This is a genomic window from Streptomyces sp. PKU-EA00015, assembly GCF_013387495.1.
Lineage (GTDB): Bacteria > Actinomycetota > Actinomycetes > Streptomycetales > Streptomycetaceae > Streptomyces.
The window spans coordinates 1-110,407 of sequence record NZ_JABZEE010000005.1 but is presented as its reverse complement, the minus strand read 5'-3'; the positions used below and the strand labels follow the sequence as shown (position 1 = coordinate 110,407).

110 protein-coding genes and 6 pseudogenes (1 of these 116 cut by a window edge) are annotated in these 110,407 nt (G+C 71.9%); 66 read left to right on the top strand and 50 right to left on the bottom strand.

The window, feature by feature from the left end; all coding sequences use genetic code 11:
* Positions 1-519, bottom strand: partial view of an LCP family protein gene (locus HW130_RS05440; protein ID WP_177148257.1) — the start only. The gene continues 819 nt to the left of window position 1, outside the view; only the first 519 of its 1,338 coding nucleotides appear in the window; its start codon is at positions 517-519; the stop codon falls past the left edge of the window.
* A 614-nt stretch (positions 520-1,133) separates the two neighbouring features.
* Here HW130_RS05440 and HW130_RS35680 point away from each other — a divergent pair.
* Positions 1,134-1,304: pseudogene (locus tag HW130_RS35680) on the top strand (transposase); the annotation flags it as partial.
* Between the two features lie 24 nt (positions 1,305-1,328).
* Here HW130_RS35680 and HW130_RS05435 read toward each other — a convergent pair.
* On the bottom strand, positions 1,329-2,657 hold the full coding sequence (locus tag HW130_RS05435; protein ID WP_177148256.1) for a PLP-dependent aminotransferase family protein: 1,329 nt from the start codon (positions 2,655-2,657) through the stop codon (positions 1,329-1,331).
* 102 nt (positions 2,658-2,759) lie between these two features.
* Between HW130_RS05435 and HW130_RS05430 the strand changes: the two genes are divergently transcribed.
* The 3 genes from HW130_RS05430 to HW130_RS05420 are packed head-to-tail and all read left to right on the top strand — an operon-like array spanning position 2,760 to position 4,404.
* Positions 2,760-3,578 (top strand): alpha/beta fold hydrolase, encoded by an 819-nt coding sequence (locus tag HW130_RS05430; RefSeq protein ID WP_309140332.1) that lies wholly within the window; start codon positions 2,760-2,762, stop codon positions 3,576-3,578.
* Positions 3,579-3,627: 49 nt separating this feature from the next.
* Positions 3,628-3,876 (top strand): hypothetical protein, encoded by a 249-nt coding sequence (locus HW130_RS05425; protein ID WP_177148254.1) that lies wholly within the window; start codon positions 3,628-3,630, stop codon positions 3,874-3,876.
* Between the two features lie 45 nt (positions 3,877-3,921).
* Entirely contained in the window at positions 3,922-4,404 is a 483-nt protein-coding gene (locus HW130_RS05420; RefSeq protein ID WP_177148253.1) for an SRPBCC family protein, read from the top strand.
* Between the two features lie 49 nt (positions 4,405-4,453).
* Here the strand turns inward: HW130_RS05420 and HW130_RS05415 are convergent, their stop codons facing one another.
* On the bottom strand, positions 4,454-5,638 hold the full coding sequence (locus HW130_RS05415) for a PLP-dependent cysteine synthase family protein (RefSeq protein ID WP_256355881.1): 1,185 nt from the start codon (positions 5,636-5,638) through the stop codon (positions 4,454-4,456).
* 196 nt (positions 5,639-5,834) lie between these two features.
* On the opposite strand from HW130_RS05415, the gene HW130_RS05410 reads away from it, so the two are divergent.
* Positions 5,835-6,158, top strand: coding sequence for a hypothetical protein (locus HW130_RS05410; protein WP_177148252.1), 324 nt, complete (start codon positions 5,835-5,837; stop codon positions 6,156-6,158).
* A gap of 181 nt (positions 6,159-6,339) precedes the next feature.
* Positions 6,340-6,861, top strand: a complete 522-nt coding sequence (locus tag HW130_RS05405) for an ATP-binding protein (protein ID WP_177148251.1) — start codon at positions 6,340-6,342, stop codon at positions 6,859-6,861.
* Positions 6,862-6,962: 101 nt separating this feature from the next.
* Here HW130_RS05405 and HW130_RS05400 read toward each other — a convergent pair whose 3' ends face one another.
* The gene (locus HW130_RS05400; protein ID WP_177148250.1) at positions 6,963-7,247 is read right to left on the bottom strand and encodes an SHOCT domain-containing protein; all 285 of its coding nucleotides are present in this window, start codon (positions 7,245-7,247) and stop codon (positions 6,963-6,965) included.
* A 184-nt stretch (positions 7,248-7,431) separates the two neighbouring features.
* Here HW130_RS05400 and HW130_RS05395 point away from each other — a divergent pair, with 184 nt between their 5' ends.
* Complete coding sequence (locus HW130_RS05395) at positions 7,432-8,019, top strand: TetR/AcrR family transcriptional regulator (protein WP_177148249.1); 588 nt, start codon at positions 7,432-7,434, stop codon at positions 8,017-8,019.
* A 7-nt stretch (positions 8,020-8,026) separates the two neighbouring features.
* Complete coding sequence (locus tag HW130_RS05390) at positions 8,027-8,608, top strand: DUF4865 family protein (protein WP_177148248.1); 582 nt, start codon at positions 8,027-8,029, stop codon at positions 8,606-8,608.
* Between the two features lie 37 nt (positions 8,609-8,645).
* Here the strand turns inward: HW130_RS05390 and HW130_RS05385 are convergent, their stop codons facing one another.
* Positions 8,646-9,494: a YhjD/YihY/BrkB family envelope integrity protein gene (locus HW130_RS05385; RefSeq protein WP_177148247.1), complete on the bottom strand. Its 849-nt coding sequence runs from the start codon at positions 9,492-9,494 to the stop codon at positions 8,646-8,648.
* 82 nt (positions 9,495-9,576) lie between these two features.
* Positions 9,577-10,791, bottom strand: coding sequence for an ROK family protein (locus HW130_RS05380; protein ID WP_177148246.1), 1,215 nt, complete (start codon positions 10,789-10,791; stop codon positions 9,577-9,579).
* Between the two features lie 76 nt (positions 10,792-10,867).
* Between HW130_RS05380 and HW130_RS05375 the strand changes: the two genes are divergently transcribed.
* From HW130_RS05375 to HW130_RS05365, 3 genes are all read left to right on the top strand, one after another.
* On the top strand, positions 10,868-12,154 hold the full coding sequence (locus HW130_RS05375) for an MFS transporter (RefSeq protein WP_177148245.1): 1,287 nt from the start codon (positions 10,868-10,870) through the stop codon (positions 12,152-12,154).
* Positions 12,155-12,222: 68 nt separating this feature from the next.
* Positions 12,223-12,567 carry an SCO4225 family membrane protein gene (locus HW130_RS05370; RefSeq protein ID WP_177148244.1) on the top strand — a complete coding sequence of 115 codons (345 nt, stop codon included), beginning with the start codon at positions 12,223-12,225 and terminating at the stop codon, positions 12,565-12,567.
* Positions 12,568-12,650: 83 nt separating this feature from the next.
* The gene (locus tag HW130_RS05365) at positions 12,651-13,394 is read left to right on the top strand and encodes a maleylpyruvate isomerase family mycothiol-dependent enzyme (protein WP_177148243.1); all 744 of its coding nucleotides are present in this window, start codon (positions 12,651-12,653) and stop codon (positions 13,392-13,394) included.
* A 184-nt stretch (positions 13,395-13,578) separates the two neighbouring features.
* Here HW130_RS05365 and HW130_RS05360 read toward each other — a convergent pair whose 3' ends face one another.
* Positions 13,579-13,989, bottom strand: a complete 411-nt coding sequence (locus tag HW130_RS05360) for a MarR family winged helix-turn-helix transcriptional regulator (RefSeq protein ID WP_177148242.1) — start codon at positions 13,987-13,989, stop codon at positions 13,579-13,581.
* An 87-nt stretch (positions 13,990-14,076) separates the two neighbouring features.
* Here HW130_RS05360 and HW130_RS05355 point away from each other — a divergent pair, with 87 nt between their 5' ends.
* Entirely contained in the window at positions 14,077-15,558 is a 1,482-nt protein-coding gene (locus tag HW130_RS05355) for an MFS transporter (RefSeq protein WP_177148241.1), read from the top strand.
* 66 nt (positions 15,559-15,624) lie between these two features.
* Here HW130_RS05355 and HW130_RS05350 read toward each other — a convergent pair whose 3' ends face one another.
* The 3 genes from HW130_RS05350 to HW130_RS05340 all read right to left on the bottom strand — a co-directional run bounded on the left by HW130_RS05350 (position 15,625) and on the right by HW130_RS05340 (position 18,740).
* Entirely contained in the window at positions 15,625-16,290 is a 666-nt protein-coding gene (locus tag HW130_RS05350) for a response regulator transcription factor (protein WP_177148240.1), read from the bottom strand.
* Positions 16,287-17,516, bottom strand: a complete 1,230-nt coding sequence (locus HW130_RS05345) for a sensor histidine kinase (protein ID WP_177148239.1) — start codon at positions 17,514-17,516, stop codon at positions 16,287-16,289. Before HW130_RS05345 ends, HW130_RS05350 begins: the two co-directional genes overlap by 4 nt.
* Positions 17,517-17,840: 324 nt before the next feature.
* Complete coding sequence (locus tag HW130_RS05340) at positions 17,841-18,740, bottom strand: TetR/AcrR family transcriptional regulator (protein WP_177148238.1); 900 nt, start codon at positions 18,738-18,740, stop codon at positions 17,841-17,843.
* Positions 18,741-18,901: 161 nt separating this feature from the next.
* Here HW130_RS05340 and HW130_RS05335 point away from each other — a divergent pair, with 161 nt between their 5' ends.
* Positions 18,902-19,360: a nitroreductase family deazaflavin-dependent oxidoreductase gene (locus HW130_RS05335; protein ID WP_177148237.1), complete on the top strand. Its 459-nt coding sequence runs from the start codon at positions 18,902-18,904 to the stop codon at positions 19,358-19,360.
* A 171-nt stretch (positions 19,361-19,531) separates the two neighbouring features.
* Here the strand turns inward: HW130_RS05335 and HW130_RS05330 are convergent, their stop codons facing one another.
* Positions 19,532-20,764, bottom strand: a complete 1,233-nt coding sequence (locus HW130_RS05330; RefSeq protein WP_177148236.1) for a geranylgeranyl reductase family protein — start codon at positions 20,762-20,764, stop codon at positions 19,532-19,534.
* A gap of 146 nt (positions 20,765-20,910) precedes the next feature.
* Between HW130_RS05330 and HW130_RS05325 the strand changes: the two genes are divergently transcribed.
* Both HW130_RS05325 and HW130_RS05320 read left to right on the top strand, forming a co-directional pair.
* Positions 20,911-22,275 (top strand): dipeptidase, encoded by a 1,365-nt coding sequence (locus HW130_RS05325; RefSeq protein WP_177148235.1) that lies wholly within the window; start codon positions 20,911-20,913, stop codon positions 22,273-22,275.
* Positions 22,276-22,370: 95 nt separating this feature from the next.
* Positions 22,371-23,078: an MBL fold metallo-hydrolase gene (locus tag HW130_RS05320; RefSeq protein WP_177148234.1), complete on the top strand. Its 708-nt coding sequence runs from the start codon at positions 22,371-22,373 to the stop codon at positions 23,076-23,078.
* On the opposite strand, the gene HW130_RS05315 is transcribed toward HW130_RS05320, so the two are convergent.
* The gene (locus HW130_RS05315) at positions 23,052-24,086 is read right to left on the bottom strand and encodes an NUDIX hydrolase (RefSeq protein ID WP_177148233.1); all 1,035 of its coding nucleotides are present in this window, start codon (positions 24,084-24,086) and stop codon (positions 23,052-23,054) included. The genes HW130_RS05320 and HW130_RS05315 overlap by 27 nt on opposite strands.
* A 165-nt stretch (positions 24,087-24,251) precedes the next feature.
* On the opposite strand from HW130_RS05315, the gene HW130_RS05310 reads away from it, so the two are divergent.
* The gene (locus HW130_RS05310) at positions 24,252-24,431 is read left to right on the top strand and encodes a hypothetical protein (RefSeq protein WP_177148232.1); all 180 of its coding nucleotides are present in this window, start codon (positions 24,252-24,254) and stop codon (positions 24,429-24,431) included.
* 92 nt (positions 24,432-24,523) lie between these two features.
* Here the strand turns inward: HW130_RS05310 and HW130_RS05305 are convergent, their stop codons facing one another.
* Positions 24,524-25,498: an ROK family protein gene (locus HW130_RS05305; RefSeq protein ID WP_177148231.1), complete on the bottom strand. Its 975-nt coding sequence runs from the start codon at positions 25,496-25,498 to the stop codon at positions 24,524-24,526.
* Positions 25,499-25,725: 227 nt separating this feature from the next.
* On the opposite strand from HW130_RS05305, the gene HW130_RS05300 reads away from it, so the two are divergent.
* Positions 25,726-26,706, top strand: a complete 981-nt coding sequence (locus tag HW130_RS05300) for a LacI family DNA-binding transcriptional regulator (RefSeq protein ID WP_177148230.1) — start codon at positions 25,726-25,728, stop codon at positions 26,704-26,706.
* Between the two features lie 88 nt (positions 26,707-26,794).
* Here the strand turns inward: HW130_RS05300 and HW130_RS05295 are convergent, their stop codons facing one another.
* The 5 genes from HW130_RS05295 to HW130_RS35675 form a co-directional block, all read right to left on the bottom strand.
* Entirely contained in the window at positions 26,795-28,084 is a 1,290-nt protein-coding gene (locus tag HW130_RS05295) for a DUF6986 family protein (protein WP_177148229.1), read from the bottom strand.
* A 166-nt stretch (positions 28,085-28,250) separates the two neighbouring features.
* On the bottom strand, positions 28,251-29,213 hold the full coding sequence (locus HW130_RS05290) for an electron transfer flavoprotein subunit alpha/FixB family protein (protein ID WP_177148228.1): 963 nt from the start codon (positions 29,211-29,213) through the stop codon (positions 28,251-28,253).
* 56 nt (positions 29,214-29,269) lie between these two features.
* Positions 29,270-30,055: an electron transfer flavoprotein subunit beta/FixA family protein gene (locus HW130_RS05285; protein WP_177148227.1), complete on the bottom strand. Its 786-nt coding sequence runs from the start codon at positions 30,053-30,055 to the stop codon at positions 29,270-29,272.
* 181 nt (positions 30,056-30,236) lie between these two features.
* Complete coding sequence (locus tag HW130_RS05280; protein ID WP_177148226.1) at positions 30,237-30,839, bottom strand: flavin reductase family protein; 603 nt, start codon at positions 30,837-30,839, stop codon at positions 30,237-30,239.
* A 199-nt stretch (positions 30,840-31,038) separates the two neighbouring features.
* Complete coding sequence (locus HW130_RS35675) at positions 31,039-31,365, bottom strand: thioredoxin family protein (RefSeq protein WP_307716787.1); 327 nt, start codon at positions 31,363-31,365, stop codon at positions 31,039-31,041.
* 245 nt (positions 31,366-31,610) lie between these two features.
* Here HW130_RS35675 and HW130_RS05270 point away from each other — a divergent pair, with 245 nt between their 5' ends.
* A complete protein-coding gene (locus tag HW130_RS05270; protein ID WP_177148224.1) occupies positions 31,611-32,333 on the top strand; it encodes a 1-acyl-sn-glycerol-3-phosphate acyltransferase in 723 nt (240 codons plus the stop codon).
* Positions 32,334-32,352: 19 nt separating this feature from the next.
* On the opposite strand, the pseudogene HW130_RS05265 reads toward HW130_RS05270, so the two are convergent.
* The 5 genes and pseudogenes from HW130_RS05265 to HW130_RS05245 form a co-directional block, all read right to left on the bottom strand.
* Positions 32,353-33,046: pseudogene (locus HW130_RS05265) on the bottom strand (B3/4 domain-containing protein).
* A gap of 11 nt (positions 33,047-33,057) precedes the next feature.
* Entirely contained in the window at positions 33,058-33,660 is a 603-nt protein-coding gene (locus HW130_RS05260; protein WP_177148223.1) for a transglutaminase family protein, read from the bottom strand.
* Between the two features lie 75 nt (positions 33,661-33,735).
* On the bottom strand, positions 33,736-34,815 hold the full coding sequence (locus HW130_RS05255; RefSeq protein ID WP_177148222.1) for a low specificity L-threonine aldolase: 1,080 nt from the start codon (positions 34,813-34,815) through the stop codon (positions 33,736-33,738).
* Positions 34,794-35,549 (bottom strand): SDR family oxidoreductase, encoded by a 756-nt coding sequence (locus tag HW130_RS05250; RefSeq protein ID WP_177148384.1) that lies wholly within the window; start codon positions 35,547-35,549, stop codon positions 34,794-34,796. Before HW130_RS05250 ends, HW130_RS05255 begins: the two co-directional genes overlap by 22 nt.
* A gap of 26 nt (positions 35,550-35,575) precedes the next feature.
* Positions 35,576-36,970, bottom strand: coding sequence for a DUF6421 family protein (locus HW130_RS05245; protein ID WP_177148221.1), 1,395 nt, complete (start codon positions 36,968-36,970; stop codon positions 35,576-35,578).
* A gap of 314 nt (positions 36,971-37,284) precedes the next feature.
* Here HW130_RS05245 and HW130_RS05240 point away from each other — a divergent pair, with 314 nt between their 5' ends.
* The gene (locus HW130_RS05240; protein ID WP_177148220.1) at positions 37,285-37,968 is read left to right on the top strand and encodes a glycerophosphodiester phosphodiesterase family protein; all 684 of its coding nucleotides are present in this window, start codon (positions 37,285-37,287) and stop codon (positions 37,966-37,968) included.
* A gap of 15 nt (positions 37,969-37,983) precedes the next feature.
* Here HW130_RS05240 and HW130_RS05235 read toward each other — a convergent pair whose 3' ends face one another.
* Positions 37,984-38,538 carry a GNAT family N-acetyltransferase gene (locus tag HW130_RS05235; protein ID WP_177148219.1) on the bottom strand — a complete coding sequence of 185 codons (555 nt, stop codon included), beginning with the start codon at positions 38,536-38,538 and terminating at the stop codon, positions 37,984-37,986.
* Positions 38,539-38,764: 226 nt separating this feature from the next.
* Between HW130_RS05235 and HW130_RS05230 the strand changes: the two genes are divergently transcribed.
* The 5 genes and pseudogenes from HW130_RS05230 to HW130_RS05215 all read left to right on the top strand — a co-directional run bounded on the left by HW130_RS05230 (position 38,765) and on the right by HW130_RS05215 (position 42,130).
* A complete protein-coding gene (locus HW130_RS05230; RefSeq protein WP_177148218.1) occupies positions 38,765-39,319 on the top strand; it encodes a DUF5134 domain-containing protein in 555 nt (184 codons plus the stop codon).
* A gap of 96 nt (positions 39,320-39,415) precedes the next feature.
* Complete coding sequence (locus HW130_RS05225) at positions 39,416-40,351, top strand: M56 family metallopeptidase (protein ID WP_177148217.1); 936 nt, start codon at positions 39,416-39,418, stop codon at positions 40,349-40,351.
* 34 nt (positions 40,352-40,385) lie between these two features.
* Positions 40,386-41,084 carry a phosphatase PAP2 family protein gene (locus HW130_RS05220; RefSeq protein WP_177148216.1) on the top strand — a complete coding sequence of 233 codons (699 nt, stop codon included), beginning with the start codon at positions 40,386-40,388 and terminating at the stop codon, positions 41,082-41,084.
* A gap of 4 nt (positions 41,085-41,088) precedes the next feature.
* Positions 41,089-41,247 (top strand): annotated as a pseudogene (locus HW130_RS35670) (hydrolase); the annotation flags it as partial.
* A gap of 211 nt (positions 41,248-41,458) precedes the next feature.
* Positions 41,459-42,130: a TetR/AcrR family transcriptional regulator gene (locus HW130_RS05215; RefSeq protein WP_177148215.1), complete on the top strand. Its 672-nt coding sequence runs from the start codon at positions 41,459-41,461 to the stop codon at positions 42,128-42,130.
* On the opposite strand, the gene HW130_RS05210 is transcribed toward HW130_RS05215, so the two are convergent.
* Positions 42,097-43,617 (bottom strand): LVIVD repeat-containing protein, encoded by a 1,521-nt coding sequence (locus HW130_RS05210; protein WP_177148214.1) that lies wholly within the window; start codon positions 43,615-43,617, stop codon positions 42,097-42,099. The two genes, HW130_RS05215 and HW130_RS05210, sit on opposite strands and share 34 nt — an antisense overlap.
* Before the next feature lie 177 nt (positions 43,618-43,794).
* Between HW130_RS05210 and HW130_RS05205 the strand changes: the two genes are divergently transcribed.
* Both HW130_RS05205 and HW130_RS05200 read left to right on the top strand, forming a co-directional pair.
* Positions 43,795-44,457 carry a DUF305 domain-containing protein gene (locus HW130_RS05205; RefSeq protein WP_309140330.1) on the top strand — a complete coding sequence of 221 codons (663 nt, stop codon included), beginning with the start codon at positions 43,795-43,797 and terminating at the stop codon, positions 44,455-44,457.
* Positions 44,458-44,556: 99 nt separating this feature from the next.
* Positions 44,557-45,903 carry an FAD-dependent oxidoreductase gene (locus tag HW130_RS05200; protein WP_177148212.1) on the top strand — a complete coding sequence of 449 codons (1,347 nt, stop codon included), beginning with the start codon at positions 44,557-44,559 and terminating at the stop codon, positions 45,901-45,903.
* A 127-nt stretch (positions 45,904-46,030) separates the two neighbouring features.
* Here HW130_RS05200 and HW130_RS05195 read toward each other — a convergent pair whose 3' ends face one another.
* Entirely contained in the window at positions 46,031-46,381 is a 351-nt protein-coding gene (locus tag HW130_RS05195; RefSeq protein WP_177148211.1) for a helix-turn-helix transcriptional regulator, read from the bottom strand.
* Positions 46,382-46,585: 204 nt separating this feature from the next.
* Here HW130_RS05195 and HW130_RS05190 point away from each other — a divergent pair, with 204 nt between their 5' ends.
* Together HW130_RS05190 and HW130_RS05185 are read left to right on the top strand one after the other, a co-directional pair.
* Positions 46,586-47,665 carry an NADH:flavin oxidoreductase/NADH oxidase gene (locus HW130_RS05190; RefSeq protein WP_177148210.1) on the top strand — a complete coding sequence of 360 codons (1,080 nt, stop codon included), beginning with the start codon at positions 46,586-46,588 and terminating at the stop codon, positions 47,663-47,665.
* Between the two features lie 244 nt (positions 47,666-47,909).
* The gene (locus tag HW130_RS05185; protein ID WP_177148209.1) at positions 47,910-48,995 is read left to right on the top strand and encodes an exo-alpha-sialidase; all 1,086 of its coding nucleotides are present in this window, start codon (positions 47,910-47,912) and stop codon (positions 48,993-48,995) included.
* A gap of 101 nt (positions 48,996-49,096) precedes the next feature.
* Here HW130_RS05185 and HW130_RS05180 read toward each other — a convergent pair whose 3' ends face one another.
* Positions 49,097-49,576 carry a DUF6194 family protein gene (locus tag HW130_RS05180; protein WP_177148383.1) on the bottom strand — a complete coding sequence of 160 codons (480 nt, stop codon included), beginning with the start codon at positions 49,574-49,576 and terminating at the stop codon, positions 49,097-49,099.
* Positions 49,577-49,635: 59 nt separating this feature from the next.
* On the opposite strand from HW130_RS05180, the gene HW130_RS05175 reads away from it, so the two are divergent.
* The 4 genes from HW130_RS05175 (at position 49,636) to HW130_RS05160 (ending at position 53,618) form a co-directional block, all read left to right on the top strand.
* Positions 49,636-50,376 (top strand): MerR family transcriptional regulator, encoded by a 741-nt coding sequence (locus tag HW130_RS05175; protein ID WP_177148382.1) that lies wholly within the window; start codon positions 49,636-49,638, stop codon positions 50,374-50,376.
* A 571-nt stretch (positions 50,377-50,947) separates the two neighbouring features.
* Complete coding sequence (locus HW130_RS05170) at positions 50,948-51,625, top strand: uracil-DNA glycosylase (protein ID WP_177148208.1); 678 nt, start codon at positions 50,948-50,950, stop codon at positions 51,623-51,625.
* Complete coding sequence (locus HW130_RS05165; RefSeq protein WP_309140329.1) at positions 51,622-52,605, top strand: BadF/BadG/BcrA/BcrD ATPase family protein; 984 nt, start codon at positions 51,622-51,624, stop codon at positions 52,603-52,605. The genes HW130_RS05170 and HW130_RS05165 overlap by 4 nt, the downstream gene beginning before the upstream one ends.
* Before the next feature lie 95 nt (positions 52,606-52,700).
* Positions 52,701-53,618 carry a sirohydrochlorin chelatase gene (locus HW130_RS05160; RefSeq protein ID WP_177148207.1) on the top strand — a complete coding sequence of 306 codons (918 nt, stop codon included), beginning with the start codon at positions 52,701-52,703 and terminating at the stop codon, positions 53,616-53,618.
* A 100-nt stretch (positions 53,619-53,718) separates the two neighbouring features.
* On the opposite strand, the gene HW130_RS05155 is transcribed toward HW130_RS05160, so the two are convergent.
* Positions 53,719-54,759, bottom strand: coding sequence for a lactonase family protein (locus HW130_RS05155; RefSeq protein WP_177148206.1), 1,041 nt, complete (start codon positions 54,757-54,759; stop codon positions 53,719-53,721).
* Between the two features lie 132 nt (positions 54,760-54,891).
* The gene (locus tag HW130_RS05150) at positions 54,892-56,421 is read right to left on the bottom strand and encodes an FUSC family protein (protein ID WP_177148205.1); all 1,530 of its coding nucleotides are present in this window, start codon (positions 56,419-56,421) and stop codon (positions 54,892-54,894) included.
* A 238-nt stretch (positions 56,422-56,659) separates the two neighbouring features.
* On the opposite strand from HW130_RS05150, the gene HW130_RS05145 reads away from it, so the two are divergent.
* Both HW130_RS05145 and HW130_RS05140 read left to right on the top strand, forming a co-directional pair.
* Positions 56,660-57,142, top strand: coding sequence for an Lrp/AsnC family transcriptional regulator (locus HW130_RS05145; protein ID WP_177148204.1), 483 nt, complete (start codon positions 56,660-56,662; stop codon positions 57,140-57,142).
* Positions 57,143-57,167: 25 nt separating this feature from the next.
* Complete coding sequence (locus tag HW130_RS05140; RefSeq protein ID WP_256355879.1) at positions 57,168-57,854, top strand: HAD family phosphatase; 687 nt, start codon at positions 57,168-57,170, stop codon at positions 57,852-57,854.
* Positions 57,855-57,912: 58 nt separating this feature from the next.
* Here the strand turns inward: HW130_RS05140 and HW130_RS05135 are convergent, their stop codons facing one another.
* On the bottom strand, positions 57,913-59,136 hold the full coding sequence (locus tag HW130_RS05135) for a PucR family transcriptional regulator (protein WP_177148202.1): 1,224 nt from the start codon (positions 59,134-59,136) through the stop codon (positions 57,913-57,915).
* A complete protein-coding gene (locus HW130_RS05130; protein WP_177148201.1) occupies positions 59,133-59,285 on the bottom strand; it encodes a hypothetical protein in 153 nt (50 codons plus the stop codon). The genes HW130_RS05135 and HW130_RS05130 overlap by 4 nt, the downstream gene beginning before the upstream one ends.
* Before the next feature lie 185 nt (positions 59,286-59,470).
* Between HW130_RS05130 and HW130_RS05125 the strand changes: the two genes are divergently transcribed.
* The 13 genes from HW130_RS05125 to HW130_RS05065 all read left to right on the top strand — a co-directional run bounded on the left by HW130_RS05125 (position 59,471) and on the right by HW130_RS05065 (position 73,780).
* A complete protein-coding gene (locus HW130_RS05125) occupies positions 59,471-60,454 on the top strand; it encodes a DUF3068 domain-containing protein (protein WP_177148200.1) in 984 nt (327 codons plus the stop codon).
* Positions 60,455-60,621: 167 nt separating this feature from the next.
* On the top strand, positions 60,622-61,827 hold the full coding sequence (locus tag HW130_RS05120; protein ID WP_177148199.1) for a glycosyltransferase family 4 protein: 1,206 nt from the start codon (positions 60,622-60,624) through the stop codon (positions 61,825-61,827).
* Positions 61,824-62,543, top strand: a complete 720-nt coding sequence (locus HW130_RS05115) for a class I SAM-dependent methyltransferase (RefSeq protein ID WP_177148198.1) — start codon at positions 61,824-61,826, stop codon at positions 62,541-62,543. The genes HW130_RS05120 and HW130_RS05115 overlap by 4 nt, the downstream gene beginning before the upstream one ends.
* Positions 62,540-66,718 carry an alpha-(1->3)-arabinofuranosyltransferase family protein gene (locus HW130_RS05110; protein WP_218183144.1) on the top strand — a complete coding sequence of 1,393 codons (4,179 nt, stop codon included), beginning with the start codon at positions 62,540-62,542 and terminating at the stop codon, positions 66,716-66,718. The genes HW130_RS05115 and HW130_RS05110 overlap by 4 nt, the downstream gene beginning before the upstream one ends.
* The gene (locus HW130_RS05105; protein WP_177148196.1) at positions 66,718-68,028 is read left to right on the top strand and encodes a condensation protein; all 1,311 of its coding nucleotides are present in this window, start codon (positions 66,718-66,720) and stop codon (positions 68,026-68,028) included. Before HW130_RS05110 ends, HW130_RS05105 begins: the two co-directional genes overlap by 1 nt.
* Positions 68,025-68,744, top strand: a complete 720-nt coding sequence (locus HW130_RS05100; protein WP_177148195.1) for a class I SAM-dependent methyltransferase — start codon at positions 68,025-68,027, stop codon at positions 68,742-68,744. Before HW130_RS05105 ends, HW130_RS05100 begins: the two co-directional genes overlap by 4 nt.
* 4 nt (positions 68,745-68,748) lie before the next feature.
* The gene (locus HW130_RS05095) at positions 68,749-69,630 is read left to right on the top strand and encodes a hypothetical protein (protein WP_177148194.1); all 882 of its coding nucleotides are present in this window, start codon (positions 68,749-68,751) and stop codon (positions 69,628-69,630) included.
* 78 nt (positions 69,631-69,708) lie between these two features.
* Complete coding sequence (locus HW130_RS05090) at positions 69,709-69,918, top strand: Trm112 family protein (RefSeq protein WP_177148193.1); 210 nt, start codon at positions 69,709-69,711, stop codon at positions 69,916-69,918.
* A 266-nt stretch (positions 69,919-70,184) separates the two neighbouring features.
* On the top strand, positions 70,185-70,679 hold the full coding sequence (locus tag HW130_RS05085) for a DUF2617 family protein (protein ID WP_177148192.1): 495 nt from the start codon (positions 70,185-70,187) through the stop codon (positions 70,677-70,679).
* Positions 70,676-71,077, top strand: a complete 402-nt coding sequence (locus tag HW130_RS05080; protein ID WP_177148191.1) for a DUF4247 domain-containing protein — start codon at positions 70,676-70,678, stop codon at positions 71,075-71,077. Before HW130_RS05085 ends, HW130_RS05080 begins: the two co-directional genes overlap by 4 nt.
* 53 nt (positions 71,078-71,130) lie before the next feature.
* Positions 71,131-71,568 (top strand): DUF350 domain-containing protein, encoded by a 438-nt coding sequence (locus HW130_RS05075; RefSeq protein WP_177148190.1) that lies wholly within the window; start codon positions 71,131-71,133, stop codon positions 71,566-71,568.
* Between the two features lie 6 nt (positions 71,569-71,574).
* Positions 71,575-73,173: a polyamine aminopropyltransferase gene (locus HW130_RS05070; RefSeq protein WP_256355875.1), complete on the top strand. Its 1,599-nt coding sequence runs from the start codon at positions 71,575-71,577 to the stop codon at positions 73,171-73,173.
* Positions 73,174-73,219: 46 nt separating this feature from the next.
* Positions 73,220-73,780, top strand: coding sequence for a hypothetical protein (locus HW130_RS05065; RefSeq protein ID WP_256355873.1), 561 nt, complete (start codon positions 73,220-73,222; stop codon positions 73,778-73,780).
* Between the two features lie 56 nt (positions 73,781-73,836).
* Here HW130_RS05065 and HW130_RS05060 read toward each other — a convergent pair whose 3' ends face one another.
* Complete coding sequence (locus tag HW130_RS05060; RefSeq protein WP_177148189.1) at positions 73,837-74,058, bottom strand: hypothetical protein; 222 nt, start codon at positions 74,056-74,058, stop codon at positions 73,837-73,839.
* A gap of 264 nt (positions 74,059-74,322) precedes the next feature.
* Here HW130_RS05060 and HW130_RS05055 point away from each other — a divergent pair, with 264 nt between their 5' ends.
* On the top strand, positions 74,323-74,541 hold the full coding sequence (locus HW130_RS05055) for a hypothetical protein (protein WP_177148188.1): 219 nt from the start codon (positions 74,323-74,325) through the stop codon (positions 74,539-74,541).
* An 8-nt stretch (positions 74,542-74,549) separates the two neighbouring features.
* Here the strand turns inward: HW130_RS05055 and HW130_RS05050 are convergent, their stop codons facing one another.
* A complete protein-coding gene (locus tag HW130_RS05050) occupies positions 74,550-74,972 on the bottom strand; it encodes a YjbQ family protein (RefSeq protein WP_177148187.1) in 423 nt (140 codons plus the stop codon).
* An 89-nt stretch (positions 74,973-75,061) separates the two neighbouring features.
* On the opposite strand from HW130_RS05050, the gene HW130_RS05045 reads away from it, so the two are divergent.
* Positions 75,062-76,162: an NAD(P)-binding domain-containing protein gene (locus tag HW130_RS05045; protein ID WP_177148186.1), complete on the top strand. Its 1,101-nt coding sequence runs from the start codon at positions 75,062-75,064 to the stop codon at positions 76,160-76,162.
* Between the two features lie 58 nt (positions 76,163-76,220).
* Here the strand turns inward: HW130_RS05045 and mltG are convergent, their stop codons facing one another.
* The 3 genes from mltG to HW130_RS05030 all read right to left on the bottom strand — a co-directional run bounded on the left by mltG (position 76,221) and on the right by HW130_RS05030 (position 79,796).
* Positions 76,221-77,078 carry an endolytic transglycosylase MltG gene (gene mltG, locus HW130_RS05040; RefSeq protein ID WP_177148185.1) on the bottom strand — a complete coding sequence of 286 codons (858 nt, stop codon included), beginning with the start codon at positions 77,076-77,078 and terminating at the stop codon, positions 76,221-76,223.
* Between the two features lie 176 nt (positions 77,079-77,254).
* Entirely contained in the window at positions 77,255-77,848 is a 594-nt protein-coding gene (locus HW130_RS05035) for a hypothetical protein (RefSeq protein WP_177148184.1), read from the bottom strand.
* A 121-nt stretch (positions 77,849-77,969) separates the two neighbouring features.
* Entirely contained in the window at positions 77,970-79,796 is a 1,827-nt protein-coding gene (locus tag HW130_RS05030) for an ABC transporter ATP-binding protein (protein WP_177148183.1), read from the bottom strand.
* 111 nt (positions 79,797-79,907) lie between these two features.
* Here HW130_RS05030 and HW130_RS05025 point away from each other — a divergent pair, with 111 nt between their 5' ends.
* Positions 79,908-80,360, top strand: a complete 453-nt coding sequence (locus tag HW130_RS05025) for a MarR family winged helix-turn-helix transcriptional regulator (protein ID WP_177148182.1) — start codon at positions 79,908-79,910, stop codon at positions 80,358-80,360.
* Positions 80,361-80,511: 151 nt separating this feature from the next.
* Here HW130_RS05025 and HW130_RS05020 read toward each other — a convergent pair.
* Positions 80,512-80,799, bottom strand: a pseudogene (locus HW130_RS05020) (peptide-N4-asparagine amidase); the annotation flags it as partial.
* Positions 80,800-80,993: 194 nt separating this feature from the next.
* Here HW130_RS05020 and HW130_RS05015 point away from each other — a divergent pair.
* Together HW130_RS05015 and HW130_RS05010 are read left to right on the top strand one after the other, a co-directional pair.
* Positions 80,994-82,796, top strand: coding sequence for an ABC transporter ATP-binding protein (locus HW130_RS05015; protein WP_177148180.1), 1,803 nt, complete (start codon positions 80,994-80,996; stop codon positions 82,794-82,796).
* On the top strand, positions 82,793-84,574 hold the full coding sequence (locus HW130_RS05010) for an ABC transporter ATP-binding protein (protein WP_177148179.1): 1,782 nt from the start codon (positions 82,793-82,795) through the stop codon (positions 84,572-84,574). The genes HW130_RS05015 and HW130_RS05010 overlap by 4 nt, the downstream gene beginning before the upstream one ends.
* Before the next feature lie 47 nt (positions 84,575-84,621).
* On the opposite strand, the gene HW130_RS05005 is transcribed toward HW130_RS05010, so the two are convergent.
* Entirely contained in the window at positions 84,622-85,413 is a 792-nt protein-coding gene (locus tag HW130_RS05005) for a metal-dependent hydrolase (protein ID WP_177148178.1), read from the bottom strand.
* A 60-nt stretch (positions 85,414-85,473) separates the two neighbouring features.
* Here HW130_RS05005 and HW130_RS05000 point away from each other — a divergent pair, with 60 nt between their 5' ends.
* The 4 genes from HW130_RS05000 (at position 85,474) to HW130_RS04985 (ending at position 89,613) form a co-directional block, all read left to right on the top strand.
* Positions 85,474-88,047 carry an RNA helicase gene (locus tag HW130_RS05000; protein WP_177148177.1) on the top strand — a complete coding sequence of 858 codons (2,574 nt, stop codon included), beginning with the start codon at positions 85,474-85,476 and terminating at the stop codon, positions 88,045-88,047.
* A gap of 24 nt (positions 88,048-88,071) precedes the next feature.
* Entirely contained in the window at positions 88,072-88,935 is an 864-nt protein-coding gene (locus tag HW130_RS04995) for an acyl-CoA thioesterase II (RefSeq protein WP_177148176.1), read from the top strand.
* Between the two features lie 307 nt (positions 88,936-89,242).
* Positions 89,243-89,479: a hypothetical protein gene (locus HW130_RS04990; RefSeq protein ID WP_177148155.1), complete on the top strand. Its 237-nt coding sequence runs from the start codon at positions 89,243-89,245 to the stop codon at positions 89,477-89,479.
* Positions 89,476-89,613, top strand: a complete 138-nt coding sequence (locus HW130_RS04985) for a hypothetical protein (RefSeq protein WP_309140328.1) — start codon at positions 89,476-89,478, stop codon at positions 89,611-89,613. Before HW130_RS04990 ends, HW130_RS04985 begins: the two co-directional genes overlap by 4 nt.
* Positions 89,614-89,807: 194 nt before the next feature.
* Here the strand turns inward: HW130_RS04985 and HW130_RS04980 are convergent, their stop codons facing one another.
* The 3 genes from HW130_RS04980 to HW130_RS04970 form a co-directional block, all read right to left on the bottom strand.
* On the bottom strand, positions 89,808-92,705 hold the full coding sequence (locus tag HW130_RS04980; protein ID WP_309140327.1) for an AAA family ATPase: 2,898 nt from the start codon (positions 92,703-92,705) through the stop codon (positions 89,808-89,810).
* Positions 92,706-92,894: 189 nt separating this feature from the next.
* Entirely contained in the window at positions 92,895-94,238 is a 1,344-nt protein-coding gene (locus HW130_RS04975; RefSeq protein WP_256355870.1) for a cytochrome P450, read from the bottom strand.
* 23 nt (positions 94,239-94,261) lie between these two features.
* Positions 94,262-95,296, bottom strand: a complete 1,035-nt coding sequence (locus tag HW130_RS04970) for a lyase (RefSeq protein WP_177148174.1) — start codon at positions 95,294-95,296, stop codon at positions 94,262-94,264.
* Positions 95,297-96,272: 976 nt separating this feature from the next.
* On the opposite strand from HW130_RS04970, the pseudogene HW130_RS36950 reads away from it, so the two are divergent.
* Both HW130_RS36950 and HW130_RS35355 read left to right on the top strand, forming a co-directional pair.
* Positions 96,273-96,779 (top strand): annotated as a pseudogene (locus HW130_RS36950) (LysR family transcriptional regulator); the annotation flags it as partial.
* Between the two features lie 107 nt (positions 96,780-96,886).
* The gene (locus HW130_RS35355) at positions 96,887-97,111 is read left to right on the top strand and encodes a LysR substrate-binding domain-containing protein (protein ID WP_218183142.1); all 225 of its coding nucleotides are present in this window, start codon (positions 96,887-96,889) and stop codon (positions 97,109-97,111) included.
* 18 nt (positions 97,112-97,129) lie between these two features.
* Here the strand turns inward: HW130_RS35355 and HW130_RS04960 are convergent, their stop codons facing one another.
* Positions 97,130-97,534 (bottom strand): hypothetical protein, encoded by a 405-nt coding sequence (locus HW130_RS04960; RefSeq protein ID WP_177148173.1) that lies wholly within the window; start codon positions 97,532-97,534, stop codon positions 97,130-97,132.
* Positions 97,535-97,626: 92 nt separating this feature from the next.
* Here HW130_RS04960 and HW130_RS04955 point away from each other — a divergent pair, with 92 nt between their 5' ends.
* Complete coding sequence (locus HW130_RS04955; RefSeq protein ID WP_177148172.1) at positions 97,627-98,112, top strand: glutathione peroxidase; 486 nt, start codon at positions 97,627-97,629, stop codon at positions 98,110-98,112.
* Between the two features lie 68 nt (positions 98,113-98,180).
* On the opposite strand, the gene HW130_RS04950 is transcribed toward HW130_RS04955, so the two are convergent.
* Positions 98,181-99,446: an acyl-CoA dehydrogenase family protein gene (locus HW130_RS04950; RefSeq protein WP_177148171.1), complete on the bottom strand. Its 1,266-nt coding sequence runs from the start codon at positions 99,444-99,446 to the stop codon at positions 98,181-98,183.
* Positions 99,447-99,610: 164 nt separating this feature from the next.
* On the opposite strand from HW130_RS04950, the gene HW130_RS04945 reads away from it, so the two are divergent.
* A complete protein-coding gene (locus HW130_RS04945) occupies positions 99,611-100,246 on the top strand; it encodes a TetR family transcriptional regulator (protein WP_177148170.1) in 636 nt (211 codons plus the stop codon).
* Positions 100,247-100,679: 433 nt separating this feature from the next.
* Here HW130_RS04945 and def read toward each other — a convergent pair whose 3' ends face one another.
* Positions 100,680-101,288 carry a peptide deformylase gene (def, locus tag HW130_RS04940; RefSeq protein ID WP_177148169.1) on the bottom strand — a complete coding sequence of 203 codons (609 nt, stop codon included), beginning with the start codon at positions 101,286-101,288 and terminating at the stop codon, positions 100,680-100,682.
* Between the two features lie 127 nt (positions 101,289-101,415).
* On the opposite strand from def, the gene HW130_RS04935 reads away from it, so the two are divergent.
* From HW130_RS04935 to HW130_RS04915, 5 genes are all read left to right on the top strand, one after another.
* Positions 101,416-102,651 carry a MurT ligase domain-containing protein gene (locus tag HW130_RS04935; protein WP_177148168.1) on the top strand — a complete coding sequence of 412 codons (1,236 nt, stop codon included), beginning with the start codon at positions 101,416-101,418 and terminating at the stop codon, positions 102,649-102,651.
* 38 nt (positions 102,652-102,689) lie between these two features.
* Positions 102,690-103,418, top strand: coding sequence for a type 1 glutamine amidotransferase (locus tag HW130_RS04930; protein WP_177148167.1), 729 nt, complete (start codon positions 102,690-102,692; stop codon positions 103,416-103,418).
* 188 nt (positions 103,419-103,606) lie between these two features.
* Positions 103,607-104,632: a 6-phosphofructokinase gene (locus HW130_RS04925; RefSeq protein WP_177148166.1), complete on the top strand. Its 1,026-nt coding sequence runs from the start codon at positions 103,607-103,609 to the stop codon at positions 104,630-104,632.
* Positions 104,633-104,737: 105 nt separating this feature from the next.
* Positions 104,738-105,688: a cytochrome c oxidase assembly protein gene (locus HW130_RS04920; RefSeq protein WP_177148165.1), complete on the top strand. Its 951-nt coding sequence runs from the start codon at positions 104,738-104,740 to the stop codon at positions 105,686-105,688.
* A gap of 107 nt (positions 105,689-105,795) precedes the next feature.
* The gene (locus HW130_RS04915) at positions 105,796-105,951 is read left to right on the top strand and encodes a hypothetical protein (protein ID WP_177148164.1); all 156 of its coding nucleotides are present in this window, start codon (positions 105,796-105,798) and stop codon (positions 105,949-105,951) included.
* 22 nt (positions 105,952-105,973) lie between these two features.
* Here the strand turns inward: HW130_RS04915 and HW130_RS04910 are convergent, their stop codons facing one another.
* On the bottom strand, positions 105,974-106,393 hold the full coding sequence (locus HW130_RS04910) for an SSI family serine proteinase inhibitor (protein ID WP_177148163.1): 420 nt from the start codon (positions 106,391-106,393) through the stop codon (positions 105,974-105,976).
* 221 nt (positions 106,394-106,614) lie between these two features.
* Here HW130_RS04910 and HW130_RS04905 point away from each other — a divergent pair, with 221 nt between their 5' ends.
* Positions 106,615-106,860: a hypothetical protein gene (locus tag HW130_RS04905; RefSeq protein ID WP_177148162.1), complete on the top strand. Its 246-nt coding sequence runs from the start codon at positions 106,615-106,617 to the stop codon at positions 106,858-106,860.
* Positions 106,861-107,000: 140 nt separating this feature from the next.
* Here HW130_RS04905 and HW130_RS04900 read toward each other — a convergent pair whose 3' ends face one another.
* The 5 genes and pseudogenes from HW130_RS04900 to HW130_RS04880 all read right to left on the bottom strand — a co-directional run.
* Positions 107,001-107,351, bottom strand: coding sequence for a PRC-barrel domain containing protein (locus tag HW130_RS04900; RefSeq protein ID WP_177148161.1), 351 nt, complete (start codon positions 107,349-107,351; stop codon positions 107,001-107,003).
* Positions 107,352-107,443: 92 nt separating this feature from the next.
* Positions 107,444-108,421: a hypothetical protein gene (locus HW130_RS04895; RefSeq protein WP_177148160.1), complete on the bottom strand. Its 978-nt coding sequence runs from the start codon at positions 108,419-108,421 to the stop codon at positions 107,444-107,446.
* Between the two features lie 163 nt (positions 108,422-108,584).
* The gene (locus tag HW130_RS04890) at positions 108,585-108,947 is read right to left on the bottom strand and encodes a hypothetical protein (protein WP_177148159.1); all 363 of its coding nucleotides are present in this window, start codon (positions 108,945-108,947) and stop codon (positions 108,585-108,587) included.
* Positions 108,948-109,072: 125 nt separating this feature from the next.
* On the bottom strand, positions 109,073-109,762 hold the full coding sequence (locus HW130_RS04885) for a class F sortase (protein ID WP_177148158.1): 690 nt from the start codon (positions 109,760-109,762) through the stop codon (positions 109,073-109,075).
* Between the two features lie 162 nt (positions 109,763-109,924).
* A pseudogene (locus tag HW130_RS04880) lies at positions 109,925-110,407 on the bottom strand (hypothetical protein); the annotation flags it as partial.

Sequence of the window (110,407 nt, the reverse complement as noted above, 5' to 3'; positions counted from 1 at the left end):
GCCGGAGTTCTCGTCCTTGAGCGGCTTGGCCGTGCACACGGTCGCTCCGCCCAGGTTGTTGACGGCCTGTTCGAAGCCGGTGAAGCCGGTCTCGAGGTAGTGGTCGATGTGCAGCCCGGTGGCCTTCTCGACGGTGCGTACGGCGAGGGGACCCCGGCCGATCTTGAAGGCACCGTTGATCTTGCCCCGGTGTGCCGGAGTGGTGGCACCTTTCGGTGTGGCGTACTCGACGTAACTGTCCCGGGGGATGGAGACGATGCTTGCGCGATGACGGTCCTCGGAGAGGTGCACGAGCATCATCACGTCAGTGCAGTCGCAGCCCTGGCCGCCGACGTGGAGGCGCCGCTTCTCGGCAGCAGACAGGCCTGCACGGCTGTCTGTCCCCACGATCAGGATGTTCGTGCCGCGGCCGGTGGCACGGGATTGCGGTGCGCCCGGGGCGGAGTCGGTCTGTCCCGCGAGCCAGGGCCAGGAGACCAGGGAGGACAGCAAGGCCACCCCCACAGCGAGTCGGCGCATCACACACTCCCGAGAGTAGGGAACACGTGGGACGGTAACGGGAAGAGGCGGACGAAACGCGCTACGAGCGATCGGCACGCCGCCGAGGCTGCGGTAGTCACCCACGTTGTCCAGCGCGGGTCTCGGACTGCCCGGTGGCCCTTCTGTCAACGGCCGCAGGACGTTCGTACGACGAGCGAGGCCACGTCTTCCTCGACGCCGTCACCGAGGCTGCCCTCGTCATCTGGCTCCGGTCATGAGGAACGTCAGCGGTCCGGGAATCGAGACACTCCGATCAGGACGATCCCGGCGAGGAACACACAAGCGCCCGCTACGAGGAGCGCGAGCAACACGTCCCCTGTCGGAGTGAAGGCAAGAACACCGGTGAAGCAACAAAGGCCGCTTCCTGTGAGCACTTGGCCGATCCCATGAGGTATGGGCCGCAGGACCCGGTCTCGTTCCCAGGGGTGGATCCAACCGGTGAGGAGCTCGATCACACCACTCACCGCCACAGCCACAGCGAACGCGATGAGCGCCCCCAGCACCACATACTGCATCTGACCCCCCGGCAGGCACCGTCGCACATGAGGATGCCAGGACAGGTGCGTCAGGAATGCGGCCACGGTTCTGCCTGGGCTTCGGGCGAATCCGGGCACGGGGCTCTGTACGGCGGGCTGAACCAGGGGCGGATCGATGTCGCAAGGTTGCGTGGTGCCCTGGTCGGGGCGCCGTTGCCGAGGGCGGCGGATGGTCTGCTGGTGACGGCTGGGGATGACTCACCGTGGCTCCGACCGGACGCCGGCACGTGTGGTGGGGTAACGGGCCGTCCGTCACTCCAACCCGCTGTCCTCGGGTCCGCCCTTCGCCAATCCCACGAGGGTGTCCAGTGCCTGAGCCAGCGTGTCCGTCGCCGGCGAGGCGAGGGCGAGCCGCACCGCGTTGGGGGCATGCGCCGACCCGATGGTGAAGGCTGCGGCGGGGGTGATGGCGATGCCCCGACGGGCTGCGGCGGCGATGAAGGTTTCGGCGCGCCATGGTTCCGGCAGCTCCCACCAGCAGTGGTACGCGTGCGGGTCGGCTCGCACGGCTTGACCGGCGAGCTTGTCAGCGGCGATCTGCTGGCGTGCCTGTGCATCGAGCCGTTTTGCCTCCTCGATGGCGGCAGCTGTGCCGTCCGTCATCCATTGGACGGCTGCCTCCAGCGCATAGCCGGACGTCATCCACGTACCTGATCTGAGTGATGAGGCGAGGGCGTGCGTGAGATGCGCGGGTGTCACCAGGAAGCCCAGGGTCAGTCCTGGGGCCAGCCGCTTGGACAGACTGTCGATGACGATCGTGTGCTCAGGCGCGAGGGCCGCCAAGGGTGCCAGATCGTTGCGCAAGAAACTGTAGACAGCGTCCTCGATCGCGTAGATCTCGTGCAGCCGCAGGGCTTCTGCGATCTCTGCGCGGCGCTGTGGGGGCATGGTGACGCCCAGCGGATTGTGCAGCGCAGTCTGGAGATAGACCGCCCGCAGGGGCGGACCGGCGCCGAGTGCATCCGGCTTCACACCGTTGTCATCGACAGCCAGCGGAACCAGATCGACCCCGAGCCGGGCGGCGATGCTCTTCACCACCGGGTAGGTGAGCGGTTCGACCCCCAGGCGCTCACCTCTGGGGACAAGGGCCGCGATCGCGGCGGCAATGGCCTGTCGGCCATTGCCGGAGAAGAGGATCTGCTGTGGAGGCGGTGCCCAGCCGGCACGCGTGAGATGAGCTGCGGCCGCTTGGCGTGCCACCGAGGTTCCGGCCGCGCCGACCGGCCGCAATGCCGCGGCCATTGCGTCGGGGCGCAGTATGCGCGCGAGACCCCGCGCGAGGAGAGCGGGCTGGTCGGGGAGGACCGGAAAGTTCAACTCGAGGTCGACCCGGGCCCCGCCCGGCTCGGCCAACGCTGGTTCGAACGACGGTGCGGCCGCACGGACGAAGGTGCCGCGGCCGACTTCCCCCACAGCCAGACCTCGCCTGATCAGCTCCTGGTACACGCGCGCGGCGGTCGAGGCCGCAATGCCCCGATGGCGTGCGAAGCGGCGCTGTGGCATGAGTCGATCCCCGGGGCGAAGGCGGCCGTCGGCAATGTCCGCAGCAAGATCATCGGCGATTGCACGGTAATCGTCCAACGTCTACCTCGCTTTGTACCGAGAGCGTTGCTTTCATTGCACCGAGAGATTGCGCCACATAGCATCGAGACGTCAAGTCGCAATGGCGAAAGGACAGAACCCGTGAGTACAGCTTCCGTCGGTGGCATAACCATCGGTTTCGAGGATGAAGGCAGCGGCGAACCCCTCGTCCTCGTCCACGGTCACCCGTTCGACCGCTCGATGTGGCAGCCGCAGATCGAGCATTTCCGCCGGGCCGGATGGAGAGTGATCGCGCCGGACTTGCGCGGATACGGCGAAAGTACGGTCGTTCCGGGGACCACGACCCTGGAGACCTTCGTCCGCGACATCGCCGCCCTCCTGGATCATCTCGGAGTCGACCGGTTCGTCCTCGGCGGCCTGTCCATGGGGGGCCAGATCGTCATGGAATTCCATCGACTGTTCCCCGGCCGCATCCGTGGGCTCGTGCTCGCCGACACCTTCGCCGCGGCCGAGACCGAAGCCGGCAAGGCGGGGCGCTACATGATGGCCGAGCGTCTGCTTCGAGAAGGGATGAGCGGCTACGCCGAAGAGGTCCTGCCCAAGATGGTGGCTCCCTCCAACATCGAAGCTCTCCCCGATGTGGCGCAGCACGTCCTGCTCATGATGACCGGAACATCGCCCCAGGGCGCGGCGGCAGCACTACGCGGCCGGGCCGAACGGCCCGACTACGTGGACATGCTGCCGCGGATCGCCGTGCCAACGCTGGTCGTGGTCGGTGCCGACGACGAGTTCACGCCGGTGAGCGATGCCCGCCTCATCCACGAGCGGGTCCCCGACGCCACGCTGGAGATCATTGACGAGGCGGCCCATATGCCCAACCTGGAACGCGCAGCCGAATTCAACGCCGCCCTCCAGCACTTCCTCGACTCCCTGCCCACTGCGGCTCGTACGGAACGGTGACCGTCATGCCGACGTCCCGGACAACCGTATTCGTCGCCGGCGCCGGCACGTGAATCCTCGAGGCGCCGTCACCGCTCCCCGCCGCAGCGGTGTCGGCCGGCTCGGTTTCGACGGCCCGATGGAGGTCGTGCTGGGAGCGGCCCACGGGTGGGCGCCCCGGCTGCCCCTGTGCGAGGCGCTGGGCGGACTGCTCGCGCGCGGCGCAAGCGGGGCGCTTCGCCCGCGCGGCAGGCGCAGGCCGGGACGGGTGCTCGCGGCGAAAGCCGTAGGGGCGGACATCCTTCGCCGCCGCCGCTAGGGTGTGCGGTCCCCACACCCTTCGCCGCCACTGGAGGTCCGCACCATGGCACGCCAACTGCGCCCGGTCGAGCTGGAGTTCGTGGAGAACGCACCGATACGCCTGGTGTTCTCGGCCCCGGTGTCGGCCGTGCCGTCCGCCGTGTACGCCACGCTGGCCGAGGACGTGGAGCACCTGCCCGAGTGGTTCACGGCCGTGACGGCGGCCCGGTCGACGGAGGGCGGCGCGGGCCGCGAGGTCAGGCTCAAGGGCGGCACGGTGTTCACCGAGCGCATCCTGGCCAAGGAACCGGACACCCGCTACGCGTACCGCATCGAGCAGACCAACGCCCCGGGTTTGCGCGCCCTGTTGGAGGAGTGGCGGATCACACCGACAGCGACGGGATCACGCATCCAGTGGACCTTCGCCGCCGACGGACCCGCTCCGCTGCGCCTCGCGCTGCTGCTGGGCAGAGGAGGGCTGGGGCGTGCCTTCAGGGACGCGGTGCGCAATCTGGACCGCCGGCTGGCCGGACCCGGTGCGCCCTGACGGGCGCGCGGCCGCGCCCGTACCCCGGCGGACCAGCTCCGAGCGGCGTTCAGCAGGGCCAAGCGCCGGTGGTCAGGAACGACTCGATCGCGGCCGCGTACGGCCGGATGTCCAGGCCCTGCCCGGCCAGCCACTCGTCGGAGTAGTACTTGTCGAGGTAGCGATCGCCCGGGTCGCAGATCAGGGTGACGAGGCTGCCCTTCTCGCCCCTGCCCACCATTTCGGCGACGATCTTGAGCGCGCTCCACAGGCCGGTACCCGTCGAGCCGCCCGCCTTGCGGCCGATGGCCGTCTCCAGGGCGCGTACGGCGGCGACGCTCGCCGCGTCGGGCACCTTCATCATGCGGTCGATGGCGCCGGGGACGAAGCTCGGCTCCATGCGGGGCCGTCCGATGCCCTCGATGCGCGAGCCGCAGTCGTTGCTCGCCTCCGGGTCGCCGTGGGTCCAGCCGTCGAAGAAGCAGGAGTTCTCCGGGTCGGGGACGCAGATCCGGGTGTCGTACTGCATGTAGTGCACGTAGCGGGCGATGGTCGCGGACGTGCCTCCCGTGCCTGCGGTGGCCACGATCCAGGCGGGCTCCGGATAGCGTTCGAGCCGCAGTTGCTGGTAGATCGACTCGGCGATGTTGTTGTTGCCCCGCCAGTCGGTGGCCCGTTCCGCGTAGGTGAACTGGTCCATGTAGTGGCCGCCGGTCCGCTCCGCGAGCGCGGCGGACTCCTCGTACATCCGGCGCGAGTCGTCGACGAAGTGGCACTGCCCGCCGTGGAACTCGATCAGCCGGATCTTCTCGGGGCTCGTGGTGCGCGGCATCACGGCGACGAAGGGGACGCCGATCAGCTTCGAGAAGTACGCCTCCGAGACGGCGGTCGAGCCGCTGGACGCCTCGATGACGGGCTTGCCCGGCCGGATCCAGCCGTTGCACAGGCCATACAGGAACAGCGAGCGGGCCAGGCGGTGCTTGAGGCTGCCCGTCGGGTGCGTGGACTCGTCCTTGAGGTAGAGGTCGATGCCCCATTCCTCGGGCAGCGGGAAGCGCAGCAGGTGGGTGTCGGCGGAGCGGTTGGCGTCGGCCTGCACCTTGCGCACGGCCTCTTTCAGCCAGGTCCGGTACGCGGGGTCGGTGCGGTCCACGTCGACGGTCGCGATCGCCCCGGCCGGGGCCGCATCCGGTCTCACCGGTTCGGCGGACGTGTCGCCCGCCTCGCCCGCCACTGGATTCTCACGCGTGCTCATGAGTGCCGTCCTCGCCTCGCCCACCACTGGTCCACGATGTGTGCCCACCCGCAACAGTAAGCCCGTCACCTGGGCAAACATTCGCTTTGGGGATCCATAGGAGGCACTTGTGCAAGGCTCTGACCAGGCGCACTGGTGCATGGCGGCCCAAGTGTGCAGACTTCCCACAGGAGTCGCTGCGAAGGGGGCGGAGACGATGGCAACCGCGGAGCCGGATTTCAGCGCCACGGGCGTGCGGATCGAGCGCTGGCCGCGTTCACTGACACGCGCCGGGCAAGTGCTGATCAAGGACGGCCGGCTGGCGCTGATGACGAGCTACGGCCGCGTGATCGAGAGCGCGCCCGTGCGCGCCGTCAGCGCGGGCCGGCCCTGGTTCGCCGGTGACGACAGCACGGTGGCGACGCTGAACGGGAAGCGGTATCGCCTGACCATGGGTCAGCGCAGTCGGCGGCCCGACGGAAAGGCTCTCGCCGGACGCTTCCTGGAGGCGTTGCGCGGGGCGGGCGGCAACAGGAGTTGAGAACGGGCACGGGAGTGCCGCGAGTTGCGGCCCCCCAGGTCATGGTTCACGCTGGTTCCACATCACTCAGGGTTCACCGGCGGTCACGCTGAGATCCAGCCCCGCCGGTATGTTCAGCAGGCGGCCGACTGCTGGATCTCTTGTGTCGTCTTCTTCCGGACTATTTCGGGGAGTCGCAGCCGTGATCAGCCAGCCCAGCAGGCACTGCACGGTGGAGCTCCAGGCCCTGCCGTCGCGGATCGGTCAGGTCCGCAGAATCATCTCGGCGCAACTGCGCTACTGGCATCTCGATCCTCTGATCGACCAGGCAGCGCTCGGCGTCACCGAGTTGCTGACCAATGTGCACCGGCACGCCCAGCCGGACAAGACGTGCACCGTGGACGTCGAGCTGCTGCTCGACCGGCTCACGGTCTCCGTCCACGACCACGATCCGCGTCTGCCGACCGTCCATGACGCGGACTCCTCCGAGACCCACGGCCGCGGCCTCGCGCTGGTGGCCGCCGTCAGTGAGAGCTGGGGCGTACGGCCGCGCGGCGATGCGGGCAAGGTCGTGTGGTTCACGCTGCCCGCGACCTGCCCCGCGATCAGGCTGCCCGAGTACCCGGCGGTGTACGGGGCCACGACCACCGGCCCGTTCTCCGAGGTGCCCGAGGCCAAGGCCGATGCCGCAACTTCCAACGCCCGGTCGGCCGTTGCGGGCTGACCGGGGCGGGCGGCGTCGGTGTCCCCGCTGCCGTAGACCTGCGTCGACGACCCGGGCGGCGGGGCGGGGCCCGGTGGTCCGGGCCCCGTTCCGGTGCGGGGTCACGCCGCACCGTCCTTGGTGGTGCGGCCGAACTGCTCGTCCAGGACGGACAGCCGTCGCCAGTACTCCTCCTCGTCGATCTCGCCCGCAGCGAAGCGGCGGCCGAGCACGGCGATGGGGGAGCTCTCCGAGATCGGGGGCCGGCTGCCCCGCCAGGGGGCGCGCCGGGGGCGCCAGACGCCGGTGCGGCGCAGGACGGTGACGGCCCCGACGATGACGGCCGCCCAGATCAGCGGGAAGAAGAGGATCCACGGGCCGGGCCCGTCGTAGGCGAGGGTGTTCATCTCGGTTCAGCTCCTCGGTGGCGCTCGTTCGGTGGTTCCGTGACGCTTCCGAGGCTCCCGCCGGACGGGGGGCCGAGTCGTCGTACGGCCGGCGGCTGTGCGTGTACCTCCCGGGCAGTACGCGGGGCGGGGGGTGCTGCTCCGGGCGGCTCGGGGCCGGGGACGACGTTCTGTACCTACTGGTATGTACACTGCGTCCATGAGCACCTCGGAACGATTGATCGAGGCGACCCGCGAACTGCTGTGGGAGCGCGGCTATGTGGGCACCAGCCCGAAGGCGATCCAGCAGCAGGCCGGCGCGGGCCAGGGCAGCATGTACCACCACTTCTCCGGCAAGCCCGACCTGGCGCTGGCCGCGATCCGGCGTACGGCCGACGACCTGCGGGCCGCGGCCGAGGCGGTGCTCGACGGTCCGGGCACCGCGCACGAGCGCATCGCCGCGTACCTGCTGCGCGAGCGCGACGTCCTGCGCGGATGCCCGGTCGGCCGGCTGACGATGGATCCGGACGTCGTGGCCAGCGACGCGTTGCGGGCACCGCTGGACGAGACGCTCGCATGGCTGCGGGGCAGGCTCGCCGCCGTCGTCGACGAGGGCCGGGAGAGCGGAGAGCTGAGTGCCGCGCTGATCCCGTCCGAGGTCGCGGCGACGATCGTCGCGACCGTGCAGGGCGGCTACGTGCTGGCCCGCGCCTCCGGCTCGACGGCCGCCTTCGACGCGGGTGTCCGCGGCCTGCTCGCCCTCCTCGCACCCCCGTCCGCCCGAAGGAGTTGACCAGACCGTGCACGCGATGCAGTACGAGATCACCCTGCCCGCCGACTACGACATGGGGATCATCCGCGACCGCGTGGCGCGCCGCGGCCATCTGCTGGACGGCTTCCCCGGCCTCGGCCTCAAGGCGTACCTGATGCGCGAACGCGCCGCCGGCTCGCCCGTGAACCAGTACGCGCCGCTGTACCTGTGGACCGCGCCCGAGGGCATGAACGGCTTTCTGTGGGGGCTCGGTTTCCAGGGCATCGTCGACGACTTCGGCCGCCCGGAGGTGCAGCACTGGACGGGGGCCGCGTACCACGACGGACCCTCGGCGGCGGCCGGGGCGCGCACCGCCGTCCGGCGCAGGCAGCGGCTTCCACCGGGGGCCCGGCCCGGCCCGCTCGTCGAGGAGGCGGCTGCCGAGACGGAACGGCTCGCGCGGCGCGAGGGCGCCGTCTGCGCGGCGCTCGGCGTCGACCCGTACCGCTGGGAGCTGATGTACGTGACCCTGTGGGACCACGACTCGCCCGCGGCCCCCGGCGACCGTTACGAGGTCCTGCACGTCTCGTCGCCCGAGCGCGGTTCCCTGGGCCGGGGACGGCACTGGTGACTCTCGTACGCGTTCGGCCCGGCGGCGGGACGGTGGGCTACAAGTCGTCGTGCTCGACCGCGCGGAGCAGCCTGCGCCGGGTCAGCTCCTCGTGGAGCAGGCGACCCGCGATCGCCCCGCCGTAGACCACCACGCCGACGCCGACGAGCCACGACTGGATCACGAGGACGGTGCCGAACGGGCCGTAGGTGACGGCGTTCGAGGCGATCAGCGGCGAGAAGACGAGCTGCGAGAAGACCCGAAGCCCGAGCATGGACACGGCGGTGGCCACCGCGCCGGGCAACAGGGCGCGCCAGCGGACCCGGCCGCCGAGCAGGAGGCGCTGGGACACCCAGAAGAACACGATCGTGCCCAGCAGATCGGCGATCATGGTGAGCACGATGGCCACGACCGAGTCCGGCTCCGGGAGGTTGACGAACACCACGAGGAAGAGGATCAGCAGCGCCAGCCACACCACGTGGCGCCACATGGTGTGCCAGCGGGCGGTGGGCAGGTCCCACACCTTCTCGTAGCCCGTCTGCACGGCGGACCCGAAGGTGAGCCCGAAGACGGCGAGCGCGGCGAGACCGAACGCCGTGGTGCGCTGGAGCGCCTGTCCGGGCATGCCGAACAGCTCCTCGACCTGCCGCTGCGATCCCGGCGAGACGCCGAGCCCCTCGCCGAGCCACCGGGCGAAGCCCTCGGCGCTGACGGGGTCGGCGGCCGCGACGACGACGAGCAGCGGCACGAGGGTGACGAAACCGAGTGCGGCGAAGCCCATGGCGCGGTGCATGAGCTCCATCTCCCGGCCACGGTTCCAGCCGAGCCCGACGGGTGATTCGAGCACTCTGCGGTGCAGGTGCTCGAACCGGTGCGCGCGGTGCGGCCCGGAGGGCGTGTGGGTCATGTGTCGTCGACTACCCGCAAGCACGGCGCGGATCGCCGGGCCGTCCTCCGGACGGGTGGCCGCCGTCCCGCCCTTCGGTGCGTCAGGCGAGCGCTGCCAGCGGGTCGTCGAGGACGGGCTGCCAGGCCAGCTCCGCGGCGCCCACCAGAGAGTTGTGGTCGAGGGTGCACGGCAGGATCGGGACTCCCCCGCTTCGGCCCCACAGGCTGCGGTCCGCCACGACCGCGCGCAGGCGCTCCGGGTCCGCCTCCAGGAGTTCGCGGTGGAGGCCCCCGAGGATGATCCGGTCCGGATTGAGGATGTTGACCAGTCCGGCGAGGCCGAGGCCGAGGCGGTCGATGAGTTCCTCCGCCGCCCTGCGGACGGCCGGGTCGTCGTACTCCCCGCGCAGCAGGTCCCTGGACTGCTGGAGCAGCGAGACCTCGGGGCCCAGGTCGCGGCCCGTGGCGGTCAGGAAGGCGAGGGGGTCGGCCTCGACGTCGAGGCAGCCACGGCTGCCGCAGTGGCAGGGGCGGCCCTCCGGGTTGACGGTGAGGTGACCGACCTCCAGCGCGAGGCCCGAACTGCCCGTGTGCAGGCGGCCGTCGAGCACCAGCGCGCCTCCGACGCCGCGGTGGCCGGTGGCGACGCACAGCAGGTGCTGGGCGCCGCGGCCGGCGCCGTGGCGGTGCTCGGCGAGTGCCGCGAGGTTGACATCGTTGCCGGTGAAGGCGGGCCCCCGGATGCCCGCCGCGGCGACGCGTTCGGCGAAGATGTCGCGTACGGGAGCACCGGCCGGCCAGGCCAGGTGCAGGGGGTTGAGGGCGGTGCCCTCGGGTTCGGCGACCGCGGACGGCACGGCGAGCCCCGCGCCGACACAGCGGCGGCCGCTCTCGCGCAGCAGCGCCGCGCCCGCCTCGACGACCTCACCGAGCACCTGCGCCGGATCCGCCTGGACGGTGACGCAGCCGGGCGCTGTCGCGACCGTGCGGCCGCCGAGGCCGACGAGCGCGGCACGGAATCCGTCGGCGTGGACCTGGGCGGCGAGGACGACCGGCCCGGTGTCGTCGACGGCGAGGCGGTGCGAGGGGCGGCCCTGGGATCCGGCGGCGGCTCCCGGCCGCGAGTCGACCCGGATGAGGCCGAGCGCTTCGAGCTCGGCGGCGACGGCTCCGGCGGTGGCGCGGGTGACGCCGAGCTCGGCGGTGAGTACGGCACGCGTGGGCGCCCGCCCGGTGTGCACCAGTTCCAGTGCCGGGCCGAGGGCGCTGCGGCCTCTCTCGATTCTCGTCCGGTTGCTCGTCGCCTTGCCGTTCATGCAGGTGAGTGTCCCATGATCCGGACGGGGAGCAGCCGCCTTGTACGCAACGGGCCCGAGGCCCTATTCTGAGTTTGTGCCGCTTCTAAACAAACTCCGGACGGCCGCTTCAGGGGGACCCGGCGGAAACACCGCCCCGCTCTCCCTGTCCCGCCTCCGCACCGCCCTCAACGTCTTCTTCGCCCTCGACGGCTTTCTCTTCGCCGGCTGGGTCGTCCGCATTCCCGCCATCAAGGAACAGACCGGTTCCTCCGCGAGCGATCTCGGCCTCGCCCTGCTCGGCGTCTCCGCCGGCGCCGTGGTCACCATGACGCTCACCGGCAGGCTGTGCCGCCGCTTCGGCAGCCACGCCGTGACCGTGGGCAGCGCCGTGCTGCTCTCGCTGAGCATGGCGCTGCCTCCGCTGACTCACTCCGCGCTCAGCCTCGGTCTGGTGCTGCTCGTCTTCGGCGCCGCGTACGGCGGGATCAACGTCGCCATGAACAGCGCGGCCGTCGATCTGGTCACGGCCCTGCGCCGGCCCGTCATGCCCGGCTTCCACGCGGCGTTCAGCCTCGGCGGCATGCTCGGCGCGGGACTCGGCGGTCTCGTCGCCGGCGGCCTGTCCCCGACCGCGCACCTGCTCGCGCTCACCGGGCTCGGCCTGCTGGTCACCGCCGTCGCCGGACCCGTGCTCCTGACGCACCCGGCGCCGGACTCCGACGGTCCCGCGCCCGGGACCGCACCTGCCCGTCTGACGGGGCGCACCCGCAACCTGGTGTTCCTCTTCGGCGTGATCGCACTGTGCACCGCGTACGGCGAGGGTGCGATGGCCGACTGGAGCGCGTTGCACCTGGAACAGGATCTGCACGCGCATCCGGGCGTGGCCGCCGCCGGTTACTCGCTGTTCGCCCTCGCCATGACCGCGGGGCGCCTCACCGGCACGCTGCTGCTGGAGCGGCTCGGCCAGACCCGTACGCTCGTCGCCGGCGGCGCCACCGCCGCGGCCGGGATGCTGCTCGGCGCGCTCGCTCCGAACGTGTGGCTCGCGCTGCTGGGCTTCACCGTCGCCGGTCTGGGCCTGGCGAACATCTTCCCCGTGGCCGTCGGCAGGGCGGGCGCGCTGGCCGGGCCCAGCGGGGTCGCAGCCGCGTCCACGCTCGGTTACGGCGGCATGCTGCTGGGACCGCCCGTGATCGGCTTCCTGGCCGACTGGTTCTCGCTGCCCCTCGCGCTGACGACGGTGGCGGCACTGGCCGCAGGGGCCGCGCTGATCGCGTACGGCGCACGGCACGCCTCGGCGCCGGGCACGGAGGTCGCGCGGCGCGGTCGGGCCGCCGGGGGTTCACGGGACCGGGCCGTCTCCCCTATGGCGGCTGAGTAGCCGTACTCAGGTGCGGGCACCCGGACCGGCACAGCATGGAAGGACGACGACCACCACGGGAGACGGCCATGCACGCTCGACTGACCTCGCTCGCACAACTGACCTTCGCCAACCTCGCGTCCAGGATCTATCTGGCGCTGGTCGCCGCAGCGGCCCTCTTCGTGGCCGTCGACACGTTGTTCGTGCATCACGAGGACGCGTCGATGGCCGGCATATGGCTGTTCCTGCTGACCGCGCCGACGATTTTCGCGCTCATGGCGCTGGGCACTGTGTTCGGGGAGGGCGTGGCGGAGTCCGCCGCATTCCTCTACCCGGCGCTGGTCGTCGCGGTGCTCGTACAGGCCTGCGCGCTGGGCCTGTTCGTCCGACTGCTGCGCGATGGACCGCAGACCGCGCGCCCGCACGGGGCCTGATGCCCGGTGCCGGCGCTCGGGGCCCGGTCCGAGGCCGCCGGGCGCCCTGGAGCAGGTCCCGTCGCGCTGGCAGAATCTGCGCCATGGAGACCTCGGCGCTGATCAAGTCCCTGGTCCGCGAGGGGCAGTTGCTCGCGGCGGCCGCCGATGCTGCCGGCCCCGGGGCCCTCGTGCCGACGTGCCCGGGCTGGCGGATGCGGGACCTGCTGCGGCACACGGGCACGGTGCACCGCTGGGCGACGTCGTTCGTCACCGAGGGACACACCGCGTACCGCCCGGACGCCGGGGAGCCCGATCTCGACGGCGACGCGCTGCTCGAATGGTTCCGCGAGGGGCACGGGCTGCTGGTGGCGGCGCTGAGCGAGGCCCCGGCCGACCTCGCGTGCTGGTCGTTCCTGCCCGCGCCTTCGCCGCTGGCCTTCTGGGCGCGGCGCCAGGCCCATGAGACGGCGGTGCACCGGGCGGATGCCGAGTCGGCGTCGGACGGCCGACCCGGGCCGGTCGCCGCGGAGTTCGCGGTGGACGGGATCGACGAGCTGCTGGCGGCGTTCCACGCACGGCGCAAGAGCCGGGTGCGCACCGCGACCCCCGAGGTGCTGCGCGTCACGGCCACGGACACGGGTGACGCGTGGACCGTACGGCTCTCACAGGAGCCGGCGCGCACGGAACGCGGCGGCGAGGGTCCGTGCGACTGCGAGCTGAGCGGGTCGGCGGAGCGGCTCTACCTGACGCTGTGGAACAGGCTGCCCCTGGACGCGGTGTCCGTCACCGGCGACGCGGCACTCGCCCGCCTGTGGCGCGAGACCTCGGGTATCACCTGGCAGTAGACGCGACCGCCGGTCCCGGCCCGTCCCCCGACCGCCCGGCCGGCCGGAGCCCGCCGCGTCGCCCCTGTTCACGCAGTCCGGCGACCGTCGGCGGGGACACGTGTCCTCCGCCCTGTTACACGCGCGTGCGCCGACGGAAAAACGTGCGCTGTCACCGCGCCTCGGAGCTAGGGCGCGACAGAACTCAGTCCGTCGCGTCCGGCAGCATGCGCGACAGCACCGCGCGCTGCAGCGGCTTCACCTCGGCATGGCGCGCGCGGCCCTCCTCGGTGAGCGCCACCCGCACCCCGCGGCGGTCCTCGGGGCACATGCCCCGGGTCACCAGTCCGTCCTTCTCCAGGCGGGCGATCAGGCGTGAGAGCGCGCTCTGGCTGAGGTGCACGCGGCCGGCCAGCTCCTGGACACGGGACGAGCACTCGCCCGGCGCCCCGTCATCGCCGCCCATCTCGGCCAGTACGTCCAGCACTTCGAAGTCGCTGGCGCCCAGCCCGAACCTGTGCAGCTCACGGTCGAGCTCGCACATCGTGCGCGCGTGCAGCGCGAGGACATCCCGCCACTCCTTCACGAGCACGCGCTCGGATTTCGTCGCAGCCATGACCGCACGTTAGCAGAAATGACGCACTTTGTTGCACCGGAATTAAATGCACTTGCAGTCAATGCATACGCATGTAGTGTGCTGCGCATGACCTCTCCGATCGACGTCCCCACATCGCAGGACCGCTGGAGCCCACGCCTGTGGGGCACCCTGCTCGTGCTCTGCGCCGCGATGTTCCTCGACGCCCTCGATGTCTCGATGGTCGGTGTCGCGCTGCCCTCGATCGCCACCGATCTCCACCTGTCCACCTCGACCCTGCAGTGGATCGTCAGCGGCTACATCCTCGGCTACGGCGGACTGCTGCTCCTCGGCGGCCGCGCCGCCGACCTCCTCGGACGCCGCCGCGTCTTCCTTGTCGCCCTCGCCGTCTTCGCGCTGGCCTCCCTGCTCGGCGGCCTCGTCGACTCCGGCCCGCTGCTGATCGCCAGCCGCTTCATCAAGGGCCTCAGCGCCGCCTTCACGGCTCCCGCCGGCCTGTCGATCATCACCACGACCTTCAAGGAGGGCCCGCAGCGCAACCGCGCGCTGTCGATCTACACCACCTGCGCCGCCACCGGCTTCTCCATGGGCCTCGTGCTCTCCGGACTGCTGACCGAGGTGAGCTGGCGGCTGACCATGCTGCTGCCCGCGCCCATCGCGCTGATCGCACTCGTCGTCGGGATCAGGCTGATCCCGCGCAGCAGCCGCGAGGACTCCGGCAAGGGCTACGACCTGCCCGGCGCCGTCACCGGCACGCTGGCGATGCTGCTGCTCGTCTTCACCGTCGTCCAGGCGCCCGAAGTGGGCTGGGCCTCCGCGCAGACGCTGCTCTCCTTCACCGCCACCGCCGTCCTGCTCGCCGCGTTCGTCACCATCGAGCGCCGCAGCGCGCACCCGCTCATCCGGCTGGGCGTGCTGCGCTCCGGCAACCAGATCCGGGCGAACCTCGGCGCGGCGTTCTTCTTCGGCTCCTACGTGGGCTTCCAGTTCCTGGTGACCCAGTACATGCAGTCGCTGCTCGGCTGGTCGGCCCTGCAGACCGCCCTCGCGTTCCTGCCCGCGGGCGCGCTGGTCGCGCTGTCCGCGACGAAGATCGGCTCGGTCGTGGACCGCTTCGGGACGCCCCGCGTGATCGCCACCGGGTTCTCGCTGCTGGTCGTCGCATACGCGCTCTTCCTCCAGATCGACCTGACGCCCACGTACGCCGCCGTGATCCTGCCGTCGATGCTGCTGCTCGGCGCGGCGTGCGCACTGGTCTTCCCGTCGCTCAACATCCAGGCCACCAGCGGTGTCGAGGACCACGAGCAGGGCATGGTGTCCGGTCTGCTGAACACCTCGATCCAGGTCGGCGGCGCCATCTTCCTGGCCGTCGTCACCGCCGTGATCACCGCGGGTGGCGAGACCGGCCGCTCCGCGCAGGAAGTGCTGGACAGCTACCGGCCGGGCCTGGTGGTCGTCACGGCGATCGCGGCAGTCGGACTGCTGATCACCCTCACCGGACTGCGTGCGCGACGCGCCACCGGGGAGTCGGTCATCGTCGCCACGTCCGTTCCGGCTGTGGAGCCGGAGCCGGTGAAGGTCGGCGACTGACAGCCACACCGCACGGGGGACGCGGCCGGCGGGCACCAGCCCGCCGGCCGCTTCACGACTCCCGGTTCAGCCCAGCCAGCCGGGCCGTACGAGGCCCGACTCGTAGGCGAGCACGACCAGTTGGGCCCGATCACGGGCGCCCAGCTTCACCATCGTCCGGCTCACATGCGTCTTGGCGGTGAGCGGGCTGACGACCAGGCGGCGGGCGATCTCCTCGTTGGACAGCCCCATGCCGACCAGCGCCATCACCTCCCGCTCGCGCTCCGTGAGCTCGTCGAGTCCCTCGGCCTTCGCCGGAGCCCTGGACCGGGCGGCGAACTCCGCGATCAGACGCCGGGTGACGCCCGGCGACAGCAGCGCGTCGCCCTCCACCACCGCCCGTACGGCGCGCAGCAGTTCCTCCGGTTCCGTGTCCTTCACGAGGAAACCGGAGGCCCCGGAACGGATCGCCTCGAAGACGTACTCGTCCAGCTCGAAGGTGGTGAGCATGACCACCCTGACGTCCCTCAGGCGCTCGTCACCGGTGATCCGGCGCGTCGCGGCGAGACCGTCGAGCAACGGCATGCGGATGTCCATCAGGACCACGTCCGGGCGCAGTTCGTCCACCAGGCGCACGGCCTCCTCGCCGTCCGACGCCTCCCCGGCGACCTCGATGTCCCGCTGGGCGTCGAGCAGCGCCCGGAAACCGGCCCGCACCAGCATCTGGTCGTCGGCGAGCAGTACGCGGATCACGTCGTCTCCCTGGGCTGCGCGGGCAGTTCGGCGCGGACCCGGAAGCCACCGTCCGGCCGCGGACCCGCCTCGATGGTGCCACCCAGGGCGGCGGCCCGCTCCCGCATGCCCGCCAGCCCGTTGCCGCTGCCCCCGGCGTCGGAGCCGGTGGCGGGCCCGTCGTCGTCGATCCGCAGCTCGAGCCGGCCCCCGGCGTAGGCGATGCGCACCCGGGCGGTACGCGAACCCGAGTGCCGGACGACGTTCGTCAGCGCTTCCTGCACGATCCGGAAGGCGGCCAGGTCCGCGCCGGGCGGGAGCGCGGGCAGGGTGCCCACCGTGTCGACGTCGACGGTGAGACCGGCGCTCGCCGCCTGCTCGACGAGTTCGGGCAGGCGTGCCAGGCCCGGGGCCGGCGCGCGGGGGGCGTCGCCGGGGGTGCGCAGGGTGTCCAGCACCTGGCGTACCTCGCCGAGGGCCTCCTTGCTCGCGGCCTTGATGGTGGTCAGCGCGGTCCGCGCCTGTTCGGGGTCGGAGTCGAGGAGGGCCAGGCCCACGCCCGCCTGGACGTTGATGACGGAGAGGGAGTGGGCGAGGACGTCGTGGAGTTCGCGGGCGATGCGCAGCCGCTCCTCGTCGGCGCGGCGCTTCTCGGCGGCCGCCCGTTCGGCGCGCTCCCGGGCCCACACCTCGCGCCGTACGCGGACCAGTTCGGACGCGGCGACGACGGCCACCACCCAGGCGGTGACGAAGACCTCCTGGCCCCAGGGGGCGGCGTCGTCGCCGCCCGGGGGCAGATAGCGGTAGAGCCAGTGCGCGATCAGCAGGTGGCCGGCCCACAGCAGACCGATGGACCACCAGGCGGCGCGGCGGTGCCCGGCGACGATCGCGGAGAAGCAGGCGACGGCGATGGTGAGGAAGACCGGGCCGTAGGGGTAGCCGGCCGCGAAGTACACGAAGGCGGTCGCGCACACGCCGGAGACCGCGACGACCGGGTACCGGATGCGCAGCAGGAGCAGCGCGGGGCCGAGCAGCAGCAGGACGCGTGCGAAGGCGTCGAGCGGTTCCCGCTCGGGCTGGCCCTCGGCGGCGAAGCCGGTGCCGGCCATGACGAAGACGGCCAGCGCAACGGTCGACAACCAGGGAACACGGGCCCGGCGCCGTCGTTCCTCCCACTGACGCATCAGCGGTGGTCCGCCCCGTGCCCAGGGGGGACCACCGCACCTGCGGGCGCGCTGCTCGTCCATAGCGGCCACGCTAGACCCGGGCGCGGGACGGGGACGTCACCCCGGCGTGGCGGTCACGCGTACTCCCTGTGCAGTACGGACCCGGTTGCGGGGCGTCCGCGAGCCGCGGCACGTGGCAGCCGGCGCAGCGGCTCGGGCGCCCACCAGGTGGCGCTGCCGGGGAGCCGCATCACGTCGACACCCCGCGGGACGGCACCGCGCGCCCCGCACCGGCGCGGTGGCGCGTCAGGACCAGCCCCCGCTGCCGGGCAGTCGCCGGACCGCGTCGCGCGTCCCGAACCGGGGGCGGGTGGCGCGTCAGACCCCGCCCCGCTGCCCGGGCGGTCACGGTGTGCCGACGGCCGGCCCCGGGCGCAGGCCGACCTCGGCGGCGAGCCGCGCTGCGGCGTGCGCGAAGAACGCGTCGCGGTCCTCGACGACCCGCTCGAACTGCCCGAACAGCTCGAAGGAGATCAGCCCGAACAGCTGCGCCCAGGCGGCGATCAGCGCGGCGACGACGGACGGCGGCAGGTCGGGGGCGAAGGCGGCGGCGACGCGCTCGGCCTCGGTGCGCACCCCGCCGCCGAGCGTCGGGACCGCCAGCCCCTCGGTGCGATGGGCTTCGCGGACGATCGAGATGAACACGGCGCCGACGCGCGAGGCGGGGGCGATCGTGTCCTGGGGCGCGGTGTAGCCGGGGACGGGCGAGCCGTAGATCAGTGCGTACTCGTGCGGATGCGTAAGCGCCCAGTCCCGCACGCCACGGCACACGTCGCCCCACCGTGCGAACTCCCGTCCCGGCACCACGGGGGCGCGTCTCCCGGCGTTGCCACCGGCCGCTCCGGCGGCAACGCCGTCGCCGCCGCCAAGCGCACCTGTGGCCGCGGTGGCTTCGGGGCGGGACGCGTCGGTGTGTGCAGCGGCGGCGGGCGCGTGCCCGGCGGCTGCGGCGGTGTCAGGGCCAGGTGCGTCGGGGCCGGCGGGCGCCGGACCGCGCGCCGCGGCCGCGGTCTCCGCGGCCGCCCCCACCGCGTCGTACGCATCGACGATGAGCGCGGTCAGCAGGTCGTCCCGGCTCGGGAAATAGCGGTAGAGCGCGGAGGACACCATGCCCAGCTCGCGGGCGACGGCACGCAGGGAGAGCTTCGCCGCTCCCTCCGCCGCGAGCTGCCTGCGCGCCTCTTCCTTGATCGCCGCGGTGATCTCGCTGCGGGCCCGTTCCCTGGCCCCTCGGACGGTCGTCATACGAGACAGTCTGTCACGCTTCGGAGCACTGACCATGAACGAGATCACCACTCACAAAAGAGAGCACTGCTCTTGCTTCGGAGCAGCAGTTCGTGCACACTGCTCTCAAGCGAGAGCGGTGCTCTCGAAAGGACGACAGGACAGAGAGCGAGACCACGGCCATGCCGCACCACACCCCGGCCCACTACATCAAGCCCAACCGCTTCGACACGGTCCTCAACAACGCCGTCGGATGGCTCGCCCGCCGCGGAATCAGCCTCCTGGGCACCGCGGAGCTCTCCGTGCGCGGCCGCACCACCGGCGAATGGCGGCGCATACCGGTCAACCCGCTCCCCTACGACGGCGGCCCGTACCTGATCTCCGCCCGTGGCCACTCGCAGTGGGTCCGCAACCTGCGCGCGGCCGGCGGCGGCCGCCTCCAGGTCGGCCGCAGGACCCAGCACTTCACCGCCGTGGAACTCCCCGACGAGGAGAAGCCCGCCCTGCTCCGCTCGTATCTCAAACGCTGGGGCTGGGAGGTCGGCCGCTTCTTCGGGGACGTCAACGCGGGCTCCACGGACGAGGAGCTCCTCGCCGCCGCCCACAAGCACCCCGTCTTCCGCATCACGGTCACGAAGTGACCGCCTGCGCGGCGGCTCGCACGGGCGCGCGGCGCCCGGTCGCCGAGCCGAGAGCCCGCACCCGCGCCGACCGGCCGGCCCCGCACCCCGCCCCCCGCCGCGCGAAACCCTGCTCCCCGCCGCCGCGCGAAACCCGGGCGCGCGAGGCCGCGCGACCGGACCGGATGCCCCCTACGCGCGCTTGTCCAGCACGTCCAGCGCGCGCCGCGCCAGCGAGTGCGTCCGCACCAGCCCCGCGAGCGTCGTCGCTCCGCGCGTGATGTCGGTGAAGGCTGTCCAGGCGGGCCGGAACCCGGTGATCGCCGCGTGCAGCAGACCGGGCCTGCGTTCGAAGACGGCGAGCATCCGCCGGCCGACCGCCATCTCCACACCCAGCCCCGCCTTGATGGCGAACGCGTAGTTGAGCGCCTGCCTGCGGGCGTCCACGGCGTCGTGCGCCTCGGCGATCCGCACCGCCCACTCCCCCGCGAGCCGCCCGGACCGGAGCGCGAAGGAGATGCCCTCCCTGGTCCACGGCTCCAGGAGTCCCGCCGCGTCCCCGCACACGAGCACCCGGCCGCGCGACAGCGGCGAGTCGTCGCTGCGGCAGCGTGTCAGGTGCCCGGAGGAGATCGCGGGTTCGAAGCCCGCCAGCCCCAGCCGTGCGATGAAGTCCTCCAGATAACGCTTGGTCGCGGCGCCCTCGCCGCGCGCCGAGATCACGCCGACCGTCAGCGTCCGGCCCTTCGGGAACACCCAGCCGTAACTGCCGGGCATCGGGCCCCAGTCGATGAGCACCCGGCCCGCCCAGTCCTCCGCGACCGTGTCCGGCACGGGGATCTCCGCCTCCAGGCCGAGGTCCACCTGGTCGAGCTTCACACCCACGTGAGCGCCTATCCGGCCGGCACTGCCGTCGGCCCCGACGACCGCGCGGGCCAGCACCGTCTCGCCGTCCGACAGCACGACGGCGACCGAGCGCCGGTCGGGGACGGCGGGACCGTGCTGCTCCACGCGGGAGACGGTGACGCCCGTGCGCACGACCGCGCCCGCCTTCTCCGCCTGCTCGACCAGACCGGCGTCGAACTCCGGACGGTTGATCAGACCGAAGAGCATCCGCTTGGAGCGGCGGGTGCGGGCCAGCCTCCCGTTCAACGAGAAGGTGACGGCGTGCACCTTGTCACGCAGGGGCAGTTCGAAACCGGGTGGGAGACTGTCGCGCGAGGGGCCGATGATGCCGCCGCCGCAGGTCTTGTAGCGGGGCAGTTCCGCCTTCTCCAGGAGCAGCACTCTGCGACCGCTCACCGCCGCCGCGTACGCCGCCGAGGCTCCGGCGGGTCCTGCGCCGACCACGACGACGTCCCACGCGGGACCCTCGCCAAGCTCCTGTGCCGCCTCTGCTCCGGTGGCATCGTTCTCGCTGCTCACGATGTACTTCTGCTCCCGATCCGACCCATGGCCCGTGCTCTCGACCGCATCCTACGGCGCAGACCGCTCCCGCCCCCTGTGGGAGGATCGACCACACATTCGCCGTACACACAACGCACAACGTCGCACCCACAAGGAGCGTGCCCATGACCGCGGATCCGATCGCCGAGACCGTCGCCTCGCTGATGCCCCGTGCCAAGGCGGAGCTCACCGAGCTGGTGGCCTTCCAGTCGGTGGCGGACGAGGCGGTGGCGCCGCGCAGCGAGTGCGAGGCGGCGGCCGGCTGGGTGGCGGACGCGTTGCGCGCGGAGGGGTTTGGGGACGTCGCGCTCCTCGACACCCCGGACGGATCGCAGTCGGTGTACGGGCTGCTGCCCGGCCCGGAGGGCGCGCCGACCGTCCTGCTGTACGCGCACTACGACGTGCAGCCGAAGCTGGACGAGGCCGCCTGGGTGAGCCCGCCGTTCGAGCTGACCGAACGCAACGGCCGCTGGTACGGACGCGGTGCGGCCGACTGCAAGGGCGGCTTCATCATGCACCTGCTCGCGCTGCGCGCCCTCAAGGCGAACGGCGGCGTCCCGGTCTCGGTGAAGGTCGTCGTGGAGGGTTCGGAGGAGCAGGGCACGGGCGGCCTCGAGCGGTACGCGGAGGAGCACCCGGACCTGCTCGTGGCCGACGCGATCGTGATCGGCGACACCGGGAACTTCCGGGTGGGCCTGCCGACCGTGACGGCGACGCTGCGCGGAATGACCATGATCCGCGTCCAGGTCGACACCCTCGAAGGGAACCTGCACTCGGGCCAGTTCGGCGGGGCCGCGCCCGACGCACTGGCCGCGCTGATCCGCGTCCTGGACTCGCTGCGCGCCGAGGACGGGTCGACGGTGATCGACGGCCTTCCCGCGCAGGCCGAGTGGGAGGGACTGCAGTACCCGGAGGAGGAGTTCCGCAAGGACGCGAAGGTCCTCGACGGTGTCGGCCTGCCCGGCAACGGCACGATCGCGGACCGGATCTGGGCCCGCCCCGCCGTCACTGTGATCGGCATCGACTGCCACCCCGTCGCGGGCGCCACGCCGTCCATCCCGGCGAGCGCCCGGGCGCAGATCAGCCTGCGGGTGCCGCCGGGCCAGGACGCCGCGGAGGCGACGAAGCTGCTGTTCGCGCACATCGAGAAGCACACTCCGTGGAACGCGCGCGTGACGCTGGAGCAGGTGGGCCAGGGCCAGCCGTTCCAGGCGGACGTGACCAGCCCCGCGTACACCTCGATGGCCGAGGCGATGCGCGTGGCGTACCCGGGCGAGGAGATGCAGGCGTCCGGGATGGGCGGCTCCATCCCGCTGTGCAACACGCTCGCCGCGCTGTACCCGAAGGCGGAGATCCTGCTGATCGGGCTCAGCGAGCCGGAGGCGCAGATCCACGCGGTGAACGAGAGCGTGTCCCCCGAGGAGCTGGAGCGGCTGTCGGTCGCCGAGGCGCTGTTCCTGGTGAACTACGCCGAGTCGAAACTGGGTTGACCGCCTGCCGGGCGGGAGGCGATTCCGCGCTCGGCGAAGATCGCCGGCAGCGTAGTTCCGGGCGGCGGGCGTGCTCCTGTGCGTACGTTCGCCGCATGGACTTCATCCCGGTACTGCCACAGCTGCACATGTTCCGCTTCCCGATCGGCCAGGCCTACCTGTGGCGCGACGGCGACGAGCTGACGCTCGTCGACGCAGGCCACCGGGACGCCGCGCCGCTGATCGAGGAGGCGATACGGGGGGCGGGGCTCGATCCGGCGGCCCTGCGGCGGATCGTTCTGACGCACTGCCACCGCGACCACGTGGGCGCGGCCGGCGAACTGGCCGCGCGGTACGGGGCCGAGGTGCTGGCGCACCGCCTCGACGCCCCGGTCGTACGGGGCGATGCGCCCGTGCCCGAGCCCGTACTGCTGGACTGGGAGGTCCCGCTGTACGAGCACGGGCTCACGGTGCCGCCCGCGCCGCCGACCCGGGTGGACCGGGAGCTGGAGGACGGCGACGTACTGGACTTCGGCGGCGGTGCGCACGTGGTCCACTCCCCCGGTCACACCGACGGCTCGATCGGCATCCATCTGCCGCATCACAGCGTGCTGTTCACGGGTGACTGCGTGGCGGGGGTCGGGCAGGTGATGCTCGGGGTGTTCAACGTGGACCGGGCGACGGCACAGGTGTCGATGCGCCGGCTGGCCTCGCTCGCGCCGTCGGCGGTCTGCTTCGGCCACGGCGACCCGCTGACCGAGAACGCCACCGCGGCGCTGCTGGACGCGGCGGAGGCGTCAGCCGACGGGGATGCCGGCCTCTAGATTGAGCACGGTGCCGCGCTCGCGGGCGCGCAGCGCCCAGCGCAGCCGTTCGTAGCGCGCGGGCGGCAGCAGGTGCGCGGCCTCCTGCTCGCCCACGAACCGCCAGTCGCGCAGCTCCGGTCCGGGCAGGCGTATGCGTCGCTCGTCGCCGTCCGGGAGCCGGCCGCCGTCGAACAGGAGCCGCAGGCCGCCGAAGCGCGGCGCCCGCGGGGCCTCCCAGTCGACGACGAGCAGCCGTGGGACATCGGCCAGTTCGAGGCCGAGTTCCTCGGCGACCTCCCGCATCCCCGCCCGTGCCGGCGGCTCTCCCCGTTCGACGACTCCGCCGGGGAACTCCCATCCGGGCTTGTAGGTCGGGTCGACGAGCAGCACCCGGTCCTCGTCGTCGAAGAGGAGCACGCCCGCGGCGACGGTCTCCGCGGTTGGTTCGGGCGTCTGGACGATCTCGCAGGCGGCCGCGGCTCCGGAATGTACGGCCGCGGCGATGCGGCGGGCCGTTTCGTGCGGGTCGATGCGGCTGGTGTCGATCACGTGCGCGTCGGCGGTGATCCAGCCGAGTGCGGCGCGATAGGGCTCGATGCGGTCGTACGCCCACTGCCTGACGCGCTGGTCGCCGTCCGGGGTGTCGGGCACAGGCCGGCCCGCTATCCGTGCGCGCAGGATCGTTTCATCCGGGCTCAGCAGCACATGGTGGACGGGGATGCGCCGGGCGGCGAGCCCGCCGAACACCTCGTCGCGGTACTCCTGACGCAGCAGGGTCATCGGCACGACCAGCACCCCGCCCAGCTCGGCGAGGAGCGCGGCCGCGGTGTCCACGACGAGCCGCCGCCAGATGGGAAGGTCCTGGAAGTCGCCGACGTCGTCGAGACGCTTCTGCGGCAGCACGTACCGCAGGCCGGCGCCGACGAGCTCGGGGTCGAACAGGGTGCTGTTGGGGATCAGATCGATCAGTTCGCGTGCGGCAGTCGTCTTGCCCGCTCCGAACGCACCGTTGATCCAGACGATCACGGGTCCCCCTCTTCCGTAGCCCACAGTGGCTTGCCCGCATCACCCTGCCACGGAAACCCCCGGCCGGAACCGGTTGGCTGATCGGGGACGGAACTGTGGCCGGGCCGTTGCCCGTGACACCTGTCGAGGACCGTCGTTGGAGCGGAAGAGACAAGGGGGTGCGCGATGCGCCGCACTGTTTTGGAGAAGTTCCCCGCAGGAGATCCGCGGGGCAGCTGGGCCGCCGAGGAGTACGCACGGCACCGCCGGGACGAGGGGCTGGCGGCTGAGGTGGTGATGGACCTGGAGTCGGACGCGTTCCTGGTGGTCGTCCCTCAACAGCAGCACGCAGACCGCGCCTGGTGAGCGTCCCGGGGGCGTTGCGCCCCCCAGGGTTCGTCCGGCTCCGGCGGTCAACCACGCCCGAGAAGTCGTGCCGGACGCAGGGGGGCGTCCAGCTACACGGGGCCGGCCGCGCCCGAGTGCGTCACCCGGTCCGCCGCCCGCCCGAGGGTGAGCGCCGCAGCCGCCGCGCCCACGAGACCGGCGTCCGTGCCCATCCGTGCCGGCGCCACCGTCAGGCGCTGCACGAACGACAGCGTCGCGTAGTCGCGCAAGGCACGGCGCAGCGGCGTGAAGAGCACGTTCCCCGCGCCCGCGACACCGCCGCCGATGACGGCGATGTCGATCTCCACCAGCGTCGCGGTGGCGGCGATCCCGGCGGCGAGTGCCTGGGCGGCGCGCTCGAACGAGGCGGTCGCGACCGGGTCGCCGGCGCGCGCCGCCTCGGCCACGGCGGCGGCCGTCGCCTCGCCGTCGGCACCGGGACGCCAGCCGTTCTCCACGGCCCGGCGGGCGATGTTGGGCCCGCTGGCTATCCGCTCCACGCAGCCGCGCGCCCCGCACGGGCAGGCGTCGCCGTCCAGATCGACGCTGATGTGACCGATGTGCCCGGCGTTGCCCGTGGGGCCCGCGTGCAGACGGCCGTTGAGCACCAGACCGCCGCCGACGCCGGTCGAGACGACCATGCACAGTGCGTTGTCGTATCCCCGGGCCGCGCCCAGCCAGTGCTCGGCCGCCGTCATCGCGACGCCGTCGCCGACGAGCTCGACGGGCAGCCCGCCGACGGCCCGTGACACCCTCTCGACCAGCGGGAAGTCGCGCCAGCCAGGGACGTTGACCGGGCTGACCGTACCGGCCGAGCGGTCCACCGGCCCCGCGCTGCCGATGCCGACCGCCCGTACGCCCGCCCACAGCGGCGACGCCGTGAGCTCGGCGAGGACGCCCTCCACCGCGCGCATCACCGCGTCACCGCTCTCCCGGGCCGGCGTGGGGCGCTGCGTACGCAGCAGGAGAGCGCCACCCCCGTCGACCAACGCGCCGGCGATCTTGGTACCGCCGATGTCGAGAGCGGCGACGAGGCTGGTATGCATCGGTGTGCGATCCCCCGGGGAGACTGTCGGACCTGCGGATTCGATGACAGTCTCCATTGCCCTGACAACGTTGTCCAGGCCCTATGCCCGACGCCACACCATCCCATACCATCGAACGCGACCGCCTGCCGTCGGACAGAAAGCTCACCGTGGCCGATACGACTCGTCCCCCGCAGCCGCCGGGAAGCCCTCGAGGCCCCGAGCCCCGCTACGGAAATCGGCCGACGATGAAAGACGTCGCAGCACGCGCGGGAGTGGGTCTCAAGACCGTCTCGCGGGTGGTCAACGGCGAACCGGGCGTCACGCCCGACACCGAGCGACGGGTGCAGGAGGCCATCGAGTCGCTGGGCTTCCGCCGCAACGACAGTGCGCGGGTGCTGCGGAAGGGCCGCACCGCGTCCATCGGCCTGGTGCTGGAGGACCTCGCCGACCCGTTCTACGGGCCGCTCAGCCGGGCTGTGGAGGAGGTGGCCCGGGCGCACGGCGCCCTGCTGATCAACGGCTCCAGCGCCGAGGACCCCGACCGCGAGCAGGAGTTGGCACTCGCACTGTGCGCGCGCCGGGTGGACGGGCTCATCGTGATCCCCGCGGGTCACGACCACCGCTACCTGGAGCCGGAGATCAAGGCGGGCGTGGCCACGGTGTTCGTCGACCGTCCGGCCGGCCGTATCGAGGCGGACACGGTGATGTCCGACAGCTTCGGCGGAGCACGCGCGGGCGTGGCGCATCTGATCGCACACGGCCACCGGCGCATCGCCTTCATCGGTGACCAGCCGCGCATCCACACCGCGGTCGAGCGACTGCGCGGCTATCGCGCGGCGATGGAGGACGCGGGTCTGGAGATCGACGACTCCTGGGTCTCGCTGGGCTCCACGGCGCCGGAGCGGGTCCGGGACGCGGTGACGTCGATACTGGAGGCCCCCGAGCCGGTCACCGCCGTCTTCGCGGGCAACAACCGGGTCACGGTGACGGTCGTCCGGCTCCTCGCCGGACGCGAGGAGCCGGTCGCACTGGTCGGCTTCGACGACATCGAGCTCGCCGACCTGCTCGGCATCACGGTCATAGCCCAGGACGCGGCCGCTCTGGGCCGTACGGCGGCGGAGCGGCTGTTCCGCAGGCTGGACGGAGTGAACGAGGAGCCGGCACAGGTGACGCTGGACACCGTCCTGATCCCGCGCGGCTCCGGGGAGATTCCCCCGCCGGCCTGAACCAGCGTCACGGCTCGGGGGAATCCCGCGGGATGCGACGGTGACGGCGCACAGCGTGAGGGGGCAGCGGTGGGCCCGGTGCAGCCTGTTACTCGGCTGTGGCCGTCAACTCCCCGCGCCGGGGGGCCGCGAAGCCGTCGAGGTCGGCGCGCGTGAGACCGGTCAGCCGGGCGACTTCCGCGGTGTCGAGGGCGCCGCAGTCGATGCCGCGCAGCAGGTAGGAGCTGAGGGCCTTGGCGGTGGCGGGCTCGTCCATGACGTCGCCGCCCGCGTGGGTGGCGTAGGCGGACAGTCGCGCCGCGGCCTGCTCGAAGCCCTCGCGGTAGAAGGCGAAGACGGCGGCGTAGCGGGTGGGCAGGTGACCGGGGTGCATGTCCCAGCCCTGGTAGTACGCGCGGGCGAGGGCGCGGCGGGTGAGGCCGTAGTGCAGGCGCCAGGCGTCGTGGACCTTCTCGGTGGAACCGACGGGCAGGACGTTGGTGGAGCCGTCGGACACTCGTACGCCGGTCCCGGCCGCGGCGACCTGCATGACGGCCTTGGCGTGGTCGGCCGCGGGGTGGTCGCTGGCCTGGTGGGCGGCGCTGACACCGAGACAGGCGCTGTAGTCGAAGGTGCCGTAGTGCAGACCGGTGGCCCGTCCCTCAGCGGCGTCGATCATGCGCGCGACGGTGGCGGTGCCGTCGGGGCCGAGGATGGACTGGCTGGTCTCGATCTGGATCTCGAAGCCGATGCGACCGCTCTCCAGGCCGCGGGCCTTCTCGAACTCCTCGACGAGCCGCACCATCGCGGACACCTGCTCGGTGTACGTGACCTTGGGCAGGGTGAGGACGAGCCCGTCGGGCAGGCCGCCGGCCTCCATCAGGCCGGTGAGGAAGATGTCGAGGGTGCGGATGCCCCGGTCGCGTACGGCGGCCTCCATGCACTTCATGCGGATGCCCATGTACGGCGCGGCGGCGCCCTTCGCGTAGGCCTCCGAGATCAGCCGGGCGGCGCGTGCGGCGTCGGCGTCCTCGTCCCGGCCCCCGTAGCCGTCCTCGAAGTCGACGCGCAGGTCCTCGATCGGCTCGCGCTCCAGCTTGGCCCGTACACGCGTGTACACCGGCTCGGCCAGTTCGTCGCTCAGGCCGAGGACGCGGGCGAAGCCGGCGGCGTCGGGGGCGTGCTCGTCGAGCGCCGCCAGGGCGGCGGCGCCCCATGTGCGGACGGTGTCGGCGGCGAAGACGTCGCCGGGGACGTAGACGGTGTGGACGGGCTGGCGGGTGCCGGGGTCTCCCGGGTACCGGCGGGCGAGCTCCGCGTCCACCGTCGCCAGGGAGGCGCTGATGCCCTCGCTGACCGCGCCGGCGAGGCTCGTCGCCACCTTCTCCTGCTGACCCATTCCCACACCCTCCGCAGATCCCTGTGTCCGTGTTTTCCGCTTCACGGAATCAACATTCTGTTGAATGAAGTTAACGGGAGCCGTGATCTGCGTCAATGGTCCGCCACAACGGGCAGGGGCCGCGCGGTGGAGATCACCACGCGGCCCCTGCCCGGACGATGTGCGGTCAGCCCTTGCGGGACTTGACCTCATCGGTCAGCTGCGGGACGACGTCGAACAGGTCGCCGACCACGCCGTAGTCGACCAGGTCGAAGATCGGGGCCTCGGCGTCCTTGTTGATCGCCACGATCGTCTTCGAGGTCTGCATACCGGCCCGGTGCTGGATCGCGCCCGAGATACCGGAGGCGATGTACAGCTGCGGGGAGACCGACTTGCCGGTCTGGCCGACCTGGTTGGTGTGCGGGTACCAGCCGGCGTCCACCGCGGCACGCGAGGCGCCGACCGCCGCGCCGAGGGAGTCGGCGAGCGCCTCGATGACCGCGAAGTTCTCCGCGCCGTTGACGCCACGGCCACCGGAGACCACGATCGCGGCCTCGGTCAGCTCCGGACGGCCGGTCGACTCACGCGGGGTGCGCGCGGTGACCTTGGTGCCGGTCGCCTTCTCGGAGAACGACACGGACAGGGTCTCGACGGTGCCGGCGGCCGGGGCGGCCTCCACGGCGGCGCTGTTGGGCTTGACCGTGATGACCGGGGTGCCCTTGGTGATGCGGGACTTGGTGGTGAACGAGGCGGCGAACGCCGACTGGGTGGCGACCGGACCCTCGTCGCCGGCCTCCAGGTCGACGGCGTCGGTGATGATGCCGGAGCCGATACGGACCGCGAGACGGGCCGCGATCTCCTTGCCCTCGGCGGACGACGGGACGAGCACGGCGGCCGGGGAGACGGCCTCGTACGCGGCCTGCAGCGCGTCCACCTTCGGCACCACCAGGTACTCGGTGAACTCGGGCGCGTCGGCGGTCAGCACCTTGACCGCACCGTGCTCGGCGAGCGCGGCGGCGGTGTTCTCGGCACCGGAGCCGAGGGCGACGGCGACGGGCTCGCCGATGCGGCGGGCGAGCGTCAGCAGCTCAAGGGTGGGCTTGCGGACGGCACCGTCCACGTGGTCGACGTAGACGAGAACTTCAGCCATGGGACTTCTTCTCTCCTGCTTGCGAAGTATGAAGGGGGCGGTTGGTGGCCGAAGCCTTAGATGAACTTCTGGCTCGCGAGGAACTCCGCGAGCTGCTTGCCGCCCTCGCCCTCGTCCTTGACGATCGTGCCCGCGGTGCGGGCCGGACGCTCCGCGGCCGAGTCGACCGCGGTCCAGGCACCCTCGAGACCGACCTCGTCGGCGTCGATCTCCAGGTCCTCCAGGTCCCAGGACTCCACCGGCTTCTTCTTCGCGGCCATGATGCCCTTGAAGGACGGGTAACGCGCCTCGCCCGACTGGTCCGTCACCGACACGACGGCCGGCAGCGACGCCTCGAGCTGCTCGGACGCGGTGTCGCCGTCGCGACGGCCCTTCACAAGACCGCCCTCTACCGAGACCTCGGAGAGCAGGGTGACCTGCGGGACGCCCAGACGCTCGGCCAGCAGCGCCGGAACGACACCCATCGTGCCGTCCGTGGAGGCCATACCGGCGATCACCAGGTCGAAGCCGGCCTTCTCGATCGCCTTCGCCAGCACCAGCGAGGTGCCCATCACGTCGGTGCCGTGCAGGTCGTCGTCCTCGACGTGGATCGCCTTGTCGGCGCCCATCGACAGGGCCTTGCGCAGCGCGTCCTTGGCGTCCTCCGGACCGACGGTCAGCACGGTGACCTCGGCCTCGTCGGCGTCCTCCGCGATCTGCAGCGCCTGCTCGACCGCGTACTCATCCAGCTCCGACAGCAGGCCGTCGACGTCGTCGCGGTCGACGGTCAGGTCATCGGCGAAGTGCCGGTCGCCGGTGGCGTCGGGCACGTACTTCACACAGACAACGATCCTCAGGCTCACGCCGGCTCTCCTACTGCATCGTCTCTACTGGACTGCCTTGTGAACGCAGCATAGGCGTCCGATGGGGCGGATCCCGGTCGGGGCGGGCCGCGCTCCGATCGAAATATTACTCGTCAGTACAGCGGTGTTGTTCCCGCTAAGCAAGCGCTTTGCACTGTGACCTTGACAACGGCGTGCCAGGTCAGTCGCGCAGCGCCTTGAAGCGGCCCTGGTGGTACAGCAGCGGACGACCGCCGCCGGCCGGGTCCCCGGTCACGACCTCGGCGATCACGAGGCGATGATCTCCCGCGGGCACGCGTGCCACCACCCGGGCGACCAGCCACGCCACCACTCCCTCGAGGACGGGCACGCCCTCGGGACCGGTGCGCCAGCAGGTGGGCAGGGCGAAACGGTCCGCGCCGCTGCGGGCGAAGGTGGCGGCCAGCTCCTGCTGGTGCTCGCCGAGTATGTGGACGCCGACGTACTCCGCCTCGGCGACCACCGGCCAGCTGGAGGATCCGGTGCCCACCCCGAAGGAGATCAGCGGCGGGTCGGCGGCCACGGAGGTGAGCGAGGTGGCGGTGAAGCCGACGGGACGCTCCCCCTGCGCGGTGATCACCGCGACGCCGGCGGCGTGCTGACGGAAGGCCGACTTCAGCAGCTCGTCGGCGGCGGGCGAGGCGGCACGCACGCCGGCCGGCGACTGCTGCGTGCCCACGAGGCCGGCAGCGGACCCGGGCCGTTGCGCGGCGAGGGCGGAGGAGGAGGTCAGGGGTGGGGTGCCGAGATCGGTCGGGGCCGTCATCGAGGATTCCTTCTGCATGGGTGCGAACTAGGCGGCTGCGGCGTCGAGGTCAACCGGACAGCGCGCGCTCGCGTGACGGACGAGGTCCACATGGACACGCCCGAAGAGAAGGAGTACTGGAGGCACAGACGTCAGCCTGACGACAGTTGCCCTGTGCAGTCAAGTGCGCACGGGAATGTGCGACCGGGCTCACGGCGCGTCACACGGCCCTTCCGAGTGCGGCGATGACGTCGGCCTTGCGGGGTGCCCCGGAGGCCTGGGTGACGACACGCCCGGCGGAGTCGAGCACCAGGACGGTCGGTGTCGTGCGGATGCCCAGTTCCCGCACGAGTGCGAGCCGCTCCTCGGCGTCGATCTCGATGTGCGCGACACCGTCGACCATGCCCGCGACGTCCGACAACGTACGGCGCGTGGCGCGGCAGGGCTGGCAGAAGGCGGTCGAGAACTGGACGAGCGTCGCCCGCCGCCCGAGCCCCGTTCCCAGCTCCGCCGCGCCGAGCCGTCGTTCCGGATCGTGAGCGCGCACTTCGGTACACCTCCGTCGAGTCGTCGGCCCCTGTAGCGTTCGCAGGAAGGCAATGATTCCCCGCGACGGGCGTGAACGGGCGGCGACGGGGGTCCGGACGTGATGAGAATCTCGCCTGTACCGGGCCCCAGGGCTGGTCAGTACGCGACACATGGGGGACGATCGCCCCAATGCCGAAAACCTACGGCTGCGTAACTTCCAACCGGGAGAACCCTCCCCGGGCATGACGAAAGGGTCCCCTCCAGATGGCAGAGCTCGTCTATCGGCCGGTCGTCGGCGCCGCCCTCACGATGTTCAAGGCGCTCGACCTGAAGATCGACACTCAGGGATCCGAGAACATTCCGCGTTCTGGGGGTGCCGTCCTGGTCAGCAACCACATCAGCTACCTGGACTTCATCTTCGCCGGGCTCGCCGCGCTGCCGCAGAAGCGCCTGGTCCGCTTCATGGCCAAGGACTCGGTCTTCCGCCACAAGGTCTCCGGACCGCTGATGCGCGGGATGAAGCACATCCCGGTGGACCGCAAGCAGGGTGAGGCCGCCTACGCGCACGCGCTGCACTCGCTGCGCTCGGGCGAGGTCGTGGGCGTCTTCCCGGAGGCGACGATCTCCCAGTCGTTCACGCTGAAGTCCTTCAAGTCGGGCGCCGTACGCCTGGCACAGGAGGCCGGCGTGCCGCTGATCCCGGTGGCGCTGTGGGGGACGCAGCGACTGTGGACCAAGGGCCGTCCGCGGAACTTCAAGCGCTCGCACATCCCGGTGACGATCCGGGTCGGCGAGCCCATGGAGGCGCCGACGGACCAGTACGCGGGTGCCCTCACGCGGCGGCTGCGCGAGCGTGTGCAGGAGCTGCTGGAGGCGGCCCAGCGCGCGTACCCGGTACGCCCCAGGGACGCGGGCGACACGTGGTGGGTCCCCGCCCACCTCGGGGGCACCGCACCGACGCCCGCCGAGGTCCGCGAGGCCAGCTGAGGCCCGGGCCCCAAGGGTCCTACCGCGGGGCGTGGACCGTGACCCGCGCCCCGGGGCTCAGCTTCTCCAGACCCTCGGCGAGTTCGGCGGCTGCCGCCGCGAGCTCACCGCCGGTCGCCGGGGCCATGCCCTCCAGCAGGAACAGCGCGTTCACCGTGTCCTCGGTGAGCCGGGTGCGAACGCCCTGGCGCCAGTTCCAGCGGCGGCAGGTGACACCCTCCTCGTCGCACCAGACGACCTCGCCCGCGTCGGGGTGCTCCACGCTCTCCTCGCCGCCCGCGACGGTGACGAACGGCTCCTCGCCCGTGGGCCCGAACGAGGCGCATGCCGCCGACGATGCGGTCGGTGTCCTCGCCGCCCACCGGGATCAGATGGGCGACGCTGATCGCGTTGTAGAGATCGACCAGCGCGTTGATGCGGGGCAGTCCGCCGTCGGCGAGCGCCCGCCGGGCCAGCGCCTCGGCCGAGTTGCGGGTGCGCGAGGGCTTGGCGCCGAAGGCGGTGTACGCCTCGCGCCAGGCCGCCATGTGCGCGTCCTCGTGCGGCGCGCGGCCGTCGAGACGGGCGGCGAGCCGGCCGGCCGCGTCGTCCAGCAGCGCCGAACTGCCGTCGTTGCTCGGGCCGTTCGCGAGGCCGTGCGCCTCGACGGCGACGTGGACGAAGCCGGGCGCGAGGGCGCGCACCTCGTCCGAGACGGTGAGGGAGAGTGCCATGTGTCCGCCGTTCAGATGTCCGTGGGCAGCGTGCGCCACAGGGCCGGCCGGTCGGGTGCCGTCTGCAGGGCCGTGAGGACCGCCGGATGTGGTGCAGCAAAGAGTATCGGATAGTCCACTTCACTGCACTCGGGTCGTACGGGCCACGCCAGCCGCTCCCCGCTCGTCGAGAACTGCGCGTCGACGACCCCTGGGATGTTGCCGCGCGGGTCCTGGCGCATCCAGCCCGATGCGCCGGGCAGGTGGATCGCGACCAGACCGTGGATCATCGGGTTCGAGCCGTCGTCGTCCGTGAGGCGCTGGTAGCACAGGGCCGTGGGGATGCCTTCGGCACGCAGCAGCGCGGCGAGCGCGTGGGCCTTCGCGTGGCAGATTCCGGTGCCCAGCGCGAGCACGTCCGAAGCCCGCCAGGTGACCCGCGTGTCGCCGCTGTCCACGGAATGGGGAATGGCGTCGCGGACCAATTCGTACGCCGCCTTGGCGAATGAGTATGCGTCGGAGCGATCGGCGCGCAGCTGCGCAGCGGTTTCCCGGACGAGCGGATGGCCGTGGTCGATGGCGGCGTCTGCGGCGAGGTACGCCGAGAGTTCGGGGACCTGCTGGATCAGTTCCATGACGACCGAGCGTAAGAGCGCGGCCGACCGGAAACCAATGTTTTTCCGGTCGGCCGCATTCTTATGCGATTCCCTCTAGCGCGCCATCTCTTCCTTCAGCGCCTGGACGAACGTGTCGACGTCGTCCTCGGTGGTGTCGAAGGAGCACATCCAGCGGACGTCCCCGGCCGCCTCGTCCCAGAAGTAGAACCGGAAGCGCTCCTGCAGCCGCCGGGTCACGTCCTGCGGGAGCCGCGCGAAGACGGCGTTGGCCTCGACGGCGTAGAGGATCTCCACGCCGTCGACGGTGCGCACACCCGCGGCGAGCCGCTGCGCCATCTCGTTGGCGTGGCGGGCGTTGCGCAGCCACAGGTCCTTGGCGAGCAGCGCCTCGAACTGCACGGAGAGGAAACGCATCTTGGAGGCGAGCTGCATCGACATCTTGCGCAGATGCTTCATGTGGCTGACCGCGTCCGGGTTGAGGACGACGACCGCCTCGCCGAAGAGCATGCCGTTCTTGGTGCCGCCGAAGGTGAGCACGTCGACGCCGACCGCGTTGGTGAAGGTCCGCATCGGGACGTCCAGCGAGGCGGCCGCGTTGGCTATCCGCGCGCCGTCGAGGTGGACCTTCATGCCGAGGCCGTGCGCGTGCTCGACGACGGCGCGGATCTCGTCCACGGTGTACACGGTGCCCAGCTCGGTGTTCTGGGTGATCGAGACGACCTGGGGCATCGCCCGGTGCTCGTCCTCCCAACCCCAGGCCTGCCGGTCGATCAGCTCGGGGGTGAGCTTGCCGTCCGGGGTCGGCACGGTGAGCAGCTTGAGCCCGCCCATCCGCTCCGGCGCCCCGCCCTCGTCCACGTTGATGTGCGCTGTCTCCGCGCAGACCACCGCGCCCCAGCGGTCCGTGAGCGCCTGCAGGGCGGTCACATTGGCACCGGTGCCGTTGAACACGGGGAACGCCTCGGCGGTCGGCCCGAAGTGGCTGTGCATGACCCGCTGGAGGTGCTCGGTGTACTGGTCCTCGCCGTAGGAGACCTGGTGGCCGCCGTTGGCGAGGGTGAGCGCCGCGAGCACCTCCGGGTGGGCGCCCGCGTAGTTGTCACTGGCGAACCCGCGGACGGACGGGTCGTGGTGACGACGGGCGTCGGTCTTCAGGGTTTGGGGGTCAGCCACAGACGCTGTCCATTCAGTTCCTCGGCGGGCCGGTCCCAGACTCCGGCGATGGCCTCTGCCAGCTCCGTCACGTCGGTGAAGCCCGCGAACTTCGCATTCGGGCGCTCGGCGCGCATCGCGTCGTGCACCAGTGCCTTGACGACCAGGATGGCAGCCGCTGCCGCCGGGCCCTGATCGCCCCCCGCCTTGCGGAAGGAGTCGGCGACGGCGAGCGTCCACGCCTCGGCGGCGGCCTTGGCGGCGGCGTAGGCGGCGTTGCCGGCGGTGGGCTTGGTGGCTCCCGCGGCGCTGATGAGCACATAGCGGCCGCGGTCGCTGCGCAGCAGTCCGTCGTGGAAGGCCAGCGAGGTGTGCTGGACCGTGCGGATCAGCAGCTTCTCGAGCAGGGCCCAGTCGGCCGGGTCGCTCTCGGTGAAGCCGGCGCTGCCGCGCCAGCCGCCGACGAGGTGCACCAGCCCGTCGACCCGGCCGAACTCCTTCTCGGTCTTGTCCGCCCACGCCTTGGCGGCGTTCAGGTCGAGCAGGTCGACGGTGTCGCCGATGACCGTGGCACCGCCGTGCGCGTACCGCGCGGCGTCGACGGCCTGGGCGAGACGCTCGGCGTCGGCGTCGGAGGCGACGACGGTCGCGCCGGCCTCGGCCAGCCTCAGCAGGGTGGCCCGTCCGGCTGGGCCGGCCGCACCGGCCACCGCCACGACCGCGCCTTCGAGCGCGCCGTTGCCGTTCCCGTTCATGGTGGTCGCCTCCTGGATGCGAGAGCTCACGCGGCCGCTCCGGCCGAAGCAGCGGTGATCCCCTTGGTGGAGGCGATCACGTTCTTCAGCTTCTTGGAGAGCGCCTCATAGAACATGCTCAGCGGAAACTCGTCCGGAAGCACGTCGTCCACCAGTTTGCGCGGAGGCTGGGACAGGTCCAGGGCGTCGGGGCCCTTGGCCCAGCGGGAGCCCGGGTGCGGGGCGAGGTAGGTGGAGACCAGCTCGTACGCGGCGAACCAGTGGACCAGCTTCGGGCGGTCGATGCCGTCGCGGTAGAGCTGCTCGATCTCGGCGCACAGCTGGTTCGTGACCTGCGGCGCCCGCTCCCAGTCGATCTTGAGGGTGTTGTCGGTCCAGCGCACCACGTCGTGCTTGTGGAGGTACGCGAACAGGAGCTGGCCGCCGAGACCGTCGTAGTTGCGCGTCCGGTCACCCGTGACAGGGAAGCGGAACATGCGGTCGAAGAGGACGGCGTACTGGACGTCGCGGCCGTGCCGGCTGCCCTCCGCCTCCAGCCTGACGGCCTCCTTGAACGCGGTGAGGTCGCAGCGCAACTCCTCCAGGCCGTACATCCAGAACGGCTGGCGCTGCTTGATCATGAACGGGTCGAACGGCAGGTCGCCGTGGCTGTGGGTGCGGTCGTGGACCATGTCCCACAGCACGAACGCCTGCTCGCAGCGCTTCTGGTCGCCGACCATCTCGCGGATGTCGTCCGGCAGCTCCAGGCCCAGGATGCGCACGGCCGCCTCGGTCACGACACGGAAGCGCGCGGCCTCGCGGTCGCAGAAGATGCCGCCCCAGGTGAAGCGCTCGGGGGCCTCGCGGACGGCGATGGTCTCCGGGAAGAGGACGGCCGAGTTGGTGTCGTAGCCGGCGGTGAAGTCCTCGAAGGTGATGCCGCAGAAGAGCGGGTTGTCGTAGCGGGTGCGCTCCAGCTCGGCGAGCCACTCGGGCCAGACCATGCGCAGGACCACCGCTTCGAGGTTGCGGTCCGGGTTGCCGTTCTGCGTGTACATCGGGAAGACGACGAGGTGCTGCAGTCCGTCCTCGCGGGCGGCGGCCGGGTGGAAGGCGAGCAGCGAGTCCAGGAAGTCCGGGACGGTGAAGCCGTCCTTCACCCACTTGCGCAGGTCGGCGACGAGGGCCCGGTGGTAGGCGTCGTCGTGCGGGAGCAGCGGGGAAAGGTCCTCCACCGCGCCGATGACCTGCTCGACGGCGGCCTCGGCGTCGGAGCGGGCGGGGGCGCCCTCTGCGTCGAAGTCGATGGATCCGTCCTTGGACTGCCAGGGGCGGATCTCTTCGACGGCATTCTTGAGCACCGGCCAGCTCGGGTGGTCGACCACCCGCCCGGCGTGAGATATGCCCTTGTCGGCCATGTCCTGCACAAGAATTTCCGTCATGTCACTTCCTTCACGGGAGAACCTCGCGTCAAGACACCGTATCGGTGCGGCGTTCCTCCATACAAGAGGAGGCATCGGAAATTATCCTGCCACACCCCCATGATCGCAGAAGTTTTTGCGGTGAGTGGCGGGTGTCACGGACAGTCCGCGACTTCGGGCGACACGCGGACGGGCAGCTTCCGGACACCCCGTGCGAGAACGGTCCCCTGTGCGGGAGGGGCCGTTAGGCTGCGTCCTTACCCGCGTGCGCCCCCACCGCGTGGGCGAGCGGGGGCCGGGCCGCGGGAGCCGCCGTCGACGGAAGCGAGAGAATCTTGACTTTCCTCACCATCGGTCATCGCGGGGTCATGGGCGTCGAGCCGGAGAACACCCTGCGCTCCTTCGTTCGCGCCGAGCAGTGCGGCATGGACGCCATCGAACTGGACCTGCATCTGACCAAGGACGGCGCGCTGGCCGTCATGCACGACGCCGACGTGGACCGCACGACCGACGGGAACGGCCCGATCGCCGAGAAGACCCTCGCGGAGCTGCGTCAGCTCGACGCGGGCATGGGGGAGCGCGTGCCCGTCTTCGAGGAGGTCCTCGACGCGGTGCGCTCGCCGCTGCAGGCGGAGATCAAGGACGTGGCGGCGGCGCGCGCGCTGGCCGAGGTGATGAAGCGCCGCGACCTGGTGCCCCGGGTGGAGGTCTCGTCCTTCCACGACGACGCCGTCGCGGAGATCGCCACTCTGGTGCCGGGCGTGCGGACGGTGCTGATCGCCAGCCGGTGGGAAGCGGACATCGTGGACCGGGGGAAGGCGGTGGGCGCCGCGTCGCTCGCGCTGAACATCCGCAGGCTCACGCTGGAGACCGTCGAGCGTGCCCACAGCGCGGGGCTGGGAGTGATCGGCTGGGTGGTCAACACCCAGGAGCACCTGCGGCTGGTGCGCGCCCTCGAACTGGACGGCGCGACCACCGACTTCCCCGAGATCCGCCGCACCGGGCGGTTCACCGCGTGACGGAGCCGGCTCCGATCAGCCGGTGAGGTCCTTCACCAGCAGCTCGAAGACCAGATCGTCGCGCTGCGGGATCCCGAACCGCTCGTCGCCGTACGGGAACGGGCTCAGCTGTCCCGTACGGCGGTAGCCGCGGCGCTCGTACCAGGCGATAAGCTCCTCGCGGAGGCTGATCACCGTCATGTGCATCTCCCGCACCCCCCAGGTCTCGCGCGCGCTGCGCTCCGCCTCGGCGATCACCCGGCGGCCGAGGCCCCCGCCCTGGAGATCGGGACGCACGGCGAACATGCCGAAGTAGGCGGCGTCGCCGCGGTGTTCGAGCTGGCAGCAGGCGAGCGGCTCGCCGTCGCGCTCGACCACCATCAGCCGGCTCCCGGGCGCGCGGATCACCGCGAGGACGCCCTCGGGGTCCGTTCGCTGACCGTGCAGGAGGTCGGCCTCGGTGGTCCAGCCCGTACGGCTGCTCTCCCCGCGGTACGCCGACTCGATCAGCGGGACGAGCACCGGGACGTCGTCCGCCACCGCGTCACGGTAGGTGAGCTCACCGGAATCGCGGGGCGGTGCGGTGTCCATGGGCGGCTCCGTTTCGACCGGGTGCGGGCACGGCGAGGCGCCGGCGGCACGAGGGGGTACGCGTGGCACGAGGGTAACGCGCCCAACGGCGGCCGATGCAGCCCTGGTCACTTGGTGGGCTCCCCCGCCCGCGCCCCTGACGCGCTCCCCTGTACTCCTGTGCGCTCGCGTACGTCCTGTGCCTGCGGGCATGCACCCTTCGACGCCGTCGAAGGGGGAGAGGCGCGTGCACGGACCGATGACGTCCGGATTGCTGCTCATGGCGCTGTGCGCCGCGACCGGGGCGTACTGCCTGCTGCGGATGCGCAGTTGCACAGGTGACTCGCGTAAGGCGGCCGGAGGCGAGGCGCTGATGGGCTTCGGCATGGCGGCGATGGCCGTGCCCGCTGCCGTGCTCACGCTTCCGTCCTGGCACTGGGTGGTGTACGCCGTGGTGTTCGGCGCCGCGGCCCTGCGCGCGATATGGGCGCTGCCCAGCCGCCGCCACCACGTGCACCATCTCGTGGCCTGCCTGGCGATGATCTACATGGCGGCGACGATGGCCGGGCCCGGCGGCGCGCACGCGTCCCACGCCCGCACGGGAGTCCCTGTGCTGACTACCGCGCTCGTCGTGTATTTCGCGGGGTACGTGCTGCGCGCCGGCCTGCGCCTCGTCCCGGTCGCGGCCCCCGCCGGAAGCCCCGGTCCGGCGGCGCCGGCCTGGGGCGCCCCCCCGGAGCTTGCCCTGGCCTGCAGAATCTCGATGGCAATGGCGATGCTGGCGATGCTTCTGACCCTGTGAGCCGCCTCGGACGGTCCGCCGTTCAAACCGTGGCGTGCATCACTTGACCCGCAGGGCCATACCGGCAGGTAGCCTCGCGCTCATAGGCTGGATTCCATGATGGTCTCACTCGCGCTGCTTCTGCTCGGGGTACTGGCCGCCGTCGTCGCCCCACGACTCGTGTCACGCGGCGACTGGGCAGAGCGCGAGCCCGTCGTCGCGTTGTGGGTGTGGCAGTGCGTGGTCGCCGCCGTGCTCCTCTCCTTCGCCCTGTCCATGGTCCTCAGTGCCGCCGCGGCCTGGCAGCTGGTTCGCGGCCATGTCTTCGCCCCGGCTCCGCACGGCGTCGTCGAGGCCTACGCCCTGCGCGCGAACGAGCCCTGGTCCGCCGTGCTGGCGGTTCTCCTCGCCTGCGGCGGGCTGTGGACCGCGACGATGCTCACAAGTGAGGTGCTGCGGGCTCACGCCCGGCGCCGCCGGCGGCACCGGGAGCTCCTGGTGCGTTCGCCCCTGCTGCCCGGCGAGGAGCCGGGCGACGAGCCGCTGGTGGTCCTGGAGGGCGAGCGGCCGGACGCCTGGTGGCTCCCGGGCGCGGCACCCCAACTGGTCATCACCACCGCGGCGTTGCTCAGACTGAAGGGCCGTCAGCTGGATGCGGTGCTGGCGCACGAGCAGGGGCACGCCCGGGCCCGGCACGACTGGCTGCTGCACTGTTCCGCCGCGCTGGCCAACGGCTTCCCGCAGATCCCGGTGTTCGCCGCGTTCCGCGACGAGATGCACCGGCTGGTCGAGCTGGCCGCGGACGATGTCGCCTCGCGGCGGTTCGGGCGGCTGACGATCGCCATGGCGCTGGTCGAACTGAACGAGGACCGCGGTGTCTTCGGCCCCTGCCCCACGCCAGGCGCACAGCTCCCGCAGCGGGTGAACCGGCTGCTGACCCCCGTGCCGCGGTTCACCGCCGGCCGCCGGCTTCAGCTGACGGCGGCCGCGGCGCTGGTGCCCGTCGTCCCGCTGATCGTGGCATTCGTCCCGGGACTGCGCGCGCTGGGATAGCCGGACCGCACGTCAAGGGGCCAGGATCGGGTGCATGACCCTCTCGCGCCCGCTGCCCCCGGCCCCCTCCCCGGCCCGTCGTCCGGCCCCGCGCATGACCGCGGCGGCCCGTACGGGAACGGTCTGCCTGGCCCTGACGGCCGTGCTGACCGTGTTAGTCGTCCTGCCCTGGTCCCCGCTGCTCGCCTTCGACCGCGACGTCGCGGAGGCGCTGCACAGCACCGCGGTCGCCGAACCGGGGCTCACCCGCGTCAACCGGGTGCTGACGGACTGGGTGTGGGACCCGTGGACGATGCGCCTGCTGGCCGCCACGGCGACCGTGTGGCTCTGGCTGCGGGGCGAACGGCTCCTCGCGGTGTGGGTGGCCGCCGCGAGCGCCCTGGCTGCGGCCGTCCAGCAGTCGCTGAAGGCGATGGCGGACCGGGAACGTCCGCAATGGCCCGACCCGGTGGACTCCGCGCAGTACGCGGCGTTCCCCTCCGGTCACGCGATGACGGCGGCGGTCACCTGCGGGCTGCTCCTGTGGCTGGCCCGGCGCTACGGAGCGTCGGGGGCCGGCTGGGCGTGGGGAGTCGCGCTCGCCGTCGTGAGCGTCGCCGGTGTGGGCCTCACGCGCGTGTATCTGGGCGTCCACTGGCCCTCCGACGTGGTCGCCGGATGGCTGCTGGGGGCGGCCGTGGTGACCCTGACGACGGTCTCGTACCACAGGGCGGTCCTGTCGCGGCGTCGCTGAACCGGAGGCGCTCGGCCGGGACCCGCACGACGCCCTGAGGGTGGGCGACCGCCCGCAGGCCGACGGCGGCGCCGCGGCCGTCGGGTGCGCGGTGCGCTTCGTGGACCACCTGCCGGTGGACGAGCGGCCCGACGGGCCGCGCCCGGTGCTCGAGCTGGTCGGCCGGGACCGCCGGGCGGCCGGGCCACCCGGTCGGCGACGCGAGCGGAGCACACTGAAGACAGCCGACAGAACCGGGCGAAGAGCCACCCGGACCGGACGATCCCCCGCGTCGCCCGGTCCAGGCACCACACCCGCCGACCAGCCCCCGCTGGGCCTGGAGGCGGGACGCGCTGAGTATATTGGCTCCGAGCCAGTCAACGCAGGAGTCCAGGATGTCCCCGCGGAGCGCAGAGGTCAATGAAGAACTTCGTCGGCGTTCGCGCGAGCGGCTGCTGCAGGCGACGGTGGAGCTGGTCGACGAGCGAGGATTCGAGGCGACGACGCTCGGCGACATCGCCGACCGGGCGGGCTCGGCCCGCGGTCTCGTCTCGTACTACTTCCCCGGCAAGCAGCAGCTGCTGCAGTCCGCGGTGCACCGGCTCATGCACCGCACGCTGGAGACCGCGCTCGAACGCGAGCCGCGCACCGAGGACGGGCAGGAGCGCCTGGCGCGCGCCGTCGACGCGATCCTGTGTCTCGCGGTCGAGCATCCGAGGCTGATGCGTACGCACATGGCGGGGATCCTGCAGGCCGAGGGGTTCGTGCAGTGCCCCGAGCAGCAGCGGCTCGCCGCCCTGCTGCGCGACACGGTGGAACGGTACGGCTCCACGGACGTGGACACCGACTATCCGCTGCTGCGCGCCCTGCTGATGGGCGCGGTGTTCGCCGTGCTGCTGCCGGGCGCGCCCATGCCTCTCGCACGGCTGCGCGCCGAGCTGTTCCAGCGCTACGGGCTGGACTGGGAGCTCGGCGTTCCGCCGGGCCCGCGCGGACCCGGCGGAACGTCTCGTCCTGCCCCGGCCGTCCCGGGTCAGTCGTCGGAGCTCTCGAAGTCCTCGAAGTAGTCCGGCTGCGTCTGCACGTTGAGCTCGTGCATCCGCACCCGCGCGCCGGCGTCGGTGCGCCGGTCGTCGATCCTCAGGACGTCGAGGCCCTTGGCCATGTCGTTGGAGTAGATGTAGCCGTTGTAGTAGTACGCCGACCAGGAGCCGGCGACGACGAGGTTGCCCGTGCTGACCGGGCCGCGCTCGAAGTACGCGATCTCCTCGGCCCGGTCGGCGTCGGTGAAGTCCACCACCGAGACGCCGCCCTGGTACCAGGCCTGGACCATGATGTCGCGGCCCTTGACCGGGATCAGCGAGGCGTTGTGCGCCACGCAGTTCTCGGTGTCGGCCTGGTGGCGGTCGATCTTGAAGTAGCTGCGGAAGACCAGCTTGCGCCCGTCGCCCTTGCCGGTGATGTCGTAGATGCCGTCGGCGCCGCGGTTCGGGCCGACCCGGGTGTTGCAGGTGGCCGCTACGCCGCCGCCCAGCTCGTCGGCGAAGACGACCCTGTTCGCCTTCTGGTTGAAGGTGGCCGAGTGCCAGAAGGAGAAGTTCACGTTGTCCTGGACACGGTCGATGACCCTCGGGTTCTGCGGGTCCTCGATGTCGAACAGGATGCCGTCGCCCATGCAGGCGCCGGCGGCGAGGTCCTTGGCAGGCAGCACGGTGATGTCGTGGCAGCCGGTGGTCTTGGAGACGCCCGGGTTGGTGGGCCCGCCCGGATTGCCGCCCCCGTCGGGGCCCTCACCGGGGAACAGCACGGGGAAGTTCACGACGGCTGCCTGCTCGGGAGCCTTGCGGGGCACCTTGATGACGGAGATGCCGTCGTGCGGCGGCCGGCAGTCGGGGAACGCGGCGTTCGGCGCGTAGGACGACACGTAGACGTAGACGTTCCTGCGCTCGGGAACGAGGGTGTGGGTGTGCGAGCCGCAGGCGGTCTCGACGGCGGCGACGTACTTCGGGTTGCGCTTGTCGCTGATGTCGAAGATCTTCATGCCCTCCCACGACGACTTCTCCGTGGCCGGCTGCGAGGTGCTGTTGCAGGAGTTGTCGCTGCGCGAGGAGTCGGTGGACAGGAAGAGCAGATCACCGGAGACGCTGATGTCGTTCTGCGATCCGGGACACAGCACCTGGGCCACGGACTTCGGCGACCTGGGGTCGCTGATGTCGAAGATGCGGAATCCGTCGTAGTTGCCGGCGAAGGCATACGAGCCCTGGAACGCGAGGTCCGAGTTGGTCCCCTTGATCGCGTCCTTGGGGATGTTGCTCACGTGCTCGATGTTGTCGCTGTGGACGATCTCGTCCACACCGGGGATCTCACCGCTCGCGATGGCGGACCGGGTCCCGGCCGCCTGGCTCGACGAGACCTTGCCCCCGGCCGGAGCGTCTCCCGGGTCGGGGATCGCGACGGCCGGTCCCGCGGTCAGCAGCGCGGTCAGCAGACCGGCGGCGGCCGCCGCCGCGCCGAGACGTCTGCGCCGCACTCCGGTGGTGTGCAACGGGGTCACTGCGTCCTCCCTTGTCGCCAGTTCTTGGCGGAACGGTTCACGGACCCCGGCAGTATCTTCCTTTGCATGCACATCTCAACAGATGGCAACAGACATGTCATGAAGGATTTTGATCGACTCGCCGCGCGTCCACGCAAGTACGCTCCTCGAACACCCCAAGTGCCCCAGGAGGTCGCCGTGTTGAATCCCCGCAGATCCGCGCGCACTCGAACCTCGTTCAGGGCCGCGGCGGTTGCCGCCGCCGCGCTCGTCCTCGCGGCCTGCGACGCGGACTCCGGCACCCGCGCCGAGGCGGGCGCGGACAAGGGAGCGCCGGTCGTCGCGCCCGGGAAGCCGGGAGAGCCGGCGAAGACCCTGTCCGCCGAGGAGGCCGCGAAGGCCGTGCCGGACGACAGTCCCAACGCCGCCGACTTCCGCTATGCACACATGATGATCAAGCACCACGAGCAGGCACTGGAGATGACCTCGCTGGCCGAGGGCCGAGCGGGCTCCCAGCGCATCGAGCGGCTCGCCGGCCGCATCGCCGCCGCGCAGGAGCCCGAGGTGGGGGCGATGCGGGCGTGGCTGGAGACGCACGGTGGGGACTCGGCAGGCGCCCACGAGCACGACCACGCCTCCATGCCGGGTATGGCCACCGACGCCCAGCTGGACCGGCTGCGCCATGCCGAGGGGACGGCCTTCGACGAGCTCTTCCTCAGGCTGATGATCACCCACCACCAGGGGGCGCTCACCATGGCGGCCGATGTCCTGTCGAACGGCAACAACGTCGCGGTGGAGGAGATGGCGAACGACGTGATCGCGCAGCAGACGAGCGAGATCGGCCGGATGCGAGCGCTGTGAGCTGCCGCGGCGCGGCGCCGCGACGACACTCGGCCGGGAGGCTCCCCAGTCGCGCACACGGGTGCGATGCTGGAATCCCCTGCGGGAAGGAGCGCAGTCGTGCTTCGTGTCGCCGTCGTCGGATCGGGCCCCAGCGGGGTCTACGCCGCGCAGTCCCTCGTCCAGCAGTCCGTCGTGCCCGACGTCCGGGTGCACATCCTGGACCGTCTTCCCTGCCCGTACGGACTCGTGCGCTACGGGGTCGCCCCCGACCACGAGAAGATCAAGTCGCTGCAGAACAACCTGCGGTCCGTGCTGGAGGACGAGCGCATCGACTTCCTCGGCAACATCGAGGTCGGGGCGCACGGCCTGACGCCGGCGCGGCTCCTGGAGCTGTACCACGCCGTCGTCTACTGCGTGGGGGCGGCGCGGGACCGCAGACTCGGCATTCCCGGTGAGGACCTGCCCGGCAGTCACTCCGCCACCGACTTCGTCTCCTGGTACAGCGCCCACCCCGACGCGGTGACCGGCGGATTCCCGCTCGGCGGGCCGTCGGCCGTCGTGATCGGGGTCGGCAACGTGGCCGTCGACGTGGCCCGCATCCTCGCCCGGGGCGCGGACGAACTGCGGCCCACGGACGTGCCCGAGCCGGCGCTCGAGGCGCTTGCGGCGAGCGGTGTGCGCGAGGTGCACATGGTGGGCAGGCGCGGTCCGTCCGGCGCGAAGTTCACCACCAAGGAGCTGCGGGAACTGGGCGCGCTCCCCGGGGCCGACGTGCTGGTCGAGCCGGCGGACCTCGCCCTGGAGACGGCGTACGCCGATCCCGAGGCCGTGCCCGCCGTCGTCCGCCGCAACCTCATGGTCGTACGGGAATGGGCCGACCGGCGTCCCACGGGCAGGGCCCGGCGGATCCATGTGCGGTTCTTCCTGCGCCCGGTCGAGGTGCTGGAGCGCGGCGGGCGGGCCGCGGGGGTCCGCTTCGAGCGCACGGCGCCCGACGGGCGGGGCGGGGTGCGGGGCACGGGCGCGTACGAGGACATCGAGGCGCAGCTGGTGCTGCGGGCGGTGGGCTACCGGGGTGTGCCGACGGACGGCCTCCCGTTCGACACGGATCGCGGCATCGTGCCGAACGCGGCCGGGCGCGTGCTCAGGGGCGGCGTGCCCTCTCCCGGCGAGTACGTGGCGGGGTGGATCAAGCGGGGACCGACGGGCGTCATCGGCACGAACCGGCCGTGCGCCAAGGAGACCGTCACCTCGCTGCTGGAGGACGCGGCGCGCCTGGCCGCCAGGCCGGTCGCGGCCGATCCGGTCGCGGAGCTGCGCGCGGCCGGGCACCGTCCGGTCGCCTGGCCGGGCTGGCTGGCCATCGAGTCGGCCGAGGAGGCACTGGGCCGCACGCTGGGTCGCCGCTCGGTCAAGATCGCGGACTGGCAGGGCCTGCTGACAGCCGCGGACGGGGCGGACTGAGGCGGCACGGGGCGCCGTCGGCCCAGTCGGCGGCAGGCGGTGCCGCCTGCCCCGGGCCACGCCGGCGTGTCACGGGGTGCCGCTGAAGGCCGGGCGGCGGCCGTCGGGCCCGCCGGGGCCCTGCCGCTCAGCGTGCGCCGAGGCGTTCGTCCTGGCCCTCGGCCGCGGCGAGCACGCTGTCGAGCAGACCCGGGAAAAGGGCCTCCAGGTCGTCCCGGCGCAGGCAGTTGAGCTTGGCGGTGCCGCGGTAGACCTGCTGGATCACGCCGCTCTCGCGCAGCACCCGGAAGTGGTGCGTGGTCGTCGACTTGGTGACGGGCAGGTCGAAGTACGAACAGGAGAGCTCGTCGTGGGTGGTCGCCAGCGCCCGGACCACCCGCATGCGCATGGGGTCGGAGAGTGCGTGGAGCACGTTCTCCAGCCGGATCTCGTCCCGCGCGGGGTGATCGAGAACTCGGGCGCTGCTCACGCTGGTCACGGTGGCTCCGCTTCGTCCGGGGTTCGTCCGGTGGGCTTCGTACGGCAGGGGGCGCGGCCGCTGCGGCTCACCCCGGACTCCATTGTACGAGAGGTATCGTAGTTTGACACTTCCCGTACTACGATGGGTATCGTACGAAGCGTGACGGGGTCCCGCCCCTCGATTCCGTGCCCCGGTTCCGTCCTGTCTGAAATGGAGTCCCCTGTGAGCTCGCTGTTCCAGCCCTACACCCTGCGCTCGCTGACCATCCCCAACCGCGCCTGGATGGCGCCGATGTGCCAGTACAGCGCGGAGGTCTTCGGCCCGAACGCGGGCGTCGCGGGCGACTGGCACCTCACCCACTACGCGGCGCGCGCCGCCGGCGGCACCGGCCTGATCCTCGTCGAGGCGACCGCGGTCAGCCCCGAGGGCCGGATCAGCCCCGCGGACCTCGGCATCTGGAACGACACGCAGGTGGCGGCGTTCCGGCGCATCACCCGCTTCCTCAAGAGCCAGAACACCGTTCCGGGCGTCCAGCTCGCCCATGCCGGCCGCAAGGCCTCGACCGACCGGCCCTGGAAGGGCGGCGCGCCGCTCGGAGCCGACGAGCACGGCTGGCAGCCGCTCGGCCCCAGCCCGGTCCCCTTCGACGACGGGCACCCCGTGCCCGACGAGCTGACGCGGGAAGGCATCGCCGAGATCGTCGGCCAGTTCGCGGACGCGGCCCGCCGCGCGCTCGACGCCGGGTTCGAGATCGCCGAGGTCCACGGCGCGCACGGCTACCTGATCGGCGAGTTCCTCTCGCCGCACAGCAACCGCCGCACCGACGAGTACGGCGGCTCCTTCGACAACCGGGTCCGCTTCGCGCTCGAGGTCGTCGACGCCGTGCGCGCGGTGTGGCCGGAGGAACTGCCCCTCTTCTTCCGCATCTCGGCCACCGACTGGCTGGAGGAGCACGGCTGGACGGTCGACGACACCGTCCGCCTCGCCGCTCTCCTCAAGGAGCACGGCGTCGACCTGCTCGACGTCTCCTCCGGCGGCAATGCCGCGCGCGTCCGCATCCCCGCCGGCCCCGGCTACCAGGTGCCCTTCGCCGCGCGGGTCAGGGCGGAGACCGGGCTGCCGGTCGCCGCGGTCGGTCTGATCACCGAGGCCGAGCAGGCCGAGAAGATCCTCTCCAACGGCGAGGCGGACGCCGTGCTGCTCGGCCGCGAGCTGCTGCGCAACCCGTCGTGGGCGCGGCACGCGGCCCGCACGCTGGGCGCCGAGGTCCACGTGCCGCAGCAGTACCACCGCTCCGTCTGATCCGTCCGTCCTTGCGGACACCGCCCTCGGGGCCTTTGACGCCGGCCCCCGGGAGATCTCTCCCGGGGGGCCGGAGTGTGTGCGCGGGGTCCACCCGCGTGCACCGATGAGTTTCGCCGGCCGGTCCGGTCCGTACTGCTGTCACGGGCCGACGTGCGCACGGACCGCATCGCAGGACGTTGTCAGTGGTCGGGTGCAGACTGGCCCGTATCCGAGACAACGGCGTCCTGGAGGGATATCGGCCATGACCGATGTACTGCTCACCGTAGGCACTCGCAAAGGGCTCTTCATCGGCCGCAGGAGGGGCGGTGCATGGGAGTTCGACGGCCCCCACTTCAATGCGCAGGCCGTCTACTCGGTCGGCATCGACACGCGCAGAGCGGTGCCGCGGCTGCTCGTCGGCGGCGACAGCGCGCACTGGGGCCCGTCCGTCTTCCACTCCGACGATCTCGGCAGGACCTGGGTCGAGCCGAAGAAGCCGGCGGTGAAGTTCCCCAAGGACACCGGCGCCTCGCTGGAGCGGGTGTGGCAGCTCCACCCGGCGTCCGACGCGGCACCGGACGTGGTCTACGCGGGCACCGAGCCCGCCGCGCTGTTCCGTTCCGAGGACGGCGGCGAGACCTTCGAGCTCATCAGGCCGCTGTGGGAGCACCCGACCCGCTCGCAGTGGGTGCCGGGCGGCGGCGGTGAAGGTCTGCACACGGTGGTGACGGACCGCCGCGACCCCGACGCGGTCACGGTCGCGGTGTCGACGGCCGGCGTGTTCCGCACCCGCGACGGAGGAGCGAGCTGGGCGCCCTCCAACCAGGGGGTGTCGGCCGTCTTCCTGCCCGATCCGAACCCGGAGTTCGGGCAGTGCGTGCACAAGATCGCCCAGGACGCCGTGAACCTGGACCGTCTCTACCTGCAGAACCACTGGGGCGTCTACCGCAGCGACGACGCCGGGGGCACGTGGACCGACATCGGCGCCGGACTGCCGTCAGACTTCGGTTTCGCGGTGGCCGCGCACCGGCACCGCGCCGACACCGCGTACGTCTTCCCGATCACCGCCGACTCCGACCGCGTCCCGGCCGGCCGGCGCTGCCGGGTCTACCGGACCGGGGACGCGGGCGGGAGCTGGGAGGCGCTGTCGGCGGGTCTGCCCGAGGGCGACCACTTCGGGACGGTGCTGCGCGACGCGATGTGCACGGACGACGCGGACCCCGCCGGCGTGTACTTCGGCAACCGCAACGGCGAGGTGTACGCGAGTGCGGACGACGGCGACTCCTGGCAGCAACTCGCCTCGCATCTCCCGGACGTGCTGTGCGTGCGGGCGGCGGTGATGCGCTGACGGGGGCCGGTCACGGACGGCGGCCCACGGCCACCGGGGGAACGGATCATGTGGTGCCGCGGGTACTGACTGCACCACAAGGTCGAAGATCCCCAGTGACGTCAGTCCGCGTCCAGCGGCTGTCCTGGTTCGTGTCGCCGCGCGAACCGGCCACGAGCGGCGTCGTGGGCGCTGCGCAGAAGCTGCGCGACTGTGGCCGTTGTCCTCTCACCGGGATTGACGACAGAGATCCAGCCGAGCGCGCCGTATACCGGGTGCGGCATCAAACTGTCGGCGGCTGCACAGTCTCGGCGGCGGATGATGCTGCGCGGCTCCTCCCCAGTGAGCTCCTGGAACGTCGCACGGTCGACGTGGACGTTCACGCGCCAGCGGCCCGGAGGGTCGAGGTCGGAAGCGGCGTCGTCGGGGTAGTTCCTGGTGACGATCGTCCCGTAGGGCTGGACGTTCTCAGGTATCCGGCCGTCGGGGGCGTAGTAGAAGAACGCGTCCCCCCACGCGAACTCAGGGAAGTCGCCTCCCGGTTCCGGGACGAGCACGAGCGCGCCGTCGAAGCCTCGCACGGTCGCGATGATCTGTTCCATACTCATGGTTCAAGCATTACCTTCAAGTGCTTATGTGGGGTTGGCTGGTGGGCGAGACCATGAGCGGTTCGCAACGAGTACTGCTCAGAACAGTCGATGTCGCCAGAGAGTCGGGGTACTCGGTGCAACAGGTTCGCGACCTGGAGCGGCTGGGAGTCATTCCCCCCGCCGCTCGATCGAGCAACGGTTACCGTTCATACACATCGGTTCACGTGCATGCTCTTCGCGCCTATCGCGGACTCGCCGGTGCTGTTGGGCCTGTCGCGGCCCGGCAGATGCTCGCGGAGCTGCGAACGGAGACGATCGCGACGGCGGCCTCGGCGATCAGCGCGGTGCACGTTCGGCTCGCGCGGGAACGAGACGAGGCTCTGCGCGCTCGACAAGCGTTGCGTGCGATCCAGGATGAAACGAATACGCCCGAGTTCGAGCAGGCCAGTGACGCGATGACGATCACGGAGCTGGCCGCGGCGCTCGATGTACGTCCCTCGACCCTGCGGTTCTGGGAGCAGGAAGGGCTTGTCATTCCCGAGCGGGTGACGTCACTGCGAGCACGTCGCTACGGTATTTCAGCGATCAGAGCGGCCCGAATCGTCGCGGCCCTCCGCGGCACCGGTTACGGCATCCCCGCAGTGCGCGACATCATGGGCTCCCTGCACCAGCTCGACGGGCCGGGAGAGACCCAACGCATCCTGCAGCAACGTCTTGACCAGATCGCCACGCGGACCGTGGCACTACTCCGAGCGGGCGCAGACCTGGCAGCCGTTGTCACGTCCGCTCAGGAACCGCCGATCGCCGGATAGGCCCGGACCACCTCGCCACGAGAACATCCGGACCGCGGTCAAGACCGCGTAGCGACTCCGGATCCGGATCAGCCGGGACGTCAACACCGAGCACGATGCAGGCGTTTACAACCTCCTGCTGCACATCCCCTTTTCGCCTCGGCCTGACAGACCCGCCGCATAGGATGCTGCCGCCAAGCCGAAGATCCCGGCAGCGAGGCCACGCCACCGGGATCGGGTCGCCAGTCGTGAAGGGACTGACATGACCAACACTCTCACAGCCGCCGTTGACGTCGCAGCACGAGCAGCGGAGTGCATCCGCTCAGCACAAGCAGCCGGACGCGGCTGCGACGCTCCACAAGGCGCGCACCGGGTGCACCTGACGGCAGTTGCCGGTCAAGTACATGGCCTGCGGCGCGTTCGCCTCAGCGCTCCTGCGCCGACAGCGCTCGGACCTGTGGGATCCGATCATGGAGGGCGTGCCGGGCACGCCACTGCCCGGCGAGATCCACTTGCCTCCCCTGCGGGTTGAGGGCCGCCTTGACCCGCGTTTGCGCATCGACACACAAGCGACACCTGAGGACAGGCACCCGTGGCACCACGACCGTTGAACGAAATCATCGAGCCCGGCTGGGCCGACGCTCTCGCCCCCGTGGCCGAACGCATCGCCGCCATGGGGGACTTCCTCCGCGCGGAGATCGCCGCGGGGCGTACGTATCTGCCCGCCGGACAGCATGTGCTGCGCGCCTTCCAGCAGCCGTTCGACGATGTCCGGGTGCTGGTCGTCGGCCAGGATCCGTACCCCACGCCGGGCCATGCCGTCGGTCTCAGCTTCTCGGTGGCGCCGGACGTGTCGCCGTGGCCGCCGAGCCTCGACAACATCTTCCGGGAGATGCACGCCGACCTCGGCCATCCCCGACCCTCGAACGGGGATCTCACGCCCTGGACGCGACAGGGCGTGCTGCTGCTCAACAGGGCGCTGACCACCGCACCGCGCAAACCCGCCGCGCACCGCGGCAAGGGCTGGGAAGAGGTCACGGAGCAGGCGATCCGTGCGCTCGCGGCGCGCGGCAAGCCGCTGGTGTCGGTGCTGTGGGGCCGGGACGCGCGCAATCTGCGCCCGCTGCTGGGCGATCTGCCGGCGATCGAGTCGTCGCACCCCTCGCCCATGTCCGCGGACCGCGGTTTCTTCGGCTCCCGCCCGTTCAGCCGGGTCAACGAGCTGCTGATCCGGCAGGGCGGGCAGCCCGTCGACTGGCGGCTGCCGTGATCCGCGTGCTCGGCGTCGACTCGGGCGGCTCGGGCCTGCGGGTCGCACTCGCCGAGGCGGGCGCGCTGGAGAAGGCCGCGATCTCGGTGTCGGCCGAACCGGTGCGCACGGGCTCGGACGGGATCGACGCCGGGCACATGCTGGAACAGCTCGTGCCGATGGCGCGGGCCCTCCTGGAGCGGGCGGGGGGCGGCGGGCCGACGGCCGTGGTGATCGGCGCGGCCGGGATGGCCACGCTGGGCGGCCGGCTGCGCGCCGAACTGCCCGCCGCGCTGGCCGCGTCGCTCGGCGTACGGCGGCTGGGGCTGGCCGCCGACGCGGTGACCGCGTACGCGGGTGCGCTGGGTCAGCGGCCCGGCGCCGTGGTCGCGGCGGGCACCGGCATGATCGCGGTCGGCACGGACCTCGCGTCCTGGCGCCGGGCCGACGGCTGGGGCCATCTGCTGGGCGACTGCGGCGGCGGCGCCTGGATCGGCCGGGCGGGCCTCGAGGCGGCGCTGCGCGCGCACGACGGACGCAGGGGCGGTTCGCGGGCACTGCTGGCGCGGATGGAGGCCGCTTTCGGCCCGGCGGCGGAGCTGCCGGGGCTGCTGTACCCCCGCGCCGACCGGCCCGCGATGCTGGCCTCCTTCGCCCCCGAGGTCGCCGCCTGCGCGGACCACGACCCGGTGGCGGCGGGCGTCCTCGCGCGCGCGGCCGAGCACATCGCCGAGGCCGCCGCGGCCGTGTGCCCGGCGGGGCCCGACACGCCGGGCGGGTGCGAGGTCGCGGTGACCGGCGGGGCGGCGAAGCTCGGCGACCCGCTGCTCGTGCCCCTGCGGGCCGAGCTCGCGCACCAGGTCCCCCAGGCCCGCGTCGTCCCCCCGGCCGGGGATCCGCTGTCCGGCGCGCTGCTTCTCGCGGAGGCCGTCGCGACCGGCGGGCTGCTGCTGCCGCCGCATCCGGCCATGCTGAACGTCGTGACGGACGGGGCCGCGTGATCCGTACACCGCCCGGCGGATAAACACGGACAGAAGACGCACGACTGCACCCTCCCCGAACAGCCGCGCGCACAAAGCCAGTAGCATGCGGCGCCATGAGCTCCCCCACTGGGCCTGCACCCGGCCTGCCTGTACGAATGCCACGCCCCCGACAGACCGGGCGACACCGCCGCCCGGAGCCCGTGGCCGCTCCCGAGGGCGCGCCCGCGCTCGTTCTCGCCGTGCCCGGCACCCCCGCGCCCACGACGCGCAGCCTGGCCGAAGAGGTCATAAGCATCGCCCGCTCCGAGCTGCCCGGGCTCGAAGTCGCCATCGGTTACCTGGAGGGCGACGACGAGGAGTACCCGACGCTGGCGACGGTCCTCGCCCGTACGGCGGCCGTCCGCACCGAGCGGTACGAGATCGCCAGGGCCGCCGGCCGCGAGGTCGCCCCGCCCGAGGGCCCTGCCGCCGTCGTCGTCCCGCTGCTGGCGGGCCCGGACAACGCGCTGATGCGCCGGATCCGCGAGGCCCTCATGGACAGCCGCGTCACGGTGGAGCTGACCGACGTCCTCGGTCCGCACCCGCTGCTCGCCGAGGCCGTGCACGTCCGGCTCTCCGAGGCCGGTATGGCGCGTGCCGACCGCGCGCGGCTGTTCACGGTGGCGACGGCGGCCGACGGCATCATCCTCGCCACGGTGGGCGGCGAGGAGGCCGTGCAGGCCGCCGGTATCACCGGCATGCTCCTGGCGGCCCGGCTGGCCGTGCCGGTGATGGCCGCGGCGCTCGACGAGCCGGGTTCGGTGGCCGCGGTCGCGGAGCAGCTGCGCGGTTCGGGCTCCGTCCAGCTGGCGCTGGCGCCGTACCTGGTGGGTCCGGAGCTGCCGGAGGGGCTGCTCGACGCCGCCGTGAAGGATGCCGGCTGCGCCGCCTCCGAGGCCCTCGGCGCGTACCCGGCCATCGGCAAGCTGGTGCTGTCGCAGTACGCGACCGCCCTGGGCATCGCCCAGCCGCAGGGGACTCAGCTGCGCTGACGGTCCCTCAGGGTCGGTGCCGAAGGGCCCGTGCCGGTCGGCGTCTCGACCGGCACGGGCCCTTCGTGTGGGTGCGGCCGACCGCCGTGCGCCGGGCGGGTCAGGTGAAGACCACGCAGGAAGCGGCCGGGACCGGCAGGGAGCCCGCGGGGTGCGGGATGCCCGTCGCCTCGTCGACGTGGAACCAGGTGACGTCCCCGGAACGCTCGTTCGCCGCGTAGAGCCTGCGGCCCGAGGGATCGAGTGCGAGGTCGCGGGGCCAGTGGCCGCCGCACGGGACCGTGGTCACGAGCTCCGCCTTCTCGGAGGTCTCGTCCAGGTCCAGCACCGCGATGCTGTCGTGGCCCCGGATCGCGGCCCACACGCGGCTGCCGTCGGGCGCGACGACGACTGCCGAGGGATACGCCGGTCCCGCCGCGCCGTCCGGCAGGACGCGGTTCGCGGCGACCGGCTCCAGGATCCCGCTGCGGTCGTCCCAGCGGCACACGGTGAGCGTCGGCTCCAGTTCGCCCAGCACGTAGGCATGTCGGCCGCCGGGGTGGAAGGCGAGGTGGCGCGGTCCGGTACCCGGCGGCAGCGCGGTCGTCCGGTGGCCCGCCGCCGGACCGCCGGTGACGGGATCGAGGGCGTGGACGCGCACCGCATCGGAGCCGAGGTCGACGGCGAGGATCCAGCGCCCGGACGGGTCGGGCCGGACCTGGTGGGCGTGCGGCCGCGTCTGCCGGTCGGGGTCGGGGCCGCGGCCCTCGTACCGGACGACCGACGCGACCGGGCCCGGTGATCCGTCCGGGCCGAGCGGCAGCACACTGACGCTGCCGGAGCCGTAGTGGGCGGTCAGCAGCCGGCCCCGGGCGAGCGCGAGGTGCGTCGGGCTGTGGCCGCCGACGGGTACCGGTTCGCCGAGCGGGCGCAGCGCGCCGCCCGTGATGTCGAAGGCGGCGACCGCGCCGTCGGCCGTCTCCGAGACGGCGTACAGGACCGAGTCCGTCGCGGCGAGGCAGGAGGGGTCGGCGACCGCACGGGTGGCGGCGGTGGCCGTCAGGGCGCCGGTGGCGGGGTCCACCGAGGCGGCGACGATCCCCGGTCCGCCCACCGAGGTGAACGATCCGATGAAGGCCCGTCCCACGCCTGTGTCACCCACAGCAGTCCCCTCTCCGCCCCGTGGAGCGCCCGTGGACCGCCCACGGGCCGCACACGGGTGCGCGGCCCCGACGGTAGCAGTAGGTCTAGACCAAAGGGGATCGCTCGGGGCGGCATTCGCGCGGCAGGCCGCTCACGCCGGTACCAGCGGGGCGCGCGGGGAGGTGCGCACCGGATGGGCGAGGTCCGCGAGCGCGCGTTCGAGGCCGTGGAGGTGACCGAGCGCCGCCTCGGCCCCCGGGTGGTGCGGCGGTACGTGCTCGACCTCGGTCGCGACCGAGGAACGGGCGGGCCGCACCGGCACCAGCGCGTGGACGGCCGCCTCGACGCGGCCGCAGGCCGCGGCGAGCCGGGCGTCGTGGGACGCCTGCGGATCGGCGGCGACGGCGGCCAGGCCGCGCACCTCGCGGGCGCAGACGTCGAGCAGCTCGATGACCCGGCGCGCGCGTGCCTTTCGCGCACGCAGCGGGCTGAGCGGGTGGACCAGCGGGGCGAGCGAGAGGCGTACGCGGCCGAGCAGCAGCTCCAGCTCCGCGGCGAGCGGCGCGGGATCCGCCGTCTCGTCGCCGGCGAGGCGCCGCGCGGCCGTGGTGGTGCAGTCGTGCACGCACCGGACCGCGCGCCGGATCCAGGCGTCGGTCGCGGTGTGGGTGGTGACGGGCAGGACCAGCGCGACGGCGAGCGCCGCGCCCAGCGCGCCGACCGCGGTCTCCTCCAGGCGCAGGAGCAGCAGGCCCGGGTGGAGCACGCCGAGCAGCCCGTAGAGCAGACCGGCCATGACGGTCACGAAGAACATCATCCAGCTGTACGACGGGGCCGCGGTGTAGAAGATGCCGAAGACGCACACGGCGACCAGCACGGCGGTGGGCCCGGGCGCGCCCGCCACCGGGACGGCGACCAGCAGGCCCGCGAGGATGCCGGTGACGGTGCCGACGACCCGGCGGAAGCCGCGTATCAGCGTCTCGCCGCGGGACGCGGTGTTGACGAAGATCCACCAGGCGGTGCCGACGGCCCAGTACCAGCGGTCGCCCGACACGAGCTGTCCGGCCGCGAGCGCGAGGGCGCACGCGGCGGTGGCCTGGAAGGCCTGGCGGGTGGTGGGCCGGGCGAGGCCGCGGCCGGGCAGCGGCGCGGGCAGCGAGGGCGGGGGCGTCCGGCGCTCGATGCACCAGGCCCCGAAGCGGACGGCGGACGCGGCGGCGAGGGCCAGGGCGACGGCTCCGTACAGTTCGGGCAGCTGCGCGGGGACGGCGTGCAGGAACTGGGTGACGAAGAACATCATGAACGCGAAGATCCCCAGCGCGTGCCCGCGCGGACCCCATCGGCGGGCGTAGACACCGCAGAAGACCACCGTGAGCCAGGCGGCGGCGCGCGCGGGCGGCTGTCCGTGCAGGACCGTGGCCAGCGCCAGGACGGGGAAGCCGGCCGCCGGCAGCAGCGCCGTCGTCACGGCCTGGCGGCGCACCGTCGGGTCGGCGACGGTGAAGAGGGCGAGCATCGCGGCGAGGCCGCCGGTGATCGAGGCGACGAGTGAGAGGCCGGCGAGCTCCGTGGCGGCGACGGCGAGGCCGACGCCGAGGACGGCGCGCGTCGAGACGCGCAGCCGCAGGCGTCCCGGGTCGGGCGCGGTGAACGCCCTCTTGATGTGCTGCAGGCCGGTCATGCTCCTCACGACGGTCGTCCCGCCCCCCTTGCTGATCGACGCGCCGATGGGCGGCGGTCTCGGACACGGCAAAGGCGCCGCGGGTCCGGTCCGGCTCCGTCGCCGGTCCGGCGCTGCGCAGCGCCCTGTCGGTGCAAGGAAAACATCCGCAGGTCAATGGCTCAACCGGGTGGATTCCCACTGGGCCATTGGTACAGTTGCAGACAGTGCACAGGGACCATGGAAGGACCAACGGACCATGGCGGTGGACGAGCTCGACACCCGCATCCTGCGCCTGCTGATCGAACAGCCGCGCACGAGCGTGCGCCAGTACGCGCGCATTCTCCAGATCGCCCGCGGCACGCTGCAGGCCAGGATCGACCGGCTGGAGCGCGAGGGGGTGGTCACCGGCACGGGGCCGTACCTCTCTCCTGCCGCGCTCGGTCATCCGGTGCTGGCCTTCGTCCACATCGAGGTGACCCAGGGGCACCTGGACGAGGTCGGCGAGGCGCTGGCGGCCGTGCCGGAGATCGTCGAGGCGTTCTCCATCACGGGCGGCGGGGATCTGCTGACCCGGGTCGTGGCGCGGGACAACGGTCATCTGGAGGACGTGATCCAGCGGCTGATCAACCTGCCCGGCGTGGTCCGTACGCGGACGGAGATGGCCCTGCGCGAGCGGGTGCCGTACCGGCTGCTGCCGCTGGTCGAATCGGTGGGGAAGGCAGCCGGTTCATCCCGCTGATGGGCCCCTTGGCATGCTGGACGCCATGAGCACTGCGCGTACTGCCTCGGTCATCTTCGATCTCGACGGCACTCTGGTGGACAGCGAGCCGAACTACTACGAGGCGGGGCGCAGGGTGCTCGCCTCGCACGGCGTGACCGGATTCGACTGGGCGGAGCACACCTCGTTCATCGGCATCGGCACACGCGAGACGCTGGAGATCCTGCGGGCCCGGTACACCATCGACGCGCCGCTCGACGAGCTGCTGGCGGAGAAGAACCGGATCTATGTGGAGCTGGCGCGGGCGTCGACGGACGTCTTCCCCGAGATGCGGAAGTTCGTGGAGCGTCTGGCGGCGGACGGGGTGCCGATGGCTGTCGCGTCGGGGTCGTCGCGGGCCGCGATCGAGGCCGTCCTCGCGGGGACCGGCCTCGACGCGTACATCCCGCTGACCGTCTCCGCGGAGGAGGTCGGACGCGGCAAGCCGGAGCCGGACGTCTTCCTGGAGGCGGCCCGCCGACTGGGCGCGGACGCCGCGGACTGCGTCGTCCTGGAGGACGCGCCGCCCGGCGCGGCGGCCGCTCGGGCGGCGGGCATGCGCTGCATCGCCGTGCCCTACGTGCCGGGCACGGCGTCCGACCCGGCGTTCCTGGCGGCGGACCTGCTGTTCGCGGGCGGCCAGCGGGAGTTCACGTCGGAGACGGCGTACGCCTGGACGACGACCCCGCGCTGACGCACGGCGGGCCGAGGCAGCCGGCGCAGCGCGCAGGACGGCGGCGGCGACGCCGGTGTCAGCGGCCCGGCGCGCATTCCGTGGCGTCCTTCAGTTCGCCCCGCAGGCGCTGGGCACGCAGTACCAGCAGCATTTCGAAGCGGCGGTCCGGGTCGTCGATCACGTCGCCCCACAGCTCGCGGATCTGTCGCAGCCGGTAGCGGGCCGTCTGGGGGTGGACGCCGAGGCGGGTCGCGACCTCGGGAGCGCCGCCCGAGGTCTCGATCCAGGCGAGCAGCGTCGCGGCGAGGCGGCGCGCCTGCACCGGGCTCGTACCCTCCAGCGGTGCGAGACATCGCCGCGCCGCCGCGTCGATCAGCTCCCGGGACGGCAACAGCACCAGTTCCTCCGTACGTTCGGTGCAGTGCAGCACCTCGCCCCGCGGCAGCAGGTCGCTCTCCACCAGCCGCACCGCCGTCTCCGCCCAGCGCAGCGAGGTCGCGGCGGCGGCGAGCGGCACCGAGGGACCGATCGCGCCGGACCAGCCGCCCGTGGCGCGCCGCACCATGTCCCAGCGGCCCGCGGTGTCCGGTTCGGGGATGACGATGCGGGGCTGCTCGCTCTCCATGTCGAGGAGGATGCCCTGGCCGACGGCCGGCGCCACGGCCTCCCTGGCCGGCCGGATGAGCACGCCCACGGCGATCGTCCCGGGCAGCTCCCAGCCGATGCGGGCGGCCCGTTCGCGGAGCGCTGCGGCCGGGTCGCCGCGGTGTTCGACCAGTAACCGGTCGATCAACTGACGTTGAAGGCGCAGGCGTTCGCCGGCGCGGCGGGCCGCCGCCTCGGCGTAGCCGCGCACCGACTGCTCCACGAGCCCGTCCAGGTACTCGAAGCCTGATTCGGCGAGTTCGTACATGGCGGGCGCGGCGATGTCGACCTGCTGGCCGATCTCGGCGAACCTCCGCCAGGCGAGCCGGACTCCGAGCCGGTAGATCGCCTGGAGGGAGTCGAGACTGCGGCCGTTCAGGCCCTCGCCCCGCCCGAACTCCTGGAACACCTCCGGCGGCACCCGGGGGTCCTGGGCACCGGACGCCAGGTGCTGCACGAAGCGTTCGATCGCGCGCCGGATGCCGACGAGTGCCATCGGCTCGCCGGACTCGTCCCCCACGAGCCGCAGGTGCGGGAAGTCGTGGCGGATCTCACGGAGGATCGCCTGGGCCAGTTCGCCGGCCTCGCCGAGGGCGATGGCGGCGAACCGCTCCACCTTGGGCCTCGGCACCTCGCTCCATGCCGGTCGGGTCATCGGCCCGGCGGGGCGGTGTCGTAGCTGATCAACGGGACGTTCGGCTGCTCGGGAGTGGCGTTGAGCACGGCGACGATCCCGAAGGCCGTGCCCACGGCGAGTACGGCGGCGACCACCGCGGTCGCTGCGGCGGCGAACAGTCTGCGCATAGTCGGGTCAGCTCCTCGTTGGAGACGATCCCCACCCCGTAAGGCCGGCCCCCACCGGCTGGACGCACAGTGTTGACGGGACATTGACAATCCGTCAAGTACCCCCCTACTGTCATGGCCCGCGAGGGCTGACCGGCCCGGGCCCGTGCATCTCCGTGCGAGTTTCTCGATTCAGGAGTGCCCGGATGCGCCGTACCGCTTCACCGATGTCCCTTGTCCTGCTGGGAGCCGGAGTCTTCCTGCTGGTCCTGGCCCCTCTCCTGGTCGCGTACGTCCAGCCGCAGGCCAAGCGCACCCCGATCGACGTCGACACCACCACGGTGTTCACCGGTAGGGGGAGCTACTTCGACACCTCGAAGCTCAGGACCGTGCACGGGAGGACGATCACGATCACCCGCCAGGTCCGCGGCGACGTGTCCGACAGCGTCAGGAGCGGCAACGCCGTGTGGGACGTGTCGACCTCCGTCGACACCGATCGCACGCTGCCCGCGTCCGACACCCGCGACTCCCTCCAGTGGACGCTGGAGCGCTGGGTGACCGACCGCTCCACCAACGAACCGGTGCACTGCTGCCAGGAGACCCCCGCCTTCGACGGCGAGGCGTACCTGAAGTTCCCCTTCGACGTCGAGGAGCGCTCCTACCGCTGGTGGGACGGCACGCTCGGCGCGGTGGTGCAGCTCCGCTACGCCGGCCGCAGGACGGTGCAGGGGTACGAGGGACTACGGTTCACCGGCAGCGTCGCTCCCACGAGGACGGGGGTGCGCCAGGTGCCGGGCCGGCTCGTCGGCAGGCCGCGGACGCCGCAGGTGCTGGCCGAGGAGTGGTACGCCAACAGCGGCATCGAGCTGGTCGCGGACCGGCGCACCGGCCGTATCGTGTACGCCGCCATCGGACCGAGGAAGACCCTGCGCGCGCCCGGTTCGGACAAGGACGCGGTCGTGCTCCTGGCGAGCGAGAAGATCGCCTTCACCCCGCGTACGCAACGGCAGCAGGTGGAGCTGGCCGCGGCGGACAGCGGGAAGCTCGCGCTGCTCGGTACGACCGCGCCGGCCGGGGCTGCGGTCCTGGGCGCGGTGCTCGCCCTCCTGGGCGGTGCGCTGGTCGCACGGGGCCGCCGACCGGAACGTGCACATCCGGATACTCACCTGACGACGAATCAGGCGGCCTGACAGCCGAACAAGTTGTCAAACCGGTGAGTAGCCGTGTGTCGAACACGTGCCGAACACTGGCTTTCCCCACCAGAGCACGGCCCCACCCGGTCACCTTTCCCCCACCTTGCGACCTTTGTGCCGCGCCCCCCTCAACCTCCCACACAGCGACACGAGTTGGAGCACGCATGCCCCAGCACGTACCTCCTCCCCCACTGCTCGACGCCGGACGGCACCCGCACCGGCACCCGCTCGGCCGCTCCCTGGCCGCACCGCACGATCCCGGGCCGCCCCGCCGCATCGTCTTCCTCGCCCACCGCGACCTGGACAACCCCGCCGCCGGCGGCTCCGAGCTGCTGATCGACCGGCTCGCCGGCGGTCTCACGGAGCGCGGCCACGACGTCACCCTGCTGTGCGGCGGCCCCGCCGGACACAAGCGGCCCTACCGCGTCGTGTCGGCGGGCAGCGCGCTGGGGCACTACGCCGGCGCCCGTTCGGCCTTCGCCCGGCAGATCGGCGCGTGCGATCTGCTCGTCGAGGTCTGCAACGGGATGCCGTACCTGACCCCGCTGTGGCACCGCGGTCCCACCCTGTGCCTGGTCAACCATGTGCACACCGAGCTGTGGGACATGCGCTTCCCCGCGCCCGTCGCCCGGGCCGGGCGGCTGTTGGAGCACTGGGCCCTGGCACGGGCGCACCGGGGCAACCTCCTGGTCGCCGTCTCCCCGTCCACGGCGGACGCCCTGCGGGCGATCGGCGTGGAGCCGCAGCAGATCCGCGTGGTGCACAACGGCGTCCACGAGCCCGAGGTGCGCACGCCTCGCTCCACGACGCCGCTCTTCCTGGCTCTGGGCCGGCTGGTCGACTACAAGCGCATCGACCTCCTGCTGCGGCTGTGGGAACGGGTCCGTCCGGTGACCGGCGGCAGGCTCGTCATCGTCGGCGACGGCCCCGAACGGCAGCGGCTCGAACGCCTCGCGGGCCCGTCCGTCGAGTTCACCGGCCATGTCACGGAGGAGGAGAAGCACCGGCTGCTGTGCGCCTCCTGGCTCCTGCTGCACCCCGCGGCCGTCGAGGGCTGGGGGCTCGTGGTGACCGAGGCAGGGGCGCGCGGCACGCCGGCTCTCGGCTTCGACGTGCCGGGGCTGCGGGACTCGGTCGAGAACGGCGTCACCGGCGTGCTCGTCGGCGGCGAGTCGTCGTTCGCGGCCGCGTGGTGCACCCTGGCGCTCGACGACGACCGGCGTGAGGGCATGGGCAAGGCCGCGGCCGAGCACGCCGCCGCCTTCCACTGGAGCAGCACCGTACGGCGGTTCGCGACGGTGGCGGCCGAGGCCGTGGAGCGCGCCGGCGCCCAGGGCGGCGGCGCCGGGACGACGGGCGCACGCAGGTGAGGGATCCGTCGTTCCGCCGCTCCCTCACCCTCTTCCGGGCCTTCCTGCGCGAGCAGGACGATCCCCGCACCGCCTACCGCCTGCTGGCGCGGGACGCGGCCGACCAGGTGGAGCGCCACATGGGGCTGAGCGGCCGCGTCGTCGTCGACGTCGGCGGCGGACGCGGGCACTTCACGCGGGAGTTCCGCAGGCGCGGCGCCCACAGCTACCTGTTCGAACCGGACCCGGCGGAGCTCGCCGCCGAGCCGGGTGCCGGCACGGTCGTGGCGGACGGCTATCTGCTGCCGCTCGCCGACGGCGTGGCCGACGTGTGCTTCTCGTCCAACGTGCTGGAGCACGTGTCCGACCCGCGCACCTTCCTCAGCGAGATGGTGCGGGTCACCCGTCCCGGCGGGCTGATCTACGTCTCGTTCACCAACTGGCTGTCCCCCTGGGGCGGTCACGAGTGGGCGCCCTGGCACTACTTCGGAGCCGAGCGTGCCCGGGCCCGCTACGAGCGGCGGACGGGCCGGCCGGCCAAGCACCGCCTCGGGGAGAACCTGTTCGCCGTCGGCGTGGGCGCGACCCTGCGGCACGTCAGGGGCCGCGGCGACGTGGAGATCGTCTCCGCGCGGTCGCGGTACTGGCCCGTCGTCCCCCAGCTCGTCCCGCTCGTGCCGGGGCTGCGCGAGTTCGCCACCTGGAACCTCCTCCTCATCCTCCGGCGGTGTCCATGACCAGCGCTGTGCACGCCCGCCCGCCCGCCTCCCCCGCGGCCGGCCCCCCGCCGCCCGGTCCGCCGCCCCCGCCGCGGCGCTCGCGCCGCTGGCTGCTCGGCTTCTGGGCCGCGGTCCTCGTCGCGTTCCTCGCCGTCTCGCCGGGGCGGATGACGTTCGAGACGAAGCTCGGCGTCGTGGCCGACCCCTGGAAATTCCTCCGCGACCTGGGCCAGTTGTGGCACGACCGGGCCGGGTTCGGCGGCATCGCGGACCAGTACGCCGGCTACCTGATCCCGATGCTCCCGTTCCACGCGGCCGCCGACCTCGTGCGGCTGCCCGTGTGGCTCGCCGAACGGCTGTGGCTCTCGCTGGTGGTCACCACGGCCTTCTGGGGTGCGCTGCGCCTGGCCGAGCGCCTGGGCACCGGCTCCGCAGCGACCCGGCTGCTCGGTGCCGCGGTGTACGCCCTGTGGCCGACGTACACCATCGTCGTCGGCTCGACCTCGGCCGCCGCCCTCCCCGGCGCGCTGCTCCCGTGGGTGCTGCTCCCTCTGACCGACCCCCGCACGAGCCCCCGGACCGCCGCTGCCCGCTCCGCGCTGATCATCCCCCTCATGGGCGGTGTGAACGCCGCGTCCACCCTCGCCTCGCTGCTGCCCGTGGGCCTGTACCTGCTGTGCCGGCCGGCCGGGCCACGCAAGCGCGCGCTGATCGCCTGGTGGACCCCGTGCGTGGTCCTCGCGACCGCCTGGTGGATCGTGCCGCTGCTGCTGCTCGGCACGTACGGCGAGAACTTCATGCCGTACGTGGAGACGTCACAGACCACCACCGCGACGATGTCGGCGACCGAGGTGCTGCGCGGCGCGGGCAACTGGGTCGGCTACCTGAACTTCGGGGAGGCCTGGCTGCCGGCCGGCTGGACCGTCGCCACCTCGGCCCTGGTGATCGCCGGATCGGCGCTCGCGGCCGCGCTCGGACTCGCCGGTCTCGCGCGGCGCGATCTCCCCGAGCGGCGCTGGCTGGTGCTGACGGTGCTGACGGTCGCCCTCGTGACCCTCGCCGGGTACGGCGGCGCGCTGGGCGGCCCGTTCCACGAGACGGTGCAGGGCTGGCTGAACGGGCCGCTGGTGCCGTTCCGGAACATCTACAAGTTCCAGACCGGCCTGGCGCTGGCGCTCGCCCTCGGACTGATGCACCTCACGGCCGTCGTGCCGGGCACCGTGCCCGCCCGCGCCCGGCGCCTCGCGCCCGTGGCGGCGGCCGCCCTCGTGCTGCCCGGCCTGTGCTGGCCCTACGTCAACGGCTCGATCCTGCAGCCCGGTTCGTTCCGGCAGCTGCCCGCGTACTGGGAGACGACCGCCGACTGGCTGGCCGAGAACTCGCCCGAGGACCGGGCGCTCGTCGTGCCGGCGACCGCGCACGGCCTCTACACCTGGGGCTCGCCCATCGACCAGCCGCTGGACGTCCTCGCCCGCTCGCCCTGGGCGCAGCGCGACTACGTGCCCTTCGGCACACCCGGCAACCGGCGGGCCATGGACGCGGTGGAGCAGGCGCTGACGTCGGGCGGCCAAGTACCGGGCCTGAGCGAGTTCCTGGGCCGCGCGGGTCTCCACCACGTCGTCGTGCGCAACGACCTCGACCCGGACCAGATCGGCCACGTCCCCACCACGACGGTGAAGCGCACGCTGGAGGCGTCCGGGTACAAGCGGGTCATCGGGTTCGGTCCGGTGCTCACCGGCGGACGCATCGCGGACGACACCCCCGTGCAGGTCGAGGGCCTGTTCCCGCGCCAGCGCGCGGTGGAGGTCTACGAGCCGCCCGCCGGGACCGCCCGCCCCGGCAGGGCAAGGATGACGCCGGTGGCGTCGACGGCTGTGGTCAGCGGCGGGCCGGAGACCCTGCTGCCGCTGTCCGCCGACGGCGCCCTCACCGGGCGGCCCGCCGTCCTCGCGGGAGACGCCCGTCCCGGGGTGGACCGCCCTTCCCTGTACGCGGCGGGCGACGGGATGCGCCGTGCCGACACCCGGTTCGGGCTGGTCAATTCGCACACGTCGCACACGTACACGCGCCAGGAGCGCAACCCGGAGAACGCGGCGCAGGACCCGGGCGCGCAGCCGCGGCAGATCCTGCCCCTGACGGCGGAGCGGCACCGGACGACGGCCGTGCTGCGGGGGGCCGCCTCCGTCAGCGCGTCCTCCGTGGGGAACTGGCTGTTCCATCTGCCCCAGTACGACCCGGTGAACGCCTTCGACGGCAATCCCGACACGGGCTGGGCGGAGGGATCGCCGGGCTCGCCGGAGGGCGAGTGGCTGCGCATCGCGTTCACCGGCCCCGCACGGATACCGGCGACGCTGTCCATGACCCCGCTGCCCAGTGGCAACGTACGCGCGGCCCCCACGTCGGTGCGGGTGGAGACCGACCGGGGCAGCAGGGTGTCCCCGCTGCGGCCGGACGGAACCGCCCAGCAGGTGGCCGCCCCCGAGGGCGACGCGCGGTGGCTGAAGGTGACGATCCTGGACTCCCAGCAGGGCCGCCCCGGCCTGACCGGCGCGGGATTCACGGAGATCTCGGTTCCCGGTGTGCAGGTGACCCGGATGCTGGAGCTGCCCGCCGACGCTCCGCGCGACGGCGCGGGCTCCGTCGTCTACTCGCTGCGGCGCGGCAGCGATCCGGGCGGACTGTCCGCGGTGCCCGCCGAGGTCGGGCTGCACCGGCAGTTCGACGCCGCCCGCCCCGGCGACCACACGGTGCGGGCGACGGCGCTGCCCGTGCCGGGCGACGCGCTCGACGAGCTGCTGTTCGGCCTCACCGGACAGCGCGACAAGATCCTCGTGAGCGCGGACTCCACGGCGCGCCTCGGCACGAACCTGAGCCCCCGCAACCTCACCGACGGTGACCTGACCACGGCCTGGGTCGCCGGTGAACGCCCCGTCCTGCACCTGTCCTGGCCGAAGAAGACAGCGGTCGGCGAGATCGTCTTCGCGGCGGCCGGGGGGCTCGCCACCCGGCCCGAGCAGGTGCAGATCAGCTCGCCCGACGGGACGGCGGTGGCGGCGGTGGACGAGAACGGCATGGCCCGGTTCTCCCCCGTCACCACCGACCGCATGGACATCACGATCTCCCGGGTGGCCCCGCTGACGCTCCACAACCCGGTCGCCGACGACCGGTTGCAGCTCCCGGTCGGGCTGAGCGAGGTGCACATCCCCGCCCTGGAGAAGTTCCGCGCGCCGCAGCCGGACCCGGACAAGACGTTCAGGCTGCCGTGCGGCAAGGGACCGATCGTGTCGGTCGACGGACAGTTCCTCGAGACACGCGCCGAGGGGCGGGTACGGGATCTGACCGAGCGCCGACCGGTCGCCGTCTCGCTCTGCACCAAGGGCGGGCGTCTGCCGCTCGACCGCGGCACGCACACGGTCGAGGCCGGGGACACCGGCCCGCTGGCCGTCACCGGGATCACGCTCGCCACCGGGCCGTCGCGGGCCGCGGCCGGCACGCCCCGACGGGTGGAGACCGTCTCGGGCGGCGGCGACCGCCGCACCGTGCGGGTGGGCGCGGGAGAGGCCTCGTACCTCCAGATCCACGAGAACCACAACGCGGGCTGGAAGGCCACGCTGAACGGCAGGGAGCTGACGCCGCTGCGGATCGACGGATGGCAGCAGGCATGGCTCGTCCCGGCCGGTCAGGGCGGCACGGTGACGCTCCTGTACGAGCCCTCGCGCATGTACGACGCCGGGATGATCGGCGCCGGGGCGCTGCTGGTGCTGCTGGCCGCACTCGCCCTCGTCCGCCGCCGCTCCCCCGCCGCGCCGGCGCTGCCGGAGCAGGCGGCGCCGCCCGGCCCCGGGCTGCTGCTCGGCACCGTCGCGCTGACGCTGGTGGGTGCGGTGGTCGCCGGTCCGGTCGCCGCAGTGGTGCCCGTGCTCGCGGTCGTGGCGTGGCTGCGCCCGTCGGTCCTCGGTCCGCTCGCGTTCGCGGCCATGGCCGGTGCCGGTGCCGCCGCCGTCGCCGGCAGCGGGGAGGCGGCCGCGCTGGGCCGGGGGGCGTACGGCCCGGTGGCCCAACTCCTCGCCCTGACCGCGCTGTTCGCCGCGCTGGTGACAGTGGGTCGGGAACACCGGAGCGGGGCCCACCGGGCCACCGGGCCGGCGGAAGGCGGCGGGCACGCGCCCCACCACGACCGAGGGAGGGTCTGATGGCCACCGTTCAGGAGTCGTCAGCCGCCGGAGCAGCCGCCCGGGGACCGCTGGCCCGCGTGCCGTTCCCGGTCGTCGACGAGGTGGCACGGCACTGCATGGATTCCTCCGAGCCCAACACCGTGCACATCGAGATCCACCTGCCGGGCCGCCTCTCACCGGACCGGCTGCGCGAGGCGTTCGCCCACGCGCTGCGCCGGCACCCTCGGGCACTGATGCGGGAGCGGACACACGGCCCGTTCGCGCGGCGCTACGAGTGGGAGCTGACGGACGGGCCCGACACCGAGGTCGTCTCCGTCCCACAGCCCGTGCCCGGCGCCCTCACGCTCGCACGCGCACGCGCGCTCACCGCGGCGCCGCCGCTGTCGGCGTCCCCTCCGCTGCGCCTGGAGGTCGTGGAGGAGCCGGGAACGCCGGGCTGCGTGCTCCTGTTCACGGTGCACCACACCGCGCTCGACGGCCCGTCGTGCCTGCGGATCGCGGCGACGGCGGCGGAGCTCCTCAGCGGCCGCCCGGCCCCTGTCGTGCCGTCCCCGGTCCGGCCCCTGGCCGCACCGGAGCGGAGGGCGGCCCGTACGCCCGTACTGGCCAGACCCGCCCGCGTCGCCGCGGGCAGACCGGGGCCGGTGCCCGGCAACGCGATGCTCGTCGCCGAACTGCCCGTGCCGCGGCGGGAGCCGGGCGCTTCGTACACGGTCAACGACCAGCTGATGGCCGCCACGGCCCTGACCGTCGCCGACTGGAACCGCGAGCACGGCGCGCCCGAGCGCCCGCTGCGCATCACGATGCCCGTCGACGACCGCAGCCGCGGTCCCGAGATGCCGATCGGCAACGGCACCCGCCTGGTCGAGGTCGGCTTCACGGCAGCGGCAGTGGCGGCCGGCGCCGACATCGGCGTCCTCCTGCGGCTCACCGCGGAGCGCACCCGCGCCCTCAAGGCGCGGCCCCGTCCCCCACTGGGGCGCGGCGCGTCCCTGTTGACCGCGCCGGTGCTGCCCGTCGGCGCCAGGGCCGCGACGACCCGGGGCCTGACGCGGCTGGCCTCGCCGTGGACGTCCACGACGCTGCTCAGCAACATCGGCCGAATCCCCTATCCCCTGGACTTCGGCGAGGCCGGCCGGGCCGGTGCCGTCTGGTTCTCGGCGCCCGCCAGGATGCCGCGGGGTCTGACCGTCACCACGGCGTCCACGGGCGGCCGGCTGCACCTGGTACTGCGCTGGTCCCGGGCACTGCTGGGCGACGACGACGGGCTGCGGCTGCTCGAGGTGTTCGCCCGCCGTCTGGCGGCGACGGATGCGGAGGCCCTGTGAGCGGCACCGCTCCCTCGGGCCTGCGTGCCTTCTACGAGAACCCCGCCGTTCCGGTGGCGTCGGGCGACGCACGCAGCAGGCGCCAGGCGCGGCTGCTGGCCCGGGCGCTCGACGTACCCGGCGCGCTCGTCGTCGACGTCGGCTGCGGGGACGGCAGTGCGGCCGCCACCGCGGCGCCGGTCCTCGCGGGACACCGGATCGTCGGTGTCGACTGGTCGCAGGACGCCCTGCGCCGGGCCCGGCCTCGGCTCGCGCACGCGGTACGCGGCGAACTGGGCGACGGCGGACTGCCGTTCGCCGACGGCTGCGCGGACGCCGTGCTGTTCAGCGAGGTCGTCGAGCATCTCGTCGACCCCGACTCGGCGCTGGACGAGCTGCGGCGGATCCTGCGGCCCGGCGGTCATCTGATGCTGTCCACGCCGAACCTGGCCGCCTGGTACAACCGCGCGCTGCTGCTCGCCGGATGGCAGCCCGTCTTCTCGGAGGTGAGCCTGCGCGGCATTCACGGGAGGCCGGGGCGCGAAGTGGTCGGCCATCTGCGGCTGTACACCGCCCGTGCGCTGCGCTCCTTCCTCACCGCGTCCGGTTTCGAGGTCGTGCGGATCGCGGGCGCGCCGTTCCACGGGGTACCGCGCGCCCTGCGGCTGCTGGACCGGGCCGCCTGCGCCGTGCCCTCGGCGTCGTCCATCCTGCTGGCCCACGCCCGGCGGAGGTAGCGGCATGTGGTGGGGTGTGGGCGCGGCACTGCTGGCCAACGTGCTGTACAGCGTGGGCTTCGTGCTCGAGAAACGGGCGCTCGGCGACCTGCCCGCCCTGTCGGCCCGGCGGCCCGCGCGCGTCGTCGCGGTGCTGGTGGCAAGTCCCCTGTGGATCGCCGGGGCCCTGGCTCTCGCCGCCGGGTTCGTCGCCCAGCTGATCGTTTACCGTGCCCTGCCGATCGCGGCCGCGCAGGGGATCTTCGTCTCCGGTCTCGTCCTGCTCCTGCTGCTGTCGTCCGCCGTGCTCGGCGAACAGCCCTCCGGTCGCGAGCGCTACGCGCTCGGCGCCGTGCTCGTCGCCCTGCTGATGGTCGTCGCCTCGGTCCGCGAGGGCGAGGAGGTCGTGAGCACCGGCGCTCCGTGGACACTGGTGCTCCTCGTGTGCGTGCCGTCGCTCGCGGGCGGGGTGTGGCTGTACGGTCGCGTGGAGGCGCGGGCGAGAAGGCGGCACCGGGTGCCGACGAACGGCATCGGGTACGGGGTGGCCGTCGGGCTGCTGTACGGGGTCAGTTCGCTGGCGATCAAGGGCGCGTCCGGCCGGCTGACGGGCGCGGGCGTTTGTGAGGCGGCGCGGTCTCTGTTCGCCTCCCCCTATCCGTATCTGCTGCTGTTCACGGCCGTCGCCGGACTCGTCATGTCGCAGGCCGCGCTGCAGCGGTGCAGGGCCTCCCTGATCGTGCCCGTCTGCACGACGGTCACCTGTCTGTTCACGGCGGTGCTCGGGACGCTGACCTTCGGGGAACGTCTGCCGGACGACCCGCTGCTGCTGACCCTGCGGGTGGCCGGCACCGCGCTGGCGCTGTCCGTGCTGCTGGCCATGCCGCGCCACGACCCGCAGACCTGACCCCGTCCGCCGTACCGCCTGTGTCGCCCGTACCGCCCCTGCCGCCTGTGCCGCCCACGAGAACGAGGAGCCCGTCCCATGAACCCCGACGACCCGCTGCTGCGGATCCTGGCCTGCCCGCTGGACAAGGGGCCGCTGACGCTGCCGGCCGGTGAGAGCGTGCTGTACAACCCGCGCCTCCAGCTGAGTTACCCGATCGTGGACGGCATTCCGCAGCTGCTGCCCTCCTCCGGGAGCAAGGTCTGCGCGGACGACCATGAGCGCTTCGTGCGGGCGGCCGCCGGCTGACCGCCCCGGCGGCGGCGCGGCCCCCGGGCCCGCCGCCCGCCGAACCGGGATCGCGGGGGCCACCCCCGCGCTGCGACGCGGAACGCCTGTGCCATACTCAGCGCGCTCATTGCCCGTGCCACGTCGTAGGGATCACCGTTGAAGCCCCAGTCCGCCGTCCTCGCCACCGGATCCGTCTCCGGTACCGGTCGCCGGGAGCGGACGCCCGCGCCAGGAGGGCGCCCCGCCGGGGCTGCCGTGTCCGACCCCCGGGCGGGCAGCGGTACGTGAGCGGCATAGCACTGACGACCCCGTATCTGGACACCGACGCGGACCAGCTCTCCTTCTCGCTGGTCCTGCCCGCGCTCGACGCGCTCGCGGTACGCGATCTGACGATCGGCGGGCTCGACGTCCAGCTCAGACTCCTGGGCGCCTCCCATCAGGTCTTCGCCGGGCCGGTCCGGGAGACCGTCGCCTGCCTCCCCGGCGTCGCGGGTGGCCTGCCCGGGACGACGGTGCGGGAGTTCGACGACTGGACCTACCGCTTCGACGCGCGCGTCCGGCACTTCGCCTCGGCCGGCTTCAGCAACCGGGTGGCATGGATCCGCAGCCGGTCGGACGGGAACCCCGAGGCGCTGTACGGGATCTTCCCGGGCTCCCCCGAAGCCGTCACCGCGCTGACCGTCGACCGGCACGCCACCGGCCTGAGCTGGCGCACTTGGCACACCTATCCGCAGAGCCGCCAGATCGTGGCGACGCACACCCGGCTGGAGGCCCGATGAAGACCGCCCGACTCATCAGCGTGACGATGCTCGCCACGGTCGCGCTCACCGCCTGTGCCGGTGAGTCCGACGACGTCAACGACGTGCCGAGGTCGTGGATCCACCAGGAGTACGACGGCGTCGGACCGACGTACACCGACAGCCTCGACACGCCGGCCGCGGTCGGGGACGAGATCCACGGGCACATCGCGGCCGAGGACCGCCTCGAGGACGACGGCCACGTGTTCCTCCGCTACCGCGACGACATCGTCGCGATCACCCCCCACCAGAGCGGCAGCATGATCGAGATCGACGACTACCGCGACGGCCACCGCCGCTGGAAGTCCCGTATCGGCAACGTGTGGCCGGACCCGGACAGCGAGGCGTTCCGCGGCGGCGGCCCCGGCTCCGGCAAGTAACCGCACCGTCCACCCACCCGAACTCACCGACGACGTCCCCGAAAGGCACCCCCGTGGCAGAGATCCTCGAGTCGGCAGGCACCGCCCTGCTCTACGGCCTGGTCGGCTTCATCGTGATGGCGGTCGGCTTCATCGCACTCGACCTCGTGACCCCCGGCAAGCTCCTCCACGTGGTGTGGACCGAGCGCAACCGCGGTGCCGCGGTCCTGCTCGCGGGCCAGACGATAGCCATCGGCCTCGTCATCGACCAGTCCATCAGAGCGAGCGAGTCCGAACTGGGCCTGGGCCTCGGCCTGTTCAGCACCCTGCTGTACGGCCTCGCGGGCGTCGCCGTGATGACGTTCATCTCCTGCGTCGTGGGTCTGCTGACCCCGGGCCGCCTCGGTCACGCCGTGCTCGACGACAACGGGGACCGCCCCCACCCCGCGGCCTGGGTCCAGGCCGCGATGTACATCGGCACGGCCTTCATGGTCGGCGCCGCCGTCTCGTAACCACGCATGGGCACCACCACGCTCGACCGCACCACCACGGTCCCCGCCCGCCCGCCCGCGACCCGCTCGCGGGGGGCACGCTTCCTGCTGCTGTTCTCGGTGTTCCTCTGCGCGGCCTGCGGCCTCGTCTACGAACTGGCGCTCACCGCGCTGGGCAGCTACCTCATCGGCAACTCCGTGATGCAGACCTCCGTGGTCATCTCCGTCATGGTGTTCGCCATGGGCATCGGATCGCTGGCGGCCAAACCGCTCCAGCGGCGGGCGGTCGGCGCGTTCGCCCTCGTCGAGGGCATGCTCGCGCTCGCCGGCGGGCTGTCGGTGCTCGTCCTTTACGTGTCGTTCGCCTGGCTGCGCATCTACATGCCGTCGATGGTGGTGGTGTCCTTCGTCGTCGGTCTCCTCATCGGGGCCGAGATACCGCTGCTGATGACGCTGCTTCAGCGGATCAGGCGTCAGGAGGCAGGCAGCGCGGTCGCCGACATGTTCGCCGTGGACTACATCGGCGCGCTGGTCGGCGGTCTGTGCTTCCCGCTGCTGCTCCTGCCGGCCTTCGGCCAGCTCAAGGGGGCCCTGGTGGTGGGCGCCGTCAACGCGGTGGCCGGCGTCCTCGTCGTCCTGTGGATCTTCCGCCGCGAGACCCGCCGGGTCGTGCGCATCGCGCTGCTCGGCGGCATGGCCGCCGTCCTGGCCGTACTCGGCACGGTGTATGCGCTGGCGGACGACATCGAGGTCACCGCGCGGCAGCAGCTCTACCGCGACCCGATCATCCACGCCGAGACCACGCCGTACCAGGACATCGTGGTCACCCGGTCCACGGCGTTCACCGGGGAGCCGGACACCCGGCTGTTCCTCAACGGCGACCTCCAGTTCTCGTCCGTCGACGAGTACCGCTACCACGAGGCCCTCGTCCACCCCGCCCTGTCCGCGAAACGGTCTTCCGTGCTGATCCTGGGCGGCGGCGACGCCCTGGCCCTGCGGGAGGTCCTGCGCTACGACGACGTCGAGACGGTCACGCTGGTCGACCTCGATCCGGCCATGACGCGGCTCGCCCGCACCTTCGCACCGCTGCGCGAGCTCAACGGCCGGGCGCTAGACGACCCGAGGGTCACGGCCGTCAACGCCGACGCCTTCAACTGGCTGCGCGACGCGGACCGGCGCTACGACACGGTCGTCATCGACTTCCCCGACCCGGACAACGCGGCGCTCGCCAAGCTCTACTCCGTCGAGTTCTACCACCTGCTCCGCCACGTCCTGAAGCAGGACAGCCAGGTCATGGTGCAGGCCGGCTCCCCCTTCTTCGCACCCAAGTCGTACTGGTCCATCGCCGCGACGATCAGCGAGGCCGGCTACCGCACCACCGAGTACCAGGTGGACGTCCCCAGCTTCGGCAACTGGGGCTTCGTCCTGGCGACTCCCGGCACGGACGGGCCGCCGCCGCTCCTGCGCCTGGCCGAGGACGCCCCGCCGCTGCGCTTCCTGGACGACGCCGTCCTCGAGGCCGCCACCGTCTTCCCCGTGGACCGCCGCCCGCAGAACGTGAGGGCCAGCACCCTGATGGACCCCGTGATCCTGGAGTACACCAGCAACGAGTGGCAGAACTACTGATCCGGTCCACGGCGTCGCCCGCCCGCACCGTTCCACGGACGGCGGTGTGACCCGGCAGGCCATCAGCCCTGACCTGTCCGGCGGCCCGGGGCCCGACCCGATCTGCACCGACTACGGGACGATCACCTCGATCGCCCCGGCGGGTGACGGCCGAACCGTCTGCGCCGGCACCGACGACGGCCGGGTCCGGGTCACCAGGAACCTGGGCGCCACCTGGACGAAGCCGGCGGAGGGGCTGCCCTGGGTGACCCGCGTCGTCGTCGATCCCGCCGACCCCGACCGGGTCTGCACCACGCACTCCGCCTACCGCGCGGGCGCGGGACTCGCCCATGTCCACGGCAGCACGGACGGCGGCAGGCACGGGAAGGACCTGTCCGGGACCTGCCGGACGCACCCGTCAACGATCTGGTCGTCGGGGCGCGGCAAGGTGCTGTACATCGGCACCGACCAGGGTGTTCTCGCATCCCCGTCGGGCGGGCGGCAGTGGGTCCGCCTGGGCCGGGGCATGCCCGCGGTCCCGGTGGACGACATCGAGTACGACGCCGGCCTCCACCGCATGGTCGCGGCCACGTTCGGCCGGGGCTTCTACGAGCTCACCACCGGCTGACCGCTGTACGTCCCCGGGGCCCGGCCGCCGAGCGGCCGTGCCCCGGGGACGGGTGGTCAGAGCTTGTGCATGCCCTTGTAGGGGCTGACGATGCGGGTCTGGCAGGCACCGAAGTCGACGAGAAAGGCACCAGCGGCCTCCTGACCGACGATCTTTCCGAGGCCGTGCCGGTCGTGGGAGACGCGGTCTCCGAGGGCGAAGTCCTTGATCACGGGATCGGTTGGAGCTGCGAAGGGGCTGGTGGGCAGGTGGCGCCGCGGCGCGGATCGATTTGTCATCGTGGACTAAGTATGCCCCGCCGAGCGGGTCGCGAGCCCTGTCCGGCCGGCCTCGGTTCCCCGGCGGCCGCCGGCCCGACTTTCGGATCTTGCCTGGCTGCGTGCCCTGACACGCGCCCCGACCGCCTTCGGCGCCGGAGATGCCCCACTTCCGTAGCCCTTCGGGCACGCAAAGCGCCCTCACGCAGCGTTGCCGCCAGTCGCCAGGGCTCCGCCACGGCAACGCCCCCCAACAGCAAGTCCCTCCCCCTGCGTCCTGCGGGCGTGGAGGGGAGCTCTGATGTCGCCGGTCCGGGGAGGAACCGCTGCCTCTGGGACCGGGTCGTGCTGTCCGTGGGCGAGGGCAGCGGTCTTCCTCGCGGCCGCCCGCGAGACGGGGCATCGGCGGAACAGAAACAGGACCGGCGACGGGCCGACGACCTGCTCGCGCTCGTCGGCGACCTGGTCGAGGACTACGCCGACCGGCCGAGCGACGACCGATGACGCCCGGGTCAGCCGAGGAAGCTCAGCCGCACCTGGCGGCTGGGATTGTCCTTGTTGGTGTCGACCAGGCAGACCGACTGCCAGGTGCCCAGCTCCAGGCGTCCCCCGAGCACCGGCAGCGTCGCGTGCGGCGGGACGAAGGCGGGCAGGACGTGGTCCCTGCCGTGGCCGGGGCTGCCGTGGCGGTGCTGCCAGCGGTCGTCGGCGGGCAGGATCGTGTGCAGCGCGGCCAGCAGGTCGTCGTCGCTGCCCGCGCCGGTCTCGATGACGGCGACTCCGGCGGTGGCGTGCGGGACGAACACGTTGAGCAGGCCGTCCCTGCCGTCCGCGTGCTGGGCGAGGAACTGCTCGCAGGTGTGCGTCAGATCGGTGACCGTCTCGCCGGATCCGGTGGTGAGGGTCAGGGTCGTGGTGGTGAAGTGTCCGGGCATGGCTCCATCCTCCCGCCCGCCACCTGCCGGGCGCGCGTCGCACGGCCGCCTCGGGGAAGATCCCGGGCCCGCTCTCGGTTGGTAGAACCGTGAACAACTCTGGGGCACAGGACGTGGACGTGGTCGTCATCGGCGCCGGGCAGGCGGGGCTCTCCGCCGCCTATCACCTGCGGCGCGCCGGCCTGGTGCCCGACCGGGGCTTCGTGGTCCTGGACCACGCGCCGCGCCCGGGAGGCGCCTGGCAGTTCCGCTGGCCCTCGCTCACCTACGGCAAGGTGCACGGCATGCACAGCCTGCCCGGTATGGAACTGACCGGTGCCGACGGCGACCGGCCGTCCTCCGAGGTGATCGGCGCGTACTTCACGGCGTACGAGGAACGCTTCGGCCTGCGGGTCCACCGCCCCGTGGAGGTCCGCGCGGTACGCGAGGCGGACGGCGGACGGCTGGCGGTCGAGACCTCCGAGGGAGTGTGGCCGGCACGCGCGCTGATCAATGCGACCGGCACCTGGGACCGGCCGTTCTGGCCCCGCTACCCCGGTCAGGAGACGTTCCGGGGGCGTCAGCTGCACACCGCGGACTACCCCGGCCCGGAGGAGTTCGCCGGGCAGCGCGTCGTCGTGGTGGGCGGCGGGGCGTCGGGCACCCAGCACCTGATGGAGATCGCCGAGGTGGCGGCGGAGACCACCTGGGTGACGCGTCGGCCCCCCGTCTTCCGCGAGGGGCCCTTCGACGAGGACGCCGGACGGACCGCCGTCGCCATGGTCGAGGAGCGTGTGCGGCGCGGACTGCCGCCGCTGAGCGTGGTGTCGGTGACCGGGCTGCCGTTGACCGACGCCGTCCGGCACGCCCGAGAGACCGGGGTGCTGGAGCGCGAGCCGATGTTCGACCGGATCACACCGACCGGGGTGGCCTGGGACGACGGCCGGACGGTCGAGGCCGACGTGATCCTGTGGGCGACCGGGTTCCGGGCGGCGATCGACCACCTGGCGCCCTTGCGGCTGCGGGAGCCGGGCGGCGGCATCCGGGTCGAGGGGACCAGGGCCGTACGGGACGAGCGCGTCCATCTCGTCGGCTACGGCCCGTCGGCGTCGACGATCGGGGCCAACCGGGCAGGGCGCGCCGCGGTCCGCGAGATCAAACGCCTCCTGGAGCGCGAACCGGAGCCGGAGCGCGAACCGGCGCTGGTATGAGGCGCGGTTGTCCCGCGGCGGCGGCCTGGAGCGGGACGCGCCGGGAGCGGGCCGCCCGTCAGCCCGCGTCCCTGGCCTCGGCGCGGCGCGCGTTGAACTCCCCCACATTCCGCTGGTGTTCCTCGTAGTCACCGGTGAAGCGGGTGTCACCGGGTTCGACGGTGACGAAGTACAGCCAGTCGCCCGCGGGCGGCTCGACGGCCGCGCGCATCGCCTCCTCGCCCGGGTTGTCGATGGGCGTCGGCGGCAGGCCGGTGCGGCCGTACGTGTTGTAGGGGCTGTCGAGCCGAGTGTCCGCGGTGGTCGTGTCGACGGTGCTGCGATCAAGGGCGTAGTTGAGGGTGGAGTCCATCTGGAGCGGCATCCCCTTGGCGAGCCGGTTGTGGATGACGCGGGCCACCTTGCCCATGTCGGACGCCGTGTCCGCCTCGGCCTGCACGATGCTGGCGACGTTGACCGCCTCGTAGGGGCTGAGCCCTTCCCTGCGGGCGCTCGCGACGACGGCCCTGGCCCCGAACCGCTGGTGCGCCGTGTTGACCATGAAGCTGAGCAGGCTCGCCGGGGTGGTTTTCTCGTCGACGGGATAGGTGGCCGGGAAGAGGTACCCCTCGGGGTTGCCCCGGGCCTCCGGCGGCAACTTCAGCCGGGCCGAGCGGATCGCGGTCCGCGTGGTGCCGGGTGGCCGCTTCAGGGCCTTGTCGACGGCGGCGTACACCTGGCCCGCGCGCCATCCTTCGGGGATCACCAGCGAAACAGGGGCTGGGCGGGGCCGCTCGCTCTTCTCCTCCCTCAGCAGGAAGGGCACCAGGACGGCGGCCGCCGCCACCGCGGCCGTGCCGAGGAGCAGGACCAGACGGCCGCGGCGGGTGAGGCGGTACCGGCGCCCGCGCCGGGCCGACGAGCGCTCGTTCGTCATACGGGCACGCTAACGCGGCCGCCCCGTTCGCCCCGGTACCTCCCGCATGGCGACACGAAGGACGCGCCTGCTCGTCGGAGCCGTCCACGTCGTGCGCCGGCTCGTCCCGCACTCGCCCGCGGCGCCGCCGCTCAGCCGTCCCCGGGGAGCGGCGTCGCCGTCGCGTACAGCTCTGTTCAGGGTGCGAACGGCGGCAGCGCGGCGAACTCCGGTACCGCCTGCACCCCTTCCGCGAGGCCGGCGAGTCCGCGTCGGACCCGGCTCAGCGGGTGGTCGGGGAACTGGGCGTCCCATTGGGCGTGGTCGGCCGCGTGGAAGGGCAGACCGCCCTGCACCTCGGGTGCATAGGGGTGCGGACGGAAGTAGTCGGTGGGGCCGACCTGGGCCATGACCATCGCCTCGCGCATCCCGGTCGTCCCCCGCTCGGGCGCCTGGATCTTCACGACGGTGCTGCAGGTGGCTCGGGGCACGGTGAAGCTGCCGATGAACACCTGACCGTTCGGCTGCCCCGGCAGCGGCAGCTTGAGTATCTGGCGCAGTGCGGGCAGGGAACCGAGCGACTTGACCGACGCCTCGATCAGGCCGCCGCCGGCCTCGGCGGTGTACCGCGTGAGCGCGGCGCGCAGCGTGGGGCCGTCGTCGAGGGACGCGGGCAGGTCCGGCGGCAGCCCGAAGAAGTGCAGCGACAGGATGTCGCCTTCGTCGTTGGCCCATACGTCGTGGTCGACGGGACGGAATCCCGGCAGGTCGACACCCAGGAGTGCTCTCATGGCCGGCGATCATGCCGCATGGGGCGCCTCGGCGGGCCCGCGGGGTGCCGCACACGAGCCGCGAGCGGCCGAGGGCGGCCGGGAGCCGACATGTCGTCAGGAGGCCCTGGGGCGCGGCCCGTCAGGTGACGTCGGCGGTCACGGCCGCCTCGGGCCGCAGCTCCGCGTCCCTGCGCACCAGTGCGGCGTAGCGGCCGTCCCGGTCGAGGAGCTCCTGGTGCGTGCCGCGCTCGGCGATGCGTCCGGATTCCAGCACGACGATCTGGTCGGCGTCCCGGACGGTCGACAGCCGGTGGGCGATGGTGATGGTGGTGCGTCCGGCGGACAGGGAGTCGATGGCCTGCTGCACGGCGTGCTCGGTGCGGGTGTCGAGGGCGCTGGTCGCCTCGTCGAGGATCAGCACGGGCGGGTCGCGCAGGATGGTGCGGGCGATGGCGAGCCGCTGCTTCTCACCGCCCGAGAAGCGGTATCCGCGCTCTCCGACCAGGGTGTCGTAGCCGTCGGGCAGCGACGCGATGTGGTCGTGGATCTGCGCGGCGCGGGCCGCGGCCTCGATCTCCTCGTCGGTGGCGTCGGGCTTGGCGAAGCGCAGGTTGTCGGCGACGGAGGCGTGGAAGAGGTACGTCTCCTGGGAGACGACGCCGACGGCCTGCGCGAGGGTGTCGAAGCCGAGGTCCCTGACGTCGACGCCGTCGATCGTGACACGGCCGCCCGTGACGTCGTAGAGCCGGGGCACCAGGTAGCTGAGCGTGGACTTGCCGGAGCCGGTGGGGCCCACGACGGCCAGGGAGCCGCCGGCCGGCACGGCGAGGTCGATCCGGTCGAGTGTCGGCTGCTTCTGCGCGGGGTCGTACGCGAAGTCGACCGCCTCGAAGCGCACGTCGCCGCTGATCTTGTCGAGCCGCACGGGCTTCGCGGGCTCGGTGATGTCGACGGACAGATCGAGGTATTCGAAGATCCGCTGGAAGAGCGCGAGCGACGTCTGCATCTGCACACCGGTGGACAGCAGGCTGACGGCCGGGCGGAACAGGCCCTGCTGGAGCGAGACGAAGGCGACGAGCGTGCCGATGGAGATGGCCGGTCCGCCCGTCCTGAGCGCGAGACCGGCCGCCCAGTAGATGAGGGCGGGCATGGCCGCCATGACGATGCCTATCGTCGACATCCGCCAGCGGCCCGCCATGCTGGAGCGCACTTCGAGGTCGACGAGCCGCTCGGACTCGTCCGCGAAGGACCGGGTCAGCGAGTCGGCCCGGCCCATGGTGCGGCCGAGGAGGATGCCGCTGACCGACAGGGACTCGGTGACCGTGGCAGCCATCGCCGCCATCTGCTTCTGCCGCTGTGTGGTGATCTTCTTGCGCTCACGGCCGACGCGGCGGCTGATCCAGACGAACAGCGGCAGCAGGAGCAGCGAGACGACGGTGAGCCGCCAGTCCAGGGCGAGCATCGCGACGACGGTGGCGACCACGGCCGTGAGGTTGGAGACCAGGGAGGTGGCGGTGGAGGTGACGGTCGCCTGCATGCCGCCGATGTCGTTGGCGATGCGGGACTGGACCTCGCCCGTGCGCGTCCTGGTGAAGAACGCGAGCGGCATGCGCTGGAGCTGTGCGTAGACCCCGGTGCGCAGGTCGTGCATGACGCGCTGGCCGACGGTGGTCGAGATGAGGGTCTGCAGCACTCCGAAGACGCTGGTCATCACCGCGGTGGCGATCATGCCGAGTGCCAGCAGACTGAGCAGCCCGGTGCGGCCCTGCGGGATCGCGGTGTCCAGGATCTCGCGGAGCAGGAACGGCGACGCGACGGAGACCAGCGAGGACGCACCGACGAGGAGGCCGACGACGGCGAGCCTGCCGCGGTAGGGCCGGAAGAGGCGGAGGATGCGGCGGACGTCCGCGGGCGGCTGGTCGGGGTCCTTGGACGGCGGGGTCCAGGTCAGGTGCTCGGGGCGCAACGGGCTCCTTCCGGTGGGCGGACGGACGGGGTCGTCCGGCGGACGACGTCCGAGAGCCTAGCTCACTGTTACCTGTATTCACAATGAACAACATCCTGCTAGTGTTCCCGCATGAGCACCCCTGACGCCGACGGCCTCCTCGCCGAGCAGCTGCTGCGGCTGACCCGCCGCCTCCACCGCAGCCAGAAGCGCCAGCTGGAGTCCGCCGACATCGCCATCACTCCGGCGCAGTCTCGCCTGCTGCGGACGGTCGCGCACTACGACCGGCCGCCGCGCATGGCCGATCTCGCGGAGCGCCTGGAAGTGGTGCCGCGTGCCGTGACCAGCCTCGTCGACGGTCTGGAGGCGGGCGGCTGCGTGCGGCGCGTCCCCGACCCGGCCAACCGCAGGGTGACCCGCATCGAGCTCACGGACACCGGCCGCGCCGCGCTCCGGACCCTGCGCGACGCGCGCCGCGCCGCGGCGGAGGACGTCCTCGCACCGCTCACCACCGAGCAGCGAAAGGTACTGGGCGAGCTGCTGTCCACGCTGGTCGACGGATCGGGACCGCGCTGCCGAGAGTGACCGCCGGGCCGGGGCGCCGGCTCCTGGGGAGCGTCGCGTGCCCGTCCGGCCCGCGGCCGGGTGCCCACCCGGCTCCCTGCGCGCCGGCCGGGCACCCTCCCTCCGGGTCACGTCAGCACAGACGCCCGTCCGGCGAGGGCTGCGGGGTCTACGTCCGCAGGATCTCGATCCCGCCGATGGCGAGGTGGCCGAGCCGGTCGTACTGGCGTCCCTTCACGGAGCCTTCGAGCCGCAGCACCACCTTGCTCTGGGGACACCTCCCAGCGGTAGCTGGGGGAGGGTGCCGCAGTCCGCGGGCGGCGCGTAAGGCGCCGCGGTAGGGCGTGAAGTCGCGGAACCGGGCCTGTGCGACGGTTACTTGGCACGATCTGGTGTCGGGTCGCTCCACGGGCGGGGCGGCCCTGACGGGATCGTGCCAGTCGCTGCCGAACTCCGCGGGCGGTCTTCATGGGTCAGGAGTGAAGCGTGCGGGCTGTGCCGCGCCGGACCCCCGCTGATGGATATTGGCGCGTTCTGTGCCGCCGTGCGCAGAAAATCAATTGCTCGCGGGGGCGGTGAACCGCGAACCTTGCACGGTTTGAACCACCCTTGCTCCCTCCCCTTTCTCCCCTCTTCGACGAGTCCTGGGACGTCATGCAGATTCGCGATCTTCCGTATCCCGATCCAGGAGTACCCGACGTCCGCTCCGGCACCCGCTTCCTCCTCTGGCTCGGCCTGGGCCAGCTGGGCGGACAGGTCAAGTCCCTGTGCTGGGGCCTGCTGCACTTCCTGTCCGTGATGGCGCTGCCGTACGGCGTCGGTCTCGCCGTCCAGGCCGTGGTGGAGCGCTCCGGGTCCGGGCTCGCCGAAGCAGGCGGCCTGATGGCGCTCGCGACGGCCGGTATCGCCTTCGGCGACACGATGCTGCACCGTACGGCCGTCACCAACTGGATCACGGCCGCCGCCCGCACCCAGCAGCTACTGGCCCGCAGGACCGCGCAGTTGGGCTCGGCGCTCACCCGCCGGGTCGCTGCGGGTGAGGTCGTCGCGGTCTCGACGGGCGACGTCGAGAAGATCGGCTGGTTCGTCGAGGCGGTCTCCCGCTTCCTGGCGGCGGCCGTCACGGTCGTGCTCGTCTGCGTCGCCCTGCTGGTCTACCAGCCGGCGCTCGGTGTGCCGGTCGCGATCGGGGTGCCGGTCCTGGCTCTCGGCGTGCTGCCGCTGCTGCCGCGCGCGACCCGGCTCGCGGACATCCAGCGCGAGAAGGCGGGCAAGGCCACCGAACTGGCCTCCGACACGGTCGCGGGACTGCGGGTGCTGCGCGGCATCGGAGGTGAGGAGCTGTTCCTGGCCCGCTACCGCCGTGCGTCCCAGGAGGTGCGCAGGGCGGCGGTGCGCAGTGCCCGGATGTGGTCGCTGATCGCGGCCGTGCAGGTGCTGCTGCCGGGCCTCCTCGCCATCGCCGTCGTCCACCACGGCGTCGGGCTGGTCGGCGACGGCCGCATCGCGGTGGGCGAACTGGTCACCGCGTACAGCGCGGTGATGCTGCTGGCCTATCCCCTGCGGCACTTCGAGGAGATTGCCATGGCGTACTCCTTCTCCCGTCCCTCGGCGCGCCGGGCGGCCCGGGTCCTCTCACTGGAGCGCCCCACGAGCGGCACGGGCACGGACGCGGTGGCGACGGGGGACCTGTACGACCCGTCCACCGGAGTGCACGCGCCCTCCGGCCTGCTGACCGCGGTCGTGTGCGGCGATCCGGACGCGGCCGGCCGGCTGGCCGAACGGCTCGGCGGGCACCCCGCGGAACCGGAGGGCCTGCCGTCCGTGCTGCTCGGCGGCGTCGCCCTCGACGACCTGCCCCTGGACGCCGCGCGGGCGGCCGTCCTCGTCCAGGACAAGGACCCGGTCCTGCTGTCCGGGACGCTGACCGAGCTGCTCGACGTGCCGGCGTCCGGTGCGGTGCCGGCGGCGGACGCGCTCGCGGCCGCCGAGTGCGGGGACGTGCTCGGCGCGCTCGCGCAGGCGTCGCTCGACGGGGACCCCATGGAGGCGCCGATCACCGAGCGCGGTCGCTCCCTTTCCGGAGGCCAGCGCCAGCGCCTGGCGCTGGCGCGCTCGCTGGTGACCGACCCCGAGGTGCTGGTGCTCGACGAACCGACGTCGGCCGTCGACTCGCACACGGAGGCGCGGATCGCCGAGGGAGTGCGGTCGCTGCGCTCCGGACGTACGACGGTCGTCTTCACGTCCTCGCCACTGCTGCTGGACCGCGCCGACCGGGTCGTCCTGGTCCACGACGGCGAGGCGGCGGCGGTGGGCCCGCACCGCGAACTGCTGCACAAGGAACCGCGATACCGCGCGGTCGTCACCCGCGAGACCGACCAGGAGCAGCTCTCCTCGGTCCACGCGTCGGGCGACGGCGCCCTCAGGACCGGGCTCGACATCGAGGAGACAGCATGATCGGCGTGGCGCCACCGGACTACGACCCGGCGGCTCCCCGGACGGCGACGACCCTGCCGGTGGGGTCTCCCGCGACGGTACGGGCGTACGTGGCCGGGCTGCTGCGCCGCCACCGCCGGGCCTTCGGGCTCCTCGTGCTCGTCAACACCGTGGCCGTCGTGGCCTCGATGGCCGGCCCGTGGCTGCTCGGCTCGCTCGTGGAGCGGGCGGCGGACGGGGCGCGCGAGCTCCATCTGGAGCGGACGGTCGCGCTGTTCGCGGTGGCGCTGGTGATCCAGGCCGCGTTCGTGCGCCTGGTACGGCTGCGGGGCGCGATGCTCGGCGAACGGATGCTGGCGGACCTGCGCGAGGACTTCCTCGTGCGGTCGGTCGGGCTCCCGCCCGGCGTGCTGGAGCGAGCCGGGACGGGCGACCTGCTGTCCCGTATCACCACGGACATCGACCGGCTGGCGAACGCGATGCGCGAGGCGGTCCCGCAGCTGACGATCGGTGTGCTCTGGATCGTGCTGCTGCTCGGCGGGCTGACCGTGACCGCGCCGCCGCTGGCGCCCGCGGTGCTCGTGGCGGTGCCGGTGCTGGTGATCGGTTGCCGCTGGTACTTCCGGCGGGCCCCCTCCGCCTACCGCTCGGAGGCCGCGGGTTACGCGGCCGTCGCCGCCGTGCTGGCCGAGACCGTCGACGCGGGCCGCACCGTGGAGTCGCACCGCCTCGGGGCACGCCGGGTGGCGCTCTCCGACCGGCGGATCAAGGAGTGGACGGCGTGGGAGCGGTACACCCTCTACCTGCGCTCGGTGCTCTTCCCCGTCCTCAACGTCACGCACGCGACCGTGCTCGGCTCCGTGCTCATGATCGGCGGCGTGTTCGTCCTCCAGGGCTGGATCGGCATCGGACAGCTGACCACGGGTGCGCTGATCGCCCAGATGATGGTCGACCCGGTGAACCTGATCCTGCGGTGGTACGACGAGCTCCAGGTCGCCCAGGTGTCGCTGGGACGGCTCGTCGGCGTGCGGGAGATCGAGCCGGACGCGGGCGACGGGGCGGTGCGTCCGCAGGGGCGCGACGTGCGCGCGGACCGGGTCCACTTCGGGTACCGGGAGGGCGTCGACGTGCTGCACCGTGTCTCGATGGACGTGGCGCCCGGCACCCGGCTGGCGCTCGTCGGCCCCTCGGGCGCGGGCAAGTCGACGCTGGGCCGGCTGCTCGCGGGCATCTACGCCCCGCGCACCGGCCGGGTCACGCTGGGCGCGGCCGAGCTGTCCCGGATGCCGGCGGAACGGGTGCGCGAGCATGTGGCGCTGGTCAACCAGGAGCACCACGTCTTCGTGGGCTCGCTCCGGGACAACCTGCTCCTCGCCCGTACGTCCGCGGAGGACGCCGAGCTGTGGGCGGCGCTCGGGGCGGTCGACGCGGACGGGTGGGCACGGGCGCTGTCCGAGGGTCTGGACACCGAGGTCGGATCCGGCGGTGTCACGCTCACCCCGGCCCAGGCCCAGCAGATCGCACTGGCCCGCCTGGTGCTGGCGGACCCGCACACGCTGGTCCTGGACGAGGCGACGTCGCTGCTGGACCCGAGGGCGGCGCGCCACCTGGAGCGCTCGCTGTCGCGGGTGCTCGAGGGCCGCACGGTGGTGGCGATCGCGCACCGGCTGCACACGGCGCACGACGCGGACGTGATCGCGGTGGTGGAGAACGGCCGGATCAGCGAGCTGGGCAGCCATGACGAGCTGGTGTCGGCGGAGGGGGCGTACGCGGCGCTCTGGCGCTCCTGGCACGGGTGACGCCCCTGCGGCGGGGCCGGGCCCGGCCCCGGTGCCGGGAGAGGCGCTCAGATCATGTTCAGCGCCGCCGCCCCGCCCACGCCCCCCAGCAGCATGAACGCCGGCATCAGCACCTTCAGCTCCACCCAGCTGCCCGCCCGGAACCGCATGCCCTTGGGCGGGCCCACCGGGTACCACCGCTTGCCGGACACCGGGATCGGCCACAGGATCGGGCAGCCGGAGACCGTCAGCGCGTCGCCGATGTCGTGGACGAGGGCGCCGAGCACGATCGGCAGGCCGAGCCACAGGTACTCCTGACCGGGCGCGGTGAACAGCCAGTCCGCCCCGTTGCCCGGCTTGTCCAGCACGCCCGCGAGGATCCACGCGCTCGTCGCGCCCAGCAGCCACACCAGGACGTCGCTGGAGACGCGGGCGGCCCGCCACAGCAGGCCCTCGACCGCGAGCACCATGTGCACGAACAGGATCCCGAGCACGGCCCACCGGCCGCCCATGATCGCCAGGACCGAGGCGCCGCCGCCGATCAGCACCGCCCACAGCCAGGTGTGCGTCAGGGTCCGGTGGCCGCCGGTCCTGCGCTTGTCCCCCGGCTTCTTCGTCGCTTTGTAGACCGCGTACGAGAGCTTGTCGACGATCTCGCACAGCCCGCGCGAGACCGGACCGAAGGCGCGCGAGATCGTCGCCGCCTTGTGGTCGAGGTCCGGGGCGAGCGCCGCGCCCGCGCAGATCAGCGCTCCGACGACGAGCACGGGCCACGGCATCGGGTGGCCGGCGGCGGCCGTCGCCGCTCCCACCCCCAGCCAGGCAGCCGCCCCGGACAGAGAGTGCGCCGGTCCCATCATGTGTGTGCCCGCCCCATTGCCGTTGTGCCGAACCCCAGTTGACAGGGCAGCGTATCGTTCGTGATCTTCGCTGCGGCGGCCGGTTCCCTCATCCGGGCGGAAGCCAGGCAAGATGGGGGCGTGACCCTTATCGATCAGCTGCCGCCCGACGCCGACCCCGATGCCCTCTTCGACGCCTTCTCCTCCTGGACCCAGGAGCGGGGCATCACGCTGTACCCGGCTCAGGAGGAGGCCCTGATCGAGGTGGTCTCGGGGGCGAACGTGATCCTGTCCACCCCCACGGGTTCCGGGAAGAGCCTGGTCGCGGCGGGTGCGCACTTCACGGCGCTGGCCAACGACCAGGTCACCTTCTACACGGCGCCGATCAAGGCGCTGGTGTCGGAGAAGTTCTTCGACCTGTGCAAGCTGTTCGGCACGGAGAACGTCGGCATGCTGACGGGCGACGCCTCGGTCAACGCCGACGCCCCCGTGATCTGCTGCACCGCCGAGGTGCTCGCGTCGATCGCGCTGCGTGACGGCAAGGACGCCGACATCGGCCAGGTCGTGATGGACGAGTTCCATTTCTACGCGGAGCCGGACCGCGGCTGGGCCTGGCAGATCCCGCTGCTGGAACTGCCGCAGGCGCAGTTCGTCCTGATGTCGGCGACGCTCGGCGACGTGTCGATGTTCGAGAAGGACCTCACGCGCCGCACGGGACGCCCCACGTCCGTCGTCCGATCCGCGACGCGCCCGGTCCCGCTCTCGTACGAGTACCGGCTGACGCCGATCACCGAGACGCTGACCGAGCTCCTGGAGACCAAGCAGGCGCCGGTCTACATCGTCCACTTCACCCAGGCGCAGGCCGTCGAGCGGGCGCAGTCGCTGATGAGCATCAACATGTGCTCGCGCGAGGAGAAGGACAAGATCGCCGAGCTGATCGGCAATTTCCGCTTCACCACCAAGTTCGGCAGGAACCTGTCCCGTTACGTGCGGCACGGCATCGGTGTGCACCACGCGGGCATGCTGCCCAAGTACCGGCGGCTGGTCGAGAAGCTGGCACAGGCAGGTCTGCTGAAGGTCATCTGCGGCACGGACACGCTGGGCGTCGGCGTCAACGTCCCCATCCGCACGGTGCTGTTCACGGCGCTCACCAAGTACGACGGCAACCGGGTGCGGACGCTGCGGGCGCGCGAGTTCCACCAGATCGCGGGCCGGGCGGGGCGCGCGGGCTTCGACACGGCCGGCTTCGTGGTCGCGCAGGCGCCGGAGCACGTCATCGAGAACGAGAAGGCGCTCGCGAAGGCGGGCGACGACCCCAAGAAGCGCCGCAAGGTGGTGCGCAAGAAGGCCCCGGAGGGCTTCGTCGGCTGGACGGAGAACAGCTTCGAGAAGCTGATCGCCTCCGAGCCCGAGCCGCTGACCTCGCGCTTCCGTGTCACCCACACCATGCTGCTGTCGGTCATCGCCCGGCCGGGCAACGCCTTCGAAGCGATGCGCAAGCTGCTCGAGGACAACCACGAGCCGCGCAGGAACCAGCTGCGGCACATCCGCCGTGCCATCGCGATCTACCGCTCGCTGCTGGACGGCGGGGTCGTCGAGCAACTCGACGAGCCCGACGCCGAGGGCCGCACGATCCGGCTCACCGTCGACCTCCAGCAGGACTTCGCGCTCAACCAGCCGCTGTCGACGTTCGCGCTGGCAGCGTTCGAGCTGCTGGACCCGGAGTCTCCGTCGTACGCGCTCGACATGGTCTCCGTCGTCGAGTCGACGCTCGACGACCCGCGCCAGATCCTGGCCGCCCAGCAGAACAAGGCGCGCGGCGAGGCCGTGGGCGCGATGAAGGCGGACGGCATCGAGTACGAGGAGCGGATGGAGCGGCTCCAGGACATCTCGTACCCCAAGCCGCTCGAAGAGCTGCTCTGGCACGCGTACAACACGTACAAGAAGTCGCACCCGTGGGTCGGCGACCACCCGGTGTCGCCGAAGTCGGTCATCCGTGACATGTACGAACGGGCGCTGTCCTTCACGGAGTTCACGTCCTTCTACGAGCTGGCCCGCACCGAGGGCATCGTGCTGCGCTATCTGGCGAGCGCGTACAAGGCGCTGGACCACACCATCCCGGACGACATCAAGACCGAGGACCTGGAGGATCTGACCGCCTGGCTGGGCGAGATGGTCCGACAGGTGGACTCCAGCCTGCTGGACGAGTGGGAACAGCTGGCGAACCCCGAGGTGGAGACGGCCGAGGAGGCGCAGGAGAAGGCCGACCAGGTCAGGCCGGTCACGGCGAACGCCCGCGCCTTCCGCGTCCTGGTCCGCAACGCCATGTTCCGCCGGGTGGAGCTCGCCGCTCTCGACCAGGTCGGCGAACTGGGCGAGATGGACGCCGAGTCCGGCTGGGACGAGGAGGCGTGGGGCGAGGCGATGGACGCCTACTGGGACGAGTACGACGATCTGGGCACAGGCCCGGACGCCCGCGGCCCGAAGCTCCTCGCCATCGAGGAGGACCCGGCGCACGGTCTGTGGCGTGTGCGCCAGACGTTCGCCGACCCGAACGGCGACCATGACTGGGGCATCAGCGCGGAGGTCGATCTGGCGGCCTCCGACGAGGAGGGCCGGGCGGTCGTGCGCCTCACCTCCGTCGGCCAGCTCTGAACCGCATCGAGAGGACGACCCGTCATGACGAATCCGGCCGAGCGGCTGGTCGATCTGCTCGACCTGGAGCAGATCGAGGTCAACATCTTCCGTGGACGCAGCCCCGAGGAGTCGCTGCAACGCGTCTTCGGCGGACAGGTCGCGGGCCAGGCGCTGGTCGCGGCCGGCCGGACGACGGACGGCGAGCGCCCCGTGCACTCGCTGCACGCGTACTTCCTGCGGCCGGGGATCCCGGGTGTGCCGATCGTCTACCAGGTCGAACGGGTCCGGGACGGCCGGTCGTTCACCACGCGCCGCACGACCGCCGTACAGCAGGGGAAGACGATCTTCAACCTGACGGCGTCCTTCCACCGCCCGGAGCAGGGCGGCATCGAGCACCAGTTGCCGCCCCGGCACGTGCCCGCCCCGGAGACCCTGCCGATGCTCGTGGACGAGATCCGCGACCACCTGGGCCATCTGCCCGAGTCGCTGGAGCGGATGGCCCGGCGGCAGCCGTTCGACATCCGCTACGTCGACCGGCTGCGCTGGACCCGCGAGGAGCTGAAGGACGCGGACCCGCGCAGCGCGGTGTGGATGCGCGCCGTGGGCCCGCTGGGCGACGACCCGCTGGTGCACACGTGCGCGCTGACGTACGCGAGCGACATGACGCTCCTGGACGCGGTGCGCATCCCCGTCGAGCCGCTCTGGGGACCGCGCGGCTTCGACATGGCGTCGCTGGACCACGCGATGTGGTTCCACCGCCCCTTCCGGGCGGACGAGTGGTTCCTGTACGACCAGGAGTCCCCGATCTCGACCGGCGGCCGCGGCCTGGCGCGCGGCCGGATCTACAACCGGGAAGGTCAGCTGCTGGTGTCGGTGGTGCAGGAGGGCCTGTTCCGGCCGGTGTAACCGGTCGGCAGCATGTCCCGGTACTTGGGCCCCTCCTCCTCCGGCAGCAGGGGCGTCACGTCGTGCAGGACGCGGCGTCGTCGGCGTACAGGCTGTCCAGCCGTTCGTCGACGGTGCGCCGCCGGCCGCGAGGGAAGATCGCCGTGCCCTGGCGGCGTCGGCCGCCCGCTCTCCGCCGACGGGAACGCGCCCGATAGGCCGGGGCTATCGGTGGCATTCGGCAATCGCGCGTTGTGACGGCGCTTTCCGTCGGAGAGTCTGGCCGGGTCCGGCAGCGGTGCCGACGTGGTCCAGCGAGGGGGAGGGCATGGCTCAGTCACAGCACCTTCGGCTCAACTTCATCGACGGACAGTGGGTCCCGGCCGAGTCGGGACTGACCAGGGAGAACATCAACCCGGCCGACTTCACCGACGCCGTCGGCGAGTTCGCCGAATCGGGCGGCGTCGACGTGGACCGGGCAGTCGACGCGGCACGGGCCGCGCCGCGTCCCAGTCGCGGGCGTTCGAGGCGGTGGAACACCTCGAGGCGGGGGTGCTGCACGTGAACCGTCCGGGAGTCGGCGCGTACGCGCATCTGCCGCACACCGGCGCGAAGGCGTCCCAGTACGGTCCTCCTGAGTGCTCGCCTCAGGTGTGGGAGTTCTACACCGCGTGGCATTCGGCCTGTATCGGCTACTGAAAGCGCACCACGGCGAAGGGCCCGGCACCCGCGCGGTTTCGGGAGGGGGAAGGGGGCCGGGGACGCCGCAGGGGCCCGCACCGCACCGCGCGAGCGGCACAGAACGGGCCCCGGGCAGCAGACACAGCCACGGCTGCGGGCTGCCGCTCCCGGCTTCGGCGTGGGTCCGGGTGTCCGTCCCGCGCCCCGCCGGATCACATGCCGAGCGCGCGGCCCAGGCCCACTCGGTCGGTTCCCAGTTTGGTGAAGACCGCGGACAGCAGTTTCGATACGGCATGCTCACTCGTGCCGAGCTCGGCGGCGATCGCCGCGTTGTCGAGCCCGACCGCGGCGCGGCGGGCTGCGGCGCTCTCCGCTGTGGAGAGGGTGTCCTGTTCCGTGACCTGGCGGCGACGCGGGCGCAGTCCGGCGGCGGCGAGCTCGGATCGGGCGCGGGTTGCGAGGGCTTCGGCGCCGCAGGCGGTCGCGGCTTCCATGCCGGAGTAGAGCTGGTGGGCGGCGCGCTCCAGGTCGCCGACGGCGTGCAGGGCGGTGCCGTGGTCGATGAGCGCGTGCGCGAGTTCGTACGCGGCGGGGGACTGCTCGAGGTGCTCGACGGCTTCCTGGAGGAGGGCGACCGCCTCGGCCGGGTCGGTGGTCGCCGCCTGGACGCGCAGTGCGTGACCGATGATGCCGGCGGTGCCGAATGCGCGGGCGCGCGCAACGGCCTCTTCCGCGGTGGCACGGGCCTTCTCGGGTTGATGCTTGGCCTGCGCCAGGGCGAGGTCGAGTTGCCAGGGGCTCCACGAGGGGTTGCGTGTGCCCCGGCTGTCGAGGCGTTGGCCGGCTTGGGCGAGCTGCCGCTCGGCCTCGTCATGCATGCCGCGGGCCAGAAGGAGCTTTCCCCAGACGGCTTGGGGGTCGGGGTAGATGACCGAGTTGGGGAAGTCCTTTCCGAAGTCGTAGGCGTCCGCGACGCGCAGGGCCTCGGCGGTGTGTCCGTGGGCGAGCTGGGTCTCGATGAGGGTGCCGACCGCCTGCCACTGCGCGGGGATTCCGTGCCCCACCCGGTCGGCGATCTCAAGTCCCTGGCGTGCGAAGTCCTCTGCTTCGGTGAGCCGTCCGCGCCGGTAGCGGACGTAGCCGAGCAGGGTGTAGGCGAAGGACAGGTGCGCGCCGCGCCATCCTCGTGCTTCGAACTCGGTGATGGCTTCGCTGAACAGTTCTTCGGCCCTGCCCGGCTGATCGCAGTACATGAGGGTGAGAGCAATGACGGCCGGCACCTCGAACCCGAAGTCCTGGTCGGTCCAGCGCAGGCCGCCGTCCAGCGCCCGTTCCGCGTACTGCAGGGCCCTGGCAGAGGGTTCGCCGCGCATCACGCAGTCCCAGCCCCGCAGCCCCAGGATGTGGCGTTCGGCCACGCTGTGGCCGGTGAGGCGCTTGGCGAACTGTGCCAGCAGACGGGAGCGGGCCGGCGAGTCCTGCTCGTCGACGCGGACCGCATTCCATTTGAACTGCTCGGCTTGCATCCGCAGTTTGGTGCGGGCGCTGGAGGCGCGGCGGGCCTCGTCCGCGAGGAGTTCGGTTGCCTGCGCCAACTGGCCGGTGTGGGCGAGTGCTTGGGCGAGCCGGTAGATGACGTCTTCCCGTAGACCCTGTTCGATCTCGGGCTCTTCCAGTGCGGCCCGCAGGTGGTTGACGGTGGTGGCGGGTTCGTGGAGAAGACTGGCTGAGCCGAGTTCGAACAACACCTGGGCTCGGTCCTCCGGATCCGGCGGTTCACGCAGAGCGCGGGCGAGATAGCGGCGGGCGGCGTCAGGGGCTCCTGCGGAGAAGTTTTCGCGGGCGGCCTGGCGCAGCTGCTGCACGACCCAGGGGTCGCCTTCCGGATGCATCTCCAGCATGTGGCGGGCGGCGACCCCGGCGCCGAGGCCGGCGTCGATGACCGCCTTCGCCGCCATTCCGTGCATGGCGACGCGTACACCTGGAGGGATGGACCGGTACACGGCGGTGGCGATCAGCGGGTGGAAGAACTCCACGACCTCGTCGCGTTTCACCGTGGTCAGGACCGTCAGGATGCGCGCGGCGTGCAGTTGGTCGATTGCCTCGTTGATCTGCGCGTCGCCGAGCGCGGCGACGCTGGCCGCGATCCTGGTGGAAATACCGGTGCCCAGCACCGCGGCGGCCCATGCGAGCCGGACGGTGGAGGGGCCAAGCTGTTCGAGCCGTTCAATGAGCCCGCTGCCCTTGACGGCCGAGGCGAGATCACGGAGGTGGGGAATGTTGTCCCGTTGTGGCTTCAGGCCACGCTCGCGGGCCTTCGCGGTGAGCTCGACGACCTCGAACGGGTTTCCACCGGTGATCGTCCAACATTCCCGGCAGAACAGGTCGTCGGCGCCGTCGCCGAGCGCGCTGCGCACTATGCGCGCCACCGCACTCGATGTGAGGGGCTCCAGCTGGTGCGGGCGTGCCCCGTGGCGCGAGGCCAGAGTGTGCAGCACGGTGGCGTCGGGAGGTAGCTCATCCGGCCTGCAGGCCACGACGATCAGCATCCCCAGTTGCTGGGCACGTGTGGCGAAGGCGGTGAGCCACGCGAGGGATTCCGCGTCTGCCCAGTGCGCGTCGTCGAGAATCAGCACGACGGGCGTGGAGCGCACCGACAGTCGGCTGACGACCCAGTCGAGACCGTCGCGCACGCCCTGGGGGTCGGGTGCGATGCCGTCCTGCGGGGCGGTCAGACCGATGGCCGGTGCGACGATGCCGTACCAGTGCCCCAGGATCTCGCGGTGCTCGCCCTCGCTCATGGCGGCTACCGTGGGCTGGATGAGCTGGCGCACCACATGGAACGGCACCTGCTTCTCCTGCTCGCCGCCGCGCGCGGAAAGCACCGTGCAGCCGCGTTCGGTGGCGTGCCGGCGGGCTTCGGCGAGCAGGGTGGTCTTGCCCATTCCGGCTGGTGCTGCGAAGACGAGCACGCCGCCCCGTCGCGCACCCGAGCCGTTGGCCGAGGCTCCGTACAACTCGTCCAACGCATGCTGGATCGCGTGGACTTCGGCTTCCCGTTCGAGAATGGGCTGATGAGCCCACCCCTGCTGCTCCACGACCTGTGTCACCTCTTGCCCCCTCCAGCGCGTGCCGCCGAGTGTACGGTCAGAGAGGTGGGGTGATACTCCTTGCGACCATTTTCAGGGAAATCGGCCACTCATTCGTGGGTGGGCCTGTACCCTCCGCTGACGCAGCCGCGGGCAGGCGGTCGCGAGACCGGCCGACGATCGCCTCGAAGGTGGCAGGACCCCATTCCGTCAGTGTCGTGCGAGGGGAATCATGGCCAGCGCATCCGGCTGCGGGATACCTGCGGGAACTTCGCGCACAGTGGTGCCCGGAGCATGGACCAACCGCCACCGGGCCGCCACGGTCGCCACCGCGATCACGATCTCTGACGCCGCGAAGGAATCCCCGATGCATTTGTGCTGACCTGCCCCGAACGGAATGAACCTGTGAGGGCGTGGCCGGTCCGCCGAGTCGGTGTTCCAACGATCCGGATCAAATGTCCCGGGCTCGTGGTACAGCGCAGGGTCCCGATGGAGCGCGTAGGGGCTGTAGCCCAGCTCGGCTCCGGCCGGGATCGAGGCGCCACCGATCTTCACCGGAACCAGGGCGCGCCTGGTGAACAGCAGCGGCGAATGCAGGCGAAGCGCCTCCTGGAACACATTGTTCGTATACGTGAGACCGGCGACGTCGGCGGGACGGACGGGCCGCGTGCCGATCACTTCGTCGACTTCGGCGTGCAGGCGCCTCTCCACCTCCGGATGACGGGCGAGTTCATGGAAGATCCAGGACAGCACCGTGGCCGACGTTTCCGTCGCGGCGAAGAAGATGGAGATCACTTCGTCCCGCACTTGCTCGTCGCTCATCGTCTCGCCCGTCTCGGCGTCCACGGTGGACAAGAGCAGAGACAGAAAGTCGTCACGGCCCGACTCCTCAAGGCCGTACCGCGCGATCACCTCGTCGATGATCCGGCGCAGTCGTGCGGCGGCCGCGTCGAACCGCCGGTTCATCGTGACCGGTAACCGGTCCAGTGACTTCGGCATGATCGCTCGCCTGAGGATGCCCTCCACGAGGATGGGGAACGAGCGGTGCACTTCCTCGACAGCCGACCGTCCGAGGTTGCCGGAGAAGATCATCGTCGCGACCGAGGACAGCGCGAACCGGCGCATCTCCGTCGTCACCGAGATCTCTTGGCCGGCGGTCCACGACGTGGACATCTCGTCCGCCTGTCGGCACATCACCTCCGCGTAGGCGGTGATGTGATCGCGGTGGAACGCCGGTTGCAGCAGACGGCGCTGCTTGCGGTGGAACTCGCCGTCGGTCAACGGAAGACCGTTGCCGAACAGCGGGCGCAGCCTGTCGAAGACCCTGCCGCGCCCGAAGTTCTTCGCGTCACCGACCAGTACGGTCTGGATCAGTTCCGGGCTGGTGAGGACGTGGACGGGCCAGGTGGCCACGTCGACCCTCACTACGTCGCCGTGCGTCCGCAGCGACTCCAGGAACGCTATCGGCCTGCGCCACAACTGCAGTGCGTGGCCGAGGACGGGAAGACTGCCCGGAGCCACCGCCGCGTCGCGTGGCGGGTTGACGTGCGCCATGGGCGACCTCTCCGTCCTACCGGTCATATCCCCGGGACCAGATCCGGGCGTGTGTACGTGGACTCGAGGCCCGCGACCCACCGTTCATCGTTGTAGCGGGTGCACTCGTACCGCTGCCAGAGGTCCGCGCCGATCATCCAGTCCTGATAGCTCTTCACACAGCGCGCGACCCCGGCACGTACCGAGGGGTCCGTCACCCCGAGCGTGTCCAGCACATCGGGCAGCCCCTGCGCGGCGGCCAGGAAGTCCTCGACGCGGACGCGAGTGCGCTCCTGGACGGCGAGCACGGCCTGTGGCAGTGACCACTCGTTCCACCAGGCAAGGAGGGAGACGAGGTTGTTGTTGTCCCCGCAGGAGAACTCCTTGCGCAGGGAGAAGACGTCGTTGCCCCATGAGATGACGTCCAGCGCACTGCTCACGAGGTCCTGGAACGCGGAGCTGTTGTACACCTCCGGGGGCACTTCCACGCCCAGACCGGCCTCCACCATGTCCATCATCGGCAGCAGTTGGGAACTGTGCCGGCGCATGTGGACGTAGTCTTCGATCGTCGGCTGCTGTGCGGAGTTCCGGTTGACCGCCTCTTGGTCGAGGGAGCGCAGCATGAGGGGGATGTGCCCCCGGTAGCGCTCCCCTGTGCTCGGCGGCATCTCGGCCAGGATGCGGTCGCACAGGTCGACGAATCCGGCCACCAGTGGATGGTGGCGCGGCGCACCGTCGATCTTCCCCGTGGCGAGGTACCCGGTGATCGCATCGGTGACGGGACGCCACGCCTCCAGGCGACCCGCCCGGATGAGGTGGTCGTGCTGGTCATCGAGTACGAACGACCAGGCCATCCACTCGGCAAGCAGCACGACGTGCCGGTAGGGCGCCGCATGACACACCCGCCCGGACAGGTGCCCGAAACCGATGCCGGCGAACTGCTCCGCCGCGTCGGTGATCAGCCCACGGCGAAGTGCCCACGAGGTCGCCTCGTCGTTGGCCTGGCCCGACTGCGGATGTTTGGAGGATTCGAAGGGCAGATGGAAGTCTGGAATGGTGAAGGAGTCGAGAAGGGCCATTAATCCCTCCATAGGGAATCCGGATTCGACACTTCCGCGCTGACGCCCAGGCGATCACACCTCAACTACGGTATGGCCCAACATGTTTCTACGATCACCCTGGTCACAAAATTGGTCGATTTGCGCATCCGTGCGAGAAGATCCGCCACCTCGGGCGATCAATTAACGCGCGGAACCGAGCAGACTGTCAATGTAATCCGGCCATGAAATTCAGTGCGCTTTGGGCAATCGCCAGATGGTTATTCGGGAAGTCATATGCGAATGCCATAATTGAGGCGTCAGAGAGTCCGGCAAATCGCCCACACCCACGCGCGGCGCACGGCACCCGCCGGAGAACCCGCAGATCAGAGGGTGTAAATCGCACTGCTTCAGCACCGGGCGCAGAGGGACGTGTCGACGCGAGGAGACAAGAAGGGCAGGCCGGCCGGGAAGAGACCGCCAGGTGCGCGGGAGCCTGTCGAGCGCCCGCGTCTGTACTCGCACGCCGACGTCTCGCCTTACGCGCCGCCCGGTCTCCATTGTCCCGTCTCCAACGGCTCATCCCCCTGTCGGCTGGGGCCCCTATCGGCTGGGGGCATGTAACCAGCCGCCGCAGCCTGGACGGCCACGCGGACCGTCGCGGCCGGGGGCCTCCCCCGGCTCCTCGATGCGCAAGGACACCGACGCCCTTCCCAGAACGCGACGTCGGCCTTCACCACCATCAGGTCGTGAAGGCCGGCGTCACGCTGGGTCCGTATGCGCCAACGGCGTCAGGACGTTCCCGCAGGGGCCCTTCCATCCGTTCAGGCGTCGACGACCTCCTCGGCGAGGCCGAAGGAGAGCGTCATGCCGGCCCCGCCGACGCCGTTGACGACGGTGACGGACGGCTCGGGGGTCAGCGGTTCGGTCATGTGCGGATCCCCCTGAGGTCGAAGAGCCGGGACGGCCGCCTCGTGTTCGCCGTCCCGCCTTTTCATGGGTAGCACCGGGCCGGGCAATGAGTCAGCCGTCGGTCTCCAACCAGGTGCGCCGGCTGGAGCAGTCCCTGAAGGTCACCCTGATCGACCGTTCGGGCTCGCGGGCGCGGCCGACGGCCGAGGGCGAGGTGCTGGCGGAGTACGGCAAGCGGGTGTTCCTGCTGGCCGAGGAGGCCGTGGCGGCGGTGCAGCAGGTGAGCGGGCTGACGTCGGGGCGGCTGCTGGTCGGCGGTTCGACGACGGTCGGCACGTATCTGCTGCCGACGCTGCTGGCGCGCTTCCGGGAGCGGCATCCGGGCATCGAGTGCGACATCTTCGTGTGCAACAACGAGGCCGTGCTGGAGCGGCTGCTGGCCGGGGACATCGCAGTCGCGGTGGTCGCGGGTGCGCCGACGGCGTCCCAGCTGGTGCCGGAGACGGTGCTCGGTGAGCGTCTGGTGCTCATCGCGGCGCCGGGGCATCCGCCGGCGGCGCGGGACGAGGTGTGCCCGCGCGATCTGGCGGGCTGCCGCTTCCTGTTGCGCGAGCCGGGGTCCCAGACGCGGGAGTTCCAGGAACAGGTGCTCGCGGACCGGGAGTTGACCCGTGTGTCGCGGGGTGACGTCTGGGGCCCGAGGCGGTCAAGCAGTGCGTGGTGGCGGGTCTCGGGCTCGCCCTCATCTCCGAGCACGCCGTGGTGGACGACGTACGGGCCGGGACGCTGGCGGTGCTGCCGGTCAGTCCGGTGCCGCGGTCACGGCCCGTCAATCTCGTCCGCCGCAGGGACCGTCTGCTGTCGCCGGCGGAGCGCGCGTTCATCGAGCTGCTGCGCTCCGTCGGCGAGTGGCCGCGTGAGCTGCCGGCGGCGGGTGCGCCCTGACGGACCCCTCGCGGCCGCTTACTTGGCCGGGTCGAGGCAGAGCACGAACTTGTCGGCGTCCCACTGCTGCGCCAGGGCGGCCTCGCCCACGGTGCAGGCGTTGACGTCGAAGCTGTTCTCGATGACCTTGACGACCTTGTAGTTGGCGCCCTTCTCACCGCACTTCTTGGTCTCGACCTCGGGGGCGTCGTCCGGACCGGTGACCTGGACGCAGTCGCCGGCCTCGGCGCGGACCGGGGCGTCACCGAGGATGTAGCCGGCGCCGAGCTTCACGGCCACAGCGACGACGATGAGGACGACGACCCCGAGGAGCTTCCGGACGATGCCCTTCTTGGCCGGCTGGGGAGCGGGAGCAGCATCGGGCTGCCCCTGCGGGAACTGCTGGGGGTCCTGCGGGGCGGAGGGGGACGTCGGGGCGCTCATGGCGGACTTCCTCGTGGTTGCATGCTTATCGAACGCGCGCACGCTACACGAAGAATAAGAATCACATAAACACAGGTACGAAGGAGTCCTCGATGTCCCTTTTCGACATCCCGTTGCGCACCCTGACGGGCGAGCCGACGTCGCTCGCCGACCACCGCGGCAAGGCCGTGCTCGTGGTGAACGTGGCGTCCCGCTGCGGCCTGACGCCGCAGTACGAGGGCCTGGAGCGGCTGCAGAAGACGTACGGCGACCGGGGTCTCACGGTGCTCGGCGTGCCGTGCAACCAGTTCGCGGGCCAGGAGCCGGGCAACGCGGAGGAGATCGGTGCGTTCTGCTCGGCGACGTACGGTGTGACCTTCCCGCTGCTGGAGAAGGCCGAGGTGAACGGCGAGGGTCGGCACCCGTTGTACGCGGAGCTGACGAAGACCGCGGACGCGGCCGGCGAAGCGGGTGACGTCCAGTGGAACTTCGAGAAGTTCCTGATCTCCCCGCAGGGCGAGGTCACCCGCTTCCGCCCGCGCACCGAGCCGGAGTCCGCCGAGGTCGTGACGGCGATCGAGGGGCTGCTGGCTGCCTGACGGGCCGCCGGGCGCACCGCGAGGGCTCCGGTCCCGGGCGGGACGGGAGCCTTCGCCGCGCCGGCCCGTCAGCGGATCGGCATGCCCGAGAGCGTGCGGGCGATGACCAGGCGCTGGATCTCGCTGGTGCCCTCGAAGATGGTGTAGATCGCGGCGTCGCGGTGCATGCGCTCCACCGGGTACTCGCGGGTGTACCCGTTGCCGCCGAGGATCTGGATGGCCTGGGCGGTGACCTTCTTGGCGGTCTCACTGGCGAACAGCTTGGACATGGACCCCTCGGCCGAGGTGAACGGCTTGCCCGTGGTCGCCATCCAGGAGGCCCGCCACACCAGCAGGCGGGCGGCGTCGATCTGCGTGCGCATGTCGGCGAGCTGGAAGGCGACGCCCTGGTTGTCGATGATCGGGCGTCCGAACTGCTCGCGGGTGGTGGCGTATTCGAGCGCCTCCTCGTACGCGGCACGGGCGGTGCCCACCGCCATGGCGCCGACGGCGGGGCGGGACGCCTCGAAGGTGGCCATCGCCGCGTTCTTGACCCTCCCCCCGCCTCCGGCCGGGGGGACCCCCATCTCGCTTCGCTCGCCGCCGGACCTGGCCCTCTCGCGCGCCTTGGCCAGGCGCTCGTCCAGCTTCTCCTTGCCGCCGAGGAGGCAGTGGCCGGGGACGCGGACGTTCTCCAGGACGACCTCGGCGGTGTGCGAGGCGCGGATGCCGTGCTTCTTGAACTTCTGGCCCTGAAAGAGGCCGGGGGTGTTCGGCGGCACGATGAAGGACGCGTGCCCCTTGGAGCCGAGTGCGGGATCGACGACGGCGACGACGACGTGGACGCTCGCGATGCCGCCGTTGGTCGCCCAGGTCTTGGTGCCGTTGAGGACCCACTCGTCCTTGGCCTCGTCGTATACGGCGCGGGTGCGCATGGAGGCGACGTCGCTGCCGGCGTCGGGCTCGGAGGAGCAGAAGGCGGCGACCTTGACGTCGTCGGCATCGCCGTACATCTGCGGGATCCACGTGCCGATCTGCTCCTCGGTGCCGTTGGCGATGACGCCTACGGCGGCCAGGCCGGTGCCGACGATCGACAGGGCGATGCCCGCGTCGCCCCAGAACAGCTCCTCCATCGTCATCGGGATGCCGAGGCCGGTGGGGTCGAAGAACTGCTGGGCGTAGAAGTCCAGGGAGTAGATGCCGAGCTTGGCCGCCTCCTGGATGACGGGCCAGGGGGTCTCCTCACGCTCGTCCCACTCGGCCGCGGCCGGGCGCATCACGTCCTTGGCGAAGCCGTTGAGCCAGTCCCGGACCTGCTTCTGGTCCTCGTTGAGATCGAGCGTGAACTCGGCCATGTCCCCTCCAGCACTACGGCGCCCGCCAGGGCGTTACTTGCGGTAACTCGAAGTCTGTTACCGGGCAGTAGAACCTGTCAACCGAGGCCACCGGATCAACGGTCCTCCGCAGCGGGTGTTACCTTGCGCGTCACGCATTCGCAAGGGCGGGGAGAGAACAGGGCATGGACAGCGCACACCAGCAGCGGTCGGCGGACCAGCGGCGACGGGAGCTGCTCGAAGCAGCGGACCGGGTGGTGCTCCGCGAGGGGCCGCACGCCTCCATGAACGCGATCGCGGCCGAGGCGGGCATCACAAAGCCGATCCTCTACCGTCACTTCGGCGACAAGGGCGGGCTGTACCGGGCCCTGGCGAAGCGCCACACCGACGCCCTGCTGCGGGCCCTGCAGGTGGCGGTGGACGCGGACGTCGACCGCCGCGAGCGGGTGGCGGGAACGCTGGACACCTATCTCGCGGCCATCGAGGCGCGGCCCCAGGTCTACCGCTTCCTGATGCACCCGGCGGAGGACAACCAGCCCTCCGAACAGGGCTTCGACGTCGGCCGCCACTCGGCCCCGCTGTTGCGCCGCCTCGGCGAGGAGCTGGGCAAGGTGATCGCCGACCGCGTCGACCTGGGCCCGGGCGGCGACCTGCTGGCGCGTGTGTGGGGCCACGGCATCGTCGGCATGATGCACGCGGCGGGCGACTGGTGGCTGGGCGAACGCCCGTGCTCGCGCGCGCAGTTGGTGAAAAGCCTGACGGACCTCCTGTGCGGCCGCCTCTTCGACGCCCCTGACCGTGTGGGCGGCCCGGGCTTCTGACGGATACACCGCGCTGCGTATCCGGGGCGGCTGCGCCTCAATCGCCGGCGGGGCTGGGGTTTCCTGCTCGTCCGACGCTTGAGGACACCGCGCGAGGCGCGGTCCCGGTCCCGGGACGAAACCCCGAAAGCCCGCGCCCGCCAGGACACAGAGCACCACCCGAAGACGGCACGAGCACGGGGCGAAGCCTCAAAAGTCCACGCCCCGCCGGGCGCAGAGCACGGCGGTCCTGGGCGCGGAGCCCAACACCCCGTCCCACCACGCAGAGCCCGGCACACGACCGGAGGCCGGCACCGAACCGGGAACGGAGTTATGGGGCGAAACCCCCTAATACCCCGCCCGCCAGGGCGCAAAGCACATGGCGGTCCGGGCACGGAGTCCAACGCGGCGCCCGTCAGGGCGCAGGGGGACGGGGTCTGGGGCGGAGCCCCGGTTACGGGAAGGGGCGGGGTGGGGGAAGAAGGGCCCCGGACTGAGCGCGCCGCAGGCGCGACACGCCCTCCGGCGTCGACCACGGCGCCTTGCGGGCCGCCCGCGCCAGGCGCCCGCGCCGCCACGGCGTCAGCCGGTCCGCGTACACCAGACCGTCCACATGATCGCACTCGTGCTGCAGACAGCGCGCGAAGAACCCCGTGCCCTCGACGCGGACCGGCTCGCCGTCCACCGTCACGCCCTCCACGACCGCCCGGTCGAACCGCTCCGTCCCCGCCTCCAGGCCCGGGAGGGACAGGCAGCCCTCCGGGCCGCGGACCGTGAGGCCGTCGGCCTCGACCAGACGCGGGTTGACGACGTGCCCGAAGTGGCGGACGTCCTCGTCGTCGGGGCAGTCGTAGACGAAGACCCGCAGCGCGACGCCGACCTGGTTGGCCGCGAGACCGACACCCTGTGCCGCGTACATCGTCGCGAACATGTCCTCGACGAGCCGCCCCAGGTCCGCGCCGAAGTCGGTGACGGGCTCGCAGGGGGCGTGCAGCACCGGATCACCGAGCAGGCTCATGGGCCTGACCAGTCCGGAACTGCCGGGGATGGGCCGGTTTCGCATGGCGACCAGCCTACGTTCCGCGCAGGTCCCCCCGTGACCTCCACGTATTCCGACGGTGCCGCGGTACGGGCTGCCGAGAAGAGGTCGATAGGCTGACTCCCGACCGATGCTAGGAGGATCAAGGACGATGTCAGGCAACTCGGAGCTGACGCCACGAGCCAAGCTGGCCGTTACGGCGGGCAAGGCCGCAGCGGCGGTGTCGCGCGCCGCCGGGCGCGGCAGCGGATCGGTGATCGGCGGCCGGGTGGCGCTCAAGCTGGACCCCGACCTGCTGGGACGGCTCGCGCAGCACCTGGACGTCGTCCTCGTGTCGGCGACCAACGGAAAGACCACGACCACGCGGCTGATCGCGGAGGCCCTGCGCGCCAGCGGCCCCGTCGTCTCGAACGCGCTCGGCGCCAACATGCCTGCGGGCATCACCTCCGCACTGGCCGGCGGCTCGGACGCGAAGTTCGGTGTGATCGAGGTCGACGAGAAGTACCTCGCCGGTGTGGCCAGGGACGTGACGCCCAAGGCCATCGCGCTGCTCAACCTCTCCCGCGACCAGCTGGACCGCGCGGCCGAGACCCGGATGCTGGCCGAGAAGTGGCGTGAGGGCCTCACGGGCGCGAAGGCCACCGTGATCGCGAACGCCGACGACCCGCTGGTCGTGTGGGCCGCGTCCTCCTCCCCCAATGTGGTGTGGGTGGCCGCCGGGCAGGAGTGGAAGGACGACGCCTGGTCCTGCCCGTCCTGCGGCGGTGTGATGCAGCGCCCGGGCGACGACTGGTTCTGCGGCGAGTGCGGCTTCCGCCGTCCCGCCCCGAGCTGGGTGCTCAGCGGTGACCACGTCCTCGACCCGCACGGCTCGGCCTGGCCGATCCACCTCCAGCTGCCCGGCCGCGCCAACAAGGCGAACGCCGCCACCTCGGCCGCCGTCGCCGCCTGCTTCGGCGTTCCGCCGCAGGTCGCGCTGGAGCGCATGTACCAGGTCCAGGCCGTCGCCGGCCGGTACGACGTCGTCTCCTTCCTCGGCCGCGACGTGCGGCTGCTGCTCGCGAAGAACCCGGCCGGCTGGCTGGAGACGTTCTCGCTGATCGACCCGCCGCCGACGCCGGTGATCCTGTCCGTCAACGCCCGCGGCGCGGACGGCACCGACACCTCGTGGCTGTGGGACGTCGACTACACGCGACTCGCCGGGCACCCGATCTTCGTGATCGGCGACCGCAAGCTCGACCTCGCAGTACGGCTCGAGGTCGCGGGCCTGGACTTCCGCGTGTGCGAGACGGTCGACGAGGCCGTGCAGACGGCCCCGCCGGGCCGGATCGAGCTGATCGCCAACTACACCGCCTTCCAGGACGTGCGCCGCCGCGTCGGCAACTGAGCGACTGACGAGCGGACGGACGAAAAGGACTTATGGGAATGAGTGACAGCAGTCTGCGTCTGGTGTGGGTCTACCCGGATCTGCTCAGCACCTACGGCGACCAGGGCAACGCGCTCGTCGTCGAGCGCCGCGCCCGCCAGCGCGGTCTCGACGTGATGCGCATCGACGTGCGCAGCGACCAGCCCGTGCCGACATCCGGCGACATCTACCTGATCGGCGGCGGCGAGGACCGCCCCCAGCGGCTCGCGGCCGAGCGGCTGCGCCGCGACGGCGGCCTGAGCCGTGCGGCCTCCAACGGCGCGATCATCTTCTCGGTCTGCGCCGGGTACCAGATCCTCGGCCATGAGTTCATCAACGACCTCGGCGAGCGCGAGCCGGGTCTCGGCCTGATCGACGTGATCTCCACGCGCGGCGAGGGCGCCCGCTGCGTCGGCGACGTCCTGGCCGACATCGACCCCCAGTTGGGGCTGCCCCAGCTGACGGGCTTCGAGAACCACCAGGGCGTCACCCACCTCGGCCCGACCGCCCGGCCGTTCGCGCGCACGGTCCTCGGCCGCGGCAACGGCACCGGGGACGGCACCGAAGGGGCGTACAACGACACCGTCTTCGGCACGTACATGCACGGTCCCGTGATGGCCCGCAACCCGCAGATCGCGGACCTGCTGCTGAAGCTGGCGCTCGACGTGAACGCGCTGCCGCCGACCGACGACCGCTGGTACGAGGCCCTGCGCGCCGAGCGGATCGCGTCCGCCACCCAGCCCGCCTGACGCCGTCTCCGCTCAGTCGAGCGCACATCCTGAAGACCCCTTCGCTCAGCCGAGCGAAGGGGTCGCCGGCCCGGTCCCACCTGTCGGACGCCCGTTTCTGACCGGCCGCCCGACGCCGGTAGGGTGGCGGGGATCCAACCGGACGACGTGGTCCGGGAGTCGGCCCACGTTGTAAAGGTTTTCGGGCTATGCGCATTGGTGTGCTCACCTCCGGCGGCGACTGCCCCGGTCTGAACGCCGTCATCCGTTCCGTCGTGCACCGTGCCGTCGTCGACCACGACGACGAGGTCATCGGATTCCACGACGGCTGGAAGGGCCTCCTGGAGGGCGACTACCGCAAGCTCGACCTGGACGCGGTGGGCGGCATCCTGGCCCGTGGCGGCACGATCCTCGGTTCCTCCCGCGTCCAGCCCGCGCATCTGCGCGACGGTGTGGAGCGGGCCAAGGGCCATGTCGCCGACCTCGGTCTCGACGCGATCATTCCGATCGGCGGCGAGGGCACGCTCAAGGCGGCCCACCTGCTGTCGGAGGCCGGCCTGCCCATCGTGGGCGTGCCGAAGACGATCGACAACGACATCGCGTCCACCGACGTGACCTTCGGTTTCGACACCGCCGTCGGTGTCGCGACGGAGGCGCTGGACCGGCTGAAGACCACGGCCGAATCGCACCAGCGGGTGCTGATCGTGGAGGTCATGGGCCGGCACACGGGATGGATCGCGCTCCACTCGGGCATGGCGGCCGGCGCCCACGCGATCGTCGTCCCGGAGCGCCCCTTCGACATCGACGAGCTGACCGCGCGGGTCGGCGAGCGGTTCTCGGCCGGCAAGAAGTTCGCGATCGTGGTCGTCGCCGAGGGCGCGAAGCCCCGCGAGGGCACGATGCGCTGGGACGAGGGCGGCAAGGACATCTACGGGCACGAGCGGTTCGCGGGCGTCGCCCGCCAGCTCTCCGTCGAGCTGGAGCAGCGGCTCGACAAGGAGGCCCGTCCGGTGATCCTCGGCCACGTGCAGCGCGGTGGCACCCCGACCGCCTACGACCGTGTGCTGGCCACGCGGTTCGGCTGGCACGCGGTGGAGGCGGCGCACCGCGGCGAGTTCGGGATGCTGACGGCGCTGCGCGGCACGGACATCACGATGGTGCCGCTCGCCGAGGCGACCCGGACGCTGAAGACGGTTCCCGCGGACCGGTACGACGAGGCGGAGTGCGTGCTCTGATCCGGCTCCCTGCCCTGCGTTGTGCCCCCGGTCGCGGTCGCGGCCGGGGGCACATCTAGTCTGGTCCGGACAACAGGCACGAATCGGGAGCCCGGGAGCACACAGATGGATCACAGCGGGCACGGCATGACCATGGATCTGCCGCCGTTCACGCTGGGGCGGGGCCTGGAGCTCTCACCGGACCCCTTCTTCCTGGTCGGCTGCCTGCTGGCGCTCGGCCTGTACGGGTGGGGCGTCGCCCGGCTGCGCGCACGCGGGGACGCGTGGCCGGTGAGCCGTACGGTCTGGTTCACCGTCGGCGTGCTCAGTGTCGCACTGGTGATGTGCACCAAGCTGAACGACTACGGCATGGTCATGTTCAGCGTGCACATGGTGCAGCACATGGTCATCAGCATGCTGTCGCCGATCGTGATCCTGCTCGGCGCACCGATCACGCTCGCGCTGCGGGCGCTGCCCGTCGCCGGCCGGGGCCGCAAGGGTCCCCGCGAGCTGCTCCTGATGCTGCTGCACAGCCGGTACATGCGGGTCGTCACCCACCCGGCCTTCACGATCCCGCTGTTCATCGCGAGCCTGTACGGGCTGTACTTCACGCCGCTGTTCGACTTCCTGATGGAGTCGAAGCCCGGCCACATCGCGATGATGCTGCACTTCCTCGCGGTGGGCCTGGTGTTCTTCTGGCCGATCATGGGCGTGGACCCGGGCCCCCACCGGCCGGGCTACGTGATGCGGATGCTGGAGCTGTTCGCGGGCATGCCGTTCCACGCGTTCTTCGGGATCGCGCTGATGATGGCGACCGCCCCGATGGTCGAGGCGTACGAGAATCCGCCCGCGTCCCTGGGCATCGACGCGCTGTCGGACCAGAACGCGGCGGGTGGCATCGCCTGGGCGTTCAGCGAGATCCCCTCCGTGCTGGTGCTCATCGCGCTGGTCTTCCAGTGGTACCGCTCCGACCAGCGGCAGGCCAAGCGCCGCGACCGGGCGGCGGACCGGGACGGTGACAAGGAGCTGGAGGCGTACAACGCGTATCTCGCCTCGCTCCAGGCCCGCGGCCGGTGACGCGCCGCCGGTAGTCCCCGGCCGGTTTACGCGGGCCGCTGGCGCGGGGCCCTCCTTACGCGCGACCATGGTCCCGACGGTTCCCGCCGTCGAAGGAGGGCGCGCGCATGTCCGGTTCGACGAAGGTCATGGGAGTGCTGACCGTCGGGTCCCTCGTGGCCGTGACGGCCTACACGGCGGCACTCGGCAGCAACGGCTGGCTGTGGTTCGGGTGGGTGGTGCTCGGCCTGGTGACCATCGGCGTGGTCGCCTCGCGGAGCTGAGGCCGGGCGCCGGCCGCGGGCGTCAGAAGCGGAAGACGGCCCCGGTCGCGGCGGCCAGTTCACACGCGTTCGAGAAGGTCTTGTGCCAGGCGGTCGGCCGGCCGCGCCAGGCGCCGGTGGCGCTCACCGTGACCGGGTCGTACTGCTTCGTGCACGGGTGCGGCTCGCCCGGCAGGCTGTCCAGGTCGCCGCGGGCCGCGTCGAGGGCGGCGCAGGCGCCGGCGGCGTCGGGGTGCGGGCCGCTCGGCACGGGGCTGCAGTGCAGCAGCACACCGCGGATCCAGGTGTTCTCCGCGCCCGAGACGGTGAGGAACAGTCCAGGGCGCGGGACCGGCTTGTCCGCCGGCTCCGGCGCCTGGGACGCCGCTGCGGGGAGGGCCGAGGGGACGGCTGCCGCGACGGCGAGAAGGGCCGCTGCGGCGAGGGCTGCGGTGCGGTGCATCCGGTGCCTCCTGACGGGGAAGCCGGCACGCGGCCGGTACGGGTTCGGGCGAGCCATAGAGCACCCTTCCGCCGGGCCCGCCGCAACGTGCCACGCCGGGCCGCAGCGCGGACGGGTGCACGGGATTGGCCCGGACGGCTCCGGCTGGGCCGCCCCTTCGGCCGTTCCCCTTTTCGCCGGAGCGACCCGTATGCCTCCGGCGAACTCGGAAGCCGTCTTGGGTGCATTTGTCGCACTTCGACGCCGCCCTGCCGCTCGCGCGCGCCACCGCTGTCACGCCGCTCCGGATCGCGATGATGGACGGCGTCCGCTCGCCGTCTCCTGCTCCGCCGCCGCACCGGTACGCGGGATTCAGGAACGTGCGCGTCCACGGCGACCACCACGAGGGCGACCGCCATCACCGACGCCCCGACTGCCTTGACCCGACGGCCCGTTCACCCCCTGACACGGTGCGCGTCCCGGCGTGAGCACGCCGCAGGCACCCCCGGCTCGCCTGGGAAGGAATGATTCATGCAGCGCAGAGTGACTCCGACCGTGCTGTGCGCGACGACGGTCGTGCTGAGCACGGCCGTCGTCGCGGCACGGCGGACCGGCCGCCTGGCGTCCATCACATGTGGCGGTTCGCGTAGTAGTGCTCGATGAGCTGGAGGTAGCTCAGGTCCTCCTCGTGCCGACCGCTCTCGAACGGCGGCGAGTCCTTCACCTCGGCCTTGGTGCAGGAGAGATGGACGACCTGGTCGGCGGTGTCGATGCGCGAGACGACGCCCGCGGGGACCAGCACACGGCGGCCGAGGATCCACGGCCCGGTGTCCACGACGAGGTACGACCTGCCCACCTCCTCGGTGTGCTTGTCGACCTTGCCGATCGAACCGTCGGTCGCCTCGACCGAGAACCCCACGAGCTCCGCTCCCGGCACGTATGCGGCGGTCTCCGGGTAACCCCAGATGTCAGCACCCATCTCAGCCTCCTCACCTGGCCCGACAGTCCCTCATCCCACCGGCGCGGGTACCCGGGTACGGCACGCTCACACGGCGCCGTCCGCCGACCGGGTCAGTGCCGGTGGCCGGATTCCGCGTCACCGTCCGCAGGTGTCCGTTCGGCGGCGGGGCCCCCGGCGTGGACCGTGAAGGCTGCGGTGCGGACCTTGCCCTCGTGCCGGAAGTCGAGGAAGAGGCGGTAGGCCCCCTTGCTCGGTGCCGTGGCGGTGAAGGAGATCTCCGGCCCGGGCTGCGTGGTGCCGTCGCCGGGCTCGCCGTTCGGGTGGACGTGCAGATAGGCGAGGTCTCCCGAGCGCAGGGCCACGAGGTGCCCGTAGGCGCCGAGGTAGGGCTGCAGGTCGGTGACCGGCTCGCCGTCCTTGGCGACGCCGAAGAGCAGTTCGCTGCCCGTGCCGGGGCGGAGGCCGCCGGTGAGGGTGACCTCGTAGCCGTCGACGGTGGCGGTGCTGCTCGGCGCGGGCAGCGGATCGGGATCGGCGGGGCCGGACACGGCGAGGTCGGCGCCGAGCGTGAGGCCGCGGGCGCCCTTGGTGTCCGGGGTGAAGTCGGCGAAGACGCGGTAGCCGCCGGCCTCGGGGAGCCGGACCGGTACGGACCAGGTGCCGTCGGCCGCTCGCACCGGGTGCAGGTGCCGATACGTCGTCAGATCGCGCGACGCGACGATGAGATGCAGTTCCTTGCCGTGCTCACGGCGGAACGCGGTCACGTGGCGGTCCTTCTTGTCGTCCACCACGGCGAAGCGCAGTTCGGTGTTCCTGCCCGCCTCCACACGCTGCGTCTCGAGGTCCAGCCTGAGGCCCGCCTCGGACACCTGGAGGCCGCCCGGAGCGGACTGTGCCCCCCGGCTCTGGTCCGCGTGACCGTCGTGGCCACCTCGCGCCTCGCCCTGGCCCTCGTCCGTGTGGCCGCCATGCCGCGCCGGCTCCGCCTCGGCCACCACGGGGTCCATGCCCTGGCCGACGGCGTAGGCGGTGCCGAAGGCCGCGGCGAGTGCCGCCGCGAAGGCGGTGATCCTGACGCCCGTGTTCATGACCCACTCCTCGATCGGGGGCCGCTCTCCGCGACCACAGACCTCAGCATACCCCGGGGGGGTATAAAGTCAACCCTGTCCGGCCCTCTCGCGGATACGGGTGCCCGGTATGCGCAGCGGCCCCCACGCCGGCAGGCGTGGGGGCCGCTGCGCGGCGCGGAGCTCAGGCCGCCCAGGCGGGACCGAACCCGGCCAGAGCCTCGATCGCCTGGCCGCTGCGCGCGAACACGACGAGGCGGGTGCCGCCGACGTCGGCGTTCGCCTCGAGCACACGGCGGGCGGGCGCGCTCGGCGTCACGACCGCCATCAGCACCTGCAGACGGCTGCACATGAGGTGGGCCCGCAACACCGTGCCGAGCGCGGCGGCGCTCACCGCCGAGGCCGCCAGCACGATCACCACAGGGGCCGGCATGTGGGCCTTGACGAGGGACGCGATGCCGTGCGCCACAGCGACGCGATTGCCGAGGGACACGTCGTTGTGAAGCGTGATGACCAGGACTCCGCGCTCGATCGTGTGGTGCAGCATCACGAGCCTCCGTCCGCTCGGCGGTTCCACGGCTTCCGCCCGTATCGAAGGTGCCCGGAACCGCTAGGACAATGCGCCGTGTGCGCACTCACTCGACGTGCGGCGCGCCCGCGGCCCGGATGGCGTCACGGCCGTTTCACCGCCCCCAGGTGCGCGAAGACCACCAGGTTCTCGCTGTAGTCCTGCGCCTTCTTGTCGTACTCGCCCGCGCAGGTGATCAGCCGCACCTGTGCGTCAGGGGTGTCGGCGTACACGCGCTTGTTGGGGAAGTCCTCCTTGCTGAAGGCCTCGACGGAGTCGACGACGAAGGTGGCGACCGAGCCGTCCTCGCGACTGATGTCGATCTTGCTCCCCCGCTTGAGCTTGCTGAGCTGCATGAAGACGGCGGGGCCCTTCTTGGTGTCGAAATGGCCGGCGACGATCGCCGTTCCGCGTTCGCCGGGCACCACCCCCTCCTCGTACCAGCCGACCAGATTGCTGTTGTCCGCCGGCGGCGCCTCCAACTCGCCCGACGCCTTGAGGGACAGGCCCATGAAGGGGGCGTCGACGGCGATCTCCGCGATCTTCAGCCGTTTCGGTTCGGCGGGTGGCAGCTCAAGGCGCTTCTCTTCGGCCTTGGCGGACGGTGACAGGACGACGGCGGGCGCGGAGACCACGGGCTGAGCAGGGGGCTTGGCGTCCGTGGAGGTGCCGAAGGAGTTGAAGACCAGCAGGAAACCCAGAGCGACGGCCGCGGCAGGCCAGAGCAAGGCGCGTCCGAGGGAGCGGGGGGCGGATGCGGTCTGCGACTGCACGAGGGGAGGCTGCGCGGACATGCGGGTTCGTTACCTTTCACTGCCGTGACGACGTGGTGAGGGCCGGGCGGGGCGCTGACGGGTGGGCGGCCGCCGACCGGGCTCGGAAGCTGCGACGTCGCGGCCGCCGTCCCTGGGGGCGGCGGCCGCGACGGGCGTGGGCCGGGTACGGCCCGGGGGGCGTCAGGCCGCGGCGGAGCCGTTCGCGCCACGGCGGCGCAGCATGTACGCACCGGCACCGAGGCCGCCGAGCAGCAGGACCGAACCAGCGGCAAGGCCGCTACCGGAGGCCGTGCCACCGCCACCGGTGTGGACACCGCCGTGCGGCTTGTCGTGGTCCTTCTTGTCGTAGTCCTTCTTGTCCCACTTCTTCTCGGACGAGTAGTCGTCCTTCTTGTCGGAGTAGTCGTCCTTCTTGTCGGAGTAGTCGTCCTTCTTGTCGGAGTAGTCGTCCTTCTTGTCGGAGTGGTCGTCCTTCTTGTCGTAGTCGTCCTTCTTGTCGTAGTCCTTCTTGTCCCACTTCTTCTCGGACGAGTAGTCGTCCTTCTTGTCGGAGTGGTCGTCCTTCTTGTCGGAGTACTCGTCCTTCTTGTCGCTGTCCGAGTCGTCCTTGTTCCAGTCGTCCGCGTTCATACGGTTCAGCGCACCGCCACCGGTGTGGACACC

Excerpts from the sequence above, each read along its gene's own strand:
- HW130_RS05420 (WP_177148253.1), top strand. The coding sequence starts at position 3,922 with ATGGCACGCCAACTGCGCCCGGTCGAGCTGGAGTTCGTGGAGAACGCA.
- HW130_RS05415 (WP_256355881.1), bottom strand. The coding sequence starts at position 5,638 with ATGAGCACGCGTGAGAATCCAGTGGCGGGCGAGGCGGGCGACACGTCC.
- HW130_RS05410 (WP_177148252.1), top strand. The coding sequence starts at position 5,835 with ATGGCAACCGCGGAGCCGGATTTCAGCGCCACGGGCGTGCGGATCGAG.
- HW130_RS05400 (WP_177148250.1), bottom strand. The coding sequence starts at position 7,247 with ATGAACACCCTCGCCTACGACGGGCCCGGCCCGTGGATCCTCTTCTTC.
- HW130_RS05395 (WP_177148249.1), top strand. The coding sequence starts at position 7,432 with ATGTACACTGCGTCCATGAGCACCTCGGAACGATTGATCGAGGCGACC.
- HW130_RS05385 (WP_177148247.1), bottom strand. The coding sequence starts at position 9,494 with ATGACCCACACGCCCTCCGGGCCGCACCGCGCGCACCGGTTCGAGCAC.
- HW130_RS05380 (WP_177148246.1), bottom strand. The coding sequence starts at position 10,791 with ATGAACGGCAAGGCGACGAGCAACCGGACGAGAATCGAGAGAGGCCGC.
- HW130_RS05370 (WP_177148244.1), top strand. The coding sequence starts at position 12,223 with ATGCACGCTCGACTGACCTCGCTCGCACAACTGACCTTCGCCAACCTC.
- HW130_RS05365 (WP_177148243.1), top strand. The coding sequence starts at position 12,651 with ATGGAGACCTCGGCGCTGATCAAGTCCCTGGTCCGCGAGGGGCAGTTG.
- HW130_RS05360 (WP_177148242.1), bottom strand. The coding sequence starts at position 13,989 with ATGGCTGCGACGAAATCCGAGCGCGTGCTCGTGAAGGAGTGGCGGGAT.
- HW130_RS05355 (WP_177148241.1), top strand. The coding sequence starts at position 14,077 with ATGACCTCTCCGATCGACGTCCCCACATCGCAGGACCGCTGGAGCCCA.
- HW130_RS05345 (WP_177148239.1), bottom strand. The coding sequence starts at position 17,516 with ATGGACGAGCAGCGCGCCCGCAGGTGCGGTGGTCCCCCCTGGGCACGG.
- HW130_RS05340 (WP_177148238.1), bottom strand. The coding sequence starts at position 18,740 with ATGACGACCGTCCGAGGGGCCAGGGAACGGGCCCGCAGCGAGATCACC.
- HW130_RS05335 (WP_177148237.1), top strand. The coding sequence starts at position 18,902 with ATGCCGCACCACACCCCGGCCCACTACATCAAGCCCAACCGCTTCGAC.
- HW130_RS05325 (WP_177148235.1), top strand. The coding sequence starts at position 20,911 with ATGACCGCGGATCCGATCGCCGAGACCGTCGCCTCGCTGATGCCCCGT.
- HW130_RS05320 (WP_177148234.1), top strand. The coding sequence starts at position 22,371 with ATGGACTTCATCCCGGTACTGCCACAGCTGCACATGTTCCGCTTCCCG.
- HW130_RS05310 (WP_177148232.1), top strand. The coding sequence starts at position 24,252 with ATGCGCCGCACTGTTTTGGAGAAGTTCCCCGCAGGAGATCCGCGGGGC.
- HW130_RS05305 (WP_177148231.1), bottom strand. The coding sequence starts at position 25,498 with ATGCATACCAGCCTCGTCGCCGCTCTCGACATCGGCGGTACCAAGATC.
- HW130_RS05300 (WP_177148230.1), top strand. The coding sequence starts at position 25,726 with ATGAAAGACGTCGCAGCACGCGCGGGAGTGGGTCTCAAGACCGTCTCG.
- HW130_RS05295 (WP_177148229.1), bottom strand. The coding sequence starts at position 28,084 with ATGGGTCAGCAGGAGAAGGTGGCGACGAGCCTCGCCGGCGCGGTCAGC.
- HW130_RS05290 (WP_177148228.1), bottom strand. The coding sequence starts at position 29,213 with ATGGCTGAAGTTCTCGTCTACGTCGACCACGTGGACGGTGCCGTCCGC.
- HW130_RS05280 (WP_177148226.1), bottom strand. The coding sequence starts at position 30,839 with ATGACGGCCCCGACCGATCTCGGCACCCCACCCCTGACCTCCTCCTCC.
- HW130_RS05270 (WP_177148224.1), top strand. The coding sequence starts at position 31,611 with ATGGCAGAGCTCGTCTATCGGCCGGTCGTCGGCGCCGCCCTCACGATG.
- HW130_RS05260 (WP_177148223.1), bottom strand. The coding sequence starts at position 33,660 with ATGGAACTGATCCAGCAGGTCCCCGAACTCTCGGCGTACCTCGCCGCA.
- HW130_RS05250 (WP_177148384.1), bottom strand. The coding sequence starts at position 35,549 with ATGAACGGGAACGGCAACGGCGCGCTCGAAGGCGCGGTCGTGGCGGTG.
- HW130_RS05245 (WP_177148221.1), bottom strand. The coding sequence starts at position 36,970 with ATGACGGAAATTCTTGTGCAGGACATGGCCGACAAGGGCATATCTCAC.
- HW130_RS05235 (WP_177148219.1), bottom strand. The coding sequence starts at position 38,538 with ATGGACACCGCACCGCCCCGCGATTCCGGTGAGCTCACCTACCGTGAC.
- HW130_RS05225 (WP_177148217.1), top strand. The coding sequence starts at position 39,416 with ATGATGGTCTCACTCGCGCTGCTTCTGCTCGGGGTACTGGCCGCCGTC.
- HW130_RS05220 (WP_177148216.1), top strand. The coding sequence starts at position 40,386 with ATGACCCTCTCGCGCCCGCTGCCCCCGGCCCCCTCCCCGGCCCGTCGT.
- HW130_RS05215 (WP_177148215.1), top strand. The coding sequence starts at position 41,459 with ATGTCCCCGCGGAGCGCAGAGGTCAATGAAGAACTTCGTCGGCGTTCG.
- HW130_RS05185 (WP_177148209.1), top strand. The coding sequence starts at position 47,910 with ATGACCGATGTACTGCTCACCGTAGGCACTCGCAAAGGGCTCTTCATC.
- HW130_RS05180 (WP_177148383.1), bottom strand. The coding sequence starts at position 49,576 with ATGGAACAGATCATCGCGACCGTGCGAGGCTTCGACGGCGCGCTCGTG.
- HW130_RS05175 (WP_177148382.1), top strand. The coding sequence starts at position 49,636 with ATGAGCGGTTCGCAACGAGTACTGCTCAGAACAGTCGATGTCGCCAGA.
- HW130_RS05160 (WP_177148207.1), top strand. The coding sequence starts at position 52,701 with ATGAGCTCCCCCACTGGGCCTGCACCCGGCCTGCCTGTACGAATGCCA.
- HW130_RS05150 (WP_177148205.1), bottom strand. The coding sequence starts at position 56,421 with ATGACCGGCCTGCAGCACATCAAGAGGGCGTTCACCGCGCCCGACCCG.
- HW130_RS05145 (WP_177148204.1), top strand. The coding sequence starts at position 56,660 with ATGGCGGTGGACGAGCTCGACACCCGCATCCTGCGCCTGCTGATCGAA.
- HW130_RS05140 (WP_256355879.1), top strand. The coding sequence starts at position 57,168 with ATGAGCACTGCGCGTACTGCCTCGGTCATCTTCGATCTCGACGGCACT.
- HW130_RS05135 (WP_177148202.1), bottom strand. The coding sequence starts at position 59,136 with ATGACCCGACCGGCATGGAGCGAGGTGCCGAGGCCCAAGGTGGAGCGG.
- HW130_RS05130 (WP_177148201.1), bottom strand. The coding sequence starts at position 59,285 with ATGCGCAGACTGTTCGCCGCCGCAGCGACCGCGGTGGTCGCCGCCGTA.
- HW130_RS05125 (WP_177148200.1), top strand. The coding sequence starts at position 59,471 with ATGCGCCGTACCGCTTCACCGATGTCCCTTGTCCTGCTGGGAGCCGGA.
- HW130_RS05120 (WP_177148199.1), top strand. The coding sequence starts at position 60,622 with ATGCCCCAGCACGTACCTCCTCCCCCACTGCTCGACGCCGGACGGCAC.
- HW130_RS05110 (WP_218183144.1), top strand. The coding sequence starts at position 62,540 with ATGACCAGCGCTGTGCACGCCCGCCCGCCCGCCTCCCCCGCGGCCGGC.
- HW130_RS05105 (WP_177148196.1), top strand. The coding sequence starts at position 66,718 with ATGGCCACCGTTCAGGAGTCGTCAGCCGCCGGAGCAGCCGCCCGGGGA.
- HW130_RS05095 (WP_177148194.1), top strand. The coding sequence starts at position 68,749 with ATGTGGTGGGGTGTGGGCGCGGCACTGCTGGCCAACGTGCTGTACAGC.
- HW130_RS05090 (WP_177148193.1), top strand. The coding sequence starts at position 69,709 with ATGAACCCCGACGACCCGCTGCTGCGGATCCTGGCCTGCCCGCTGGAC.
- HW130_RS05080 (WP_177148191.1), top strand. The coding sequence starts at position 70,676 with ATGAAGACCGCCCGACTCATCAGCGTGACGATGCTCGCCACGGTCGCG.
- HW130_RS05070 (WP_256355875.1), top strand. The coding sequence starts at position 71,575 with ATGGGCACCACCACGCTCGACCGCACCACCACGGTCCCCGCCCGCCCG.
- HW130_RS05060 (WP_177148189.1), bottom strand. The coding sequence starts at position 74,058 with ATGACAAATCGATCCGCGCCGCGGCGCCACCTGCCCACCAGCCCCTTC.
- HW130_RS05050 (WP_177148187.1), bottom strand. The coding sequence starts at position 74,972 with ATGCCCGGACACTTCACCACCACGACCCTGACCCTCACCACCGGATCC.
- mltG (WP_177148185.1), bottom strand. The coding sequence starts at position 77,078 with ATGACGAACGAGCGCTCGTCGGCCCGGCGCGGGCGCCGGTACCGCCTC.
- HW130_RS05035 (WP_177148184.1), bottom strand. The coding sequence starts at position 77,848 with ATGAGAGCACTCCTGGGTGTCGACCTGCCGGGATTCCGTCCCGTCGAC.
- HW130_RS05025 (WP_177148182.1), top strand. The coding sequence starts at position 79,908 with ATGAGCACCCCTGACGCCGACGGCCTCCTCGCCGAGCAGCTGCTGCGG.
- HW130_RS05015 (WP_177148180.1), top strand. The coding sequence starts at position 80,994 with ATGCAGATTCGCGATCTTCCGTATCCCGATCCAGGAGTACCCGACGTC.
- HW130_RS05010 (WP_177148179.1), top strand. The coding sequence starts at position 82,793 with ATGATCGGCGTGGCGCCACCGGACTACGACCCGGCGGCTCCCCGGACG.
- HW130_RS05005 (WP_177148178.1), bottom strand. The coding sequence starts at position 85,413 with ATGATGGGACCGGCGCACTCTCTGTCCGGGGCGGCTGCCTGGCTGGGG.
- HW130_RS04995 (WP_177148176.1), top strand. The coding sequence starts at position 88,072 with ATGACGAATCCGGCCGAGCGGCTGGTCGATCTGCTCGACCTGGAGCAG.
- HW130_RS04990 (WP_177148155.1), top strand. The coding sequence starts at position 89,243 with ATGGCTCAGTCACAGCACCTTCGGCTCAACTTCATCGACGGACAGTGG.
- HW130_RS04975 (WP_256355870.1), bottom strand. The coding sequence starts at position 94,238 with ATGGCGCACGTCAACCCGCCACGCGACGCGGCGGTGGCTCCGGGCAGT.
- HW130_RS04970 (WP_177148174.1), bottom strand. The coding sequence starts at position 95,296 with ATGGCCCTTCTCGACTCCTTCACCATTCCAGACTTCCATCTGCCCTTC.
- HW130_RS04960 (WP_177148173.1), bottom strand. The coding sequence starts at position 97,534 with ATGAGCGCCCCGACGTCCCCCTCCGCCCCGCAGGACCCCCAGCAGTTC.
- HW130_RS04955 (WP_177148172.1), top strand. The coding sequence starts at position 97,627 with ATGTCCCTTTTCGACATCCCGTTGCGCACCCTGACGGGCGAGCCGACG.
- HW130_RS04950 (WP_177148171.1), bottom strand. The coding sequence starts at position 99,446 with ATGGCCGAGTTCACGCTCGATCTCAACGAGGACCAGAAGCAGGTCCGG.
- HW130_RS04945 (WP_177148170.1), top strand. The coding sequence starts at position 99,611 with ATGGACAGCGCACACCAGCAGCGGTCGGCGGACCAGCGGCGACGGGAG.
- def (WP_177148169.1), bottom strand. The coding sequence starts at position 101,288 with ATGCGAAACCGGCCCATCCCCGGCAGTTCCGGACTGGTCAGGCCCATG.
- HW130_RS04935 (WP_177148168.1), top strand. The coding sequence starts at position 101,416 with ATGTCAGGCAACTCGGAGCTGACGCCACGAGCCAAGCTGGCCGTTACG.
- HW130_RS04930 (WP_177148167.1), top strand. The coding sequence starts at position 102,690 with ATGAGTGACAGCAGTCTGCGTCTGGTGTGGGTCTACCCGGATCTGCTC.
- HW130_RS04925 (WP_177148166.1), top strand. The coding sequence starts at position 103,607 with ATGCGCATTGGTGTGCTCACCTCCGGCGGCGACTGCCCCGGTCTGAAC.
- HW130_RS04920 (WP_177148165.1), top strand. The coding sequence starts at position 104,738 with ATGGATCACAGCGGGCACGGCATGACCATGGATCTGCCGCCGTTCACG.
- HW130_RS04915 (WP_177148164.1), top strand. The coding sequence starts at position 105,796 with ATGTCCGGTTCGACGAAGGTCATGGGAGTGCTGACCGTCGGGTCCCTC.
- HW130_RS04910 (WP_177148163.1), bottom strand. The coding sequence starts at position 106,393 with ATGCACCGCACCGCAGCCCTCGCCGCAGCGGCCCTTCTCGCCGTCGCG.
- HW130_RS04900 (WP_177148161.1), bottom strand. The coding sequence starts at position 107,351 with ATGGGTGCTGACATCTGGGGTTACCCGGAGACCGCCGCATACGTGCCG.
- HW130_RS04895 (WP_177148160.1), bottom strand. The coding sequence starts at position 108,421 with ATGAACACGGGCGTCAGGATCACCGCCTTCGCGGCGGCACTCGCCGCG.
- HW130_RS04890 (WP_177148159.1), bottom strand. The coding sequence starts at position 108,947 with ATGCTGCACCACACGATCGAGCGCGGAGTCCTGGTCATCACGCTTCAC.
- HW130_RS04885 (WP_177148158.1), bottom strand. The coding sequence starts at position 109,762 with ATGTCCGCGCAGCCTCCCCTCGTGCAGTCGCAGACCGCATCCGCCCCC.